The sequence below is a fragment of the Sphingomonas epibiotica genome (genome assembly GCF_039615155.1).
Lineage (GTDB): Bacteria > Pseudomonadota > Alphaproteobacteria > Sphingomonadales > Sphingomonadaceae > Sphingomonas.
In genome coordinates this window covers 1-111,456 of record NZ_JBDGHY010000003.1, presented here as the reverse complement: position 1 = coordinate 111,456, position 111,456 = coordinate 1, and the positions used below count along the sequence as shown (strand labels likewise).

At 66.3% G+C, this 111,456-nt stretch carries 111 protein-coding genes, 3 tRNA genes and 1 pseudogene (1 of these 115 only partly in view); 52 read left to right on the top strand and 63 right to left on the bottom strand.

Annotated elements, in window-relative coordinates:
- Positions 1–703, bottom strand: the 5' portion of a protein-coding gene (gene asd / locus AAIO73_RS06935) for an archaetidylserine decarboxylase (RefSeq protein WP_345877347.1). The gene continues 218 nt to the left of window position 1, outside the view; only the first 703 of its 921 coding nucleotides appear in the window; it begins with the start codon at positions 701–703; its stop codon lies beyond the left edge, outside the window.
- 35 nt (positions 704–738) lie between these two features.
- Between asd and AAIO73_RS06930 the strand changes: the two genes are divergently transcribed.
- Positions 739–2,391, top strand: a complete 1,653-nt coding sequence (locus tag AAIO73_RS06930) for an aminotransferase class III-fold pyridoxal phosphate-dependent enzyme (protein WP_345877015.1) — start codon at positions 739–741, stop codon at positions 2,389–2,391.
- Positions 2,392–3,257: 866 nt separating this feature from the next.
- Here AAIO73_RS06930 and AAIO73_RS06925 read toward each other — a convergent pair.
- Both AAIO73_RS06925 and AAIO73_RS06920 read right to left on the bottom strand, forming a co-directional pair.
- Positions 3,258–3,869, bottom strand: coding sequence for a hypothetical protein (locus tag AAIO73_RS06925; protein ID WP_345877014.1), 612 nt, complete (start codon positions 3,867–3,869; stop codon positions 3,258–3,260).
- A gap of 31 nt (positions 3,870–3,900) precedes the next feature.
- On the bottom strand, positions 3,901–4,587 hold the full coding sequence (locus tag AAIO73_RS06920) for a class I SAM-dependent methyltransferase (RefSeq protein ID WP_345877013.1): 687 nt from the start codon (positions 4,585–4,587) through the stop codon (positions 3,901–3,903).
- A 213-nt stretch (positions 4,588–4,800) separates the two neighbouring features.
- Between AAIO73_RS06920 and AAIO73_RS06915 the strand changes: the two genes are divergently transcribed.
- Together AAIO73_RS06915 and AAIO73_RS06910 are read left to right on the top strand one after the other, a co-directional pair.
- A complete protein-coding gene (locus AAIO73_RS06915; protein WP_345877012.1) occupies positions 4,801–5,739 on the top strand; it encodes a UDP-2,3-diacylglucosamine diphosphatase in 939 nt (312 codons plus the stop codon).
- Complete coding sequence (locus AAIO73_RS06910) at positions 5,736–6,791, top strand: glycosyltransferase family 4 protein (RefSeq protein ID WP_345877011.1); 1,056 nt, start codon at positions 5,736–5,738, stop codon at positions 6,789–6,791. Before AAIO73_RS06915 ends, AAIO73_RS06910 begins: the two co-directional genes overlap by 4 nt.
- 9 nt (positions 6,792–6,800) lie before the next feature.
- Here AAIO73_RS06910 and AAIO73_RS06905 read toward each other — a convergent pair whose 3' ends face one another.
- The 3 genes from AAIO73_RS06905 to AAIO73_RS06895 form a co-directional block, all read right to left on the bottom strand.
- Positions 6,801–7,964 (bottom strand): carbohydrate porin, encoded by a 1,164-nt coding sequence (locus tag AAIO73_RS06905; protein WP_345877010.1) that lies wholly within the window; start codon positions 7,962–7,964, stop codon positions 6,801–6,803.
- A gap of 64 nt (positions 7,965–8,028) precedes the next feature.
- Positions 8,029–10,044 carry a HAMP domain-containing methyl-accepting chemotaxis protein gene (locus AAIO73_RS06900; RefSeq protein WP_345877009.1) on the bottom strand — a complete coding sequence of 672 codons (2,016 nt, stop codon included), beginning with the start codon at positions 10,042–10,044 and terminating at the stop codon, positions 8,029–8,031.
- Positions 10,045–10,877: 833 nt separating this feature from the next.
- The gene (locus tag AAIO73_RS06895; RefSeq protein ID WP_345877008.1) at positions 10,878–12,548 is read right to left on the bottom strand and encodes a methyl-accepting chemotaxis protein; all 1,671 of its coding nucleotides are present in this window, start codon (positions 12,546–12,548) and stop codon (positions 10,878–10,880) included.
- Between the two features lie 405 nt (positions 12,549–12,953).
- On the opposite strand from AAIO73_RS06895, the gene AAIO73_RS06890 reads away from it, so the two are divergent.
- A complete protein-coding gene (locus tag AAIO73_RS06890; RefSeq protein ID WP_345877007.1) occupies positions 12,954–13,883 on the top strand; it encodes a DUF808 domain-containing protein in 930 nt (309 codons plus the stop codon).
- Between the two features lie 184 nt (positions 13,884–14,067).
- On the opposite strand, the gene dacB is transcribed toward AAIO73_RS06890, so the two are convergent.
- A complete protein-coding gene (gene dacB / locus AAIO73_RS06885; RefSeq protein WP_345877006.1) occupies positions 14,068–15,468 on the bottom strand; it encodes a D-alanyl-D-alanine carboxypeptidase/D-alanyl-D-alanine endopeptidase in 1,401 nt (466 codons plus the stop codon).
- A gap of 8 nt (positions 15,469–15,476) precedes the next feature.
- On the bottom strand, positions 15,477–16,781 hold the full coding sequence (gene fucP / locus AAIO73_RS06880; RefSeq protein WP_345877005.1) for an L-fucose:H+ symporter permease: 1,305 nt from the start codon (positions 16,779–16,781) through the stop codon (positions 15,477–15,479).
- A 134-nt stretch (positions 16,782–16,915) separates the two neighbouring features.
- Here fucP and manD point away from each other — a divergent pair, with 134 nt between their 5' ends.
- The gene (gene manD / locus AAIO73_RS06875) at positions 16,916–18,133 is read left to right on the top strand and encodes a D-mannonate dehydratase ManD (protein ID WP_345877345.1); all 1,218 of its coding nucleotides are present in this window, start codon (positions 16,916–16,918) and stop codon (positions 18,131–18,133) included.
- A gap of 47 nt (positions 18,134–18,180) precedes the next feature.
- Here manD and AAIO73_RS06870 read toward each other — a convergent pair whose 3' ends face one another.
- The 4 genes from AAIO73_RS06870 to AAIO73_RS06855 are packed head-to-tail and all read right to left on the bottom strand — an operon-like array spanning position 18,181 to position 21,425.
- Positions 18,181–18,537: an L-rhamnose mutarotase gene (locus AAIO73_RS06870; protein ID WP_345877004.1), complete on the bottom strand. Its 357-nt coding sequence runs from the start codon at positions 18,535–18,537 to the stop codon at positions 18,181–18,183.
- A complete protein-coding gene (locus AAIO73_RS06865) occupies positions 18,522–19,253 on the bottom strand; it encodes an SDR family oxidoreductase (protein ID WP_345877003.1) in 732 nt (243 codons plus the stop codon). Before AAIO73_RS06865 ends, AAIO73_RS06870 begins: the two co-directional genes overlap by 16 nt.
- Entirely contained in the window at positions 19,250–20,260 is a 1,011-nt protein-coding gene (locus tag AAIO73_RS06860; RefSeq protein WP_345877002.1) for an aldo/keto reductase, read from the bottom strand. The genes AAIO73_RS06865 and AAIO73_RS06860 overlap by 4 nt, the downstream gene beginning before the upstream one ends.
- Before the next feature lie 55 nt (positions 20,261–20,315).
- Complete coding sequence (locus AAIO73_RS06855; RefSeq protein WP_345877001.1) at positions 20,316–21,425, bottom strand: S-(hydroxymethyl)glutathione dehydrogenase/class III alcohol dehydrogenase; 1,110 nt, start codon at positions 21,423–21,425, stop codon at positions 20,316–20,318.
- An 82-nt stretch (positions 21,426–21,507) separates the two neighbouring features.
- Between AAIO73_RS06855 and AAIO73_RS06850 the strand changes: the two genes are divergently transcribed.
- Entirely contained in the window at positions 21,508–22,062 is a 555-nt protein-coding gene (locus AAIO73_RS06850) for a septal ring lytic transglycosylase RlpA family protein (RefSeq protein ID WP_345877000.1), read from the top strand.
- A gap of 343 nt (positions 22,063–22,405) precedes the next feature.
- Here AAIO73_RS06850 and rpsD read toward each other — a convergent pair whose 3' ends face one another.
- Positions 22,406–23,017, bottom strand: coding sequence for a 30S ribosomal protein S4 (rpsD, locus tag AAIO73_RS06845; protein WP_242120630.1), 612 nt, complete (start codon positions 23,015–23,017; stop codon positions 22,406–22,408).
- Positions 23,018–23,217: 200 nt separating this feature from the next.
- Between rpsD and AAIO73_RS06840 the strand changes: the two genes are divergently transcribed.
- Positions 23,218–23,523, top strand: a complete 306-nt coding sequence (locus AAIO73_RS06840; RefSeq protein WP_345876999.1) for a chorismate mutase — start codon at positions 23,218–23,220, stop codon at positions 23,521–23,523.
- A 103-nt stretch (positions 23,524–23,626) separates the two neighbouring features.
- Here AAIO73_RS06840 and AAIO73_RS06835 read toward each other — a convergent pair whose 3' ends face one another.
- On the bottom strand, positions 23,627–24,844 hold the full coding sequence (locus tag AAIO73_RS06835) for a UbiH/UbiF/VisC/COQ6 family ubiquinone biosynthesis hydroxylase (RefSeq protein ID WP_345876998.1): 1,218 nt from the start codon (positions 24,842–24,844) through the stop codon (positions 23,627–23,629).
- Positions 24,845–24,972: 128 nt separating this feature from the next.
- On the opposite strand from AAIO73_RS06835, the gene AAIO73_RS06830 reads away from it, so the two are divergent.
- The 3 genes from AAIO73_RS06830 to hrpB all read left to right on the top strand — a co-directional run bounded on the left by AAIO73_RS06830 (position 24,973) and on the right by hrpB (position 31,072).
- Positions 24,973–27,342, top strand: a complete 2,370-nt coding sequence (locus AAIO73_RS06830; RefSeq protein ID WP_345876997.1) for an FtsK/SpoIIIE family DNA translocase — start codon at positions 24,973–24,975, stop codon at positions 27,340–27,342.
- A gap of 362 nt (positions 27,343–27,704) precedes the next feature.
- A complete protein-coding gene (locus tag AAIO73_RS06825) occupies positions 27,705–28,499 on the top strand; it encodes an aldo/keto reductase (protein ID WP_345876996.1) in 795 nt (264 codons plus the stop codon).
- A 149-nt stretch (positions 28,500–28,648) separates the two neighbouring features.
- Positions 28,649–31,072 carry an ATP-dependent helicase HrpB gene (hrpB, locus tag AAIO73_RS06820; RefSeq protein ID WP_345876995.1) on the top strand — a complete coding sequence of 808 codons (2,424 nt, stop codon included), beginning with the start codon at positions 28,649–28,651 and terminating at the stop codon, positions 31,070–31,072.
- A 134-nt stretch (positions 31,073–31,206) separates the two neighbouring features.
- Here hrpB and zapE read toward each other — a convergent pair whose 3' ends face one another.
- The 5 genes from zapE to AAIO73_RS06795 form a co-directional block, all read right to left on the bottom strand.
- Positions 31,207–32,310, bottom strand: coding sequence for a cell division protein ZapE (gene zapE, locus AAIO73_RS06815; RefSeq protein ID WP_345876994.1), 1,104 nt, complete (start codon positions 32,308–32,310; stop codon positions 31,207–31,209).
- A 162-nt stretch (positions 32,311–32,472) separates the two neighbouring features.
- Entirely contained in the window at positions 32,473–33,252 is a 780-nt protein-coding gene (gene sdhB, locus AAIO73_RS06810) for a succinate dehydrogenase iron-sulfur subunit (protein ID WP_345876993.1), read from the bottom strand.
- Between the two features lie 245 nt (positions 33,253–33,497).
- The gene (locus tag AAIO73_RS06805) at positions 33,498–35,717 is read right to left on the bottom strand and encodes a molybdopterin cofactor-binding domain-containing protein (RefSeq protein ID WP_345876992.1); all 2,220 of its coding nucleotides are present in this window, start codon (positions 35,715–35,717) and stop codon (positions 33,498–33,500) included.
- Positions 35,714–36,691, bottom strand: a complete 978-nt coding sequence (locus AAIO73_RS06800; protein WP_345876991.1) for an FAD binding domain-containing protein — start codon at positions 36,689–36,691, stop codon at positions 35,714–35,716. Before AAIO73_RS06800 ends, AAIO73_RS06805 begins: the two co-directional genes overlap by 4 nt.
- Positions 36,688–37,209, bottom strand: coding sequence for a 2Fe-2S iron-sulfur cluster-binding protein (locus tag AAIO73_RS06795; RefSeq protein ID WP_345876990.1), 522 nt, complete (start codon positions 37,207–37,209; stop codon positions 36,688–36,690). Before AAIO73_RS06795 ends, AAIO73_RS06800 begins: the two co-directional genes overlap by 4 nt.
- A gap of 88 nt (positions 37,210–37,297) precedes the next feature.
- Here AAIO73_RS06795 and AAIO73_RS06790 point away from each other — a divergent pair, with 88 nt between their 5' ends.
- Both AAIO73_RS06790 and AAIO73_RS06785 read left to right on the top strand, forming a co-directional pair.
- The gene (locus AAIO73_RS06790; RefSeq protein WP_526023782.1) at positions 37,298–38,308 is read left to right on the top strand and encodes a glycerophosphodiester phosphodiesterase; all 1,011 of its coding nucleotides are present in this window, start codon (positions 37,298–37,300) and stop codon (positions 38,306–38,308) included.
- A 28-nt stretch (positions 38,309–38,336) separates the two neighbouring features.
- A complete protein-coding gene (locus tag AAIO73_RS06785) occupies positions 38,337–38,561 on the top strand; it encodes a hypothetical protein (protein WP_526023781.1) in 225 nt (74 codons plus the stop codon).
- A 164-nt stretch (positions 38,562–38,725) separates the two neighbouring features.
- Here AAIO73_RS06785 and AAIO73_RS06780 read toward each other — a convergent pair whose 3' ends face one another.
- Both AAIO73_RS06780 and AAIO73_RS06775 read right to left on the bottom strand, forming a co-directional pair.
- Positions 38,726–39,496 (bottom strand): alpha/beta hydrolase, encoded by a 771-nt coding sequence (locus AAIO73_RS06780; protein WP_345876988.1) that lies wholly within the window; start codon positions 39,494–39,496, stop codon positions 38,726–38,728.
- Complete coding sequence (locus AAIO73_RS06775) at positions 39,457–40,089, bottom strand: TIGR02117 family protein (protein ID WP_345876987.1); 633 nt, start codon at positions 40,087–40,089, stop codon at positions 39,457–39,459. Before AAIO73_RS06775 ends, AAIO73_RS06780 begins: the two co-directional genes overlap by 40 nt.
- A gap of 48 nt (positions 40,090–40,137) precedes the next feature.
- Between AAIO73_RS06775 and phhA the strand changes: the two genes are divergently transcribed.
- Positions 40,138–41,004, top strand: coding sequence for a phenylalanine 4-monooxygenase (gene phhA / locus AAIO73_RS06770; protein ID WP_345876986.1), 867 nt, complete (start codon positions 40,138–40,140; stop codon positions 41,002–41,004).
- Between the two features lie 25 nt (positions 41,005–41,029).
- Here phhA and AAIO73_RS06765 read toward each other — a convergent pair whose 3' ends face one another.
- From AAIO73_RS06765 to AAIO73_RS06755, 3 genes are all read right to left on the bottom strand, one after another.
- Positions 41,030–41,965 carry a 50S ribosomal protein L11 methyltransferase gene (locus tag AAIO73_RS06765; protein WP_345876985.1) on the bottom strand — a complete coding sequence of 312 codons (936 nt, stop codon included), beginning with the start codon at positions 41,963–41,965 and terminating at the stop codon, positions 41,030–41,032.
- Complete coding sequence (locus AAIO73_RS06760; protein ID WP_345876984.1) at positions 41,962–42,657, bottom strand: SDR family NAD(P)-dependent oxidoreductase; 696 nt, start codon at positions 42,655–42,657, stop codon at positions 41,962–41,964. The genes AAIO73_RS06765 and AAIO73_RS06760 overlap by 4 nt, the downstream gene beginning before the upstream one ends.
- A 76-nt stretch (positions 42,658–42,733) precedes the next feature.
- Positions 42,734–44,083: a methyl-accepting chemotaxis protein gene (locus AAIO73_RS06755; protein WP_345876983.1), complete on the bottom strand. Its 1,350-nt coding sequence runs from the start codon at positions 44,081–44,083 to the stop codon at positions 42,734–42,736.
- Between the two features lie 215 nt (positions 44,084–44,298).
- Between AAIO73_RS06755 and sdhC the strand changes: the two genes are divergently transcribed.
- The 6 genes from sdhC (at position 44,299) to AAIO73_RS06725 (ending at position 49,697) form a co-directional block, all read left to right on the top strand.
- Positions 44,299–44,709 (top strand): succinate dehydrogenase, cytochrome b556 subunit, encoded by a 411-nt coding sequence (gene sdhC / locus AAIO73_RS06750; protein WP_526023773.1) that lies wholly within the window; start codon positions 44,299–44,301, stop codon positions 44,707–44,709.
- The gene (sdhD, locus tag AAIO73_RS06745; protein ID WP_345876981.1) at positions 44,709–45,095 is read left to right on the top strand and encodes a succinate dehydrogenase, hydrophobic membrane anchor protein; all 387 of its coding nucleotides are present in this window, start codon (positions 44,709–44,711) and stop codon (positions 45,093–45,095) included. The genes sdhC and sdhD overlap by 1 nt, the downstream gene beginning before the upstream one ends.
- Positions 45,095–46,912, top strand: a complete 1,818-nt coding sequence (gene sdhA / locus AAIO73_RS06740) for a succinate dehydrogenase flavoprotein subunit (RefSeq protein ID WP_242120590.1) — start codon at positions 45,095–45,097, stop codon at positions 46,910–46,912. Before sdhD ends, sdhA begins: the two co-directional genes overlap by 1 nt.
- A gap of 498 nt (positions 46,913–47,410) precedes the next feature.
- Positions 47,411–47,980, top strand: a complete 570-nt coding sequence (locus AAIO73_RS06735; protein WP_345876980.1) for an ATP-dependent Clp protease proteolytic subunit — start codon at positions 47,411–47,413, stop codon at positions 47,978–47,980.
- Positions 47,981–48,154: 174 nt separating this feature from the next.
- Positions 48,155–49,063, top strand: coding sequence for an XdhC family protein (locus AAIO73_RS06730; RefSeq protein WP_345876979.1), 909 nt, complete (start codon positions 48,155–48,157; stop codon positions 49,061–49,063).
- Positions 49,053–49,697, top strand: a complete 645-nt coding sequence (locus tag AAIO73_RS06725) for a nucleotidyltransferase family protein (protein ID WP_345876978.1) — start codon at positions 49,053–49,055, stop codon at positions 49,695–49,697. Before AAIO73_RS06730 ends, AAIO73_RS06725 begins: the two co-directional genes overlap by 11 nt.
- Positions 49,698–50,150: 453 nt before the next feature.
- Here the strand turns inward: AAIO73_RS06725 and AAIO73_RS06720 are convergent, their stop codons facing one another.
- The 4 genes from AAIO73_RS06720 to AAIO73_RS06705 all read right to left on the bottom strand — a co-directional run bounded on the left by AAIO73_RS06720 (position 50,151) and on the right by AAIO73_RS06705 (position 53,813).
- Positions 50,151–51,530 (bottom strand): UdgX family uracil-DNA binding protein, encoded by a 1,380-nt coding sequence (locus AAIO73_RS06720; protein WP_345876977.1) that lies wholly within the window; start codon positions 51,528–51,530, stop codon positions 50,151–50,153.
- The gene (locus tag AAIO73_RS06715; RefSeq protein WP_345876976.1) at positions 51,530–52,006 is read right to left on the bottom strand and encodes a hemerythrin domain-containing protein; all 477 of its coding nucleotides are present in this window, start codon (positions 52,004–52,006) and stop codon (positions 51,530–51,532) included. The genes AAIO73_RS06720 and AAIO73_RS06715 overlap by 1 nt, the downstream gene beginning before the upstream one ends.
- A 76-nt stretch (positions 52,007–52,082) precedes the next feature.
- Complete coding sequence (locus tag AAIO73_RS06710; protein ID WP_345876975.1) at positions 52,083–53,330, bottom strand: putative DNA modification/repair radical SAM protein; 1,248 nt, start codon at positions 53,328–53,330, stop codon at positions 52,083–52,085.
- Positions 53,331–53,372: 42 nt separating this feature from the next.
- Positions 53,373–53,813 (bottom strand): MarR family winged helix-turn-helix transcriptional regulator, encoded by a 441-nt coding sequence (locus AAIO73_RS06705; RefSeq protein ID WP_345876974.1) that lies wholly within the window; start codon positions 53,811–53,813, stop codon positions 53,373–53,375.
- A gap of 100 nt (positions 53,814–53,913) precedes the next feature.
- Between AAIO73_RS06705 and AAIO73_RS06700 the strand changes: the two genes are divergently transcribed.
- From AAIO73_RS06700 to AAIO73_RS06685, 4 genes are all read left to right on the top strand, one after another.
- The gene (locus AAIO73_RS06700; protein WP_345876973.1) at positions 53,914–54,339 is read left to right on the top strand and encodes an organic hydroperoxide resistance protein; all 426 of its coding nucleotides are present in this window, start codon (positions 53,914–53,916) and stop codon (positions 54,337–54,339) included.
- Between the two features lie 114 nt (positions 54,340–54,453).
- Positions 54,454–55,620 (top strand): mannonate dehydratase, encoded by a 1,167-nt coding sequence (gene uxuA, locus AAIO73_RS06695; protein ID WP_345876972.1) that lies wholly within the window; start codon positions 54,454–54,456, stop codon positions 55,618–55,620.
- Between the two features lie 48 nt (positions 55,621–55,668).
- Positions 55,669–56,421: a FadR/GntR family transcriptional regulator gene (locus AAIO73_RS06690; RefSeq protein ID WP_345876971.1), complete on the top strand. Its 753-nt coding sequence runs from the start codon at positions 55,669–55,671 to the stop codon at positions 56,419–56,421.
- A gap of 5 nt (positions 56,422–56,426) precedes the next feature.
- Positions 56,427–57,437 (top strand): LacI family DNA-binding transcriptional regulator, encoded by a 1,011-nt coding sequence (locus AAIO73_RS06685; RefSeq protein WP_345876970.1) that lies wholly within the window; start codon positions 56,427–56,429, stop codon positions 57,435–57,437.
- On the opposite strand, the gene AAIO73_RS06680 is transcribed toward AAIO73_RS06685, so the two are convergent.
- From AAIO73_RS06680 to crcB, 6 genes are read right to left on the bottom strand one after another with little or no spacing between them, the layout of a single operon-like run.
- Complete coding sequence (locus AAIO73_RS06680) at positions 57,427–58,107, bottom strand: ATP12 family chaperone protein (RefSeq protein ID WP_345876969.1); 681 nt, start codon at positions 58,105–58,107, stop codon at positions 57,427–57,429. The two genes, AAIO73_RS06685 and AAIO73_RS06680, sit on opposite strands and share 11 nt — an antisense overlap.
- Entirely contained in the window at positions 58,104–58,313 is a 210-nt protein-coding gene (locus AAIO73_RS06675; protein WP_345876968.1) for a hypothetical protein, read from the bottom strand. The genes AAIO73_RS06680 and AAIO73_RS06675 overlap by 4 nt, the downstream gene beginning before the upstream one ends.
- Positions 58,310–58,969 carry an HAD-IA family hydrolase gene (locus AAIO73_RS06670; RefSeq protein ID WP_345876967.1) on the bottom strand — a complete coding sequence of 220 codons (660 nt, stop codon included), beginning with the start codon at positions 58,967–58,969 and terminating at the stop codon, positions 58,310–58,312. The genes AAIO73_RS06675 and AAIO73_RS06670 overlap by 4 nt, the downstream gene beginning before the upstream one ends.
- Positions 58,966–59,541 carry an FMN-binding negative transcriptional regulator gene (locus tag AAIO73_RS06665; RefSeq protein WP_345876966.1) on the bottom strand — a complete coding sequence of 192 codons (576 nt, stop codon included), beginning with the start codon at positions 59,539–59,541 and terminating at the stop codon, positions 58,966–58,968. The genes AAIO73_RS06670 and AAIO73_RS06665 overlap by 4 nt, the downstream gene beginning before the upstream one ends.
- Positions 59,541–60,635: an RluA family pseudouridine synthase gene (locus tag AAIO73_RS06660; protein ID WP_345876965.1), complete on the bottom strand. Its 1,095-nt coding sequence runs from the start codon at positions 60,633–60,635 to the stop codon at positions 59,541–59,543. Before AAIO73_RS06660 ends, AAIO73_RS06665 begins: the two co-directional genes overlap by 1 nt.
- Positions 60,632–61,012, bottom strand: coding sequence for a fluoride efflux transporter CrcB (gene crcB, locus AAIO73_RS06655; RefSeq protein WP_345876964.1), 381 nt, complete (start codon positions 61,010–61,012; stop codon positions 60,632–60,634). The genes AAIO73_RS06660 and crcB overlap by 4 nt, the downstream gene beginning before the upstream one ends.
- A gap of 249 nt (positions 61,013–61,261) precedes the next feature.
- Between crcB and AAIO73_RS06650 the strand changes: the two genes are divergently transcribed.
- The 4 genes from AAIO73_RS06650 to AAIO73_RS06635 all read left to right on the top strand — a co-directional run bounded on the left by AAIO73_RS06650 (position 61,262) and on the right by AAIO73_RS06635 (position 63,259).
- Positions 61,262–61,633, top strand: coding sequence for a hypothetical protein (locus AAIO73_RS06650; protein WP_345876963.1), 372 nt, complete (start codon positions 61,262–61,264; stop codon positions 61,631–61,633).
- 111 nt (positions 61,634–61,744) lie between these two features.
- Positions 61,745–62,473, top strand: coding sequence for a 4-hydroxy-tetrahydrodipicolinate reductase (dapB, locus tag AAIO73_RS06645; RefSeq protein WP_345876962.1), 729 nt, complete (start codon positions 61,745–61,747; stop codon positions 62,471–62,473).
- Entirely contained in the window at positions 62,470–63,129 is a 660-nt protein-coding gene (gene nth / locus AAIO73_RS06640) for an endonuclease III (protein WP_345876961.1), read from the top strand. Before dapB ends, nth begins: the two co-directional genes overlap by 4 nt.
- A gap of 53 nt (positions 63,130–63,182) precedes the next feature.
- Positions 63,183–63,259, top strand: a tRNA-Arg gene (locus AAIO73_RS06635).
- 502 nt (positions 63,260–63,761) lie between these two features.
- Here the strand turns inward: AAIO73_RS06635 and AAIO73_RS06630 are convergent.
- From AAIO73_RS06630 to AAIO73_RS06610, 5 genes are all read right to left on the bottom strand, one after another.
- Positions 63,762–66,179, bottom strand: coding sequence for a TonB-dependent receptor domain-containing protein (locus AAIO73_RS06630; protein ID WP_345876960.1), 2,418 nt, complete (start codon positions 66,177–66,179; stop codon positions 63,762–63,764).
- 447 nt (positions 66,180–66,626) lie between these two features.
- Positions 66,627–66,857: a hypothetical protein gene (locus tag AAIO73_RS06625; RefSeq protein WP_345876959.1), complete on the bottom strand. Its 231-nt coding sequence runs from the start codon at positions 66,855–66,857 to the stop codon at positions 66,627–66,629.
- Between the two features lie 121 nt (positions 66,858–66,978).
- A complete protein-coding gene (locus AAIO73_RS06620; RefSeq protein ID WP_345876958.1) occupies positions 66,979–69,036 on the bottom strand; it encodes a phosphocholine-specific phospholipase C in 2,058 nt (685 codons plus the stop codon).
- Positions 69,037–69,223: 187 nt separating this feature from the next.
- A complete protein-coding gene (locus tag AAIO73_RS06615; protein WP_345876957.1) occupies positions 69,224–71,599 on the bottom strand; it encodes a TonB-dependent receptor domain-containing protein in 2,376 nt (791 codons plus the stop codon).
- Between the two features lie 137 nt (positions 71,600–71,736).
- Complete coding sequence (locus AAIO73_RS06610; protein ID WP_345876956.1) at positions 71,737–72,993, bottom strand: DUF5690 family protein; 1,257 nt, start codon at positions 72,991–72,993, stop codon at positions 71,737–71,739.
- Between the two features lie 96 nt (positions 72,994–73,089).
- Between AAIO73_RS06610 and AAIO73_RS06605 the strand changes: the two genes are divergently transcribed.
- Positions 73,090–74,085: a ligase-associated DNA damage response exonuclease gene (locus AAIO73_RS06605; RefSeq protein WP_345876955.1), complete on the top strand. Its 996-nt coding sequence runs from the start codon at positions 73,090–73,092 to the stop codon at positions 74,083–74,085.
- A gap of 24 nt (positions 74,086–74,109) precedes the next feature.
- Here the strand turns inward: AAIO73_RS06605 and AAIO73_RS06600 are convergent, their stop codons facing one another.
- Both AAIO73_RS06600 and AAIO73_RS06595 read right to left on the bottom strand, forming a co-directional pair.
- Complete coding sequence (locus AAIO73_RS06600; protein WP_345876954.1) at positions 74,110–75,435, bottom strand: Gfo/Idh/MocA family protein; 1,326 nt, start codon at positions 75,433–75,435, stop codon at positions 74,110–74,112.
- A gap of 88 nt (positions 75,436–75,523) precedes the next feature.
- The gene (locus AAIO73_RS06595; protein ID WP_345876953.1) at positions 75,524–76,060 is read right to left on the bottom strand and encodes a GAF domain-containing protein; all 537 of its coding nucleotides are present in this window, start codon (positions 76,058–76,060) and stop codon (positions 75,524–75,526) included.
- A gap of 494 nt (positions 76,061–76,554) precedes the next feature.
- On the opposite strand from AAIO73_RS06595, the gene AAIO73_RS06590 reads away from it, so the two are divergent.
- The 3 genes from AAIO73_RS06590 (at position 76,555) to AAIO73_RS06580 (ending at position 80,583) form a co-directional block, all read left to right on the top strand.
- Positions 76,555–77,907 carry a methyl-accepting chemotaxis protein gene (locus AAIO73_RS06590; RefSeq protein WP_345876952.1) on the top strand — a complete coding sequence of 451 codons (1,353 nt, stop codon included), beginning with the start codon at positions 76,555–76,557 and terminating at the stop codon, positions 77,905–77,907.
- 640 nt (positions 77,908–78,547) lie between these two features.
- Positions 78,548–79,687 (top strand): matrixin family metalloprotease, encoded by a 1,140-nt coding sequence (locus tag AAIO73_RS06585; protein WP_345876951.1) that lies wholly within the window; start codon positions 78,548–78,550, stop codon positions 79,685–79,687.
- A 17-nt stretch (positions 79,688–79,704) separates the two neighbouring features.
- Complete coding sequence (locus AAIO73_RS06580; RefSeq protein ID WP_345876950.1) at positions 79,705–80,583, top strand: M10 family metallopeptidase C-terminal domain-containing protein; 879 nt, start codon at positions 79,705–79,707, stop codon at positions 80,581–80,583.
- Positions 80,584–81,267: 684 nt separating this feature from the next.
- Here the strand turns inward: AAIO73_RS06580 and AAIO73_RS06575 are convergent.
- The 4 genes from AAIO73_RS06575 to AAIO73_RS06560 all read right to left on the bottom strand — a co-directional run bounded on the left by AAIO73_RS06575 (position 81,268) and on the right by AAIO73_RS06560 (position 84,629).
- Positions 81,268–82,863, bottom strand: coding sequence for a tannase/feruloyl esterase family alpha/beta hydrolase (locus AAIO73_RS06575; RefSeq protein WP_345876949.1), 1,596 nt, complete (start codon positions 82,861–82,863; stop codon positions 81,268–81,270).
- The gene (locus AAIO73_RS06570) at positions 82,809–83,018 is read right to left on the bottom strand and encodes a hypothetical protein (RefSeq protein WP_345876948.1); all 210 of its coding nucleotides are present in this window, start codon (positions 83,016–83,018) and stop codon (positions 82,809–82,811) included. Before AAIO73_RS06570 ends, AAIO73_RS06575 begins: the two co-directional genes overlap by 55 nt.
- Positions 83,015–83,554: a DUF3237 family protein gene (locus AAIO73_RS06565; protein ID WP_345876947.1), complete on the bottom strand. Its 540-nt coding sequence runs from the start codon at positions 83,552–83,554 to the stop codon at positions 83,015–83,017. Before AAIO73_RS06565 ends, AAIO73_RS06570 begins: the two co-directional genes overlap by 4 nt.
- Positions 83,555–83,630: 76 nt before the next feature.
- Positions 83,631–84,629 carry an alpha/beta hydrolase gene (locus tag AAIO73_RS06560; protein ID WP_345876946.1) on the bottom strand — a complete coding sequence of 333 codons (999 nt, stop codon included), beginning with the start codon at positions 84,627–84,629 and terminating at the stop codon, positions 83,631–83,633.
- Between the two features lie 239 nt (positions 84,630–84,868).
- On the opposite strand from AAIO73_RS06560, the gene AAIO73_RS06555 reads away from it, so the two are divergent.
- The 5 genes from AAIO73_RS06555 to AAIO73_RS06535 are packed head-to-tail and all read left to right on the top strand — an operon-like array spanning position 84,869 to position 87,685.
- A complete protein-coding gene (locus AAIO73_RS06555) occupies positions 84,869–85,285 on the top strand; it encodes a Rieske 2Fe-2S domain-containing protein (protein WP_345876945.1) in 417 nt (138 codons plus the stop codon).
- The gene (locus tag AAIO73_RS06550) at positions 85,285–85,884 is read left to right on the top strand and encodes a hypothetical protein (protein WP_345876944.1); all 600 of its coding nucleotides are present in this window, start codon (positions 85,285–85,287) and stop codon (positions 85,882–85,884) included. The genes AAIO73_RS06555 and AAIO73_RS06550 overlap by 1 nt, the downstream gene beginning before the upstream one ends.
- The gene (locus AAIO73_RS06545) at positions 85,881–87,110 is read left to right on the top strand and encodes an NAD(P)/FAD-dependent oxidoreductase (RefSeq protein WP_345876943.1); all 1,230 of its coding nucleotides are present in this window, start codon (positions 85,881–85,883) and stop codon (positions 87,108–87,110) included. Before AAIO73_RS06550 ends, AAIO73_RS06545 begins: the two co-directional genes overlap by 4 nt.
- A 15-nt stretch (positions 87,111–87,125) precedes the next feature.
- Entirely contained in the window at positions 87,126–87,446 is a 321-nt protein-coding gene (locus AAIO73_RS06540; RefSeq protein WP_345876942.1) for a 2Fe-2S iron-sulfur cluster-binding family protein, read from the top strand.
- Positions 87,443–87,685 (top strand): hypothetical protein, encoded by a 243-nt coding sequence (locus tag AAIO73_RS06535; RefSeq protein WP_345876941.1) that lies wholly within the window; start codon positions 87,443–87,445, stop codon positions 87,683–87,685. The genes AAIO73_RS06540 and AAIO73_RS06535 overlap by 4 nt, the downstream gene beginning before the upstream one ends.
- Positions 87,686–87,746: 61 nt before the next feature.
- Here the strand turns inward: AAIO73_RS06535 and AAIO73_RS06530 are convergent, their stop codons facing one another.
- Together AAIO73_RS06530 and AAIO73_RS06525 are read right to left on the bottom strand one after the other, a co-directional pair.
- Positions 87,747–88,199, bottom strand: coding sequence for a MarR family winged helix-turn-helix transcriptional regulator (locus tag AAIO73_RS06530; protein WP_345876940.1), 453 nt, complete (start codon positions 88,197–88,199; stop codon positions 87,747–87,749).
- Between the two features lie 57 nt (positions 88,200–88,256).
- The gene (locus AAIO73_RS06525; RefSeq protein WP_345877343.1) at positions 88,257–88,505 is read right to left on the bottom strand and encodes a helix-turn-helix domain-containing protein; all 249 of its coding nucleotides are present in this window, start codon (positions 88,503–88,505) and stop codon (positions 88,257–88,259) included.
- Between AAIO73_RS06525 and AAIO73_RS06520 the strand changes: the two are divergent.
- Positions 88,497–88,655: pseudogene (locus AAIO73_RS06520) on the top strand (thiolase family protein); the annotation flags it as partial. The gene AAIO73_RS06525 and the pseudogene AAIO73_RS06520 overlap by 9 nt on opposite strands.
- 300 nt (positions 88,656–88,955) lie before the next feature.
- Here the strand turns inward: AAIO73_RS06520 and AAIO73_RS06515 are convergent.
- From AAIO73_RS06515 to AAIO73_RS06505, 3 genes are all read right to left on the bottom strand, one after another.
- Positions 88,956–89,029: transfer RNA gene (locus AAIO73_RS06515), tRNA-Gly, on the bottom strand.
- 36 nt (positions 89,030–89,065) lie between these two features.
- A complete protein-coding gene (gene queA / locus AAIO73_RS06510) occupies positions 89,066–90,097 on the bottom strand; it encodes a tRNA preQ1(34) S-adenosylmethionine ribosyltransferase-isomerase QueA (protein ID WP_345876939.1) in 1,032 nt (343 codons plus the stop codon).
- A gap of 23 nt (positions 90,098–90,120) precedes the next feature.
- Positions 90,121–90,816: a peptidylprolyl isomerase gene (locus tag AAIO73_RS06505; protein WP_345876938.1), complete on the bottom strand. Its 696-nt coding sequence runs from the start codon at positions 90,814–90,816 to the stop codon at positions 90,121–90,123.
- 245 nt (positions 90,817–91,061) lie between these two features.
- Between AAIO73_RS06505 and petA the strand changes: the two genes are divergently transcribed.
- Genes petA through AAIO73_RS06485 form a run of 4 tightly spaced genes read left to right on the top strand, consistent with a single transcriptional unit; the run spans position 91,062 to position 94,407 of the window.
- Complete coding sequence (gene petA, locus AAIO73_RS06500; protein WP_345876937.1) at positions 91,062–91,646, top strand: ubiquinol-cytochrome c reductase iron-sulfur subunit; 585 nt, start codon at positions 91,062–91,064, stop codon at positions 91,644–91,646.
- A 10-nt stretch (positions 91,647–91,656) separates the two neighbouring features.
- Entirely contained in the window at positions 91,657–92,982 is a 1,326-nt protein-coding gene (locus AAIO73_RS06495) for a cytochrome b (protein WP_345876936.1), read from the top strand.
- Positions 92,983–92,992: 10 nt separating this feature from the next.
- Positions 92,993–93,859, top strand: coding sequence for a cytochrome c1 (locus tag AAIO73_RS06490; RefSeq protein WP_345876935.1), 867 nt, complete (start codon positions 92,993–92,995; stop codon positions 93,857–93,859).
- Positions 93,859–94,407: an adenine phosphoribosyltransferase gene (locus AAIO73_RS06485; protein WP_526023780.1), complete on the top strand. Its 549-nt coding sequence runs from the start codon at positions 93,859–93,861 to the stop codon at positions 94,405–94,407. The genes AAIO73_RS06490 and AAIO73_RS06485 overlap by 1 nt, the downstream gene beginning before the upstream one ends.
- Before the next feature lie 158 nt (positions 94,408–94,565).
- On the opposite strand, the gene hisF is transcribed toward AAIO73_RS06485, so the two are convergent.
- The 5 genes from hisF to hisB are packed head-to-tail and all read right to left on the bottom strand — an operon-like array spanning position 94,566 to position 97,572.
- Positions 94,566–95,336, bottom strand: coding sequence for an imidazole glycerol phosphate synthase subunit HisF (hisF, locus tag AAIO73_RS06480; RefSeq protein ID WP_345876932.1), 771 nt, complete (start codon positions 95,334–95,336; stop codon positions 94,566–94,568).
- Positions 95,333–96,082 carry a 1-(5-phosphoribosyl)-5-[(5-phosphoribosylamino)methylideneamino]imidazole-4-carboxamide isomerase gene (gene hisA, locus AAIO73_RS06475; RefSeq protein ID WP_345876931.1) on the bottom strand — a complete coding sequence of 250 codons (750 nt, stop codon included), beginning with the start codon at positions 96,080–96,082 and terminating at the stop codon, positions 95,333–95,335. Before hisA ends, hisF begins: the two co-directional genes overlap by 4 nt.
- Positions 96,082–96,681: an imidazole glycerol phosphate synthase subunit HisH gene (gene hisH / locus AAIO73_RS06470; RefSeq protein ID WP_345876930.1), complete on the bottom strand. Its 600-nt coding sequence runs from the start codon at positions 96,679–96,681 to the stop codon at positions 96,082–96,084. Before hisH ends, hisA begins: the two co-directional genes overlap by 1 nt.
- Positions 96,678–96,983, bottom strand: a complete 306-nt coding sequence (locus tag AAIO73_RS06465; RefSeq protein WP_345876928.1) for a YciI family protein — start codon at positions 96,981–96,983, stop codon at positions 96,678–96,680. Before AAIO73_RS06465 ends, hisH begins: the two co-directional genes overlap by 4 nt.
- A gap of 1 nt (position 96,984) precedes the next feature.
- Complete coding sequence (gene hisB, locus AAIO73_RS06460) at positions 96,985–97,572, bottom strand: imidazoleglycerol-phosphate dehydratase HisB (RefSeq protein ID WP_345876927.1); 588 nt, start codon at positions 97,570–97,572, stop codon at positions 96,985–96,987.
- Between the two features lie 81 nt (positions 97,573–97,653).
- On the opposite strand from hisB, the gene AAIO73_RS06455 reads away from it, so the two are divergent.
- From AAIO73_RS06455 to gmk, 6 genes are all read left to right on the top strand, one after another.
- Entirely contained in the window at positions 97,654–98,136 is a 483-nt protein-coding gene (locus AAIO73_RS06455) for an SspB family protein (RefSeq protein ID WP_242120453.1), read from the top strand.
- Complete coding sequence (locus AAIO73_RS06450) at positions 98,133–98,549, top strand: GNAT family N-acetyltransferase (protein WP_345876926.1); 417 nt, start codon at positions 98,133–98,135, stop codon at positions 98,547–98,549. The genes AAIO73_RS06455 and AAIO73_RS06450 overlap by 4 nt, the downstream gene beginning before the upstream one ends.
- A 22-nt stretch (positions 98,550–98,571) precedes the next feature.
- Positions 98,572–99,957: a class II fumarate hydratase gene (gene fumC, locus AAIO73_RS06445; RefSeq protein ID WP_345876925.1), complete on the top strand. Its 1,386-nt coding sequence runs from the start codon at positions 98,572–98,574 to the stop codon at positions 99,955–99,957.
- A gap of 220 nt (positions 99,958–100,177) precedes the next feature.
- Positions 100,178–100,396, top strand: a complete 219-nt coding sequence (locus AAIO73_RS06440; protein WP_345876924.1) for a hypothetical protein — start codon at positions 100,178–100,180, stop codon at positions 100,394–100,396.
- The gene (locus AAIO73_RS06435; RefSeq protein ID WP_110152741.1) at positions 100,393–100,599 is read left to right on the top strand and encodes a hypothetical protein; all 207 of its coding nucleotides are present in this window, start codon (positions 100,393–100,395) and stop codon (positions 100,597–100,599) included. The genes AAIO73_RS06440 and AAIO73_RS06435 overlap by 4 nt, the downstream gene beginning before the upstream one ends.
- A gap of 150 nt (positions 100,600–100,749) precedes the next feature.
- Positions 100,750–101,412, top strand: a complete 663-nt coding sequence (gene gmk, locus AAIO73_RS06430) for a guanylate kinase (protein WP_242120445.1) — start codon at positions 100,750–100,752, stop codon at positions 101,410–101,412.
- A gap of 63 nt (positions 101,413–101,475) precedes the next feature.
- Here gmk and AAIO73_RS06425 read toward each other — a convergent pair whose 3' ends face one another.
- The 4 genes from AAIO73_RS06425 to AAIO73_RS06410 form a co-directional block, all read right to left on the bottom strand.
- Positions 101,476–102,690 carry an SDR family oxidoreductase gene (locus tag AAIO73_RS06425; protein WP_345876923.1) on the bottom strand — a complete coding sequence of 405 codons (1,215 nt, stop codon included), beginning with the start codon at positions 102,688–102,690 and terminating at the stop codon, positions 101,476–101,478.
- Positions 102,691–102,755: 65 nt separating this feature from the next.
- The gene (locus AAIO73_RS06420) at positions 102,756–102,959 is read right to left on the bottom strand and encodes a DUF1289 domain-containing protein (RefSeq protein ID WP_345876922.1); all 204 of its coding nucleotides are present in this window, start codon (positions 102,957–102,959) and stop codon (positions 102,756–102,758) included.
- Positions 102,960–102,963: 4 nt separating this feature from the next.
- The gene (locus AAIO73_RS06415) at positions 102,964–104,355 is read right to left on the bottom strand and encodes a DEAD/DEAH box helicase (protein ID WP_345876921.1); all 1,392 of its coding nucleotides are present in this window, start codon (positions 104,353–104,355) and stop codon (positions 102,964–102,966) included.
- 108 nt (positions 104,356–104,463) lie between these two features.
- On the bottom strand, positions 104,464–104,913 hold the full coding sequence (locus AAIO73_RS06410) for a hypothetical protein (RefSeq protein ID WP_345876920.1): 450 nt from the start codon (positions 104,911–104,913) through the stop codon (positions 104,464–104,466).
- Between the two features lie 106 nt (positions 104,914–105,019).
- Here AAIO73_RS06410 and AAIO73_RS06405 point away from each other — a divergent pair, with 106 nt between their 5' ends.
- The 3 genes from AAIO73_RS06405 to AAIO73_RS06395 all read left to right on the top strand — a co-directional run bounded on the left by AAIO73_RS06405 (position 105,020) and on the right by AAIO73_RS06395 (position 107,860).
- Positions 105,020–106,462, top strand: coding sequence for an FAD-binding oxidoreductase (locus AAIO73_RS06405; RefSeq protein ID WP_345876919.1), 1,443 nt, complete (start codon positions 105,020–105,022; stop codon positions 106,460–106,462).
- 79 nt (positions 106,463–106,541) lie between these two features.
- On the top strand, positions 106,542–107,327 hold the full coding sequence (locus AAIO73_RS06400; protein ID WP_242120433.1) for a SapC family protein: 786 nt from the start codon (positions 106,542–106,544) through the stop codon (positions 107,325–107,327).
- Positions 107,327–107,860 (top strand): cytochrome b, encoded by a 534-nt coding sequence (locus AAIO73_RS06395; RefSeq protein ID WP_345876917.1) that lies wholly within the window; start codon positions 107,327–107,329, stop codon positions 107,858–107,860. The genes AAIO73_RS06400 and AAIO73_RS06395 overlap by 1 nt, the downstream gene beginning before the upstream one ends.
- Positions 107,861–108,044: 184 nt before the next feature.
- On the opposite strand, the gene AAIO73_RS06390 is transcribed toward AAIO73_RS06395, so the two are convergent.
- On the bottom strand, positions 108,045–108,908 hold the full coding sequence (locus AAIO73_RS06390; protein ID WP_345876916.1) for an N-formylglutamate amidohydrolase: 864 nt from the start codon (positions 108,906–108,908) through the stop codon (positions 108,045–108,047).
- 101 nt (positions 108,909–109,009) lie between these two features.
- Between AAIO73_RS06390 and cpdR the strand changes: the two genes are divergently transcribed.
- Complete coding sequence (cpdR, locus tag AAIO73_RS06385) at positions 109,010–109,387, top strand: cell cycle two-component system response regulator CpdR (protein WP_056455298.1); 378 nt, start codon at positions 109,010–109,012, stop codon at positions 109,385–109,387.
- Between the two features lie 75 nt (positions 109,388–109,462).
- Positions 109,463–109,537: transfer RNA gene (locus AAIO73_RS06380), tRNA-Val, on the top strand.
- 26 nt (positions 109,538–109,563) lie between these two features.
- Here the strand turns inward: AAIO73_RS06380 and AAIO73_RS06375 are convergent.
- From AAIO73_RS06375 to AAIO73_RS06365, 3 genes are all read right to left on the bottom strand, one after another.
- A complete protein-coding gene (locus AAIO73_RS06375; protein WP_345876914.1) occupies positions 109,564–110,565 on the bottom strand; it encodes a hypothetical protein in 1,002 nt (333 codons plus the stop codon).
- Between the two features lie 23 nt (positions 110,566–110,588).
- Complete coding sequence (locus AAIO73_RS06370) at positions 110,589–110,996, bottom strand: hypothetical protein (protein ID WP_345876913.1); 408 nt, start codon at positions 110,994–110,996, stop codon at positions 110,589–110,591.
- A partial coding sequence (locus AAIO73_RS06365; RefSeq protein WP_345876912.1) for a hypothetical protein occupies positions 110,993–111,456 on the bottom strand: 464 nt, incomplete at its 5' end. The genes AAIO73_RS06370 and AAIO73_RS06365, both read right to left, overlap by 4 nt.

Here is a 111,456-nt window from a genome sequence, read left to right as displayed (position 1 = left end):
AGGTCAGCCGGATCGCCGCGACCAGGATCGCCGCTACCGGCACCAGCAGCACCGGCGTCCCGTCGTCCAGCCGCAGCCGCACCGTCGCGCGTTCGTTGCGGCAATAGAGGCGGTCGACCCGTTTGAGCGCCGGCGGATTGACGTTGAAACAGTCGCCCGGAAAATAGCGCACCCGCTCGACCACCGCATCCTGCGGGCTGTGGAACCGATGATACATGCCCGCGGTCAGCCGCAGCGTCACGAAGCTCCCTCCGATATACGCCTCTCCCTCGCCTCCGGTCAGCTCGGCGATCGAATAGCGCCGCCCCTTCGCCTGCACGATGCTGTCGCTCGCAATCCGCCCGCTGGCGACGATGATCCCGTCCGATGGCGCCGACAGTTGCTGCGCATCCGCCCGGAACGTCCGCGCCCCCGGCCGCAACCGGCGGATGAACGCCGCATGCAGCGACGGCCACGTCGCCTCCGCCGCATCGGACAGGTCGACATCGCAGAAGGTGCGCCACAGCGCGATCGACGCCCGCGCCACCAGCGGCTGCTCCACCTTGCTGAGCCACCCCATCGCCCGTGTCGCGCTCCGCCGCGGCAGCCAGTTGGTCAGCGCATAATTGACCGATTCGATGTCGGTCAGCTTCGCGATCCAGCGCGGCAGGGCAGGGGCGGCGGGCGTGGGCGGAGCGGGGCGGATATCGTCCATGGCCGTCATCAATATTTCCCGATCGCGTCATATTCGCGTCAGTCATGACGCCACTCGCCATCGTCCTCGCCGCCGGCACCGCCGGTCTTTTCGCTACCAAGGGCCGCGCCCGCCTCGCGCTCAGCCGCGCCAAGCACGGCTCGCTCACCGGGCATGTCCGCTGGGGCCAGCGAATCGCGCGGCAAATCGCTTTTTACGATTATGACGACGCCCGCTTCTTCGCCGCCGACGACGCGCCCGCAGAGATCGCGGCCCAGCGCCGCGCCGGCTTCGACCGTCTGTCGGCGCTCTACGAAACGCGCTTCGCGAAGACGGTCGCGGCGACGAAGGAATTGGGCGAAGGGCTGTCCGACCTGCAATTCACCGGCCGCTACCGCGTCCCGTTCCAGTTCAGCCGGCTGGTCCGCGAACGCCTCGCCACCGGTGCCTTCTACGTATCGTCGTCGGGCGTCACCGCCACCGATCTCGACGGCAATGTCTTTTACGACCTTGCCGGCTCCTACGGCGTCAACCTGTTCGGCCATGATTTCTACAAGGCGTGCATCGCCGAAGGGGCCGCGCGCGTCGCCGATCTCGGGCCGGTGCTCGGCACCTATCACCCGGTCATCGCCGCCAATGTCGCCCGGCTGCGCGCGATCAGCGGTCTGGACGAAGTGTCGTTCCACATGTCGGGTACCGAAGCGGTGATGCAGGCGGTGCGTCTCGCCCGCTATCATACCGGTCGCCGCCGCGTGGTGCGCTTCGCCGGCGCCTATCACGGCTGGTGGGGCGATGTGCAGCCGGGCATTGGCAACCCCACCCCGGCCGACAATACGCTGACCCTGTCGGAACTGTCCGACCGCACGCTCCACGTGTTGGCGACGCGCAAGGATATCGCCTGCGTGCTGGTCAATCCGCTCCAGGCGATGCACCCGAACCGGGGCGCGCCGTCCGACGGCACGCTGATCGACAGCAGTCGTAGCGGGCATGTCGACCGCGCCGCCTATCGCGACTGGCTGGTCAAGCTGCGCGACGTGTGCACCAGGGCCGGCATCGCCCTGATCTTCGACGAAGTCTTCATGGGCTTCCGTCTGGCGAAGGGCGGCATGGCCGAGGCATTCGGAGTGCAGCCCGACATGGTGACCTACGGCAAGACGCTGGGCGGCGGCCTGCCGGTCGGCGTCGTCTGCGGTCGAGCCGACCTGATGAAGCGTTTCCGTCCAGAGCAACCCGCCGACATCTGCTTCGCGCGCGGCACCTTCAACGCGCACCCCTATGTGATGGGGGCGATGGACGTGTTCCTCGAACGCCTCGACAGCGTGGAAGTGCAGGCGATGTACGCGGACGTCGACGCCCGCTGGGACGCGCGCCTCGAACAATTCAACGCGGCAATGGCGGCCGCCGACCTGCCGGTCCGTGCCGCGGGCATGCAGACGGTCTGGACGATCCTCTATACCGTGCCGTCGCGCTACAACTGGATGCTGCAATATTATGCCCGTGCCGAGGGGCTCGCGCTAAGCTGGGTGGGCACGGGTCGGCTGATCTTCAGCCTGAACTATGACGACACGGCGTTCGCCGAGGTCGTCGCAAGGTTCGTGAAGGCGGCACAGGCGATGGACGCGGACGGCTGGTGGTGGAGCGCGCCCGGCACGACCAACAAGATGCTGCGGCGGCAGGTGTTGAAGGAAACGCTGTCGCGGCGGCTGGGGCGGGGTTAGGCGCTTCGATCAAACCTGGGCGCCCTCAACCTTCGCCGCCTTTTCCCTCTCCTGGCGGACGAGGGAGGGAGCGACACAGCCGCGGAAGGGTGAGGGTGGCCAACGCTGGTCACGTTCGACTCGAGCGGTTGGTCCACCATACGCGCTGCCGGTCAGCGCCGTCTTCGAGGTCCTTTTACCGCATCGGCTTGATCCGGTTTTGCCAATATGTGCTTCGACGCTTCGCCAAGATAATAACCGCGGCGACGATGAACGTGCCGGGGATTAACCAAAGACAAATAAAGAGAAGCAGTTCATCCCAGCGCCCGCTGTAAAGAAGGCGTCCGCTATGGAATAGCTCGATCCAAAGACATTCCCGACCGTAACAATACAAACCATAACGCTCAGGCCATCCTAGCCGGATCGAAAGCCACTCATATACGCCTACGGTCCCAACCCCGATCGCGACGATCACGGCTAAAAAGCAAAAGAACCGTACGGGTCCCATTTCACGATATAAGGCTATGAAATCGGATAACGAAGCCACTGCTTTCCCCATCGCATTGACGGCTGCGACTATGCTGTCTGCTCGTAACGAGAGCCTACCGGTTTCTACTCGACCGGCCAACACACGGCTTTTCTGCACGGCCCCGCCCTGTCAGGCTGGCCTCCATCCTTTCTCTGCCTCGACGGTCCTTACCCAAAACAACGCGGCCGGCTCGCATCACTGCAAACCGGCCGCTAGTGTGACTTTCGTGACGTCAGGCGGAAAACCGCCAGCCAAAGCCCGGCACAGGCAAAGCCCGTGCCGTCGGACGGCGCTTTTCGCGCCGCCGGCCGGGCGCGCCTTGAGGCTCGACGTAGCGTCGCTACGCCTTGCCCGGCGCTTAGTGTCGCGCCGCTTCCTGCAGATCGGTGTCGATCCGCGCGCCCTTCAGCAACTGCACCGGCGCTTTCCGATACAGAATGAAGTCGTTGAACGGATCGGTCACGATCTTCGTCGCCCATACCAGCCCGGTCATCACGTCGCGCTGCACGAACAGTTGCACCACCCGGAACACCAGCCCGCCGACCGCGAACGCCAGCCACAGCAGCGCCAGATGCCGCAGGAACCCGACGAACCCGACATGCGGTTCGAACACCCCGAAGAAGGTCGGGTCCAGCAGCAGCGGGATCGGCGTCGCCGCCCACAGGCCCATGAAGACGACCTTGCGGAACAGATTATAGCCGACCTTGATCTCTTCCTTATGTTCGTGCGTCGCCTGGTTCACATGGTCGTAGGTCTTGGGTTCGAAGAAGAAATGCCCCGATTGCCGCGCGGTCATCGCCACCAGCCAGCCAAGCAGGCTGGCGACCGCCGGGTCGATCCACACCACGACGTAAGCGATCAGGAACGTCGTCGCGCTGACGAAGTGCAGCGCCTGGTTGATGATGCTGTGATGGTAATAGCGATGATCGTCCCACCGCTGTTCCTTCAGCGCTTCCTTGAATCCGGGCATTGAATAAGCCTTTGATGAAAAGGGTTTTGGTTCAGGCGGTCGCAGCGTGTGCCGGTGTCGGGTGATTGTCCTGCCCGTCGACCGCACGACGGAAGCAGACCAGCGAGAAATGACCGAGCGGGGGCAGCGGGCGGCGCTCGATCAGCTCCGCTTGCGGGTTGCGCGCCGCCCAGTCGCCATAGATCGCCCATGGGAAATCGGTCCGCCAGCCAAGCCGGCTGGTGATCGGCATCAGCGCGCGCTCGATCTTGGCGCGCATCCCTGCTTCCGCGCCCAGCCGGGTCGCGATCACGATCATCCCGCCGGGACGCACTACGCGCAGGAATTCGCTGAGCGCGCGGTCGGGATGCGGCACCGCCGACACGACATATTGCGCGACGACCACGTCGAACGAGGCATCGGCGAAATCCAGCGCCTCGGCATCGCCGATCGCGATCCGCTCGACATGGTTGAGCTTCAGCCGGCGCACACGGTCACGCGCCTTGTCGAGCATCTGGTCGGCAATATCGATGCCGGTGATCCGGCTGTCGTGGCGGTAATGCGGCAGCGAGATGCCGGTGCCGACGCCGACTTCGAGGATGCGTCCGCCGACCGTTTCGGCGGCATCGATCGCGGCCCGCCGCCCGCGCCGGAATACCGGACCAAAGACCAGATCGTAGATCGGCGCCCAGCGATCATAGGCGCTCGCCACGCCGAGGCGGTTCAATTCCTGAGCCAATCCGTGAGTTTCCTTGTCCAGTGCCGCACCGGGCTTGTCTGGCCAGCCACAATGACGCCGGTCGATGACAGGGCGATGTCTTACCCATGTCAGCAAGGTTTCAGTTTGATGAGAGCGGGCGTCACACGCGCGAAATACTATTGTCGCGGTGACGCTATACAGGGTTCGCCATCGCAAGGACGGACGTCCGAACCACTATCGTGGGGAAATACGATGACGACGGCATTTGTATCCCGGACGGAACACCGGTCGGAAAAGGATTGCGGCAAACGGTCGCCGATCAAATCGCTGGCGCGCAAGATTCCCGACTGGATCAACGACCCGCAAAGCTATCAGGCCGAGGGTCCGAAGAAATCCTACCGCACCGTCTTCATCTCCGACGTCCATCTCGGCACGCCGGGGTGCAGTGCCACGCAACTGGTCGACTTCCTTCATTCCTTCGAATGCGAGACGCTGTATCTGGTCGGCGACATCGTCGATGGCTGGCAGATCCGGCGCGGCTGGTACTGGCCGTCGAGCCATAACGACGTCATCCGCTCAATCCTGAAGTTCGCGCGCCGCGGCACCCGCGTCATCTACATCCCCGGCAATCATGACGAGGCGTTTCGCGACTATACCGGTCTCGAATTTGGCGGCGTCGAAATGGTCGAGGAGGATATTCACGAAACCGCCGATGGCCGCCGCCTGCTCGTCCTGCACGGCGACAAGTTCGACGGCGTGGTCCTCTATGCCAAGTGGCTCGCGTTCCTCGGCGACTATGCCTATACCGCGCTGCTGAAGGCCAACCGGGTATGGAACTTCGCGCGGCGCAAGCTCGGCCTGCCCTATTGGTCGCTGTCGGCCTATGCCAAGCATCGCGTCAAGAACGCGGTCAACTTCATCGGTCGGTTCGAGGAAACCGTGGCGCACGCCGCCGCCGAACATGGCGTCGACGGCGTGGTGTGCGGCCATATCCACACCGCCGAGATCCGCCAGATCGGCGACATCATGTATTATAACGATGGCGACTGGGTCGAAAGCTGCACCGCGCTGGTCGAGGATCATGCGGGTGCGCTGTCACTGATCGACTGGCGTGCGCTGACCTGGGAAAAGGAACTGGCGAAGGCGAACGGCAAGGCCGCCGATGCCGGCCGGGCGGTCGCCACCGCGTGAGGATCGCCATCGTCAGCGACGCATGGAGTCCGCAGGTCAACGGCGTCGTCCGCACGTTGCAGACGACGATCGCCCGACTGCAACAACGGGGGCACGTCGTCGAAACCTTCACTCCCGACGGTTTCGCCACACGGCCTTGTCCCGGCTATCCCGAAATCCGGCTGGCCTTTGGCTGCGGTCCCGAACTCGGTCGCCGCCTTGCGGCCTTCCACCCCGATGCGATCCATATCGCCACCGAAGGACCGCTCGGCTGGGCGGCGCGGCGCTGGTGTCGCGGGAATGGCGCGCGCTTCACCACCTCGTTCCACACCAATTTCGCCGACTATCTGGCGATGCGCACGCATTTGCCCGCCGGCTTGTTCTGGCCGTTCCTGCGCCGTTTCCATGCGGCGGCCAGCGGGGTGATGACCGCCACCGCGCGCGTCGCCAAATCGCTCCATGATCACGGCATCGCCCATACCCGGCGCTGGTCGCGCGGCGTCGATCTGTCGCTGTTCAAGCCCGACGGCGCGCGGCTCGACGTCGCGACGCTGCCGCGCCCGATCCTGCTCCATGTCGGGCGCATCGCCATCGAAAAGAATATCGAGGCGTTCCTGTCGCTCGATACGCCGGGCACCAAGCTGCTGGTCGGCGATGGCCCGGCGCGTGCCGAGCTGGAGCGGCGCTATCCCCTCGCGCAGTTCGTCGGGGTGAAACAGGGAGCGGGCCTCGCCGCCGCCTATCGCGCCGCCGACGTGCTGGTCTTTCCCAGCCGTACCGACACCTTCGGCCTTGTGATGATCGAGGCGCTGGCCTGCGGCACTCCGGTCGCCGCCTATCCGGTGCCGGGGCCGCTCGACGTGATCGGGCTGGACGGCCGGGGCGGCGGCAGCGACCGTATCGGCGCGCTCGACACCGATCTGGCGGCGGCGGTGACGCGGGCACTCGCCGCCGACCGCGACGCGTGCGTCCGCATCGGCACCCAATATTGCTGGTCGCACTGCACCGACCAGTTCGTCGGCAATCTGGTCGACGCCGGACTGACGACGCAGGGGGTGGCGGCGACGGCGTAGGGCTGCGCCCTACATCGCCTTCCACTCGACGATCGCCCGCAGCCCCAGCACCAGCGCATCGTCGACGTCGCGCAACCCCCCGGGCCGGCGGACATATTGCACATCGGGTTGCAGCGTCAGGAACGGCGCGATCCGGTCGCTATAGGTCAGCTCGACCATCCCCTCCGACCCCGTCAGCGCCGGTTCGCCCGCCGGATTGGCCCGGCGATAGGGGGTGCTCAGGTCGGCGCTGGCCACGCCGATCGACACCTGGCTGTCGGGTCGTGCGGGCACGATGCCGCGTCCGGTCAGCCCGGCTTGAAACCCGCCCGCGAACGGCGTGGTCCGCCCGTCGGACAGTCCGGCGCGGGCAAAGGCGCGCCAATGCCCCGGCTGGTCGGCTTGCCCCGCCAGATCCTGTTCGATCAACAGGTAGACGCCGTGCGACGCGGCCGTCCCCTCGGCCAGCGTCACCCCCGGCGGGGCGACGCGCGGCTGGCGGCGGCTATAGGCCCAGCCGCCGATGGCGATCGCGGTGCGCCCCTGCAACCCGCCCTCGGCGACGAACAGCGTCGATCGGTCGCGCCCCGTATCGGCGGTGCCGCGTGGCGCGCGGATCGCCACCGCCTGCACATAATGCCGTTCGTCGCTGGCGCGCAGCCGGATGGCGAGGTCGGTGCGCGGAAAGATCGACGGCCCGTTCGGCCCGGTCGCGGCCAGTTCCGACCCGATGCCGAACGCCGGTGCGATCAGGTGCGCCGCGGCGTCGCCCGAATAGAATTCGCTGTTCAGGTCGTATTTGCCGACCAGCACCGACAACCGATCGCCGGCGAAACTCTGTTGGAACCATGCCTGGTACAGCAGCAGGTCGGGCGCCCCGACCTCGATATTATTCACCCCCTGCAACGTGCCCGCCAGATCGTTCGGCCGACCGCCCAGATTGTTGAGCAGGCTGGCGAACGCGCTGCCGCCCTGCCACCCGACCGCACGGTCGAGGTCGAGGGCGGCGAGCAGGTCGATATTGTCGAGATAGCGCAAGCCCCGCCCCTCGCCCGCCGCCACCGCCACGACATCGCCCTTATAGGCGAAATCGATCGACAGCGCGGATGCCGGTTCGGCGTCCTGCGCGCAAACGGCGGCGGGAATGCTGGCAAAAGCTAGGGCGGTGAGGCCGAGGACGGTTGCGCGGAACATGGCGGTTGCTCCTGTCGGTTACGCGTCGCCACCCGCCGCAACGGGTGGCGACCGGCGGAAAGGGTCAGGCGGCGTGGTCGAAGGCGTCGTCGTGCGGATCCGGGCCACCCTGCTGAAGATCGAGCGCGAAGCCACGGGCGCGGGACTGTTGGTCGGCAACCGAGTTTGGCTTGGCCTTTGCCGCCGGCTTGCGTCCCGCCGGCTTGCGGTCCTTGCGCCGCTTCGCCGCCGCGTCGGGGGTTCCGATCCGGAAGAAGGCGATGCTGTGCTGCAGTTCCTCCGCCTGTCCGGCCAGTTCCTCGGACGTCGAGGTGATCTGTTCGGACGCCGAGGCGTTCTGCTGCGTGACCTGATCGAGCTGTTGCAGCGCCTGGTTGATCTGCGACGCGCCGATATCCTGCTCGCGGCATGCGGCGCTGATCTCGGACACCAGTTCGGCGGTCCGGCGGATGTCGGGGACCAGCCTCGTCAGCATCTCGCCGGCCTGTGCCGCTGCCTGCACCGTGTCGCCCGACACCGCGCTGATCTCGGCAGCAGCGGTCTGGCTTCGCTCGGCCAGCTTGCGGACTTCCGACGCGACCACCGCGAAGCCGCGGCCATGTTCGCCAGCGCGGGCGGCTTCGACCGCCGCGTTCAGCGCCAGCAGATCGGTCTGGCGGGCGATTTCCTGCACGATGCCGATCTTCTCGGCGATGATCCGCATCGCACCGACCGCACGCTCGACCGCGACGCCGCTCGCTTCGGCATCTTGCGACGACTGGCGTGCGATCTTCTCGGTCTGCGCGGCATTGTCGGCGTTCTGCTTGATGTTGGCGGCCATTTCTTCCATCGATGCCGATGCTTCCTCGGCGGCGGCGGCCTGTTCGGTCGCGCCTTGGCTGACCTGTTCGGACGAAGCCGACAGTTCCTGGCTGCCGCCTGCGACATTGTCGGCGGCGGCCGAAGCGTCGCCGACCACGGTGCGCAACCGTCCGACCATCGTTACCAGCGCATGACCCAGCTGGTCCTTGTCCGACAGCGGCGTGTGATCGACGGTCAGGTCGCCGCCCGCGATCGTGTCGGCCAGTGCCGCCGACTTGCGCAGCCCGGTGACCATCGACACCATCGCATGGCCCAGCCGGTCCTTGTCCGACAGCGGCTTGTGGTCGACCGACAGGTCGCCCAGCGCGATCGTATCGGCCAGCGCCGCGGACTTGCGCAGCCCATCGACCATCGACACCATCGCAAAGCCCAGCTTGTCCTTGTCCGACAGCGGCTTGTGATCGACCGACAGGTCGCCCAGCGCGATCGTATCGGCCAGTGCGGCGGACTTGCGCAGTGCCACCGTCATGCGGTTGACGGTGTCGACCAGCTCGCGGATTTCGTCATTGCTGGTGACGACGACTTCGTTGTCGAGGTCGCCGATCGCCACTGCGTCCAGCGCGACGCCGACCCGCTGCAGCCCCTGCGCCACGACCTTGCTGACCCACAGCGCACCGGCGATCGCCACGGCAAAGGCCACGACCGCGATCACGATCAGCCACGTGCGCGCGCTCGCGTACAGCGCGTCGCCCTCGGCATCGGCCTGCTTCATCTCCTCGCGCTGCCGTTCGACCATCTCGTCGATCAGCCCACCGGTCTTTTCGGCGGCGACGCGCGCCGCGCCCAGCGAAATCACGCCGGCCTCGATATTCTTGTCGGCCAGCGCCAGCTCGACCGCCTTGTCGGCAGCGGCCTTATACTCGTTCCACGACGCGCGGATCTTCGCATATTGCTCGATATCGGTTTCGTCGGCCATCGGCGGCGCCTTGGCGACCAGTTCGTCGGCACGGGCGCGCTGCTTGCGCAGTTCCTGCACCTGCTCCGCCTCGATCTGCGGATCGTTGGACAGGGCCAGGTTCTTTTCGGCGACGATCGCGGACGTCGATGCATCGTTGAACTGCTGGATACGGTCGAGAGCGGTCGCGGGATCGTCGACCAGCGCCCCCATCGCGCCGCTCAGGGTCGATAATTGCACGACGCTGAAGCCGACGACGACCGCCAGCAACAAGAGGACGACCGCGAAGGTCGACCCCAGTTTCATCCTGATCGTAGCGCGCATGATATATTCCCGGTGCTGAAATGCCGAACCCCCTCGTTGGCGGGGGCGTGGGAACGGCATGCGCAAACGTTTTTAACAATTGATTGGACGGCTGTTAGGTGAAATCGAACCAAGCTTAACAGCAGCGAACGATATCGACTCCGATCCGGCGATATCGATCGCGAAGCGTGCGGTTGGCTGGAGTTGTTGGTTGCGTGAGCGTTGGAAAACAGTGGTTGCCCAGTGCGTTGGTGCACGTTCTACAAAAGGACGACTGCGCGCGGTGATCGCCGGCATTGCCTATTACGGTTAACGGCTTTTTTCGTCGCGGTGCTTGGCAAAGGACATTTCGTGTACCGTTTCCCGCAAATCGGGAACGGTGGGCGACCGGCCAGGTCGCTCGCCGTCCGTATCGGGATCACCGTTCGAATTCCAGCGCGTGGTCCTGTCGACCTTCGGCGAGCGTCGTGGCGATCGCCGCAACCGCATCGCGATTACGGCATCGCGGAATGGATTGAGGCCGTTGCGAAACTCGGCGCGTTCCGCCGCATACCGGTGGCACCCCTGCACAGGCAGGGCCACTGCGAACGTCGCTCAATCCCCTGGAAACGCTCGTACCCTCGCGCAGGCGGGGGGCAGAGCCACGCAAACCACGGCTTGCGGCTGTGGCCCTGCATTCCCGCCTGCTCGGGGATGGGAAGAAGCGGACTTCCGCAAAGGTCGCGTCTGCGCGAGGGTACGCCACAACATTGGTGATCGGGACCTTCGCAAAGGTCCCGATCAACGGGGAGCGATCAACGCTGTCAGATCCTCCTTGACCGACCGCCCCCGCCGATCGGCGCGGCGGTCAGCCCTCAGGCGGCACGGCCGAACGCCGCATCGTCGCCGTCCGGCCCGCCCTGCATTAGGTCGAGCGCGAAGCCGCGGGCACGGGCCTGCTGGTCGGCAACCGAGTTCGGCTTGGCCTTCGGTGCAGGCGCCTGTTTCGCCTTTGGCTTGCGGGCGGCGGGACGCTTGGTCGTTGCGACCGAATTGTCATCGACGCGGAAGAAGGCGATGCTCTGCTGCAGCTCCTCCGCCTGTCCGGCCAGTTCCTCGGAAGTCGAGGTGATCTGTTCCGAAGCCGACGCGTTCTGCTGCGTGACCTGATCGAGCTGCTGCAGCGCCTGGTTGATTTGCGACGCGCCGATATCCTGCTCGCGGCATGCGGCGCTGATCTCCGCCACCAGTTCGGCGGTCCGGCGGATATCGGGCACCAGCTTGGTCAGCATCTCGCCGGCCTGTGCCGCTGCCTGCACCGTATCGCCTGATACCGCGCTGATCTCGGCGGCTGCCGTCTGGCTGCGCTCGGCGAGCTTGCGGACTTCCGAAGCAACCACCGCGAAGCCGCGGCCATGTTCGCCGGCCCGCGCCGCTTCCACCGCCGCGTTCAGCGCCAGCAGATCGGTCTGGCGGGCGATCTCCTGCACGATGCTGATCTTCTCGGCGATCGTCCGCATCGCACCCACGGCGCGTTCGACGGCGACACCGCTGGCTTCGGCGTCCTTCGACGACTGGCGTGCGATCTTCTCGGTCTGTGCCGCATTGTCGGCGTTCTGCTTGATGTTGGCGGCCATTTCTTCCATCGACGCCGATGCTTCCTCGGCAGCCGCGGCCTGTTCGGTCGCGCCCTGGCTGACCTGTTCGGACGAGGCGGAGAGCTGCTGGCTGCCGGCCGCGACATTGTTGGCCGCCCCCGATGTGTCGCCGACGACCATCCGCAGCCGTTCGATCATGTTGTTGGTGGTTCCGATCAGGTCCTTGATCTCGTCGTTGCTGTTCGCGACCAGATCCTGGGTCAGATCGCCACCGGCCACCGTGTCGAGCGCGACCGCCAATTGCTTCAATCCGCGCGATACGATCAGGCTGACCCACACCGCGCCGCCGATCGCGATCAGGATCGCGGCGATCGCCACGCCGAGCAACATCGTCCGTGCGCTTTCGAAGCTTGCGGTCGTCACGATCTTCGCGTCGTTCATCAGCGCGGTATTGGTCGACACGATGTCATCCAGGCCGGCATACAGCTTCTTCACGATCTCGCGCGACCGGCTGATCGATGCGGCCCCGGCCTCCTCACGCTTCCCGGCCAGCGCCAGTGCCCGAACCTCCTGGTTCACCTGTTTGAACTCGTCCCACAAACCGGCGGTCGTCACCCAACGCGGCTTGGCGTCGCTCGGCGCCTTGTTCAATGCATCCCGGATCAGATCAGTCGTCGCATTGATCTTTGTGGTTGAATCCTGCTCCAACTGGCGGATCAGCGTGGGATCGGTGGCGAGTGCCATGTTCTTTTCAAGTCGGATGATTTCGTTCACCTCGACTTGCACTCGCAGCGACCGGGCCTGCCGTGCAGCCGGGCCGTCGATGACTTCAACGATGTCGGCATTCATTTGCGACATGCGGCTGACGCCGATAGTGACGACGGCAAGCAGCATCACAACTACAATCCCGAATGTTACCCCTAGCTTAGCTTTAATGGTCCAACGCATCATTCCCTCCCGACGATGAATCAGACTGAAGCCACAGACAATATTGGTGGCTGTAAATTCATCCCGACAGGGGATAGGGTACTGTCGTTTAACAAATAGCTGTTGTAGAATTAACTATTGTGGAACAGCTGTTAATAGCGATTGGGAAAATTCGGATATCTGGACTTCGGTGGTGGGAGCATGTCATTTCGCCGCGACAGCCCTGCTGTCGATCTCCGCGACAAAAATAAGCATAATCCAGTAGTTTGGTACGTTAGCGTACCTAATCGTCGAAGTCAGTCCGCTGATGGTGATCGCCGAACGTGTTCCGGCAAAGGTTAAGGAACAAAAATTCACCCTCGGTTTCGATGGCGTTGTCGTCCTCTGAACGCTACCGCTCGGCGCGACGAATTAAGGGGACAGGCAATGGCTGGCGGATTGGTGGCACTGCTCGACGACGTCGCGGCGATCGCGAAGCTGGCGGCGGCGTCGCTCGACGATGTGACCGCGGCGGCCAGCCGGGCAGGGGCGAAGGCGGCGGGCGTGGTCATCGACGATGCGGCGGTGACGCCGCGCTATGTCGTTGGCCTGTCGCCCGCGCGCGAACTGCCGATCATCGGCAAGATCGCGCTGGGATCGCTCAAGAACAAGCTGCTGATCCTGCTGCCGGCCGCGCTGCTGCTGAAGGTGTTCGCGCCCTGGGCGATCACCCCGATCCTGATGGCGGGCGGCGCGTTCCTGTGTTTCGAGGCGGCGGAGAAGATTCTCGCCCCCTGGCTCGGCGGCCATGCTGCGGAGGAAGCGGCGACCACCACCGACCCGGCCGAATTGGAACGGACGCAGGTCAGCGGCGCGATCCGCACCGACCTGATCCTGTCGGCGGAAATCATGATCATCGCGCTGAACGAACTGCCCGACATGCCGGTGTGGATGCAGGCGGTGGTGCTGGCGGCGGTCGGCATCGCCATCACCGTCGGCGTGTACGGCGTCGTCGCGCTGATCGTGAAGATGGACGATATCGGCCTTGCGCTGGCCCAGCGTTCCAGCGCCGCCGCGCAGGCGATCGGGCGCGGGCTGGTAAAGGCGATGCCGGTGCTGCTGAAGGCGCTGGCGCTGATCGGCACCGCCGCGATGCTGTGGGTCGGCGGACAGATCATCGTCCATGGCATGGAGGAATTCGGCATCGTCGCCCTGCCGCACCTGATCCACGACACCGCGCATCATGCGGCGGAGGCGCTGCCCGCGATCGGCGGCGTGGTGAACTGGATCGTCAACGCCGCGCTCTCGGCGGTGGTCGGCATTATCATCGGCGCGATCATCGCGGGCGTGCTCCACGTGATCCCGCGCAAACATTGATGGGCGGGAGGGGGAGGGACCGTCCTCCCTTTCCCCAACCGTTCGGTTCGAGCAGCTTCGAGCCTGTCGAGAAGCGCCTGTCGAGAACACGTTGCTTGGGCTCTACCCGTTCGTCCTGAGTAGCCATTGCGCCTGTCGAAATGGCGTATCGAAGGACTGCACACGCGCCTCGATACGGGCAGGACTACAACCCCGCCGCCACCGCCAGCAACGCCGCATCCATCGCCGCCGTCGCCGAGGTCCCCTCCGGTATGTCATTGGCATACAGAGCAAAGGTCAGCGTCTGCCCACTGGCGGCAGTCATCGTCCCCGCCAGTGCCGATGTGCCCGCCAACGACCCGGTCTTGGCGCGCAGCTTGTCCGCCAGCGCCGTCCCCTTGAACCGTCGCGCCAGCGTGCCGTCGACCCCCGCGACCGGCAGCGTCTCCAGCCACGCCGCGCCCCAAGGTTGCATCCGTGCCCAGCCCAGCAGCGCGACCATCGCCCGCGGCGTTACCCGGTTATAGGTCGACATGCCCGACCCGTCGGACAAATCCCATGCGGTGCGCGGCACGTCTGCCAACGCCATGATTGCAGAGACTTTCTTCAGTCCATCGGCGATCGACCCGCTCCCTTGCACCGCGCCAACCCGGCGCAGCAGCAATTCGGCGTGCAGGTTCTGGCTGACCTTGTTGGTGACCGCTATGTCCTCGCGCAGTGCTCCGGGCTGGGTCTGTGTCAACATCGGCGGCGAAACGCCACGCTGCACGACCGCTCCGTCCTCTGCCGCCCTGTAGGGCCGGTGTCGAACCAGTACCCGCCCGGTCACCCGGACACCCTTGCTACGTAACATCTTCGCCAACTTCCACGCGGCATAATGTGCCGGGTCGTCGATCCCCACCCGGATGCGCTCGCTCGCTCCCCTTGCGACCGTCCCCGACACCCTTAGCAGGTCGCTGCCCGGCATCCGGTCATAGGCGATGGCGTTGCCCGGACCGACCGTCACGCGGTTGTCGATCCGGTAATAATCCGAACCGCTTACCACCGCCTTGCCGTCCTCGACCCCGACGGTCAGCGCCAGTTCGTTGTCGTCCAGCGTCAGCGCGGAGATGCCGGTGCCATAGCGGGTGACGATGTTGTTCCATCCCATGCCCGGCGACCAGCGCTGGTCGGGAAAGGCGCTGTCGTCGCCGATCACGTCCCCAACCACTCGCGTACCTGCCGCCACCGCATCGGCCAGCGTGGAAAGACAATCGCTTGCGCAGTCCTCCGCCGACGACAGCCGCGCATCGCCGGCCCCGACCAGCACCACGTCGCGCCCCTCGATCCGGACCCCAGTCCGCGCGCCGTCCGGACCGTCCATGGGCAAGTTTGCGAAGGCAGCGATAGTCGTGAAAATCTTGGTATTCGAAGCAGGTACGAAGCGATTATCGGCATCGATCGCCACGCGCTCGACCCCGCCCGCATCGCGCACGACCAGCCCGAAGCGCGTGCCCGCCGGCGCCTGTGCCAGCGCCGCGCGCACCGCGGCCTCGACCCCGGGATCGGGTGCCGCCGCGCTCAGCCACAGCGCCGCCCCCGCCATCCCCGCCCGCCGGTATCGCATGCGTCCTCCTATGCTGCCCTTCTCCGCATCGCCAGCGCGAACGCCAGCACGACCGCGAACGATAGGCAGGGTATTAGCATCGCGGTCTGGATCGACAGGATATCGTGGCTCAACAACCCCATAGCCGGGGGGAATAGTGCCCCGCCGATGATCGCCATTACGATCAGCGGCGCGCCCAGCGTCGCCTGCGGTCCCAGGTCGCGTACCCCCAGCGAAAAGATCGTCGGGAACATGATCGACATGAAGAAGCCGGTCAGCAGTAGCGCCCCGATCGCGACCATGCCGCCCGCCAGCGCCGCGACCAGCGTCAAGACGATGTTCGCCAACGCAAATCCCGCCAGCAACCGCGTCGCCGCGATCTTCTGCATCAGCAATGTACCTACCAGCCGCCCGGCAAGGAACAGCGTCAGGCTGATCGACAACAGATACGCCGCTTCGCGCTCGGGCGTGGCGGGACTGAGCGCCTTCACGAAATCGACGAAGAAGCTCCATACCCCGACCTGCGCCCCGACATAGAAGAATTGCGCGACCACCGCCCAGCGGAGCGTCCTGACCCCGATCACCGACTTCAGGCCGGCCAGCGTCCCCCCGCGCGTATCGTGCGCGATATCGGGCAACCGGACCAGTGCCACCGCAAGCGCAATCAGTACCACGACACCGGCGAGCACCAGATAGGGCAGCTGCACCATCTGCGCCTCGCTGGCCCGATACGCTTCGAGTGCGGCAGGGGCCATCGCATCCAGCGTCGTACGGTCATGCTCGACCCCGGAAAAGATGAACAGCGCGCCCATGCTGGGCGCGATCGCGCCGCCCAGGCCGTTGAACGCCTGCGCAAGATTGAGCCGTTGCTCCGCACGCGCAGGATCGCCGAACGCGACGATGTACGGATTGGCCGCCGTTTCAAGGAATGCCGCCCCTGCGGCCAGCACGAACAGCGCCCCCAGAAACCCGGCATATTCGCGCAACTCCGCGGCTGGATAGAATAGCAGCGCGCCGGCTGCGTACAGCCCCAGTCCGGCAAGAATACCGGCACGATAGCCGAAGCGCCGCATGATAATCCCGGCAGGCAGCGCCATGAGAAAATAGCCGAGATAAAAGACGAACTGGATGAATCCGGCCTCGGCCCGGTTCAATGCCAGCGCCTTCTGAAACTGGCGGATCAGGATGTCGTTGAAGTTGTTCGCGATCGCCCAAAGGAAGAACAGGCTGACCACCACCGCGAAACCGACGCCGAACCCCGGCGTGATGAACCGGTGCCCGCCATGGTCGGGTGCTGTATCGGGCGGCGGAGCGGTAATGGTCGGGATCGGCATGACTTCCTCTCTGCCCGGCGATTTCCGGGTTCATTCTTGTCGTTGTTAGCGCTAACGGTCCTCTTAGACGCCGGATGATGCGTCCTTGATATCAGGAGAGTCGGACAGTGACAGGCCCCACCCCAACGTCGTGCATACCGCTCATCATCCGCGACGCACGCGTGATCGTGACCTGTCCGGGGCGCAATTTCGTCACGCTGAAGATCGAGACCGACCAGGGCATCTACGGCATCGGCGACGCGACGCTGAACGGGCGCGAATTGTCGGTCGCGTCGTATCTGACCGACCATGTCGTACCCGTGCTGATCGGTCGCGACGCGCACCGGATCGAGGATATCTGGCAATATCTCTACCGCGGCGCCTATTGGCGGCGCGGGCCGGTGACGATGACCGCGATCGCCGCGGTCGATACCGCGCTGTGGGATATCAAGGGCAAGGCGGCGGGGCTGCCGCTCTACCAGTTGCTCGGCGGTCGCTCGCGTGAGGGCGTGCTGGTTTATGGCCATGCCAATGGCGCCGATATCAAACAGACGGTCGAGACGGTCGGCCGCTATCGCGAGGCCGGCTATCGCGCGATCCGGGCGCAATCGGGCGTGCCGGGGGTCAAGGGCGCATACGGCGTCGGATCGGGCGCGGGCAAGATCTACGAACCCGCCGACACCGCGCTGCCGCAGGAGACTCTGTGGTCGACGCCGGCCTATCTGCGCCACGCGCCCAAGCTGTTCGAGGCAATCCGCGTCGCGCATGGCGAGGAGATCGAGCTGCTGCACGACGTCCATCACCGCCTCACCCCGATCGAGGCGGCACGGCTGGGCAAGGCGCTGGAAGAATATCGACTGTTCTGGATGGAGGATGCGACCCCGGCCGAAAATCAGGAGGCATTCCGCCTGATCCGCCAGCATACGACGACCCCGCTGGCTGTCGGCGAGATCTTCAATTCGATCCATGACTGCCGGACGCTGATCCAGGAACAACTGATCGATTTCATTCGCACCACCGTCGTCCATGCCGGCGGTATCACTCATTTGCGGCGGATCGCCGATCTGGCCGGGCTGTATCAGGTCCGCACCGGCAGCCATGGCGCGACCGACCTGTCGCCGGTGTGCATGGGCGCGGCGCTGCATTTCGACACCTGGGTCCCGAATTTCGGCATCCAGGAATATATGGCGCATGCGCCGGAGACCGACGCGGTCTTCCCGCATGATTACCGGTTCGAGGACGGGTATCTGAAGGTCGGCGACACGCCGGGGCACGGTGTCGATATCGACGAGGCGCTGGCGGCGAAGTACCCGTACAACCCCAAGCAGCTGCCCGTCGCGCGGCTGGAGGATGGTACGCTCTGGCACTGGTAGGTGCGCGTTCCGGCCCGGCCTGTTGCGACAGGGCGGGCCAGGGCGCGTCATGCGTGGTCGGTCAGGCGGAAGATGCGCGCCATCGGTGTCCAGCGGCTGCCATCGGGCGCCTGTGGCAGCGCGCGTTGGAACTGGCCCATCCGCGCTTCCCACGCGACGACGTCGGGGTTGGCGAGGTCGGCGGCGGTCTTGGCTACCGGGTCGAACGCCTCGGTCACGGTCATCGTCATCACCAGGCGGTTGCCCGTGCGCCAGATTTCCATCTGCGAGATGCCGGCATCGCGGATCGATGCCAGGACGGCCGCGGGGACATTGCCCGGCCGATGCCAGTGTTCATACTCGGCGATGGCGGCGACTTCGTCGGCAAGGTCGAGGGTCAGGACATGGATCATGCGTTCGACCATCCGCCATCGATCACATGCACCGCGCCGGTGGTGTAGGACGACGCGTCGGAGGCGAGGTACAGTGCCAGTTCGGCGATTTCCTCCGCCCGGCCCAGCCGGCCCATCGGCTGGCGCGCGGTGAACGAGGCACGCGCCGCTTCCGCATCGCCGGTCGCGGCCATGCGCTCCTCCAGCGAGGGCGACTGGACGGTGCCGGGGCAGATCGCGTTGCAACGTATACCCTGCCCGACGAAATCGAGCGCGACCGACTTGGTCAGGCCGATCACCGCCGCCTTCGACGCGGTATAGACGAAGCGGTTGGGGACGGCGATCACATGGCTAGCGACCGACGACATGTTGACGATCGACCCGCCGCCCGCATCGATCATCGCCGGCAGTAGGGCGCGGATCAGCCGATATTGCGCACGGACGTTCAGGTCGAAGCTGAAGTCCCAATCGGCCTCTTCGGTGGTCAGGATCGTGCCGGCATGGACGAAGCCGGCGCAGTTGAACAGAATATCGACCGCGCCGACACTGCCCGCGAATTGCTTGATGGCCTGTCCATCCATCAGGTCGACGACATGCGCCTCGCAGCCTTCCAACGTCGCCAGCGCCTCGCCGTTGATATCAACCGCCAGCACGCGAGCGCCTTCGCGGGCGAACAGTTCGGCGGCAGCGCGGCCGATCCCTTGCGCGGCGGCAGTGACGATAGCGGTTTTACCGGACAGGCGGGTCATGCGGTCTCCGAAGAAGGAACGGGGGCGTCGGCGCGGACCAGACCGGCGTCGATCAGGTCGTGCCACAGGGCAGGGGGCAGGGGCAGGGCGGCAAGTGCCAGCGACTGGGTGACTTCCTCCGCATCGGCCATGCCGGGAATGACGGTGTCGACTGCCGGATGCGCCATGGCGAATTGCAGCGCCGCCGCCGCCATCGGCACGGCGTGGCGCGCGCAAATCGCGGCGATCGCATCGACCCGGCGGACGATAGTGGCTGGTGCGGCATCGTAATTATAGCGCGCGTTGCCGCCGGTACCGGTGGCGAGGATGCCGGAATTGTACGGCCCGCCAAGAATCAGCCGGACGCCCATCGCCTGACAGCGGGGTAGCAGCGAGTCGAGCGCGCCCTGTTCGAGCAGCGTGTAGCGCCCGGCGAGCAGGATCGCGTCGAGTTCGATCTGATCCAGCAGTTCCTCGCACACCGCGATCTCGTTCACGCCGATGCCGATCGCGCCGGTCACGCCCGCTTCGCGCAAAGCGCGCATCGCTGGATAGCCGCCGTCGAGGAAGGTCGCCATCTGCGCCCCGGCATCGGCACCATGGGTCATGGCCCCCAGATCATGCGCCAGCAACAGGTCGATCCGGTCGCGACGCAACCGGCGAAGGCTGGCATCGAACGAGCGGAGCACCCCGTCACGCGAATAGTCGAACGCGCTCTCGACCGGTTCGGGTGAGACGAACCCCTGCCGCTCCCTCCCCAGATCGCGGTCGGGTACGGGTTGCAGCACGCGCCCGACCTTGGTCGAGACAAAGGCGGTCCCATCCGGATCGCGCTCCGCCAGCGCATCGCCCAATCGCCGTTCGGACAGGCCGAAACCGTAATGCGGGGCGGTATCGAACGCGCGGATGCCGCGATCCCATGCCGCGTCGATCGTCGCCCGGGCGGCTTCCTCGCCGACCGGCCGATATAGATTGCCGATCGCCGCCCCGCCGAAGCCGAGCTTGGCGGGACGCTGCCCTCCGGTCATTGCGTGTCCTCTCTCCGCTTATATTCGCGAAGAAATTTCACCTGTCAAAACGAAATCAGTAGACTACGACCGAGCGGATGCTCTCTCCGGCGTGCATCAGGTCGAAGCCCTTGTTGATCTCGTCGAGCGACAGGACATGGGTGATCATCGGGTCGATCTCGATCTTGCCGTTCATGTACCAGTCGACGATCTTCGGCACGTCGGTGCGGCCCTTCGCCCCGCCGAACGCGGTGCCGCGCCAGTTGCGCCCGGTGACCAGCTGGAAGGGGCGGGTGCTGATTTCCTTGCCTGCTTCGGCTACGCCGATGATGATGCTCGTGCCCCAGCCGCGATGGCACGCTTCCAGCGCTTGGCGCATGACGTCGGTGTTGCCGGTGCAGTCGAACGTATAGTCCGCGCCGCCGTCGGTCAGCGCGACCAGATGCTGGACGATATCGCCGCTGACGTCCTTCGGGTTGACGAAATGGGTCATGCCGAAGCGGCGGCCCCATTCCTCGCGCGCCGGGTTGATATCGACGCCGACAATCATGTTCGCGCCGGCCATCTTGGCGCCCTGCAACACGTTCAGCCCGATGCCGCCCAGCCCGAACACGATGATATTGTCGCCCGGCGCGACCTTGGCAGTGTTGACGACCGCACCGACCCCGGTGGTGACGCCGCAGCCGACATAGCAGCTGGTCTGGAACGGCGCATCCTCGCGGATCTTCGCGACCGCGATCTCGGGCAGGACGGTGAAGTTCGAGAAGGTCGAGCAGCCCATGTAATGATAGATGGGCTGACCCTTGTAGCTGAAGCGCGTGGTGCCGTCGGGCATCAGCCCTTTCCCTTGCGTCGCGCGGATCGCGGTGCACAGGTTGGTCTTGCCCGACAGGCACGACTTACACTGGCGACATTCGGGGGTGTAGAGCGGGATGACATGGTCGCCGACCGCGACACTGGTCACGCCCGCGCCGACCTCGCGCACGATGCCTGCGCCTTCGTGGCCGAGCACCGAGGGGAACAGCCCCTCGCTGTCGAGGCCGTCGAGCGTATAGGCGTCGGTATGGCAGATGCCGGTCGCCATGATCTCCACCAGCACTTCGCCGGGCTTCGGTCCTTCGAGGTCGAGCTCGACAATTTCGAGGGGGCGCTTGGCTTCGAATGCGACGGCGGCACGGGTCTTCATGGGGCGTCTCCTTGGGTGGTCACCGACTAGCGGGCGCGGACGGGGGTCGGCAAGGGGGCGGTGCTGCGCTAAGGGGCGGGCGATGATCCCGCGTTCGCTTCTGCCCTGTGCCGCCCTGTTGCTATCGGCCTGTGCCGGCGGTGATTATCGTCCGGTCAGCGATGCGGTGGTCAAGGTCGGTGTGCCTTACAAAGTGCGCGGGGTGACCTATGCGCCGGCCGCCGATCCGACCTACGACATGCTGGGGCTGGCGAGCTGGTACGGCAGCGAATCGGGTGGGCGGACCGCCAATGGCGAGCGGTTCCGCCCCGGCTGGGTCACCGCGGCGCACACCACGCTGCCGTTGCCGAGCTATGTCGAGGTGACCGCGCTCGACACCGGGCGGCGCATTCTGGTGCGGGTCAACGATCGCGGGCCATTCACCGGGCGGGGACGCATCCTCGACCTGTCGCGCGGTGCAGCCGAGGCGCTGGGCGTGCGCGGGACCGGCGTCGTGCCGGTGCGGGTGCGGGTGGTGGCGCCCGACGAACGCGATCGGGCACGGCTGCGCAAGGGCAAGGGCGCCCGCGAACTGCCGCCGGTAAATGAACGGACGCGCGCCGATCTGCGCGCGCAGTTGCGGGCGAGCGGGCTGTAGCGTCGGTTCAAAGTTCACGAAGTTCACACTAACCACGCTGGTGTTGCGTAGTGTTCGCAATACCGAGCGGCGTTGGGGGAAAAGGCTGGCGAGGTCAAAGAGGGGGGGGCTGGAGAGCCCGTAGTGATACTGACGGCCGTTGGTCGTGTAGGACAGGACCTTTTTCCGACACCCGCAGACGCTCGCGCGACGGCGTAGACGCAAAAAGGGCGGCCCGTTGCGGGGCCGCCCTTTTCGTATCCGCCAGCGCCATGGGCGAAGCCCATGCCGTCGGTCGCTGCCTCGGCAGCGCCGGCCGCTCGCGCTGGGGGTTTGCCTCGGTCCAGCTTTGCTGGACCTTGGCTCAGCGCGAGTAGAACTCGACCACGAGGTTCGGTTCCATCTTCACCGGATAGGGCACTTCGTCCAGCGTCGGAACGCGGTTGAAGGTGACCTTGGTGCCGTCGGCGCCGATATACTCGGGGATGTCACGCTCGGCGAGGGTCTGGGCCTCGAGGACCAGCGCCATTTCCTGCGCCTTGGTGCCGAGCGAGATTTCGTCGCCGACATAGCAGCGGCGCGACGCAATGTTGCACTTCACGCCGTTGACGCGGACGTGGCCGTGGCTGACCAGCTGACGCGCAGCCCAGACGGTCGGCGCGAACTTGGCGCGGTACACGATCATGTCGAGGCGCTGTTCGAGCAGGCCGATCAGGTTCTGACCGGTGTCGCCCTTCATGCGCGACGCTTCTTCATAGGTGCGCTTGAACTGCTTCTCGGTGACGTCGCCGTAATAACCCTTCAGCTTCTGCTTGGCGCGCAGCTGGGTGCCGAAGTCCGACATCTTGCCCTTGCGGCGCTGACCGTGCTGGCCGGGGCCATATTCACGCTTGTTGACCGGGCTCTTGGGACGACCCCAGATATTCTCGCCAAGGCGGCGATCGAGCTTGTACTTGGCGCTGGAGCGCTTCGACATCGTAAATCCAATGCAATTGCAGTAACGTTTGACCATCCGAGTGGACGATCGCGGCTCCCGGTATTCGCCGCCGGTCCCGAGGGGCCGGGGCCACCGCTTCACCGGGAATGCGGGGCCGAATTGCGAAGCGGCGCGCCTAGCCGGATGCCCGGACAGAGTCAAGCTGGACAAGCCGCAGCGCAGCCGTCACAGCGCGGGGCATGACGATCCTGCCCGGCCCCGACTGCACCACCATGACCGAAGTCCGCGCCGGCGTCGATCAGGTCGATCGCGAACTGGTGGCACTGCTGGCGCGACGCTTCGCCTATATGGATGCCGCCGCGCGGATCAAGCCGGCGCGCGCGGCGGTGCGTGACGAGGCGCGCAAGGCCGAGGTGATCGCGAATGCGCGGGCGGCGGCGGCACAGATCGGCGTGCCCGATGCGGTGGTCGCGGACCTGTGGGAGCGGCTGGTCGAGGCGTCGATCGCGTATGAGATGGCGCGGTTCGACGCGACGCGGGGATAGCGCGCAAAGGGTCGGCAACCTTGGTCCCGGTCGCCATCGTCACCCTGATGCAAGTATGGGGTGACGGGTAGAGGGCGGCAGGTGTCGTTCCCTGAACCGCCTCCTACGCCGTAACCCCCTGCAACAGCTTGGGCAGCTTGCCCGTCTCGCCGCGCGCCTCGGCCATGAATGCGGCTTTCAGCGGCGGGATCGAATCGACCGCCGACAGGCCGAAGCGCCGCACCGCGCTCGCCGCCTTGCCCGGAATGCCGAACAGCCGCGTGAGACCATCGGTCGCCAGCGCCACCGCAAAGGTATCGAGACCGCGCCACCGCTGATAGCGTTCAAGCAGATAGGGGTCGCCGAGGTCGAGCCCGGTGCGCTTGCCCTCGACCAGCACCTCGGTCAGCGCCGCCACGTCGCGCAGGCCGAGGTTCAGCCCCTGTCCGGCGATCGGGTGGATGCCGTGCGCGGCATCGCCGACCAGCACCAGCCGCTCGGCGGTAATCCGCGCCGCATGGTGGAAGCCGAGCGGATAGCTCGACCGCGCCGACAGGTTCGAGAGGTGCCCCAGGAACCCGCCCATCTTCTTCGACGCTTCGGCGAGGAAGGCACGGTCCGACAGTTTCAGCATCGCCGGCCGATCCTTCGCATCGACGGTCCACACGATCGCCGAACGATGGCCATGGTCGTCATCCTTCAGCGGCAGGATCGCGAATGGACCCGCCGGATAGAAGATTTCATAGGCCACATTCTCGTGGCTTTCCTCATGCCCGAGCGTGGTGATGATCGCGGCGTGATCGTAGCTCCAGCGCGCGACGCGGATGCCCGCCGCCTCGCGCGTCGGCGAATTGCGACCCTCCGCCGCGATCAGCAGCGGCGCGGTCAGCGTGTCGCCGCCCGCCGTCGTCACCGTCACGCCATGCGCCTCGCGCCGGACGTCGATCGCTCGATCCTGGTAGCGCAAGTCAACCAGCGGCGATGCGTCCGCGGCGTCGTAGATCGCCTGCCGCAACCGCTTGTTCTCGTACATTACGCCGACCGGGTCGTCGGCGGCGTCGGGGATGAAGTCGAGCTTGCCGGGTTCCAGCCCGTCGGTCGCGCGGATCGCTGCGATCGGACAGCCCTCGTCGCCCAGCCCCTCGGCGATGCCGATCGCTTCGAACATGCGGTGCGTCGCGCTGGCAATGGCGGAGGCGCGCCCGTCGAAGCCCGGCGCCAGCGTCACTGCCGGATCGGCGGGATCGAGAATGATCGAGCGGAGGCCGTGCACGCCCAGCGATACGCCGAGCGTGCTGCCGACCAGCCCGCCGCCAAGGATGATGACGTCCGCCTGTGCCATGAAACCCGTCCCATCCTTAACCTATGTCCATCGCGACTTAGGGTGTGGTGCGGTTCACCGCAACGCCGCCTTGACGGCGATGCCCGGCGCGGCGCACATCGGGGCGGTATCGAACAAGGGTGGAACGAATGGCGACGAACGCGCAGCCGATGTTGTGGCGCGACGCGATGAAGGCGGGCGTGAGGCGCAGCGGCGCGATGATCGGGGCGACGTTGCTGTTCGTCGCCATGCTGCTGATCGCGATCGCACTGGCCAGCTATTCCTCGGCCGACCCGTCGTTCAGCACCGCGGCGGGCGGACCGATCACCAACAAGCTGGGATCGCCCGGCGCGCATCTGGCCGATCTGTTGCTGACGTTGGTCGGCGTGCCGGTGGCGATGCTGCTGCCGCTGGGCCTGATCATCAGCGTCCGGCTGTGGCGCGACGTGCCCGTCGGGCCGTGGCCGCGTATGGTGCGCGACTGCCTGATCGGCGTGCTGTTGATGGGCACGACGCTGGCGTTCGTGTCGGGTGAGGCGATATTGTCATTGCCCGCCGGCTATGGCGGGGTGATCGGCTGGAGCGTCGCGGCGGCGGTGCAGGGGCTGATTCACCTGATCAGCCAGCCCGATATCGAAATCTGGATCATCCGCGTGGTGGCGCTGGCGACCGGGCTGTTCGGCATCTGGCGCTGGGCCAAGGGGCTGACGATCGAGATTCCCGACGGCACCTTCCGCATGCCGAAATTCGAACGGCGCGCGCGGGCGGTCGATGCCGACACCGGCGAGATCGCCTATGACGACGACGATGCGCCGTTCGATGCCGCACCCAGCCGCTTCGTCGCCGATACCGAGGAAGAGGACGAAGACGAGGCGCCCGCCCGGCCGCAACCGCGCCGCGTTGCCGAACCCGACAATCGCGCGCCGCCGGTCATCGCTGAACGGGCCGCATCACCCGCGCTCGCCAGCGCACCGCGCCCGGCGAGCAGCGAGGGGCGCGACAATTTCGCGCTGCCCGCGATCGACCTGCTGGCACCCCCGCCCGAATCGAGCGGCCCGTCGATCGACAAGGCCGCGCTGGAGCGCAATTCGCGCCTGCTCGAAAGCGTGCTCGACGACTTCAACGTGAAGGGGCAGGTGGTGAAGGTCGCGCCCGGCCCGGTCGTCACCATGTACGAACTCGAACCCGAACCCGGCATCCGCGCCAGCCGCGTCATCCAGCTGGCCGACGATATCGCCCGCAACATGTCGGCGATCTCCGCGCGCGTCGCGACGATTCCGGGGCGCACCGTGATCGGCATCGAACTGCCCAACCAGCGGCGCGAGACGGTTTCCCTGCGCGAACTGATCGCCAGCCAGGCGTTCGCCGACCAGAATGCGCAACTCCCCATCGTGCTCGGCAAGAATATCGCCGGTGATCCGGTCGTCGCCGATCTGGCGCCGATGCCGCATCTGCTGGTCGCGGGTACCACCGGTTCGGGCAAGTCGGTCGGCCTGAACTGCATGATCCTGTCGCTGCTCTACCGGCTGACCCCCGACCAGTGCCGGATGATCATGATCGATCCGAAGATGCTCGAACTCAGCATGTATCGCGGCATCCCGCATCTGCTCGCCGACGTCGTTACCGACCCGCCCAAGGCGGTGCGCGCGCTGAAATGGGCGGTCGAGCAGATGGAGGATCGCTATCGGATGATGGCGTCGATCAACGTCCGCTCCCTCGCCAGCTTCAATGAAAAGGTCCGCGCCGCGATCGCCAAGGGGCAGAAGCTCGGCCGCAAGGTGCAAACCGGCTATGACGCCGAGAACGGCACGCCAATCTATGAGGAAGAGACGCTCGACCTGACGCCGCTGCCGCAGATCGTGGTGATCGTCGACGAACTTGCCGACCTGATGATGACCGCGGGCAAGGAAGTCGAATTCCTGATCCAGCGCCTCGCGCAAAAGGCGCGCGCGGCTGGCATCCACCTGATCATGGCGACGCAGCGTCCCTCGGTCGACGTCATCACCGGCGTCATCAAGGCGAATTTGCCGACGCGCATCAGCTTCCACGTCACCAGCAAGATCGACTCGCGCACCATTCTTGGCGAACAGGGGGCGGAACAGCTGCTGGGCCGCGGCGACATGCTCTACATGCCCGGCGGCAAGGCGCTGGCGCGCGTCCACGGCCCGTTCGTCAGCGACGACGAGGTGCAGGCGGTGTCCGATTTCTGGCGCTCGCAGGGCGCGCCCGACTATATCGACGCGGTGGTCAACGAGCCGGAAGGCGATGCCGGCTTCAGCCTCGACGGGGCGCCGACCGGCGACGACAGCCCCGAGGAACAGACCTTCCGTCAGGCGTGTCAGCTGGTTGCGGAAAGCCAGAAGGCGTCCACCAGCTGGCTCCAGCGCCAGTTGCGCGTCGGTTACAACTCGGCGGCGCGGCTGATCGAGCGGATGGAGAAGGAAGGGCTGGTGTCGCGCCCCGACCATGTCGGGCGGCGCGAGGTGCTGATGGACGCGGACGGGCGACCGACGGGGTAAGGGGGCTGCTTCCATCCCCATCCGTTCGGTTCGAGCAGCTTCGAGCTTGTCGAGAAGCGTCCGTCGAGAACCCGGTCGCTTGGGGGGCCCTTCTCGACTTCGGTTCTCGACAGGCTCGAACCTGCGCTCGAAGCGAACGGGGTAAGTGGAGCAGGAGGGGGGCAATACCCTCCACCACGTTCGTCCTGAGTAGCCATTGAGCTTGTCGAAATGGCGTATCGAAGGACCGTTCGCAGCCAAGTGCTTCGATACGGGCCTTCGACAAGCTCAGTCCCACTCAGCACGAACGGGTGGGGGCGGCACAGGGAACGGATCCTGTCGTCATCCTTTGGCAACCCGCCCCTAAACCACACGGACACGCCATGACCGACCTCCCCCTCAATAATGGCCGCACCATCCCGGCGATCGGCTTCGGCACCTACAAGGTCCCGGCGGAAGACTCCGCCCGCCTGTCGCGCGAGGCGATCGATGCCGGCTATCGCCTGATCGACACCGCCGCCTTCTACGCCAACGAAACGGGCGTCGGCGAAGCGACCGGCGGCAGCGACATCTTCGTCACCACCAAATTGTGGCGCGACGCCATGGGCTATGACGGCGCGCTCAAGGCGTTCGACGCCAGCGCCGCGAAGCTGCCGCGCATCGACCTGTTCCTGATCCACTGGCCGATGCCGTCGGAGGACCGCTATGTCGACACGTGGAAGGCGCTGGTGCGGTTGCGCGAGGACGGGCGGGTCGGATCGATCGGCGTGTCGAACTTCTCGCCCGATCATCTCGACCGGATCGTCGATGCCACCGGCGTGGTGCCGGCGTTGAACCAGATCGAGCTGCATCCCCATTTCCAGCAGCGCGCGGCGCGCGCGGCGCATGAACGGCTGGGGATCGTCACGCAAAGCTGGTCGCCACTCGGGCAGGGGACATTGCTGACCGATCCGACGATCGTCGCGATCGCCGAGGCGGCGGGGGCAACGCCGGCACAGGTGATCCTCGCCTGGCATTTGCAGGCCGGGCTGGGTGTGATCCCCAAGGCGTCGTCCCGCGCCCGGATCGAGGAGAATCTGGCAGCGGAGAAGGTAACGCTGACGGCGGAGCAGATTGCGAAGATCGACGCGATGGACCGCGAAGGCGGTCGCCTCGGCCCAGACCCCGACACGCTCTAAATCCTTCCCGACACGGGGAGGGGGACCATCCGAAGGATGGTGGAGGGGGGTGTCGGCATACGCAATGGCAGCGTGTGCCGCGATCCACCCTCCATCAGCTTCGCTGGTCCCCCTCCCCGCAGGCGGGGAGGATTGCTAGAGCTTTCCACATGCTCCCCATCCACTCCGTCCTGCCCGACCTGCTCCAGACATTGCGCGACCGCACCTCCGCCGTCCTCGTCGCGCCGCCCGGCGCGGGCAAGACCACCGCCGTCGCCCCCGCACTGCTCGCCGAATCATGGGTCACCGGCGAAATCCTGCTCCTCTCCCCCCGCCGCATCGCCGCCCGCGCCGCCGCCGAGCGCATGGCCGCGACCGCCGGGGAGCCGGTAGGTCAGACCTTCGGCTACGCCACCCGCATGGACAGCAAGCGGTCCGCCACGACGCGCGTTACGGTGATGACCGAGGGCATCTTCGTCGCCCGTATCCAGGCCGATCCCGAACTGGCGGGCGTGTCGGCGGTGCTGTTCGACGAAGTGCATGAACGCAGCCTCGACAGCGATTTCGGTCTTGCCCTTGCGCTCGATGCACAGGCGGCATTGCGGCCCGAGCTGCGCATCCTCGCCATGTCGGCGACATTGGACGGCGAACGCTTCGCGGCGCTGATGGACGACGCGCCGGTGATGGAAAGCGAGGGGCGGTCCTACCCGCTCGACCTGCGCCACATCGGCCGCAATGCCGAAGCCCGGATCGAGGATTCGGTCGCCGCCGCGATCCGCCGCGCGCTCACCGAAGCGGAGGGTGGCATCCTCGCCTTCCTGCCCGGCGTCGCCGAGATCGAGCGCACCGCCGAGCGCATCGCCGTGCCCGACGGGGCGGTACTGCACCGGCTGCACGGCACGCTGCTTCCGCAAGAACAGCGCGCCGCCATCGCCCCCGATCCGGAAGGGCGCCGCAAGATCGTGCTGGCGACCAGCATCGCCGAAACTTCACTGACCCTCGACGGCATTCGCATCGTCGTCGATTCGGGGCTGGCGCGGCGTCCGCGCTACGACCGGGCGGCGGGGATGACCCGCCTGACCACCGAACGCGCGTCGCAGGCCGCCGTCACCCAGCGTGCCGGGCGTGCCGCGCGGCAGGGACCGGGCGTCGCCTATCGCCTGTGGGAGGCCGCCGCCACCGCCGGGCTGCCGCGTTTCGACCCGGCCGAGATATTGGAGGCCGACCTGTCGGCACTGGTTCTCGAATGCGGCAAATGGGGGGTGAGCGATCCGACGACGCTGCGCTGGCTCGACCCGCCGCCCACCGCGGCGGTCGAGGAAGCGCGTGCCCGTCTCGCCACGCTGGGCGCGATCGATGGCGATGACCGCCCGACGCCGCACGGCCTCGCCATCGCCGCGCTGCCGCTGTCGCCGCGGCTGGCGCATATGCTGATCCGCGCGGGCGAGGGCGGCTTTGCCGGCGCGGCGGCGGAGGTCGCGGTGCTGCTCGGCGAGCGGGGCTTGGGCGGCAACGACACCGATCTCGACCAGCGCCGCCGCCGTTGGCGCAGCGAACGCGGCCAGCGCGCGGAAGCATCGCGGCGCCTCGCCGACCGCTGGCGCAAATTGGTCGAGGGCCGCGACGATCCCCCCGCCGACGCGCTCGCCCGCAGCGTCGCGCTCGCCTTTCCCGATCGGATCGCGAAGCGCCGCGACGCGGCGGGCGAACGCTGGGCCTCGGTCGGCGGGCGCGGCTTCACGCTGGACGCCGCCGCGCTCGGATCGGCGGAATGGCTGGCGGTCGCCGAGACGCAGGGGCAGGCGGCGGGTGCGCGCATCCTGTCGGCGGTGGCGATCGAACAGGCGACGGTCGAGCAATTGTTCGGCGACCGGATCGAAACGCGGCGCAGCGTCACCTTCGATCCCGCCACCCGGGGGGTGATCGCGCTGCGCGAACGCCGGCTGGGCGCGATCCGGCTGTCATCCGGGCCGGATGCGGCGGCGTCGGGTGAGGAGATCGCCACGGCGCTGGTGCAAGCCGTGCGGCGCGACCTGTCGCTGCTGCCTTGGGAGGGGGCGGAGACGCTACGCCGCCGATCGGCCTATGTCGCCGCGATGCTGGGGCAGGACGATCCGCTCGGCGACGCGGCGCTGATCTCAACGATCGACGATTGGCTCCCCCCGCTATTGACCGGCAAACGGCGGCTCGACGCGGTGACTGGCCTGCACGATGCGCTGGAGCAGCAGGCGGGATGGGACTGGATGCAACAGGTCCGCCGCCTCGCGCCTGCCCGGTTCGAAAGCCCCGCCGGGTCGAGCCATGCGATCGACTATGCCGCAGAAGGCGGCCCGCGCGTCGAGCTGCGTGTGCAGGCGCTGTTCGGGCTGGCCACCCACCCCATGGTCGCCGGGCAACCGCTGACGCTCAGCCTGACCTCGCCGGCGGGCCGGCCGATCCAGACGACGCGCGACCTGCCGGGATTCTGGGCCGGGTCGTGGCGCGACGTGTCGAAGGAAATGCGCGGCCGCTATCCCCGCCATCCCTGGCCCGACGATCCGGCGGCGGCGTCGGCGACGCTCAGGACCAAGAAGGCGGATGCGCGGCGGAATTGAACGAATGCAAACCGTTCGTCCTGAGTAGCTGCTGAGCTTGTCGAAGCAGCGTATCGAAGGACATTGGTCAGGTGCTTCGATACGGGCCTTCGACTTCGCTCAGTCCCTACTCAGCACGAACGGATCAAGTTTGCTCAACCCTGGCCATGCCCCTTGGCCAGATATTCCTCCGACCGCATCTCCTCCAGCCGGCTGATCGTCCGGTCGAACTCGAACCGTCCGTCGCCGCGCGGATACAGGTCGGCGGGCTGCGCGTCGGCCGCCGCCAGCAGCTTGACCCGATATTCGTACAGCGCATCGATCAGCGTCACGAACCGTGCCGCCTCGTTACGGTTCTCCGGGCCGAGGATGGGGATGCCGACCAGGATGACGGTGTGAAAGGTCCGTGCGATCTCCAGATAATCGGGCGCCCCGCGGGCCTCGCCGCACAGCCGCTTGAAACTGAACACCGCGACGCCCTTCAACGCCTTGGGCACGTGCAGCGTACGTCCGCCGATATCGAGGTCGCACGACGGCACATGGTCGCGATCCTCGACCGCGAAATCGGTCAGGCGGAAGAACGCTGCCGACAGTGCCTCGGTCGCCGCCGGGCCATTGGGGACCAGCCACGTATCGACCGCGCCCAGCCGGTCGCGACGATAGTCGGTCGGTCCGTTCAGCGGCAGCACGTCGAGGTTCGATTCGAGCAACGCGATGAACGGGAGGAAGCTGTCCCGCTGCAACCCGTCTTTGTAGAGATCGACCGGCGGGCGGTTCGACGTCGCGACGATGGTCACGCCGTGCGTCATCATCTCGGTGAACAGCCGCGACAGCACCATCGCGTCGGCGGTGTTGTTGATGACCATCTCGTCGAACGCGAGCAGCTTCAGGTCCTTGGCCAGCGCCTCGGCGACCGGCGGCACCGGGTTGCCGGCTTCCTTGGCGCGTTCGGTGGCGAGGCGGGCATGGACCTCGATCATGAAAGCATGGAAATGGACGCGGCGCTTGGCCGGTTCGGCGACGCAGTCGTAGAACAGGTCCATCAGCATCGACTTGCCGCGCCCGACGCCACCCCACAGGTAGACGCCACGCGGGACAGGCGCATCCTTGCCGGTCAGCCGGGCGAACAGGCCGCGCCTGGGCGGTGCGTCAAGTTCGGCGGCAAGGCGCGACAGGCGCTCGGCAGCGGCGCGCTGTTCGGGGTCGGGGCGGAGTTCGCCGGCGGCGACGAGGCTGTCGTAACGGGTGAGGACGGTCATGGCAGGATTACTCCTCCTGAATGACCCCTCCGGTCGTCCTGAGTAGCCATTGCGCTTGTCGAAATGGCGTATCGAAGGATCGTCGCCAGTGGGAATAGTCCTTCGATACGCGTCTTCGACAGGCTCAGCCGCTACGCAGGACGAACGGATGGTACGAACGGATCAGATGATCCGCTCGACTTCCATCTTCTTGATCTCGGCGATCGCCTTGGCCGGGTTCAGCCCCTTCGGGCAGACATTCGCGCAGTTCATGATCGTGTGGCAACGATACAGGCGGAACGGATCCTCCAGTTCGTCGAGACGCTCGCCGGTCATCTCGTCACGGCTGTCGGCCAGCCAGCGATAGGCCTGCAGCAGGATCGCCGGCCCCAGGAACTTGTCGCTGTTCCACCAATAGCTCGGGCACGAGGTCGAGCAGCAGGCGCACAGGATGCACTCGTACAGCCCGTCGAGCTTGTTGCGGTCCTCCGGCGACTGGAGCCGTTCCTTGCCGGCGGGTTCCGGGGTCACGGTCTGCAGCCATGGCTTGATCGACGCGTACTGCGCGTAAAAGTGCGTGAAGTCCGGCACCAGATCCTTGATGACGTCCATGTGCGGCAGCGGCGTGATGCGGATATCGCCCTTGATATCCTCGATCGCAGTCGTGCAGGCGAGGCCGTTACGGCCGTCGATGTTCATCGAGCACGACCCGCAAATCCCCTCGCGGCACGAGCGGCGGAAGGTGAGCGAGGGGTCCTGCTCCGACTTCATCTTGATGAGCGCGTCGAGCACCATCGGCCCGCATTCGTCGAGATCGATCTCGAAATCGTCGTAGCGCGGATTCTGGCCCGAATCCGGGTCGTAGCGATAGACCTTGAATTTCTTGATCCGGCCCGAGGTCGGCGACTTGTGGGTCGCACCCTTCGTGATGCGACTATTCTTGGGCAAACGGAATTCGGCCATGGTGCTCGCTCGGTTCGGCTTGTGGGACGGCAAACCCGCCCGGTCTGCGCGTCAGATACATGACAGGTAGGATTGCCGCAAACGCGAACAAGGGAAAATGCCACGGAAATCCTCCCCGGCACGGGGAGGGGGACCAGCGAAGCTGGTGGAGGGGGAGGGCGGCGCAACGCAAACGTGCCGTATGCGGCCACCCCCTTCACCACCCCTTCGCGGCGGTCCGCCTCCCCGTGCCGGAGAGGAGCTTCTTATACCGCCGGCAACCCTTCCAGCAGCTTGTCCAACGTCGCCGGGTAATTGCGCACCCGCACGCCGGTCGCGTTGTAGATCGCGTTGGTCACCGCCGCGCCGGCGCCGCCGATGCCCAGTTCACCGATCCCCTTGGCGTGCAGCGGGTTGGCATGGGGGTCGCGTTCGTCGAGGAACACGATGTCCATGTGCGGAATGTCGGCATGGACCGGCACATGATATTCGGCGAGGTCGTGGTTGACGATGCGTCCGTCGCGATCGTCATGCACCGCTTCCTCGGTCAGCGCGGTGCCGATGCCGAACACGATGCCGCCGATGCACTGCGACCGCGCGGTCTGCTGGTTGAGGATGCGTCCGGCCTCGAAGGTCGAATGCCAGCGCGTCACGCGGACCTCGCCGGTGACGGCATGGACCTTCACCTCGCAGAAATGCGCGCCATAGCTGGCCTGCGTCGTTTCCTTCTCCTGTTTGCCCGGTTCGATCGATCCGGTGGCGGTGATGCCGTCCCCGACCAGTTCGCCGATCGCCACCCGGCGGTTGCCGGCAATCGCATGACCGTCCTTCAGCGTCAGGTCGTCGGCGTCGACACCCATCGCCTTGGCCAGCTTTTCGCGCAGCGCCTGCGCGGCCAGATAGACCGACGACCCGCTGCTGCCCGCACCCCATGAACCGCCCGATCCGGCGCCCGGCGGCGACTTGGTATCGCCCAGATGCACCGCCACCCGCTCGACCGGCAGGCCGAGCATTTCGCCCGCAATCTGGGCAAGGATGGTATAGGTGCCGGTGCCGATATCGGTCATGTCGGTCTCAACCAGCGCGCGCCCGTCGGGACCGATCGATACCGCCGCCTCGCTCGGTTGCAGCATGTTGGTGCGCGTCGTCGCCGCCATGCCGTGTCCGATCAGCCAGTCGCCCTCGCGCTTGCCCCCCGGTGTCCGGTTGCGCTGGTCCCAGCCGAACGCCTTCGCCCCGGCGTCGAGGCAGCGCGTCAGCGACCGCGTCGAATAGGGAATATCCTTTTGCGGGTCCTTCGCCGGATCGTTGATGCGGCGCAGTTCGATCGGATCGATGCCGATCTTCTCCGCCAGCTCGTCCATCGCGTTTTCTTGCACCAGCAACCCGACAGCCTCGCCCGGCGCGCGCATCGATCCCGACAGCGTCCGGTTCAGCTCGACCAGATCGTGCTTAATGACCCGGTTTTCGCCGCCATACAGGAACTGCGTCGCCTGTCCGGCCGGCTCGAAATAGCCTTCGCCCGGAAGGTTCGAACACAATGTCTCATGCCCGACGCCGGTCAGTTTGCCATCGGCATCGGCGGCGAGCCGAAAGCGCTGCTGCGTGTTCGACCGGCGCACCGTCGCGTCGAATACCTGCTGGCGGGTCATCACCGTCTTGACCGGGCGCCCGACCGCCTTGGCCGCGATCGCGGTCGCGACCGTGTCGGGCGAGATGCCGAGCTTAGACCCGAAGCCGCCACCGATATAGCGCGCGACGATCCGCACCTTCGACTGACGCTCGCCCAGTGACTTGGCGAGCTGCTGCTTGTCCGACGACGGCATCTGCAACGATCCGTACAGCGTCAGCCCGTCGTCGTCCCATACCGCGATCGACGCATGCGGCTCCATCGCCGCCGAATTCTGCGACGGCGTGCGCCATACATCGTCGATGGTGAAGGCGGCGTCGGCCATCGCCGCTTCCAGATCGCCCTGGCTGTGATAGGGCGGCATCGAACCGGGGGGCGGCTTGATCGCATCGTCGACATGATCGTCGAAGGTGAATACGCCCTCGGCAGGTTCGTAGCGGACCGCGACCAGTTGCGCGGCGTCGCGCGCAATCTCATAGCTTTCCGCCACGACGATCGCGACCGGCTCGCCGAAATAGGCGACGTCCTTGACCCCCTGCGTCGGGGCCTCGGTCTCGCCGCCTTGCTGGGCATTGCGGATGAAGGTCTTCAGGTCGACGACGACGTCGACCACGCCGGGCAGCGCCTTGGCGCCCTCGGCATCGATCGCGGTGATCGTGCCGGCGGGAAAGGTCGCGCGGACCAAAAATCCGTAGGCAAGGTTCGGAAAGTCGTACTCGGCCGAATAGGTGGCCTGTCCGGCGACCTTCAGCGGCCCGTCGATCCGCTCGATCCCCTTGCCGATGATGCCCTGTACCCCCGAATCGAGCAGGCTCTGCTCGACGGGCTTGTCCATGCGCAGTGCGTTGGTGGTCATGCGGTCAACTCCCGCAGCGTCGCGATCAGCGTCCGCCGGGTCAGAGGGATCTTGAAATCGTTGCTGCCAAAGCCCTTCGCATCGCGCAGCAACAGGTCGGCGGCCTCCCCGAACAGCGCGTCGGACGGCGCATGGCCGATCAGGGCATTCTCGACCGCATTGTCGCGCCACGGCATCGGGCCGAGCCCGCCAAAGGCAAGCTGCGCCGAGGAAATCTTGCCGTCCTCCTGCCCGACGATGCCCGCGACCGACACCAGCGCGAACGCATAGGAAGCGCGGTCGCGCACCTTGCGATAGGTCTGCCTGCCCGCTGGCGCCGGCGGTAGTTCGACATGGGTGATAAGTTCACCGACGCGCAGCACATTCTCGACGTCCGGCGTGTCGCCCGGCAGGCGGTAGAAGTCGCCGATCGGTATCCGCCGCCGCTCGCCATCGCTGCCCAGCGTCACGATCGTCGCGTCGAGCGCGCGCATCGCCACCGCCATGTCGCTGGGATGCGTCGCGATGCAATGCTCGCTGGTGCCGAGCACGGCAAGGATGCGGTTGAACCCCTCCTGCGCGTCGCATCCCGATCCCGGCACCCGCTTGTTGCAGCGCGCCGCCGTCTCATAGAAATAATAGCAGCGCGTCCGTTGCAGCAGGTTGCCGCCGGTCGACGCCTTGTTGCGCAACTGCCCCGACGCCCCGGCCAGTAGCGCGCGGCTGAGCACTTCATAACGTTCGCGGATGATCGGATCGGCCGCGAGGTCGGAATTGGGCACCAGCGCGCCGATCCGTACCCCGCCGCCTTCGATCTCTTCGATATCGTTCAGCGGCAGGCGGCTAATATCGACGAGTCGTGCGGGCGTCTCGACCTGCAGCTTCATCAGGTCGAGCAGGTTGGTCCCGCCGGCGATGAACTTCGTATCGTGATCGGCACCCTCGCGAACGGCGGCTTCTGGGCTGTCGGCCTTGGCATAGTCGAACAGTTTCATTCCGCTGCCTCCGCCTGAGCCGGTTGCTTGGCATCGGCGACTTCGCGGATCGCATCGACGATGTTGGGATAGGCCGAACAACGGCACAAATTGCCGCTCATCCGTTCGCGAATTTCATCATCGGTGAAATCGGGATCGTCGAGCGTGGCGCTGACATGGCTCGGCCAGCCCTTCTCGACCTCGTCGAGCATGCCGACCGCCGAACAAATCTGCCCCGGCGTGCAATAGCCGCACTGGAACCCGTCATGCTTGACGAACGCCGCTTGCAGCGGATGCAGCTTTTCGGGCGTACCCAGCCCCTCGATCGTCACGATCTCGTCATCCTGATGCATCACGGCGAGCGTGAGGCAGGAATTAATGCGGCGGCCGTTCACCAGCACGGTGCACGCCCCGCATTGGCCATGGTCGCAGCCCTTCTTGCTGCCGGTGAGCGAAAGATGTTCGCGCAGCAGGTCGAGCAGGGTGGTGCGAATGTCCACCTCCGCCTGATGCGGCTGGCCGTTGATGGTGAATTGCATGGGTCGGCGCTCCGTTGGTCAATGCGGCTAACGTTCGCGATCGAAACCGTTTCCTCTTGCGAAGGGATCGCAGATGTTGGGGTTGGTAATGGCGGCGATGTTAGGAGCAGGCGCGATGGCCGAGGAACGACCACTGGATGCGACTCCGATCGTGATCGCGCATCGCGGCGCCAGCGGATCGCGCCCCGAACACACGCTCGCCGCGTACGAACTGGCGATCGAACAAGGTTCCGATTTCATCGAACCCGATCTGGTGCTGACGAAGGACGATGTGTTCGTCGCCCGCCACGAAAACGAGATTTCGGGCACGACCGACGTCGCCGCCCATCCCGAATTCGCCGGCCGCCGCACGACGAAGACGATCGACGGGCAACCGATCACCGGCTGGTTTACCGAGGATTTCACGCTGGCTGAACTGCGCACGCTGCGCGCGAAGGAACGCCTGCCGCAGCTTCGACCCGACAACACCCGCTATGACGGGCAGCAGCCGATTCCGACCCTCGCTGAGATCATCGCCCTTGCCAAGCGTGCCACTGCGCAGACCGGGCGGACGATCGGCATCTATCCCGAAACCAAGCATCCCAGCTATTTCGCGTCGATCGGCCATCCGATGGAGGCGCATCTCGTCCGCGAACTGCGTGCCGCCGGGTGGGACAGCGCACAGGCGCCGGTGTTCATCCAGTCGTTCGAAGTCGACAACCTGAAAGCACTCAAGAAGCTGACCGGCATCCGCCTGATCCAGTTGATGGACGGGGAGGGTGGCCCGGCCGACCACGCGGTCGATAGCTACCGGACGATGGCGACTCCTGCCGGGCTGAAGGCGGTCGCGACCTATGCCTTCGGGATCGGGCCGAACAAATCGATGGTCGGCGTGGGCAAGCCGTTGGTCCATGACGCGCACGTCGCGGGCTTGCGCGTCCACCCCTGGACCTATCGCGCCGAAAACGCCTTCCTGCCCGAAGTCTATCGCGTACCCGGCGGCCCGGAAGCCCATGGCCGGGTGGGGCAGGAGATCGCCGACGCGGTCGCGGCGGGCGTCGATGGTTTCTTCACCGATTTTCCGTTAATCGGGGCACAGATCCGCGACAAACCATATTGAAGGACGACCGATGCGATTGGGGTGGGTGATGCTGGCGCTGGCGCCGCTGACCGGGGGCTGCGTCAGCACGGTGTGGAACGTCGCGACCGCGCCGGTCCGCGCCGGGGCGCAGGTGATCGATTGGACGACGACCAGCCAGTCGGAAGCCGACCGAAATTACGGCCGCAAGATGCGCAAGAAGGAAGCCCGCGAAGGCCGCGAGATGCGCAAGGAAGAAGCAAGGCGGCGGCGCGAGCGCGACGACGACGATTGAGCCGACAAACCGAAACCGTTCGCGCTGAGTAGGGGCTGAGCCCTTCGACTGCCTGCCTGCGGCAGGCGCTCAGGACAGGCTTCGGTGCTTCGCACCGAAGTCGAAGACCCGTATCGAAGCACCTGCCACCGTCCTTCGATACGCCCCTTCGACAAGCTCAGTGGCTACTCAGGACGAACGGTGGCGGTGTCTCTGTTCCCCGCCAGCGCCTCCGCCACCGCGCGCAGCACCACCAGCCGGGTCTGCACGCCATAATGGCTGCTCACCACTTCGACCGCGCGGCAGCCGGGTTCGCCCGGCACATGGCAGCCCATGCCGTTGACCAGCCCGTCGCTGGCGCTCCAGATCGCGGTGGCCGGGACGGGCAGGGGGCGGCGAACCTCCTCGGCCAGCGCCAGCACCGCCGGATCGTCGACCGACTCGCCGCTGATCCATTCGTACAGCCGCCAGACATGGGTCGACCGCGCCGGCCCGGCATAGGGGCTGGCGACGGTCACCACCTGTTCGACCAGGTCGGGCCGGCGATGCGCCGCGAAGCGCGCCATGATTCCGCCGAAGCTGACCCCGACCAGCGCCACCGGCCGCCCGCTGGCCTGCGCGACGGCATCGATCCGCGTGAACAGATCGGTGCCGTCCGGCCCAATGCTGCGCTGCCCGAAATTGCGCCCTAGTTCCCAGCCATGCGCGTCGTGGCCAAGCTCCCTCAGATACCGGCGCAGGAGGGTGTTCGAGCGATCGCTGTTGAACAATCCGGGCAGCACCATCACCGGCTCGCCCTTCGCGCGCGGTGCCCCCGCCAGCGCCCGCCGCCATCCGAACGGCACCCCCGCCAGCGCGATCGCCGCGCGCGGCGTCTCGATCACGAAGCGTCCGATCGGCGGCGGGGCGAGGCTGGTCACAGCCAGGTCGTAACCGTCACCGGAAACGGCGTCCATGCCCCCATCGGCACCCCCGCCGCTCTGAGCGCGGCCCCGGTCCATGCATTGCACGTATGCACGGCGCTGTACCGCCCGCGCGCGACATAGAAGGCGTCGGACGGTCCATAGCCCTGCACCGACTGCCCGGGCGCAAAGCTCGCGCGGATAAAGGTGACCAGCCGCCGATACTGGTCGGCCGACAGCGTTACCGGATAGACGCCAGGCTCGCCCCTCGGTTCGGGTAGATGCCCGACGTGCATCACTACCGCATCGCTGCCGGTCGCGGCGGCAAGGATCGTTGCCGGCTTCACATCCGACCAGGTCGGCGTGCCGAGATAGAAGCCGCGCTCGCCCCAGCCGATCGACAGCCAGCCATGGCCGGCATAGCGCGGATCGGCCAGATCGTCCGCCCGTACCAAATCGTCGAACGACTGGCCGGCCGCGTGTTTGGGCAGGACGATGCCGGTATGGATGCCGTTATCCTCGACATAGATGCGGATGCCTTGTTCGGGCAGCATCTCGCCCGATCCGGCCGGGATCGCCCCGCCGATCAGCCCGGCCGCAAAATACCCGAGCACGACCAGCAGCACGGTGCCGACCAGACCGCACAATCGAAGGGACCATTTCCGTAGCATCGTTCCCCATGCTACTAGTTGCGGATGGCCAGTGATACCCATGTGCTCGACCGCCCGCCCGAGGGCGCCAATGCCGACTGGACGATCCCGCAGGGATGGGACGCCTATAGCGCCGAGGATCACGCCATCTGGGACACGCTGTACGCGCGGCAGATGCAATTGCTGCCCGGTCGCGCGTCGGATGCGTTCCTGCGCGGGCTGGACGCGTTGAAACTGTCCGAATCCGGCATTCCCGATTTTGAGGAATTGTCCGACCGGCTGGAAGCGCTGACCGGCTGGCGCGTCGTGGCGGTACCGGGGCTGGTCCCCGACGACGTGTTCTTCACCCATATGGCCAATCGCCGCTTCGTCGCCGGCAATTTCATCCGCCGCCCCGACCAACTCGATTATCTGCAGGAACCCGACGTCTTCCACGACGTGTTCGGTCATGTGCCGATGCTCGCCGATCCGGTGTTCGCCGATTATCTCGCGGCATACGGCCGCGGCGGCCTGCGCGCGCTTGAACTCGGCTCGCTCAAGCAGCTGGCGCGGCTCTACTGGTACACGGTCGAATTCGGGCTGGTGCAGGAAGCCGATGGCTTGCGCATCTATGGCGCAGGTATCGTGTCGAGCGCGTCGGAAACCCGCTTCTCGCTCGACGATCCCAGCCCCAACCGGATCATGCTCGATCTGGCGCGCGTCATGCGCACCGATTACCGGATCGACGATTTCCAGCAGACTTATTTCGTCATTCCCAGCTTCGACGAACTGTTGCGGCTGACGGTCGAGACTGACTTCGCGCCGGTGTACGACTCGATTCGGGATGAGCGCGATATCGCGGTGGATGAAATCCTGCCCGAGGATGTCGTGCTGACCGAAGGCACACAGGATTATGCGAGGTCCAAACTTTAAATTCTCCCGCTCCGCGGCGAGGATTTCAGAGGTCCAATGCCCAGCCGTCGCGGCCCTTCGGATCGATCGGCCCGGTTGGTACGAATCGCTCCGTCCCCGCCGTCAGTCGCAGCACACTCCAGTCGCCGCGCCGGTCGACTTCCTCAAGCACGCAACAGCACGCCGCATAGGCCGCGACGACATCGCCGCGCTGCGTCTCCAGCAACCCGGCCAGCACGATCGTCGCCCCTGGCGCGGCGATCGCCGCTACCTCGGGCGCCATCGAAATCAACGGCCCCGCAAGGATGTTGGCGATCAACAGGTCATAGGGTGCCGCTGCCGTGATCGCGTCGGACAAAGCCCCGTCCGCCACAACCAACTCGACCCGCGCGACCGCATTCAGCCGGGCATTCTCGGCGGTCACGTCGATCGCCACCGGATCGATATCGGTTGCGATCACCCGCGCCTCGGGCCACAATTCACGTGCCGCGAATGCCAGCAACCCCGTGCCGGTGCCCAGGTCGATCGCATTGGCGAACGTCTCGCCCGCCAGCCGGTCGAGCATCGCCAGACAGCCGCTGGTCGTCTCGTGATGGCCGGTGCCGAACGCGCGGCCGGCATCGATCAGGAACGCCCGCTTGCCCGCCGGCACGTCCCCCGCCTGCGCGGCGGTATGGACATAGAAGCGCCCTACCGACAGCGGCTCCAGCCCAGCCTGGCTCATCGTCACCCAGTCCTCGTCACCCAGCGCCTCGATCTGCGGCGCCTGTCCGGCAGCACTCGGCACCAAAGCCGCGATCGCGGCGATCGCGGCGTCGTCCGGTTCGGCCTCGAAATAGGCATCGAGCCGCCACGTCTCGGTATCGTCTTCGACCGTCTCGGTGGTCATCAGCACGGGCGCCGGATCGATGCCGAAATCTTCGGCGGCATCGATCGCCTCGGCCTCGGCGCGGGTGCAGGGCAGGGTCAGTTTCCAGCTCATCGGACATAGCTCGCGCCGTTGACGTCGAGCACCGCGCCGGTCATCGATTCGGGCGCGTCGGTCGCGCAGAACGCCGCCATCACCGCCACTTCGTCGGGCATCGCCACCCGCCCCAGCGGAATATCGGCCAGCAGCTTGTCGCCGCCGCGACTAGCCACATAATCCTCGGCCATACCGGTCATGGTGAAGCCGGGGCAGATGGCGAAGGCGAGGATGCGCTCCCGGGCATAGGCGCGGGCGATGGTCTTGGTCATCGCGACCATGCCGGCCTTGGCCGCGGCGTAATGCCAGTGCGCGGGCGAATCGCCCCGGTGCGCGGCGCGGCTGGCGATGTTGACGATGCGGCCGGGAATGCCCTGCTCTTGCCAGTGGCGCACCGCCAGCCGGCTGAGCTCGGCCGCGGCGGTCAGGTTGATGCGCAGCGTCCGTTCCCATGCCGCGACCCAGTCGTCGTCTGACTGTTCGATCGGGTTCGCCTCGAACACGCCGGCATTGTTGATGAGAATGTCGATCCGCCCGTCCAGCCGGTCGAGCGCACGGGCCCACAGATCGGCAGGCGCGGCGGGATCGGCGAAGTCGGCGGGCAGGTCGCCGCCGGTCGACTGGACGGCAATGCTATGGGCGTCGCGCAGCCGGTCGGCGATCGCCGCACCGATACCGCGCGATCCGCCGGTCAGGAGAATATGAGCCATGCCCCGCCGTGTAGGCGGCGGCGGAGCAGGGGGCAACGGGGCGACGCACCGCGGACCGCCCGCACTGCTACTGTCCCTATGCGGCGACCTTGCCGATGAAATCGACCGTGCTGGTCTTCAACGACCCCAGTTCACCGTCGAGCGCGGTGAAGCCGTCGCCGACGCGGTCGATTTCCGACGCGACGGTTTCGGTATCCTCGCGGATCGTGGCGATGGTCGACGACATCGAATCGGCGGCGAGCGCGGTTTCGTCGACGGCGGCGGTGATCGCGGTTACGGTCTGTGCCTGCACTTCCATCGCGCCGCGAATGCGGTTGGCGCTTTCCTGCACTTCGCTGACGGTCGCGCGGATCGATGCGTTGGTCTCGACGGTCGAGCGCGTCGCCGCCTGGATCGCCGCGATCTTGGCGGCGATGTCGTCGGTCGCGCGGGCGGTCTGGCTGGCGAGGCTCTTCACCTCCTGCGCCACCACTGCGAAGCCGCGTCCGGCATCGCCCGCGCGGGCCGCTTCGATCGTGGCGTTGAGCGCGAGCAAATTGGTCTGCCCGGCGATGTCGCGGATCAGGCCGAGGATCGATTCGATCGACTTGGCATGGTCCGACAGCGTTTCGGACATGCCGACCGCGGTACCCGCCTGGACGGACGCGCGCGTCGCGATCTCCGCAGCGGCCTCCACTTCGGTCCGCGCATCCTCGATCGCACGGATCAGCCCGGCGGCGGTGGCGGCCGCCTCGCGCATCGCGACTGCCGATTGCTCGGCGGCGGCGGCGACTTCGGACGCCTTGCCCAGCATCCCGCGCGCACTGGCCGAGGTGCGGGTGGCGTGGACGCGCAGCGAATCACTTTCGCGGCTCGCACGTTCGACGGTCGCACCGATATTGTCGCGGAACTCGTGCGCCAGCCGGTCGCGCGAGTCCTGCAGGTCATGTTGCGCATAGGCATTGTAAAGCGACACGAACACTTCGCATTCGAGCGAGCGCAGCCGGAACAGCAGTTCGGCGGCGTCGCGGAAGCCCGTTTCGTCGGCGATCCCGCGGCGCAACACCTCCAGCATCGTGCGTGCGCCCGCGTCGCCCATCGACAGGATCGCGGTCAGCGGCACGTCGTTCGAGAACGCCCGCGCAATCGTCCGTTCACACGACTCGACCCAGGCGAGCCCGGTGAGGTTGGTGAGCCGGTTGCGCAGGTAATTGACGCCCAGTTCGATCATCCGCGCATAGTCGTTCGACATGCTGTTGCGTCCGCCGACCTTTTGCGACTGGTCGAAATGCGCGGCGGCGATCAGGTTCGCTTCGGGTTCGATGACCTGCCACAGCGCGCGGGCGGCCTCGACATCGGCCGACGAGATGTTGAACAGCCGAAGGCGCTCCTGCAAATCGATCGTCCGGCTGACGCTTTCGGCTGCAGGAAGTGTCTTGGTCGGCACGTTGCGAATCCCCTGTTCCCCTGCGCGACGTGGCCCGCTGGACCGATGCGCAGCGCCGTTGGTACCGGGCAGGCGTTAACAGTCCGTTGACCACCCGCATGCGGAATGGCGTTTCGAGGATGCGCACTTGCATCGGCGGGTGGGGTGCGTAGATAGGCGACAATCGCTGGAAGACCGTATCTGCACGCGGTCGCACTGCCTGAGGAACGCCCGACTTGGCCATGGTCCGCCCCAAAGCCCGCCCGACATCGCCGCATCTTCAGATTTGGCGCTGGGGTCCCAATATGCTGGTGTCGATCCTGCACCGCGCCACTGGCGTCGCCATGGGCACCGTCGGCCTCGCGCTGTTGGTGTGGTGGCTGGCCGCGTTGGCCGGGGGCGAGGACAGCTATGCGCGGTTCCTGTCGTGGTTCACCGGGCCGTTCGCGATTATCGGCTATGTCGTCGGCATCGGCCTCAGCTTCGCGCTGTTCCAGCATATCGGCAACGGCGTGCGCCATTTCTTCATGGATATCGGCGCCAATTTCGAACTGAACAGCAACCGCAAGACGGCGGTCGCGACGATCGTCTTCGCCGCCTGCGCCACCGCGGCGCTGTGGGCGTGGCTGCTGGTGGGGAAGCAGTAATGGGTAACGGAACCAGCATCGGTCGCGTCCGCGGCCTCGGATCGGCAAAGGCCGGCGCGCATCATTTCTGGCATCAACGGCTGACGGCGATTTCGAACCTCGTCCTCATGCTGTGGTTCGTCCTCTCGCTCGCGCTGCTGCCATCCTATGATTACGACACCGTCTATGGCTGGGTGTCGTCGGCTTGGGGCGCGGTGCCGCTGCTGCTGCTCGCCACCTCGGTCTTTTATCATGCCAAGATGGGCCTGCAGACCGTGATCGAGGATTATCAGCATGACGAAACGCGCGTCGTCGCGCTGGTCGTGCTAAACCTCGTCTATGGCGCGGGCTGGCTGCTTGCCGCCTTTTCGATCCTCCGTATCGCTTTCACCGGGACGCCCGAATAATGGCCACCGACGCTTACAAGATCATCGACCACACCTATGACGTCGTCGTCGTGGGTGCGGGTGGTTCGGGCCTGCGCGCCACCATGGGCAGCGCCGAGGCGGGGCTGAAGACCGCCTGCATCACCAAGGTGTTTCCGACCCGGTCGCACACCGTGGCGGCGCAGGGCGGTATCGCCGCGTCGCTCGGCAACAACACGCCCGATCACTGGACGTGGCACATGTACGACACGGTCAAGGGGTCGGACTGGCTCGGCGATCAGGACGCGATCGAATATATGGTCCGCGAGGCCCCGGCGGCGGTGATCGAGCTGGAACATGCCGGCGTGCCGTTCAGCCGCAACGAGGACGGGACGATCTATCAGCGGCCGTTCGGCGGTCACATGCAGAATATGGGCGAAGGCCCCCCGGTGCAGCGGACCTGCGCCGCCGCCGACCGTACCGGCCATGCCATGCTCCACGCGCTGTACCAGCAGTCGCTGAAGTATGACGCCGACTTCTTCATCGAATATTTCGCGCTCGACCTGATCATGGAGGACACGCCCGAGGGCAAGGTCTGCCGTGGCGTGATCGCGCTCTGCATGGAAGACGGGTCGATCCACCGCTTCCGCGCCCATTCGGTGGTGCTGGCGACCGGCGGCTATGGCCGCTGCTATTTCTCGGCGACCTCCGCGCATAGCTGCACCGGCGACGGTGGCGGCATGGTGCTGCGCGCCGGCCTGCCGTTGCAGGACATGGAATTCGTCCAGTTCCACCCGACCGGCATCTACGGCGCGGGTGTGCTCATCACCGAGGGTGCACGCGGCGAGGGCGGGTATCTGACCAACAAGGATGGCGAGCGGTTCATGGAACGCTACGCCCCCTCGGCCAAGGACCTCGCCTCGCGCGACGTCGTCAGCCGGTCGATGGCGATGGAGATGCGCGAAGGGCGCGGCGTCGGCAAGGACGGCGACCATATCTTCCTGCACCTCGACCATATCGATCCGAAGGTGCTGGCCGAACGCCTGCCGGGCATTACCGAAACCGGCAAGATCTTCGCCGGCGTCGACCTGACCCGCCAGCCGCTGCCGGTCACCCCGACAGTCCATTACAATATGGGCGGTATCCCCTGTAACTATCACGGCGAAGTCGTCACCATAAAGGACGGCAATCCCGATGCGGTCGTGCCGGGCCTGTTCGCGGTCGGCGAAGCGGCCTGCGTGTCGGTACACGGCGCCAACCGTCTCGGCTCCAACTCGCTGATCGATCTGGTCGTGTTCGGCCGCGCGACCGGTTTGCGTCTGAAGGAAACGCTGAAGCCCAACACCCCGCACAAGCCGCTGCCCAAGGATTCGGCCGACCTCGCGCTCGCGCGCCTCGACAAGTTCCGTAACGCCAGCGGCAGCAAGCCGACCGCGCAGATCCGCCTCGCCATGCAGAAGACGATGCAGAAGCACTGCGCCGTGTTCCGCGACGACGCGCTGCTGAACGAAGGCGTGACGATGATGGACGATATCTATCGTTCGTTCGCCGATGTGAACGTCACCGACAAGTCGCTGATCTGGAACACGGATCTGGTCGAGACGCTCGAACTCGACAATTTGCTGGCGCAGGCAATGGTGACGATCCGTTCGGCGCAGAACCGCAAGGAAAGCCGCGGCGCGCATGTGAACGAGGATTTCCCCGATCGCGACGACGCCAACTGGATGAAGCACACCATCGCGTCGTTCGACGGCTGGGGCGGCAATGGCGGCATGACCGCGATCGATTATCGCCCGGTGCACGACTACACGCTCACCGACGAGGTCGAGTATATCAAGCCGAAGAAGCGGGTTTACTGAACTCGGCTTCGCTGGTTCGAAAAGGGCGATCGGCTTGGCGGCCGGTCGCCCTTTTTTGATTCACGCGAAGGCGCGAAGGGCGCGAAGAAGCGGCAGGTTCGCGCGGAGGCGCGGAGACGCGGAGCGTCCCGCGAAGGGAAGTCCCTGACCTGACCTGACCTGACCGGGCCGTACCCGGGCGAAGGCCGGGGTCCAGTTGGGGGACGTCGGGAAGCTACCGAAGCCTTCCCAACTGGACCCCGGCCTTCGCCGGGGTACGGCTTGGGTTTGGCGCCGTCTGCCCTTCCCAAACGGTCTCGACCAAATCCGGGGCGATGGAATAGCCACACCGCCGCAGCGAGGCTCGCCCAACCTCCCGCTACAACCCTCCGCGTCTCCGCGCGAACCCCTCTTCGCTTCGCTCCCTTCGCGCCTTCGCACGAATCAATTCCCGAAAACCCGGAACCAACCCCCGCCCCCCCGGTTACCGCCGCCGACCACAACAGGGGGACTCCCGCCATGCCCGACACCAATGTCAACGACTACCCGTTGCTCGCCCGCCCGCACGTCCATCTCGCCGGACCGGTCGACCATGCGATGTACGAGAATTTTCGCAACCAGGTGCAGAATGCGCCGGCCGACGGCCCGCTGGTCGTGTCGATCTCGACACTGGGCGGCGATCCCGAAGTCGCTCGCGCCATGGGCGACGATATCCGCCTGTTGCGCGACTATACCGGGCGCGAGGCACTGTTCCTCGGCAAGGTCGCGGTCTATTCCGCCGGCTCGACTTTCATGTCGGCCTTTCCGGTCAACAAACGCTTCCTGACCAAGGGCACGCGCCTGATGCTTCACGAGCGGCAAATGACCAGCACCATCGAATTGTCCGGCCCGCTCAAGATGCTGGTCGCGACGCTGAAGGCCAAGCTGCACGAGATCGAGACCTCGGTCGAGATCGAGGAAGAGGGTTTCCGCGCGATCGTCGCCGGATCGCAGGTCCCCTTCGAGGAACTGGTCGAGAAGGCGCCGGCCAACTGGTATATCGGCGCGGAGGAAGCCAAGGCGCGCGGACTGGTGCTCGACGTGATTTAGGCCCTCCGCCTCCCACCCGAGCCGTACCCCCGCGCAGGCGGGGGTCCAGAGCCAAGCAAAGCAACGATAGCGTTTGGTACTCTGGACTCCCGCTTGCGTGGGGCTACGCCAAAGGAGGCGGGGCAATCCAACCCACTGGCCACGACGCCCAAATTCCCCCATCATCGGAATATCATGGCCGATAACGACACCATCCTGACCGCTGCTCGCGACTGGGCCGGCGCCCCGCTTGCGCTGGCGACCGTCACCTCCACCTGGGGATCCGCACCCCGCCCGCGCGGCAGCCATATGCTGGTCCATGCCGACGGCCGGTTCGAAGGATCGGTGTCGGGAGGATGCGTCGAAAGCGACATTCTCGCCACCGCCGCCGACGTCATTGCCGGCGCCCCCTTCGTCATCAAGCGCTACGGCGTAGCGGACGCCGCCGCATGGGAAGTCGGCCTGCCGTGCGGCGGGGAGATCGAGGTGATGGTCCAGCGGGTCGACCCGCAAGGCTTCGATCCGGCGCTGTTCGACGCGATCGACGCGGCGCGGGCGGAGGGAAGGGCGATCACCCTGTCGACCGATCGCACCACCGGTCGCACCACGGTCGGTGCGGTCGATGGCGCCTTCGCCAATCGCTACGATCCGCCGCGCCGGTTGCTGATCGTCGGCGCGGTGCAGATTGCGCAGGGACTGGCCGGCATGGCACGCGAACTGGGTATCGCCACCACCGTCATCGACCCGCGTGCGCGCTTCCTGACCGAGGAACGCTTCCCCGGCGTCACGCTCGACGATCGCTGGCCCGACGAAGCATTGCAGGCACTGAAACCCGACGCCGCCACCGCCGTCGTGACGCTCAGCCACGATATAAAGATCGACGACCCCGCCCTGATCGAGGCGCTGAAGACCCCCGCCGCCTATATCGGCGCGCTGGGATCGCGGCGCAGCCATGCCGCGCGGCTCGAACGCCTGACTGCCGTCGGCGCGCAGGGGCTGGAGCGGATCGACGGCCCGGTCGGGCTCGACATCGGGGCGATCGGCCCGTCCGAAATCGCGCTGTCGATCGCGGCCGCGATGGTAAGGAGCTTTCATGCACGCTGAAGATGCCGTCCTGATCCTGCTGGCGGCGGGGCGTTCGCGCCGCTTCGGCGATGCCGACAAGCTGGCGCAACCGTTCCTGCACAAACCGGTCGCCTATCATGTCGTGACCGCATTGGAGGCGATCCCGTTTCTCGGCCGGGTCGCGGTGATCGACGGGACGACGCTCGACTTCGCCTCGCGCGGGTTCGATGTGATCGTCAACGAAGCCCCGGCGGACGGCATGTCGCGTTCGGTCCAGCTGGGCTTACGCGCCGCCCGCGCCAAGGGGGCGAAGGGCGTGGTCATCGCGCTGGCCGACATGCCGCGCATCACCGCCGCCCATGTCTATCGTCTGCTCGACACTGCGCGCGACGATGTGGATGCGGTAGTGGCGTCGAGCGACGGCACGAAGCCCTGTCCCCCGGCCGTATTCGGCGCGGGCCGCTTCGATTTCCTCGAATCGCTCGAAGGGGACGCCGGCGCCCGCGACCTCGTCCGCGCCGGTCGCCATGTCGTGACCACGCCTGCCGAACTGATCGACATCGACACCCCCGAAGACCTCGACCGCCTGCGCGCCATCGCCGAAGCGCCGGACGAGCATGACGCGATCACCTTGCCGCGTCCCGAACCCTGGTGGCATCCCAGGGCGGAATGATTTTCCTACAGCGGGTAAGCTGGGTAGTTCGGTAGAAATGGGTTCACGCGAAGGCGCGGAGGCACGAAGAAGAAGATTGTTTTCGCGCAGAGGCGCAAAGGACGCAAAGAGGGCATGCTCGCCGCGCAGCGGCTCTCGTTCTACAAGGCCGAAGACGGGAGAAGGGCTTCGCCAGACAAGCCGCAGCCGCCTGCTCCACGACCCCTTTGCGCTCTTTGCGCCTTTGCGCGATCAGATCCTTTCTTCATCTCCGCGCCTTCGCGCCTTCACGTGAGAACGTTCTTTCTACGGTCAGCCCTCAAACCTAGCACCAGCGAAGGCCGGAATCGCAAGCCGCTCCTGCCCCGCGCCCTGACGGGGAGATGCCAGCCTCCACTGGCATGACGTGCACTTCGAGAAAGGCAACGCACCGCAACGAAAACGCGGCAAGTGTGAACTTAGTGAACTTTGGCCTTACGCCATCGCTGCCGCCGCGCCCTTCAGATCCTCGACGAACCGCGCAAACTCTTCTTCCACCTGCATTTTATCCGGCAGCCGCAGCAGGAAGCTGGGATGCACCGTGATCCACGCCGCCCCGCCATCGGCCAGCGTCAGCACCCGTCCGCGCTCGCGCGAAATCGTCACCGTCTTGCCGGTGAGCGACCGCGCCGCCGTCGCCCCCAACGCCACCGTCATGCGCGGGCGCAGGATGCCGCGCTCCTGTTCGATCCACCAGCGACACGCATCGATCTCCCCCACGCCGGGCTTGACATGGATGCGCCGTTTCCCGCGCGGCTCGAACTTGAAATGCTTGACCGCGTTGGTGACATAGACTCGCGACCGATCGATCCCCGCCTCGGCCATCGCCCGGTCGAACATCTGCCCCGCCGGCCCCACGAACGGCCGCCCGGCCATATCCTCCTGGTCGCCCGGCTGTTCGCCGACCACCATCATGTCGGCATCGACCGGCCCTTCGCCGAACACCGTCTGCGTCGCCGGCTTCCATAGTGGGCAGCGCTGGCATCCCGCCGCCTCGTCGCGCAGCGCCGCCAACGCGACCTCGCTATTGCCGCCAGTGGCCGCCCGTGCCGTCTCGATCATCGCCGCCTCGCGTGCCTGTGCCCCCGCGATCAGCGCCGGGACCAGCGCGGTTTCGGGCATGTTCTTCCAATATTTGCGCGGCATTTCCTTCAGCATCGCGCCCTTTTTCAGCCGGGCGGGATTGAAGATCGATGCGTAGTACGTCTTCCACACTTCCTCGACCGGATCGCCATCAGGCGCGTCGGCCTTGGTCGCTGCCGGACCTTCGTTCAGCGTCTCGCCATCCCAGTGGAGCGATAGTTCGGGCGTCAGGATCGACCAGCGCATCGCCGCGAACCGGTCGACGAAGAAGCGGGCATTGTGGCGGACGATGTGATGTTCGGGTTCGAACCATGCGACGAAGCGGGTCCTGTGCTCCTCTTCGACCTCCCGGAACCGCAGGAACGCCCGCATCTTGTGGATGTCGCGCCGGACCGCCTTGGCCATCTCCTCCAGCCGACGGAGCGCCGGATCGGCCTTGTCGTCGATCAACCGCGGCTCGGCGATCAGCCGGGTGAGCATCGCATAGAGCAGCGCGAAGCGTTCGGGATCGGCATGCATTGCCACCGTCCTCGCCAGATCGATGAACGGGCGCGGCACGCGCGGGGCGGGGGCATTGCTGTCGACGATCGCCTCGTCGCCAAACAGATCGGTGGGCAGGTCGCCGACCTGCCACACCACCTCCGACGGCGCGACGCGTTGCGCGGCGAGTGACCGGGCCGCATCGCGCCACCCGTCGAAATCATCCGCCGCCGACAGCGCTGCGACGCGCATCAGTCGCGATCGTCGCCTGCTTCCGACGACTCGGCAATCTCCAGTTCCTTGGGCTTGCGCTCCTCGAACACTGTCGCGATCCGCGCTTCCTCCTCGTCGCTCAATTCCTTGGCGGCGGCGGGAAACATTTCTTCCTCTTCCTCGTCGATATGATGTTCGTAGCGGTGCCGCATCTCGGCAAAGCGCTGGTTCCATTCGTTGCTCGCCGGATCGAGCTTGGCGATCTCGCCCAGATAGTCGTCGATTTCCTTATGCTCGGACACCGAATGCCGCGCCTCGTCGCGCAGGTCGGGATTGGCGAGCATCGTCGCGTACAACGCCTCCTCCTCGGCGGCGGCATGCGCCGATACCTCGACGCGGAACTCCTCGAACAGTTCGGCGCGTTCGTCGCCGCTCGCCGCGTCGATACGCTGGAGCAGGTCGCGGTGCCGGTCGTGATCGGCCTTCAGGTCGGCATAGATGCGGGCGTCGGCCATGGGGAATTCCTTTGCTGGTTCGGCCAGACCAACGGCGACGATGGATGGAGGTTTCTCTTGCGAGCGGTTTTCACCGTCAGCCGAACAGCTCCATCTGGTCCGCCTTCTTGGGCGCCACCATTGGCCGCAACTCGGCGCGGTCCGACAGCACCACCGGCCGCCAGTCATCGGCGACGATGAACGGCCGCAGCTTGGCGATCGACACCGTCAATCGCGCGACATCGGCCAGCGCCAGCCGCCGCCACCGTCGCGCGGTCAGGATCGCATTGACCGCCTTCACACCCAGCCCCGGCACGCGCAACAGCATCTCGCGCGGCGCGCGGTTCACATCGACCGGAAAGCGATCACGAAACTTCAGCGCCCAAGCGAGCTTCGGATCGATATCGAGCGGCAGCATCCCCGTCGCATCGTCCGCCGCCGCGCGCACCTCGTCGGGGCGATAGTCGTAGAAGCGCATCAGCCAGTCCGACTGGTACAGCCGATGTTCGCGCATCAATGGCGGCCGTTGCAGCGGCAGCACCGCCGACGCTTCCGGGATCGGGCTGAATGCCGAATAATAGACACGGCGCAGCGCGAAGCGGTCGTACAATGTCGCCGCCTTGCCGACGATGTCGCTATCGGTCGCGGCATCGGCGCCGACAATCATCTGCGTCGACTGACCCGCTGGCGCGAATTTCGGTGCCGACTTGTAGCGTTTGCGCGCGTCGCGCCCGTCCTCGATCGCATGGGCGACGTCCTTCATCGCCCCCTCGATCTGCGACCCGGACTTCTCCGGCGCCAACCGCTTCAGCCCGCCGACGGTCGGCAGTTCGACGTTGATCGACACCCTGTCGGCATAAACACCCGCCAAATGGACCAGTTCGGGGTCGGCGTCGGGAATGGTCTTGAGATGGATGTAGCCGCGAAAGTCATGATCATCACGCAGCGACCGCGCGACCTCGACGATCTGTTCCATCGTATAGTTGGACGATCCGATGATCCCCGATGAAAGGAACAGCCCCTCGATATAGTTGCGGCGATAGAAGCTGAGCGTCAGCGCCACGACTTCCTGCGCGGTAAAGCGGGCGCGGCGGACGTTCGACGATTTGCGGTTGATGCAATAATGACAGTCGAAGATGCAGCTGTTCGTCAACAGAATTTTCAGAAGCGAGATACACCGCCCATCGGGTGCATAGGCATGGCAGATGCCCATGCCCTCGGTCGATCCAATCCCCTTGCCGTCGCGCGAATTGCGCTTGGCAGTGCCCGACGACGCGCACGATGCATCATATTTGGCGGCATCGGCCAGGATCGCCAGCTTTTCGCGAGTGTCGAGTTGCGCCATACGTTCAATATATGTTCTGGCAACCGAGCGGCCAAGGGGTAATCAGGTCAATGCCTTGGCCAAAGCCGACCGTAGCGCGGTGACTTCGGCATTCAACGCGGCGAGCCGTTCGGGTGCCATGCCGCTGCGAGCAACGATCATCGGCGCGAGGCAGCCACTCTCCGCCCAGCGCGTTCGGCCCGCTTCGGTCAGGCACACCCGCACCTGCCGTTCATCGGCCGGATTACGCACCCGCGTGACCAGCCCCGCCGCCTCCATCCGCTTGGCCAGCGGTGTGATCGTGCTCGGCTCCAACGCCAGCCGCTCGGCGATCGCCCCGACCGTCCGTCCCTCCTTGGCATCGCTGAGGGTCATCAGGACTAAGAATTGGGGGTAGGTGATGCCCAGTTGGTCGAGCATTGGCTTGTATGTGCGGTTGATCGCGATCGTCGCAGCATAGAGCGAGAAGCAGAACTGGTCGTCGAGGGGCAGGGGATCGGCCATGACACCAGCATAACAGGTTTTGTTGTCGCGATAAATATTTCTGGACAGAGGAGGTTTGTATGCGTAGATAGTTATCGCGATAAATAATGGAGTGATCAGAATGTCCGTCGATGTGAAGTACAGCACCACCGCCACGGCCACCGGCGGTCGCGAAGGCCATGCCCGTAGCGAGGACGGTCGCTTCGACGTCAAACTGTCGACCCCGCGCGAACTGGGCGGTGCCGGCGGTGACGGTAGCAATCCGGAGCAGTTGTTCGCGGCTGGCTATGCCGCCTGCTTCATCGGCGCGCTGAAGGTCGCCGGACAGCAATTGGGGACCAAGGTACCCGCCGACGTCGCGGTGACCGCCACGGTCGGCATCGGCCCGCGCGCGGCGGGCGGGTTCGGTATCACGGCCGATCTGCAAGTCGCGCTGCCGGGAGTCGATCGCGTCGATGCGCAGAAGCTGGTCGATACCGCCCACAGCATCTGCCCCTATTCGAATGCGACGCGCGGCAATGTCGATGTCGGATTAACTCTCGCCTGATCCCGATATTGGACTGTCCAATATTCGATATTGGCAAGGGGGGTTCGAATATCCTATCCCCGTCCGCGAAATCCGATCTCGGGTCGGTGCGGACGGGGAGGGTGGCAGTTGCTGATGACACAGACGATGCGGTGGTTCGGTCCATCGGATCCCGTAAAGCTGGCCGCCATCCGGCAGGCGGGGGCGACCGAAGTCGTCACCGCGCTGCATAATATTCCCAACGGCGCCGTGTGGCCGCGCGAGACGATCGCCGCGCGCAAGGCGATGATCGCCGAGGCGGGGCTTGGCTGGACGGTGGTCGAAAGCCTGCCGGTCCATGACGATCTGAAGACGCGCGGCCCCGGCTGGGACCGCTATATCGACGCCTATCGCCAGAGCCTGACCAATTTGGCGGCGGAAGGCATCAACGTCGTCACCTACAACTTCATGCCGCTGCTCGACTGGACGCGGACCGACCTTGCATGGTCGTTGCCCGACGGCGCGCGCGCGCTGCGCTTCGAATGGGAAGCGGTCGCCGCCTATGACATCCATATCCTTCAGCGCCCCGGTGCCGAGCGCGACTATCGCCCGGCGCTGGTCGAGGCGGCGGCGCGCCGGTTCGCGGCGATGGACGATGCGGCGCGTACGACGCTGGAGGCGACGATCCTCGCCGGCCTGCCGGGCGCGGAGGAGAGCTTCACCTCCGCAAAGTTCCGCGATGCCATCGCCAACTATGCCGGGATCGACGCCGATCGGTTGCGCGACAATCTGATCGCCTTCCTCGATGCGGTCTGCCCGCATGCCGAGGCGCTCGGCATCCGCATGGTCGTGCATCCCGACGATCCGCCCTTTCCGATCTTCGGCCTGCCGCGCGTCGTCAGCACCGAAGCCGATGTCGCCGCGCTGTTCGATGCCGTCCCCAGCCCCGCGAACGGACTGTGCTTCTGCACCGGGTCGTTCGGGGTGCGCGTCGACAACGACCTGCCCGGTATGGTCCGCCGGCTGGGCAGCCGTATCGGCTTTCTCCACCTCCGCTCGGTCGACCGCGAGGGCGGCGACATGGCGTTCCACGAGGCCGAGCATCTGCGCGGCGATGCGAACATGGCGGCGGTGGTCGCGGCGGTTCATGATGTCTCGCGGGGGGAAGGGCGCAGCATCCCCATGCGGCCCGATCACGGGCACCAGATGCTCGACGATCTCGGCCGTCGGACCAACCCGGGCTATTCGCTGCTCGGGCGGATGCGCGGGCTGGCCGAGTTGCGCGGGCTGGAACTGGGCGTCGCCCATGCGACAGCGGGTTGAGCGCTGCCCTATTGTAACCGCCGGGCGGCTATGGGATCGGTCGGGGCGATGAAGCAGCGCACCGAAAAACTCTATCAGCGGGTCTCGACCGCCATCGCCGCCGCGATCGACGAGGGCCGCTATCCGGTCGGCACGCGCCTGCCCGGCGAACGCGACCTTGCCGAAACCTTCGCGGTCAGCCGCCCCACGGTGCGCGAGGCGATGATCGCGCTCGAAATTCGTGGCCTGGTCGAAGCACGACACGGCTCCGGCCTGTACGTCATCGCCACTTCCGCCGACACGTCGTCGCCCGCCGAGCTGGACGTCGGCGCGTTCGAGCTGATCGAGGCGCGCATCCTGTTCGAAGGGGAGGCGGCGGCGGTCGCGGCGACGGTGATCGATGCCGAGGCGCTGGCCGATCTCGACGCGTCGCTGGCCGCGATGGCGGCGGTCGACCCGGCCGATCCGGCTGCGATCGAGGCCGATCGCCGCTTTCACCTGCGCATCGCCGAGGCGACCGGCAATACGGTGATCGCGGCGGTGGTCGAGATGCTGTGGAACCTGCGCGACCGCGCCCCGCTGAGTGCGCACATGTTCGCCGAGGCGCGGCGCGAGGGTGTGCATCCCCGCGTCGAGGAACACCGGCTGATCGTCGACGCGCTGCGGGCGCAGGATCCTGCGCTGGCGCGGCAGACGATGCGCGACCATCTGCGCCGCGTGGTCGACGACCTCCTGGCCGCGACCGAGGTCGAGGTGCTGCGCCGCGCACGGTCGGAGATCGAGACGCAGCGCGGCATGGTCGCCCGGCGCCTGCGCGTCTGATTCCGGTGACCAGGCCGCCCGCCGGCACCACCATCGCCGATGTCGCCGCCCGGGCGGGGGTATCGATCCGCACCGTGTCGCGTGTCCTCAACCGCTCTCCACTGGTCAATGCCGCGACGCGAGAGGCAATCGAGGCGGTGATCGCCGGGTTGAACTTCCGCCCCAGCGCCCGTGCGCGCGGCCTTGCCACCGGACGCTCCTATCTGCTCGGGCTGGTCCATAACGATCGTAACGCGCTGGTGCTCGACCCCCTGCAACGCGGCATGGTCGGCGCGGCGGCGGCCCGCGGCTATGAACTGGTCGTCCATCCGGTCGCGATGGCGGGCGATCCGGCGGCGGACGTCCGCGATTTCGTGCAGCGTTCGCGGGTCGACGGCGTAGTCGTCGTGCCGCCGGTATCGGGGCTCGCCGGAGTCGCCGATGGACTGGCGGGAGTGCCGGCGGTGGCGCTGTCGTCGGTCGCGCTATCGGGTTATGACGCGGTGCTGGTGTCTGACGAACGCGGGGCGGCGCGCGCGGTCGCCGACCATCTGGTCGCACTCGGCCATCGCCGTATCGCGCTGCTGTCCGGCCCCGCCGCCGCCCATTCGGCCCGCGAGCGTCGGGCTGGCTTTGTCGAAGGCCTCGCCGCACATGGCATCGCGCTGTCGGCCGAGGCCGAAGGCGATTACGGCTTCGACGCCGGGGTTGGCGCCGCGCAGATGCTGCTGGCCGCCAATCCCCGCCTGAGTGCGATCTTCGCCGCCAACGACGTGATGGCGGCGGCGGTGCTGAAGGTCGCGGCGGGCATGGCGCTGTCGGTGCCCGGCGACCTGTCGGTCATCGGCTTCGACGGCAGCATCCTCGCGCGGATGCTCACCCCGGCGCTCACCACCGTCCACCGCCCGATCGCCGACATGGCGGCGGCGGTGACCGAACGGCTGATCGACCGGATCGAGGGCGCCGCCGCCGACGCCCCGCTTACCGCCACTTTGTCGCTCAGGATCGGCGGTTCCTGCGGTCCGGTCAGCCGCTGACCAGTTCGAAGAACCGCACCGCCGCGCGATATTCGGCCGCCCGCGCCGCGCGGGTCTCAGCGGCGAGCGCATCTTCGCCCCATTGCTCGGCCTGCCAGTCCTCGTCGACATGCGCCGCCGCCCACGCCGCATCGGCGGTGATCGCCCCCTCGACCACCGCCAGCCCCAGCAGCAGCGACCCGGTCAGCCCGACGATCGGCGACAGCGGCGCCAGCACCCATGGTGACAGCGCCACCACCGCCTCGCGTAACCGCGCCAGCGTGCGCGGCGGCTGTTCGACCGGCATCACTCCGTCGGTGATGGTGAAGGTTACGTCGAACCGTGTACGCGCCCAGTAGAGCACCGAGTCCCATGCCGCCGCCTGCCGCTCGGCCAGCGGGCCTTCGCCGCGATAGCAGAGCAGGTCGCTGCCGCCATAGATCGCCAATCCGCCCGCAAATGCCGCCGGATCGGCCGCCACCCGTTCGATGGCGGCATTGGCGAGGCCGGTCAGCGGCATCGCCCGCGGGTCGACCGTCTCGCCGACGTCGCGCCATTCCTGCGCGATCGCTTCGGCCAATGCGGGATAGGGCACGACCAGCGGCAGCCGCCCGGGCGTGCGCACCGGCCGGGCGTCGAGCGCGATCTCGCCCGCGGGCGAAACCGTGACGTCTTTCCAGAACCGCTTCACCGGCTGCGCCACTTAGCGGTCAGCCCGCGCGGCACCACCGCCATCGCGTACAGCGCCGACAGCACGATTGCCACGCCCAGCACGCGCATGCCCGTGTCGGGGGCGCGCGCCAGCACGATCACACCGAACACCGCTCCCATCGCGGTGACGATGCGGATCGCGACCAGAATCAGCCAGCGATTGCGCGCCAGATGGTCGGGCGTCATGGCATCTCCAGCAGGGCAGGAAGCAGCGCGGCGTCGGCGCACAGCCGGTCGGCACCGGCGGCGGTCAGCTCGTGCGGCGGATGATAGCCCCATTCGACGCCGATCGCCCGCGCCCCCGCCGTCCGTGCCATCGCCATGTCGAAACCGGTGTCGCCGATCATCACGGTCTTGTCCGGCGCGCCGCCCACCTCGGCGATCGCCGCGTGCAGCATTGCCGGATGCGGTTTGGACGGATGCCGATCGGCGGTCTGGAGCGTGACGAAATGATGCGCGATCCGGTGATGGTCGAGCAGCAGCCGCAATCCGCGATCCGACTTGCCGGTCGCCACCCCCAGCCGCCACCCCTGATCGAGCAACGCCACCAGCGCATCGCCGATACCGGGAAACAGCGGCTCCTCGCGCAACCGGCCATCGACGCGCATTGCCCGGAAATGCTGCTTATACCCTTCCGCGACCGCCTCGTGCAGGTCGGGGGTGCTGTACGGCACCAGTTGTGCCACCGCCTGCGGCAGGCTCAGGCCGACGATCCGGCGCACCTGACGCGCATCGGGCGTCGGCAGGCCGGCATCGGCAAAGGCCAGCGCCATTGCGGTACAGACATTCGCCTGCCCATCGGCCAGCGTTCCGTCGCAATCAAACACCGCCAGCCGGGTCATACGGCACGCATCCATGGCGCCAGCGCATGCCCGCCCAGCGCAGCCGCAACGCGCGCGCGAACGTCGGCGGGTTTGTTCTGGCTCAGCTTGGTCGTGCCTCGCCACGCGGTCGGCACCAGTTCGAACCCGGCGATCGCATCGAGCATCGCCTCGGCCTTGCGCGGATCGATCTGGTCGACCGCCCATTGCGGCTCGGCCTCAAAGGTCGCGGCGAGCGCGTCGATCTGGTCGCGCAGGCCCGCCCGGTCGATCGCGTGCACCACGCCCTCGACCTCGACCGACAGATAGTTCCATGTCGGTACCTCGTCCGGGCCGGCGCGGTACCAGCGTGGCGAAATATAGGCATGCGGTCCCTGCGCGACGAACAGCGCGGTCGCGCCGTCCAGATGCGGCGTCACCATGTTAGCACGCGCGACATGGAAACGCAGCGTGCCGTCGTCGGTCGTTACCACCGGCACCTGCGCCGCCCGCGGCCCGTCGGGTGTCGTCACGAACAGCACCCCGAACCCTTCACCGCGCACGAACGCGCGCGCGGCATCGTCGTCCATTCGAAAGGCACGATCAGGATGCATCAGTCGCGGGACCCTCGAGAGCGCCGCTCGCCACGCCGTTCCTTGCGATAGGTCTTGGCATGCGCCTTCGCCTTGGCCTTCAGGTCGGCCTTGGTCACCGGCGGCGGCGTGTCGTCGATCATCGCATTGCCGAGGCTCAGGTCGAAGCCCAGCAGGTCGATGCTCTCGGCGAAATGATCGGGCAGATCGGCGGTGACATCGACCTTGCCGCCATCGGGATGATCGATGCGGATCCGCCGCGCGTGGAGGTGCATCTTGCGGCTGACCCCGCCGGTCAAGAACGCGGCCTGCCCGCCATATTTGCCGTCGCCGACGATCGGATGGCCGATTGCCGACATGTGTACGCGCAACTGGTGCGTGCGCCCGGTAAAGGGTTGCAGCTCGACCCATGCCGCGCGGTTGCCGACGCGTTCGATCACTCGGTAGCGCGAACGGGCCGGCTGGCCTTCCGCCTCGTCGACATGCATCTTCTCGCCGCCGGTGCCCGGCTGCTTGGCCAGGGGCAGATCGACGATCCCATCGGAAATGTCGGGAATGCCGACGACCAGCGCCCAATAGACCTTCTTGGCGGTCCGCCCCGAAAAGGATTTGGCGAAGAACGCCGCCGCCCGCGCGGTCCGCGCGATCAGCAGTGCGCCCGACGTATCCTTGTCGAGTCGGTGGACCAGCTTGGGGCGGCTCTCGCCATCGAACTGTAGCGCGTCGAGCAGCCCGTCGACATGGTCGTGGGTCTTGGTCCCGCCCTGCGTCGCAAGGCCCGGCGGCTTGTTCAGCACGATGGCCTGCTTGTCCTGGTGGATCACCAGCGACCGGGCGAATTCGGTCTGTTCCTCCGACAGCGGCGGGCGCGGGGACTTCGCCTTGGGTTGTGCGACGATCGCCGATTCGGGCGGCGGCACGCGCAGCACCTGTCCGGCGGTGAGGCGCGCGCCCGGCTGCGCCCGCCCACCATCGATACGCAACTGCCCGGTCCGCGCCCAACGCGACACGGTGTTGAAACTGGTGTCGGGCAGATGCCGCTTGAACCAGCGGTCCAGCCGGATGCCGTCGTCATCGGCCCCGACCGTGAACTGCCGGACGTCATTGTCGCTCATGCCGCTGCCCCCCGCGTCAGTTGCAGCCCGACGAACAGCGCCGTGCCCGCGCCGATCACCGACAGCAAAGCATAGCCGAGCGCATCGACCATCGCCCCGCGCTCCAGCATCGTCACCATGTCGAGCGAGAAGGCCGAGAAAGTGGTAAACCCGCCCAGCAGTCCGACGCCGATCGCGAGTCGAACCGCCTCGCTCCCACCGCCGCTACGCGACAGCGCGCCCATTAACAGCCCCATCGCCAGTCCGCCGAGCAGATTGACCCCCAGCGTTCCCCATGGATAGTCCGCACCGAACACAGCTGCGGCGACGCGGCCAAACAGATAGCGCAGGGCTGACCCGAGCGCTCCGCCGGCCATCACGATCAATATGTTTCCCATTATTGCTTTGCGCCTAGCCGATCGCGGCGCGCAATAAAACCGGTCGCAATGATACTAAGGTATCGGTCGGGTCCCCAAACTGCATTAATTTCCGCTGAATTGCCCAATAGTTAACGCGTCGCATGCGCGCCAACCGCTTTAGCCGGTTCCGTACCGGCCGGCCCGACTCTTAGGCTGCATGGCATGCCGCCCTTCGAATGAAGCCTTGCCCCTTGCTGGCACCGGCGACGATCGTTACAATATGCTGCGATGCACAACGAAGCCGTATCCGAGTCCCCGGCCGCTACCGCAGCCGATCGCGCAAGCGAGGAACAGCGCGCGTCGCTAAGCGACATCATCCGCTTCGCTTTGATGCAGCGTATCTGCCTTTCGGTACGCTACAACAATATGGACATGCTGCTCGCGCCGCACATGCTGTGGACCAAGCATGGCGATCTGCATGTCGACGCGGTGACGGTCGAACGCGCCGGCAGCGCGCCGAAAATGTTCAAGATCGGTACGTTCAAGCTGGCGGGCCTCGGCAATGTCGCGCTCACCTCGCGCACCTTCGTGCCGCAGCCCGATTTCGACCCCGCCGATCCCAAATATGCCGAGGCGCCGGTCGCGTCGGTCCAGCGCTGAACCGGGACGATCGCGCGCACGCAATCGCTTGCGCATCCCCTGCCATCGGGCCATGGACCGCGGGAACCGGGCTGCGATCAGGCACCCGTGGACGATAGCGGGCGAGGATCAGTGACCAGCATCGGTATCTTCGGTTGGCAAGGCCGGATGGGGCGGGCGATCACCCTCGAGGTCGAACGGCTGGGCGAAACGCTGGCCGGCGGCATCGATCAGGGTGGCGATCCCGCCGATCTTGCCGCGCGCGCCGATGTGCTGGTCGATTTCTCGGCCCCCGTCGCGTTGGAGGGCAATCTCGCCGCCGCCCGCGCGGCCGCGACGCCGATCGTGATCGGTACCACCGGCCTGTCCGACCGGCATCATGCCATGATCGATGATGCCGCGCGTGAGATCGCGGTGCTTCAGACCGGCAATACCTCGCTCGGCATCGCGCTCCTCTCGCGGCTGGTCCGCGACGCCGCCAGCCGCCTCGGCCCCGACTGGGATATCGAGATCGTCGAAAGCCACCACCGGCTGAAGGTCGACGCACCATCGGGCACCGCGCTGATGCTGGGCGATGCGGCGGCGCAAGGGCTGGGAACGACGCTCGCCGACAGCGGCGTGATCGGTCGCGCCGGGCTGGTCGGGGCGCGTGCAGCAGGTACGATCGGCTTTGCCGCACTGCGCGGCGGCACCATTGTCGGCGATCATCAGGTGGTGTTCGCGGGCGAGGGTGAGCGGATCGAGCTTGGCCACCGCGCCGACGACCGCGCACTGTTCGCCCGTGGGGCGGTACGCGCCGCACTGTGGCTGGCGGACGCGCCGTCCGGCCGCTACACGATGGATGCGGTGCTCGGCGTTTGAAGAAGGCGGATATCTTCGAATTCTTCCGCCGGTTGGCGGAGGACAATCCGCACCCCGAAACCGAACTTGAATCGGTCAACGACTATACGCTGCTGGTAGCGGTGGCGCTGTCGGCACAGGCGACCGACGCCGGCGTGAACAAGGCGACCCGCGCCTTGTTCGCCACGGTTGATACGCCCGAAAAGATGGTCGCGTTGGGGCTGGACGGCCTGAAACAGCATATCCGCACCATCGGCCTGTTCAATACCAAGGCCAAGAACGTGATCGCGCTCAGCGAAGCGCTGATCGCCGACCATGGCGGGCAGGTACCCGAGGACCGCGACGCCTTGGAGAAGCTTCCCGGTGTCGGGCGCAAAACCGCCAACGTCGTCATGAATACCGCCTTCGGTCACGAGACCTTCGCGGTCGACACCCATATTTTCCGCGTCGGCAACCGCACCGGCCTCGCGCGTGGCAAAACGCCGAGCGCGGTCGAATCGGTGCTGGAGCGCGTCGTCCCCCAGCCGTTCCGGTTGCACGCGCATCACTGGCTGATCCTGCACGGCCGCTACATCTGCAAGGCGCGTCGCCCCGAATGCTGGCGCTGCCCGGTCGCCGACCTGTGCGCCTTCCGCCCAAAGACCCCACCCCCGGTGCAAAAGGCGGCGAGCGCCTGAAAACGGCTGGTCATGCCGCGAAAGCTTTGCTAGTCGCGTGCCTCCACGGCCAAGCACCCGTAGCTCAGCTGGATAGAGCGCTGCCCTCCGAAGGCAGAGGCCAGGGGTTCGAATCCCTTCGGGTGCGCCATTTTCGTGTTTTCCGGTGATGGTCATTATCCCGGCGCCGTGACGCCAGACCGGACGGTTTGTCAGCAGATTCGTATTGGTCTTCGCGCCTCCGCGGGTCGCGGTCGGCCATCTGTTGGCGGAACGCGTAGCAAGACTTCTTATCGATGAATGGCGGCACCGGGATCGGTACCTGCTCGCTTTCCGGCAGTGTTTCACCAGTGAGTAAGGCCTGCCGACTGTCGAGGGCATAGCCGATGTAGGCGTTGTTGGTCAGGATGCTATCCAGCGTCCCGCTGCCGAACCGTTCGCCCCCCATGCGGTAGCCACGCTTGGCCCGCTGTCGGGCATAGGCCGTGAAGCCGATCGGACCTTCGGTCGGTCTTTGGAGGTACGTCAGGACGATGCAGCGGGCCATGTCGACCGTTTCGGGATCATGCGCGTCGCACTGATGACGACCCGCTCCGGATGGTCCGCCCGCGGGGCGTCCATCCGGATGCAGGAGGCGCGCAGATCGTGCTGCCTCAGAAGTCGAGCCGCGCAGTCACCGAAACGGCGCGGCCGGTCAGCATATGGGCTTCGACGATGCCCGATGCCGGCAGCGTCGCCTGCTCGACGGCCACGATTGCCTTGGTGTCGAACAGGTTGCTGGCGTTGAGCGACAGCAGCAGTCGATCGATGGGACGCACCTGGACGAAGGCATTGGTGGTCACATAACCCGGCATCTTCAGCTGGTTGACGTTCTGCGCATAGCTGTCGGTGGTGCCGATGAACACCGCGCCGACATTGACGCGACCAACGGTTACCTGCGGGGTCGCCTGGAAAATGAAGTTCGCCTGACGACGCGGCCGGTTGCCGACGATTTCCGGCGTCGCGACATTACCGGAAATGTTGGCATCGGTGTAGGTGGCACCGGCGTTCAGCGAAAACGGTCCGTGCGTGAACCCGCCTTCGAACTCGATCCCCTTGGCGGTGTATTCGCTGATGACGGTCTTGATCGCCTGGATCTCGAAATTGCTGTCGGTCACCTTGGCCCAGAACGCGGTCGCGTTCAACGTCAGCGGACCCTGCCGGTACTTCACGCCGCCCTCGGCTTGCTTCACCGCATCGACCGCGGCGTCGGGCACGTTCAGCGCGCCGCTGACCGTATTGATGATGGGCGTGTACAACAGGCGATCGGCATTTGCACGATTGCCGCGGCTGTAGCGCGCGAACACCGCCAGCGGCTCCGCGATGCGGAAGTTGATCCCGGCCGAATAGGACAGCGCGTCGAACTTGTAGTCGACGAAACCGGGTGCCGTCGTCGGCACCACCGACACCCGCGTTTCGGCCGCCGAGATCACGCCGTCGCCGTTCATGTCGCGCGTGACGTTGCCGACACGCCCGCTGCCCAGATCCGCACTGAAGAGCTGCCCCTGCGCCTTGCCGTAATCGTAGCGGATGCTGGCGCCGATCGAGACCCTTCCGATATGATAGTTGGCCGACGCGAACGGCGCGTTGGTATTGTAGGTCATGTCCGTGAAGCGACGCACCGCACCCCCGAACAGCGCCAGATTGTACGAATAATAGCCGTTCTGGGTGATACGCTGTCCGGCCGGACCGATCAGGTCGATCAGTGCGGCGCTGCCGTCACCGCGCACCTCGGAGATGGCCGTGGTGATGGCGAGATCGGTTTGGATCGACTGGCGCGAGGCATAGAAGCCGACCGTCGTCGTCAATTCGGCGTCGCCGACCGGCCAGACCCGGCTGGCGCGAATGTCGTTGGTGACGTTGTCCAGCTGGGACACAAGGTTGAGCGGCGTCGCGATCGCAAGCAGGCCGTTGCCGTTGAGCGCGGACGGATTGGCGATGACCTGGCCACTTTGCGGGCCGGTCGCATAGGCCGCCTGCGTGCCGGGACCGGCGCCCAATATGCCTATGACTGCCGGAGCAGGCAGATATTTGGTCAGGAGCGGCGCGGCCTGGCTGCCCGAAAGGTCCGCGTAGCGGAACTTCTCGGTCACGGTCCATCCCGCCACGTCCGCCCGCAATTCGACCCCGAACGTCTTCGCCATGGAATGGCGGCCGTCGGTCAACCGGCCGATCGTGGTGTTGTTGTTGCGGTCGACATAGACGTTGGTCGGATTGAAGCGTGTCGAAATGGTGCCGCTGTTCGCATCGAACGAGGGCACTTCCGAATAGGACGGCGCATCGTTCGTCCCGGTGACGCGCATCGGGACGACGTCATATTCGGGCGTCCGATCGTCCAAATACTTGCCGTAAAAGCGGATATAGCCGCCGGAAAATTCCTTGGTCACGTTCAGCTTGATCTGCCCGCCCCTGAAGGCGTCATAGCCGGTCCGGCGCGGTCCTTCGCCCTGGCGGAAGAAGCCGCCGACATGGAAGCGCAGCGTATCGCTGACATGCGCGCCATAATCGAAATCGGCGCGGTACAGGTTGTTATCGAGGCCCGACGACAGCGCGATGGCGCCGCCGTCGACTTCGCCGGTCTTCGAAATGAAGTTGATAATGCCGCCCGGCGAATTGGACGCGAAGGTCGAAGCCGATCCGCCACGGATAACCTCCACCTGCGCGAGGTTCAGGTCGGCACGGACGAAGGAATCGGCACCCCAGCCCAGGATGTCGCCGAACTCCAGGATCGGCAGGCCGTCTTCCTGCAACTGGATGAACTTGGCGCCCGACGTTGCGATCGGCAGGCCGCGGATCGAGATGTTGGCAGCGCCATCGCCGCCGTCCGCCTCGGAGCGTATGCCGGGTACGTCGCGCAGCAGGTCGCCGATCGACGCGGCGCCAATCTTCGAGATATCGGCTTCGCGCAGGACGCTGGTCGACGTCGCGCTGTCCAACCGGTCGCGACCCTTTGCAACGCCCGTCGTGATGACATCGGCGGGACCGGCCTGGGCAGGATTGCGCGCGTCGTTTGGCTCCACGGTTCTAGCCATCGCCGTTCCCGAGGCGGACGCGGCCAATACTGCCATCGTTGAAACAAAAATCGATCGCTTCATCCTGACACCACTTTCAATATTCGATTTAAATCATCGAACTATCAGGTATCGGGAAAGTATTGATGATCTATGTAGAATAGATTAGAGATAAATTTGCAGTTAAGTGACTTTATATTCGAACAACTATCTATTTTTACGTGAGATTTTTCGTCGTTCAGGGTTTCTTCCATGCTGGCGGGGTAGGATAGAATTGTGAGCGTAAGCCAGAGAAGGCGTGAGCAAACTGCCGGTGCCGGTGAAGACCGGTGGGTCGCAGGGTTGTAGGCGTCGAATAGCTTCGAACCGCGCGCGCCGATCGCGGCCGCTAACTTATCGATCGGGGGCAGGGACGTCGCGAGCAGCGTTGCGGCAACGCAAATCCCGGGCATCATGCTCATGGTCGCGTCAGTTCATCTGGCCGCGCAGGAAGGTAATCAGCTTCGAATTGCTTACCGGGCGTTCGAGGATGGGCAGGATGACCAGCCACCCATTGCCGCCATTGCTCAGGACGACGATGCCGTCACCGCTCGCAGGATCGATCGCGGCGAAGGTGACGCAACACAGCTCGACAGGATGAACGAACGACGGGTTAAAGGACCGAGGCGTTTCGGCCGAACGACCAGTTGCAGGGCGCATAGCTACCGTTGGGCCGCTCTCGAAACGACGATTTCCCAGCAGTCCGAGCGCCCACCTTCGTCATGTCGGTTACGCCATCCTCGAAGAATATGGTGACGGTCGCGACGGAGGTCCGCCCGGATCAGCCGCGCGCGATGCCGCTCGCGAACGGATCGCTGCTGCTTGCGCGTCCCGCGCGGTCGTGGCGTCCGGCGAGGCGGCGGCGCCAACCGGGTACCGCGCTGCTCGACAGCGTCACGTCATACCAGCCAAGCGCACCATCGAGCGACCAGCGATGCCGTCCCCCCAGCAGAACCTCTTCCGACGCACCGCCGCCCGGCGTCAGGCGGCGCACCCGCAGCCCCGGTGCGGTGCCGACTCGTAGCGTCAGCCCGGCATCGGACAGGCTCCACGCGATCGCCATCGCCGGATCGTCGCGCCGCCCGACGAAATGGCGGTGGAAACCGTTCGGCCCCAGCACCCACAGGTCATAGCCACCGTCGGCGGCATAAGGCCAATGGCCGTCGATCCGGTCGCCGGCGGCCACGCTGAAACGTCGCGGTGGCTGATCGAGCGCTTGTCGGTCATAGACATGGAACACCGCGCCCGCGCCGTCGGCGGCGAAGTGGAGGTGCAGCCCGGTCGCATCGCCGCGCTCGATCACCTCAGCCCGATAGGGCAACGGGCGCGACCGGCGAATGCCACCTTCCTGCCACGGCGCGGCGGCGGGCGGCGCCCCGGGATCGACCTGCCCCTCGATCGCTGCCGCACGTCTTGCATCGGGCGCCGGGTCGGGCAAGGTCGGGGTTGCAACATCGGCCGCGGCAAAGTCGAAGGTCGAGGTCAGGTCGCCGCAGATCGCCCGCCGCCACGCCGAAATATTCGGTTCGTGGATGCCGAAGCGCGCCTCCAGAAAGCGGATTACCGACGTGTGGTCGAAGGTCTGCGAATTGACCCAGCCGCCCCGGCTCCATGGCGACACGACATAGAGCGGCACGCGCGGGCCGAGGCCATAGGGGCGGCCGCGATAGTCGGGCAGGTCAATCGCCGCATCGCCGCTGCTCGGCACGTCGTGATATTCGCCGGTCAGGTCGATGGTCGATCCGCCGAACGCCGTGCCATCGGCAGCGCGCGACGGCGGGGCGGGGGGCGGCACATGGTCGAAGAACCCGTCATTCTCGTCGAACATCACCAGCAACACGGTCCGCGCCCAGACCTTCGGATCGGCGGTCAGCGCATCGAGCACGCGGGCGGTATAGTCCGCGCCCTGTGCCGGGCTGGAGGGGCCGGGATGTTCGGACCCGGCGGCGGTGGCGATGACGTAGGACACTTGCGGCAGGCGACCGGCGAGCACATCGGCCTTCAGCAACTCCGGCCCACGCGTGGTGAGCGCGCGGTCCTTCAGCACCGCATCGCCGCGCCCGGCATGCGCGTCGCGGAAGGTCGCGAAACCGGCCAGCGGGTTGTCGGTGAAATTATCGGCCATGTCCTGATAGATGCGCCAGTCGACGCCCGCCGCCTGCAGGCGTTCGACCGTCGTCTTCCAGCGATAGGGATCGGCCGCACCGCCATTTTCGACAAAATTGTCATGGGAATTGCCAATCGCCGGCCCGCCATGGGTGCCGTGTGGATCGTTCGTGCCGCTCCACAGGAACAGGCGGTTGGTGTTGGTCCCGGTCTGCACCGCGCAATGATAGGCGTCGCAGATCGTGAACGCCTCGGCGAGCGCGAACTGGAACGGGATGTCGTCGCGGCGGTAATGGCCCATGGCGCGCGGGTGCTTCGCCTCGGGCCAATGCGCCATGCGGCCATCGTCCCATGCGCGCTGGGCATCGGGCCAGCTATGCGGCGTGCCCTCCATGCGCATCAGCTCGAACTGGCGGGCAGTGTCGAGATGGAAGGGGGAGACGATGCGGGGGCCGCCAGTGCCGGCGCGGTCACTCTGTTGCCAGACGGTGCCGGTGGGGGTGGGGATGGGGAAGCGGTCGCCGAACCCGCGCACGCCTCGCAACGTCCCAAAATAATGGTCGAAGCCGCGATTTTCCTGACACAGGATCACGACGTGCTGCACGTCGGCGATGGTGCCGCTGCGTCGGTCGGGTGCGATCGCCGCCGCACGCGCGATCGATGCGGGCAGCGCCGCCGCGCCGGCCAGCGCGGCGCCGGTGGACAGGAGGGTGCGGCGTGACAGGTCGACCATGGGAACTATCCTCACAGTGAACCGCGATGGTCGGTCCACCAAAAAATGCCGTTCGTCCTGAGTAGCCATTGAGCTTGTCGAAATGGCGTATCGAAGGACCGCTTCGGGGCAGATACTTCGATACGGGTCTTCGACAAGCTCAGCCCCTACTCAGTACGAACGGTTTGGTTCGGCCAGGTTGGCTGCCTCAGAAATCGAACGTCAACGCCGCCGTGACGGTGCGCGGCGTGCCGAGGAACGCCGAGCCTCCGTCCGCGCCGGCAAGGTAGCGGCGATCGGCGAGGTTGGTTGCCTGTACCGTCAGCGCCATGCCCTTCAGCAGCGGTGTGACCTCGCCCAGATCGACGCCGGCATAGGCGTCGACGGTGGTGAAGCTGGGCGCGGCGGCGGTGCCGTCGCTGCCGATGAAGCGGTCGCCGACGAACTTGGCGGCGCCGCCGATCTTGAACACGCCGCGCGCATAATCAGCCGCCGCGACCCACATATTGCGGGGCGAGTTGATGACCTGCCGCCCCGGCGTCACGCCGATATCGGCGTCCTGCGCGGCATTGCCGGTGCCGATATAGGTCGCGTGGTTGTAGGTGTAGTTGCCCGACAGGGTCAGCCCCTGCGTGACGCGGTAGGCGAGCGCCGCCTCGATACCCCGGCTCTTGATCCCGCCGACGTTCAGATAGACGCTATCCTGTTCCTCCAGATAATCGATGCCGGTGACCAGGTTGGCGGAGATCGACTGGATGCGGTTGTTGAACTTGATGTCGTATGCGGTCAGCGACGCCTTGACCCGCAGCGTCGAATAGCGCGCGCCGATTTCGATGTTGTTGGCCGTTTCGGGGCGGATGCGGTCGATCACTTCGCGCGGTTCGCCCAGGGGGCCATTGCCGATCGCGGCGAAGTTCTGCGAATAGCCGGCGAACGCCTCCAGCCCGTCGATCGGTGCATGATAGACGATGCCGGTCGAGATCAGCGGGCGGCTGTTCGAGTTCAGCTCGGTCACGGCGCGGTCGTTCAGCAATTCGGCGCGGCGCTGGTCGAGGAAGAACTGCTTGACGCCGAACCGCGCGGTCAGCGGGCCATAGGTCACCGCATCGTCGACATAATACATGATCTCGTCGAGGTCGTAATCGGTGCTGAACTGCTGGTAATAGGGCTTGCCGTCGAAAGCGGGGCCGACCAGCGCGTTGGTGATCTTATGCCAGTCGCGCGTCTGGTTCGCGCGGCCGCGTTCCCACCACAGGCCACCGCGCAGCGTGTTCTCGAACCCACCGAAATCGTGCGTCCACGCCGCGTCGGCAGTCAGGCCGCCCCTGTCGTTCTCGTAATGCGTATGGCGGTACGACATGACCGGCGTCGAATTCGCCGCATAGCAGGCCGGCGCATAGACTGCCGGGATCGCCGCCGTGCCGGTGCACCCGGTCAGGAACGTCGCCTTCGCCCCCGTCGGCGTCACGAAATAATAGCGACCGAGATTGCCGCCGCCGATCTTCGTCGGCTGGCTGCCGGTAAATTCGCTTTCGGGATTGCCGGTGCCGTCGTCGCGGACATCGACCAGATAGGGCGGCGCGAAATCGCCGCGCCCGCGCATGCGGTGGTAATAAGCGGTGCCCGACAGCTTCACTTCGCCGAGATCGGTTTCGCCGCGCAGATAGGTGAAGAAGTTGCGGCGCAGCGCCCGCGAAGTCGATCGATAGCCCTGATCGATATAGGGAATGCCGGTCCAGTCGTCGGTATAGGCATCGTGGTTCGGATCGTTGGCGAACATTTCGGGGCTGACCGACCCGAATTCGGCTTCGTCGGCATCGTCATAGCTGACCCAGCCGGTCAGCTTCACCCGGTCGATATTGCTGACGATCTTCGCATCGACATGGTCGCGGCGGGTTTCGCCGGAGCCACCGATCCAGTCCTTCACGCGGCTGGTCGAGGCGCTGACGAAGGCGCGGGTGTCTCCGGCGAACTGGCCGGTATCGACGCGACCATAAATCTTGCGCGCGCCGAAGTCGCCGCTGGCCAGCGTGAAGCGATAGCGGGTGTCGCGCGCCGGATCGGTCGTGACGTAATCGAGCGTGGCGCCCAGCGCCTCGTTCGAGCGCGACGAGATGTCGGCCGTGCCCTGCGATACGATCACCGTCTTCAGGTTCAGCACGTCGAGATAGCGGTTGGCGCGCGATCCGCCGCCATAGCCGGAGCCACCATTGGGCAGGCCGTCGATCGTCGATCCGATCTGCTGGCCGCCACCGCCGCCCGAGCTGAAGCCGCGGATGCTGATCGAGGTCGCCCAGTCCGACGAACCGAACGCATCGCCTTCCGCGACGAACACACCGGGCAGTTCCTTGATGACGTCGTTGACGCTGGTCAGCGCCGATTGCCGGTCGAGCATCGGCTCGGTCACCTGCGTGTTGGCGAAGGTCGTGGCGCGGCCGGTCACGACAATCTCGCCGCTGCGTGCCTCGTCCTGCGTGCCGCCCGACACCTCGGTCGTGGTCGCATCGGCCGGGGCCGTCTGCGCATAAGCGTGCGTCGTCCCCGCCGCGATCGCGAGGATCGCCGCACCCGTGATGAACTTCATGATGTCTCCCCCGCGGTCCCGCCGCTGATGTCCCGGCCGGTCGTCCGGCTCCCGACCCGCCTTTGGCGGATCTTGATGACGGGTGTGTGACGGATGATGAAGGTGGCCGAGGAAATGTGGATATCAAAGCGATATCATCATGATTCAGCCGTAAACCGTCGCCGGAACCACAGTGCCGACAACAACGCACCCCCGCCTAGCACCAGCGCCGTCGCAAGCGTCGCTCCGGTAAAGAACCCCAGCCACGGCGCGCGATCGTCGGCCAGCTCGCGTAGGAGCAACAGGCCGACACTGCCGGCATAGCCGAACGAATCGCCTAGATAGATCAGGAAGCCGGCATTGCCCGGCGACTTGCCCAGCGCCATCATCCGGTCGAACAGCACCGCGCTGAACGGGGCATAGGCGCTGTAGATGCCGATCCCGATCCACACCGTCCATGCGACCGGCCCGATCATGCCCAGCCGGAACAGCAGCGTCGCCCCGCCCAGCGCCAGCGCGCCGAACAGGATCGCGCCATGGATCGCCAGCAACGCACGCAGGTTGCTGCGGATCTTAGCCAGCAACGCCATGCCGATCAGCACGACGATCGTCACCGGTACCTCGGTGATCGAAAAGATCGCCGCAGGCGCGCCGTTGCCGAGGTCGCCCCAGATCTCGGCGGCGAAATTGTCGCGGAAATCGCGCAAGCCCGTCAGCAGCGTATAGCCGAGGATCAATAGCGTCAGCGGCAGCGCATGCGCCCGGACATAGGCACGTCGCGCCGTGCCATCCATCGCCACCCGCACGCCTCTTGCCGCGCGATCGGCGGCATCGGGCGGTGGGGTCCGCGCCAGCACGATCAGCGCCACGACCAGCACCGGCGCGAACAACAATCCGGTCACTGCCGGCATCCAGAAGGGCGACAGGCCGTGCTGCACCAACAGCGCGCCCGCGGTCTTGGTCGCGCCCGACGACAGAATGAAGCTGGCGGTCAGCATCGCCGCCAGCATTTCCGACACGCGCCGTCCCTCCAGATAGCTGAAGACGAGCCCCCAGATCATCCCCAGCGGCAATCCGTTCAGGAACAGGCACACCGGCCCGAACCGCGGCGGCAGCAGCGCGAAGCCTAGCAGCGCCGTCCATGCCGCACCAACCAGCGCGAGGATCAGCCGCGCGCGTGCGCCGGTCGCATGTTCGGCGACGACCTTCACCCCCAGCATCTTCGACAGCGCATAGCCGATCGCCTGCGCGATAATCAGCGTCGCCTTGTAATCCAGCCCCGGCCACCACGCGCTCTGATCGGTGAAGCCGACCGCCATGATCGGCTTGCGAAAGGCGTACATCGCGAAATAGACGCAGAAGGCGGCCATGCCCGCCGCAAACAGGCTGAAACGGGGTGGAGCGGGCGTCGGCAAGGGCTGGCAATCGTTACGAACGGCTTGTGCGCTATCACGCTGATATGTCGGTTCGATGACCTTGGCAGGTCAGACCATGCGCCCCATCTGTCCGCCATGGCCCTTGCTCGCTGGATCACGCCGCACCCGACCGGCATCCATATTCCGGCGATCGACATGTGGATCGACCCGTCCGAACCGGTCGAACGCGCACTGGTGACGCACGGTCATGCCGATCACGCGCGCGGCGGGCACCAGACGGTGTGGGCGACGCCCGAGACGCTGGCGATCATGGACACGCGCTACGGCCCGCAGAACGGCGTGGCGGTCGCCTATGGCGAAACCCTCCGCATGGGCGAGGTCGACATTTCCTTCGTCCCCGCCGGCCATGTGCTGGGATCGGCGCAGATCGTACTCGACCATCAGGGCGAACGCGTCGTCGTGTCGGGCGATTACAAGCGCCGTGCCGATCCGACCTGCGTTCCGTTCCAGCCGGTGCCGTGCGACGTGTTCGTGACCGAGGCGACGTTCGGCCTGCCCGTCTTCCGCCATCCCGAGACCCGCGACGAGATCGACAAGTTGCTCGCGGCGCTACGCACCGAACCCGAACGCTGCGTGCTGGTAGGGGCCTATGCGCTGGGCAAGGCGCAGCGGGTGATCGCCGAGGCGCGGGCGATGGGGTTCGACGATCCGATCTACCTCCACGGCGCGATGCAGCGTTTGTGCGACCTCTATGTCGATCTGGGCGTCGACCTGGGCGAGTTACGACCCGTGGCGGGCGCGACCAAGGCGGAGTTGCAGGGCCGGATCATCGTCGCGCCGCCCTCGGCGCTGGGCGATCGCTGGTCGCGGCGGCTGCCCGACCCGATCACCGCGATGGCCAGCGGCTGGATGCGCGTCCGCCAGCGTGCCCGCCAGCGCGGCGTCGAACTGCCGCTGATCCTGTCCGACCATGCCGACTGGGACGAACTGACCCAAACCCTGACCGAAATCGCACCCAAGGAAGTGTGGGTCACGCACGGCCGCGAGGATGCGCTGGTCCATTGGTGCATGACCCGCCAGATCAAGGCGCGCGCGCTCGATCTGGTCGGCTTCGAGGACGAGGACGACTGACGCGAAGCCGACGTCCCCGCTGCGTCAGGCCGGCAAACGATAGGGCGCGCGATAGCGGGGCGTGATGAGCGCATTGGCATCGGCGTCGCCGGTGAACTGTCCTGCCGCCGCGTCCCAATGCACCTTCCGCCCGGTTTTCCAGCCGATATTGCCCATCTGGCAAACGATCGCGGTATTGGCGGCGGACTCGATCGGGCAGGCCGGGGTGCGCGTGCGATCCTTGACGCAGGCGACGAAGTCGGCGGTGTGGCGCTCGATGCCGTTGTCGCTCGACTTGGTCACCGGTACCTCGCGCGTCAGCGGCTTGCCGTCGCTGATCTCCGGAAACACCTGCCACTGACCGCGATCGACGACCAGCGTTCCCGTTTCGCCGACGAACGCCACGCCATGGTCGCGCCCGCCATAGGGGCCGTGGCTGATACCGACGGCATGTTCCCATTCGACCGAATAGTCGCCGAAATCGAAGATCGCGGTCTGGGTATCGGGTGTCTCCATCGCGGAATCGGGATAGCCATAGGCACCGCCCAGCGAACTGACCGACTTCGGCACCGATGCCTTCATCCCCAGCAGCGCGATGTCCATCAGGTGCACGCCCCAGTCGGTCATCAACCCGCCGGCATAGTCCCAATACCAGCGCCAGCTGAAATGGAAGCGGTTGGGATTGAACGCGCGCGCCGGCGCCGGTCCCAGCCAGCGATCATAATCGACGCCCGCCGGTACCGCCTGATCGGGTTGCGGCGCGACCCGCTTCATCCATCCCATATAGGCCCATGCCTTGACCTTCCGCACCCGGCCGATGCCGCCGCCCTGGACCAGCGCGATCGCGTCGGCCCAATGCTGGTTGCTGCGCTGCCACTGGCCGACCTGTACCACGCGGTTGTGCCGTTGCTTGGCGGCGACCATCGCCCGGCATTCGGCGATCGAATTGCCCAGCGGCTTTTCGCAATAGGCATCTTTGCCCGCCGACATCGCATCGGTCAGTTGTAGCGCGTGCCAATGATCGGGGGTGGCGATGATGACCGCGTCGACCGACCGGTCGTCGAGCATCCGGCGATAATCGTCGTACAGCCGCGGCGCACGCCCCGACGCCTTCTTCAGCTCCGCCCCGCGCTCGGCCAGTACCCGGGCATCGACGTCGCACAGCGCGACCGGCACCACGTCCGATCCCTTCAGCATCGCGCTCAGATTGGACCAGCCCATGCCCTTGCAGCCGATCAGGCCGACCTGAAGCTTGTCGTTGGCCGAGGTCCGGCGCCGCTGGGCAAATGCCTCGTTCATTGGCAGGACGCCGGCGGTGGAAGCGGCGAGGCCGCCGGCCAACAGGGTACGGCGGTCGAAGCGCGCGGTCATTGCCATCTCTCCCAACATGTTATCGTCGGGATCGTACCGGGAAACGACCGCGTCGCAACCCGGTAAGGCTTTGTCGGGTCATTCGATTCTACGAGCGAAGCAGCCGTTCGATCTCGCGCGCGCGGATCAGCAACATGGTCGGGTCGAACGCCTCGTGGCGCGGCGTCCGGTCGGCGATGCACAGCGCGCCCAATGCGAAGCCGTTGCGATCGAGCACCGGAACCCCGGCATAGAAGCGCACGAAGGGCTGGCCGGTCACCGTGCGGAAGGTGGCGAACCGCGGGTCGCGCGTGGCGTCGGGCACGATCAGCGGTTCGTCGGGGCGCTGGACCGCGACGGCGCAGAAGGAGTCTTCCAGCGGTGTTTCATAGACATCGGTCCCGATCGCGCCGAGCAGGATTTGCCGCCGACCGGTGACGATCGACAGGCCGGCCATCGCCGTCTTGTACTCCGCCGCGGTGAAGCCGACGATCGTCGCCAGTTCGGGGTCGCGCATCCGCCCCAATACGCCGCTGCGATCAATGGCCAGATCGCGCACGGCGCGGTCGCCGTCGCGATACAGCTTGTTGATGCCGGCATGCGGCCAATCCCGGAAGCTACCGAGCGCCGAAGGATGATATCCCATTCGCTTTCTGCCTCTGCCTCTGCCTGAATACTAGATACAGGGTATGTCGACCGGACAGGGACCGGTGCCGTCTACCGATGCTTAAAATGTGTGAACACTGGTTAACAAACAGTAAATCGGCCGGGCATCGCATCGATTGTAGAAGCAGAAAGCAAAGTAAAATCGACATTTACAAGTAGAGGAATCGATAACGACATTAATGGGCGGTTCATTTTGCGACATGTCGACTGATGCAGGATAACGACCGGCGGATGGCACATGGCACCGGGTTTTCGATGCGGCAGTCGGTCCCGATCCACGGCTGGCGACGGAGGGATAGATCGTTCGCAGGCGTACCCTCGTACCAAAAGGTGATGATTGGAAAACGAGCGAAATCAGATCTTTGCCCGATCGATCGGCGGGATCGGTGGTTTCGTGGCGCGTTGTATTAATGCTTCGTTCGCGAATGGCGCACACAGGGTGGCCGCCGTTACGTCGTTCAGGAGAAGTATCCCGTGGTTCGCTGGTTCAAGGCCGACGCGCCCATCCGGGTCAAGTTCGTGGCGCTTGCGATCCTGAACGGATCGCTGGCGTCGCTTCCGCTCGCGGTGGCGTTGTTGTCGCCGTCCGCCGGCGGTCCGGCGATGCCCTATGTCGCGGCGGCGGTGGCGAGCGTGGTGTCGATCGTGCTGGTCTCGCTGGTCGCGCGCAAACTGATTTGCGACCCCTATGTCACGACGGTCGTGCGCATGGAGGCGCTGGCGGCGGGCGAGTTCGATGCGCCGATCCCCTTTTCCGACTATCGTGACTGTGTCGGCCGGATGGCGCGGGCGATGGCGACGTTCCGCAACAATGGCCTCCGGCTGGATGCAACGTCGAGCATGCAGCAACAAGTGGTCGCGTCGCTTGGCGCGGGATTGACCCGCCTCGCCGACAACGACCTCAGCCACCGTATCGACACCGCGTTTCCCGACGAGACCGAGCAGCTGCGGCACGACTATAACCGGGCGATGGGTGCTGTCGCCGACGCGTTGCAGGCAGTCGCGTCGGCCAGCGACAGCATCAACGAAGGCGCGCTCGACATCAGCCGCGCGTCCGACGCGCTGTCGCAACGCACCGAACAGCAGGCGGCCAGTCTCGAGGAAACGGCGGCGGCGATGGATCAGATCACCGGCACCGTTCGCCAGACCGCCAGCGGCGCGGCGCAGGCCAAGCTGGTCGTCGATCAGGCGCGCGAGGAGGCGAACCAGTCCGGGGCGGTGGTCGACCGCGCCGTCCATGCGATGGGGTCGATCGAACGCGCCTCGAACGAGATCAGCGACATCATCAGCGTGATTGACGGCATCGCCTTCCAGACCAACCTGCTGGCGTTGAATGCCGGCGTGGAGGCGGCACGGGCCGGTGATGCGGGCAAGGGGTTCGCGGTCGTCGCCAGCGAAGTCCGCGCGCTGGCGCAGCGCTCCGCCGATGCGGCGCGTGATGTAAAGCTCCGGATCACCGCGTCGAGCGAGCAGGTCGACACCGGCGTCGCGCTGGTCAACGAGACCGGCAACGCACTGCGTCGGATCGTCGATCGCATCGGCGAGGTCAGCGCGCTAGTCCACCGCATCGCCGAATCGTCCGAACACCAGTCGATCGGGCTGCAACAGGTCAATACCGCCGTCTGCGAAATGGACGCCGTGACCCAGCGCAACGCGGCGATGGTCGAACAGGCGACCGCCGCTGCGCGGACGCTCGCCGATCATGCCGATCAGCTTGCCGGACAGGTCGGCCGCTTCATCCTGCCGCGTGGCGCCGGTCGTGCCGAACCCGGCCGGACCGGCAGCGTCGTAGTCCATGGCGACTTCCGTAGCGACCGCGCCGCCTGATCCGAATTGCCGGGGTTATGAGCAGCACGGCTGGTTCAAACATCAACAGCGAAAGCATAATCCTGCGGTCGTGACGACAAAAGGCGGAGTAACGATCGCCCCCGTCCATTCAGGTGTCGACGGCCAGCCGATAGGCCGCCGGTGCAGCCGGCCGAGCATACGGCATGGCGCGTCGAATGGCGGGGCGGGGTCGCCAACTATCTGCGCGAGAACGCCTGCCGCCGGTGTGACAGGATGGGATCCGTGCCAAAGCCGCTGGCTTTGCCGCACACCGTTCACCGTGCCATGAAAACGCTACGTCGCGTCACAAGCGGAAAAAACCAACAATATGCCGGTAATAAAACACGAGATAAGTCGGCGTATAGAGGTGCTGCGTCCGCTTAATCGTTGTTATCGATAGAAAACGCTACGGCATGGAGTCGGTGGCAACACCGTACGGTTCCGTTCTTTGCATTGCCGGAAATTTCGCCTTAACCATTCCCCATCGGCCACGAACCTTGCGGCCGGGACGAACAAAGCCTTGCTTTCGAGCATTCATCTTGGGAGTGCCCTGACCCCGCATCGCCAATTCGTCGCCCGATCTTGCGAAGACGCGATGCCGGCCCGTCATGCCCTCCCGCAGTCGATGGGGATTTGACGCATGCATCATCGTGAATATCTTGCCGACGGCGCCTCGACGTTGACGTCGGCACTGCTAGTGCTCGAACCCGATATCGCCGACGATACCTCGACCAACGCGACGCTGACCGTGGGGGCGCCTGCGACCGTATCGACGCTCGGCACGATCGGTGACCAGGATTTCTTCAAGGTGCAATTGGTCGCCGGAAAGACCTACGAAATCGGCATGTTCACCAAGGCCGGTGGCCCGACCGGCGTACCGCTCGCCGATAGCTATCTCGAACTCTATGATGCGTCGGGCAAGATCATCACCGCTGCCGATGGCGGGGCCAGCACGACGATCAACACTGTGAATAGCGGGTTCGACGCGATCCTGACCTATACTCCGACCACTAGCGGGACCTATTTCGTCAACGCCCGCGCCTATGACAACACGCCCGCCGACGGCACCAAGGGCGACCTGATCGGTGACTATTCGGTGTCGGTCAACGACGTGACCGGACAGCCGCGCTACGTCCCCTATTACAGCACCGACAACCCGCTCTACGCGATCGACTGGGGCACGCAGGTAGACGGCACCGTCCGCAACCCCGATGGCAAGGAAACCGGCCATATCACCGGCAATCCGCAGGAGACCGCGGATGCCAAGGGTACCGGCATCACCGGCAAGAACGTCGTCACCATCTATTTTGCCAAGGCCGGTGACCTGTACGTTACCGAAGACCCGACCTCGCCCAGCCTGCCGCCCGCGACGGTCGCGGTCGGCGCCAAGGATTTCGAGCTCAAGGCGATCTGGACCGCGCTGAAGGAGTTCGAGAAGGTCGCCGACGTCGTCTATGTCGAAACGCAGGATCGTGCCGCGGCAGATTTCGAATATTTCACCTATCAGGGTACGCCGGGACCCGGCGTATCGCTGCTGGGATCAATGAGCCCGCCGCAGGAGAAGGACGAGGGTACGGCGCTGTTCAACTCCGGCGACAATCGCTGGAACGCCAAGAATCTGGCGCAGGGCGGCTTCTCCTTCGTCACACTGATCCACGAATTCGGCCATGGCCATGGTCTTGCCCATCCGCACGACAATGGCGGCCATTCGGGCGTGATGCGCGGCGTCGAGTCCGAAGGGGCGGGGTCGCCGACTATACGACCGGCGATTTCGCGCTGAACCAGGGCGTCTTCACAATGATGTCGTACGAAGATGGCTGGCAGGATTCGCCCTATGGCAACGCGCCGACCGATGCGGGCTATGGCTATCTCGGCGGGTTGATGGCGTTCGACATCGCCGCGATCCAGGACAAATACGGCGTCAACGAAGATACCGCGACCGGCAACGACACCTATACGCTCAAGGACGTCAACGCGGCGGGCACCTATTATTCGTCGATATGGGATGCCGGGGGCACCGACCAGATCGTCTATGACGGTGCGCGCGACGCGCTGATCGATTTGCGCGCGGCGACGCTGCGCTACGAAACCGGCGGCGGCGGGCGCGTATCCTATGCCGAGGGCATCTATGGCGGCTACACCATCGCCAATGGCGTCGTCATCGAAAATGCGCGAGGCGGATCGGGCAACGACAAGCTGTACGGCAACGCCGTCGCCAACACCCTGATCGGCAATGCCGGCAAGGATCTGTTGCAGGGCGGCGCGGGCAACGACCGGCTGGAGGGCGGCGCCGGTGACGACTGGCTCGACGGTGGAGCCGGCGCGGACACGCTGATCGGCGGAAAGGGCAGCTCCGACGTCTTCTTCTTCGGCAGCGACATCGGCGCGTCGCGCGACTCGATCCTCGACTTCGGCAGCGGCGATCTGCTGGTCACCACCCGCAAGATCGCCGATAGCGACAATGACAATGTCATCCTCTTCGGTCGCAACAAGGTCCTCGACCTTGGCAACGGTGCATCCGTCGCGATGAAGAACGAAGCCGGCAAGACGATCACCACGCTCTACTATAACGGATCGTATAGCGAGGACGGCGTCGACTATTATCTCTACAGCCTGTCGAAGACGGCCGGCACCGCGGGCTTCGCCACCAAGCTCGCCGATTACGACCTCGCCTGACCTGTGCTCCGGCCCGCCACGCGCGGGCCGGAGTTACGCTGTCGCTAGAGCGGTTTCCGACCGATCTGCGCCATCACGATTGCGTCAGGAAGGTTGCCGGCGAGGAGCGGCGCGAAGCAGGGGCTGGTCTGCCCCTGCAAGCGTCGCAACGACGTCCGGCGGCCTTCCTGACGAAACCCCTTCGGGGCGGGCCGATTTTCGTCTGTGGCGGCGTCCCTCGTCAGTCACGGGGGCCATGCCCCGCTCCTTCCTCGCTCCTAACCACAAACAAAAAATCGGCTCCGTCGTGACGGTGCAGATCGGTCGGAGACCGCTCTAGAACATAATGACATGAGGCCAATCCGTTCGTCCTGAGTTGCCATTGAGCCTGTCGAAATGGCGTATCGAAGGACCCGTGCCACAGGTGCTTCGATACGGGTCTTCGACTTCGCTCAGCCCCTACTCAGCATGAACGGTTCTACTTATTGTCATCAGACTCTGGTGTGATTCATCGCAATCGAACCAGATGTCCTCCCGGCGCAGGCTGGGATTTCCTGGTGATGGCACGAGACAGGAGCCGCACAAGGCCCCAGCCTCCGCTGGGGCGACGGTTCCGGTCAACTGGATCAGCCGCTGAACGGTGATACCGACTCGACAGACTCAATGCCGGTTCGGGACGGACGGGTTGAGCTCGGTCATTACGTTCTACGCCCGGCACTCGAACGCTGCCGCCCGCTCGGTATCGCCCGCCCCGGCGATCGGCCGGGCGACCAGTGGATAGGGGCAGAGCGGGCGGGTGCGGCCGGGCCATGGCGTCGTCGCTCCCGCCGCCGCCTCGATCCGGTCGGGAGCGCTGCCCGCTTCGACCCAGCGGACCAGCGCGGCGAAGCCGTCGAACTGGTCGGTCGCCGGCCCGCCCGCGCAATGCGCCATGCCCGGCACCGGGAAGACCCGGACGAATGACGCCGCCCGGCCGTTGCTGCGCCGGTCGACATGATTCCACCAGTCGATCGTGTCGTTAATCGAGAAGACTGGGTCCGACACGCCGTGCGGCACGATCATCCGCCCGCCGCGCGCGCGGAACCGCGTCAGGTCGCTCGACCGTGCCGCGATATCCATCCATGCCGACCGGGGGAAACCGGGCGCGGTCGCATCGATCGCCGCCGGATCGCGATCGAAGTCATAGCCGAGCTGATAGTCCATCCCCGCCTGCGGCGTCGGCCCCAAGGCACGCGGCGGCGTCGAGAAGATCGTCGCCAGCGCCGGTGCGCCCATCGCCGCGTTGATCGCCGGAATGGCTGGGGTGGTCAGACCCAGTTTCCAGATCCGCCAGCCATTGTCGCTGAGCCCCGCATCCCATGGGAAGCTGGCATAAAGGGCGTTGCCCCGGCTGTCGCGCGGTCCGCCGAACCCCTTGACCAGCGCATCGATCTGACCGGGGGCGAGGCAGCTTTGCTGCTTCTGCCCGCTGCATTGTCGCGCGCGCAGTTCGCGCACCACCTCGGCCGTTCCGCACTGCGCGAAATTGCCGACCAGCCCGTCGCTCAGCCCGTCCTTCGCATCGCACGCCGCCAGCACCGCGCTGCGCGCCAGCGACAGGTCGGCATCCGAAAACGCCTGCGCCAGCCGCGCGATCGGCACGCTCGTCTCGCCCGGTGCGCGGACCAGCGCGGCATAGGTCTGTGTGTCCCACGCCTCGGCGATCGCCGCCTTTGGCAGCGCGAAACCGGGCGCGGCGGCAAGGATGCCGTCGAACGCCTCGGGATAGCGCTGGGCAAAGGCCATGCCTTCCTGTCCACCCTTCGAACAGCCGGCGAAATAGCTGTGCGCCGGCTCGCCATGATAATAGCGGCGCAGGATCGCGCGCGCCGTGTCATAACTGGCCTTCAGCGACGCATGGCCATAGTCCGCCCGCGCTTGCGCATCGAACCCGAACGACACCGCGCCGCCGCGCGCCGGATCGGCATTGGTCGCGTTCGAATGGCCCGAATCCTGGCTGATGACGGCATAGCCCTGCGCCAGTGCGACCGCGCCGCCGGTGGCGGGGCCGACCGCATTGCCGATATCGCCATTGGTCCCGCCGCCGCCCTGGAACACGAACCGCCGGTTCCACGCATCGGGCAACCGCATCCGGAACCGGATCGCATAACGCTGTCCGTCCTGCCCGGTGCGTTCGTGCAGCACCCCGGTCACCTCGCAATGGGCTGGCAAAGGCGGGGTCTTCGCGCCCGGTCCGGCGTCGATCGTCAGCCGGCGGCGCGTTCCTCGGCGGCCAGGATGCGCAGCGTCGGGTCGCTCCATCCGCCCGCGTTCACCAGCGCGGCACAGCCCTGCGCCTTGGCCAGCGTCGTCGTTGCAGCGGGCGTCGTCGGCGTGGCGCAACCGGCCAGCGCCGATCCGGCCAGTATCGCGCCCAGCGTCATCGCCCGTCGCATCGCCCTCGCTTCCATCGTCATGCCACCTGATAGACGGTGATGCGCACCGCCGCGCCGTCCGCCGGATCGGCCGCCCCGACCGTGCCGAGGAAGATCGCCTCGTTAAGCCATTGATGCTTGCCTAGCGGCACCTCGAACTCGGGCGTCGTGCGGATATACGATCCGCGTATCAACCCACGATTGCGGATATGGATCAGCGTCCCGTCGCGCTCGCGCATCAGATAGCTCGCCTCCAGCACCGTCGTGCCGTCGGCCCGGACCAGTTGCCAGTCCATCCCCTCGGGCAGGATCGTGCCGGAAAGGCGGGGGCCGCTGAACCGGCCGCCGGTGATCGGGATGCGGATGCGTTTGCCCAGTGGAGTCGCGCCGACCTCCTCGGTCTTGCCCAGCGTCACGATCGCTTCATAGGCAAAGGTCAGGCCGATGCTGGTCAGCCGTTCGGGCGCCGCCTGTGCCGAGCCCGGGAGTGCCGCTGCCCCGGCCAGCGCCGTCGACACGCCGAGCAGGCCGCGCCGGGTCCACCCGTCGGCTTCCGAAACCCGCATCGTGTCAGCCATGCTGCATCCCTCCAACCGGTCATCGCCGGATTGCTATGATGCATGGCTAAATGACTGATGATTGCAAGCCGGCAAATCACTCCGCCGGTGGTGTTGCCTTGACGAAGGTGCGTTGCAGCCACCGGTCGAACATCTCGACCCAATGGCCGGCGGGCATCGTGGGCGTGCCGACACCGAAGCCGTGGCCGCCTTCGGTCGGGAAATGCGCCTCGACCGGGCGTCCCGCCCTGCGCAGCGCCGCCATCATCAGCAGGCTGTTGTCGGGCACCACCGCGCCATCGTCCATCGCATGCAGCAAAAAGGTCGGCGGCGTCGCCCCGGTGACATGCTGCGCCGGGGACCGCCGTGCGACCGCCGCCGCATCGGGGTTCGGGCCGAGCAGCTTCTCCGCCGACTGCGCATGGGTGAAGGGCGGGGCGGCGGCGATCACCGGATAGATCAGCGCGGCCGCGTCGGGCCGCGCGTCGATCCGGTCGGTCGCATCGCGTGGGGGATAGACGGTCTGCGCGAAATCGGTCTCCAGCGTCGCCGCCAGGTGCCCGCCCGCCGAGAAACCGACCACCGCGATCTGATGCGGGTCCAGCCCGTCGCGGGTCGCGGCGGCGCGGACCATGCGCAGGGCGCGCTGCGCATCCTGCAACGGCACATCGGCCCGGTTCGCCCACCCTTCGCCCGGCAGGCGATAGGTCAGGACATAGACGGTATAGCCGAGCGCGGTCAGCCGCCCGGCGATGTCAACGCCCTCATTGCCGATCGACAGGAAGGTATAGGCACCGCCCGGAATCACCAGCACCGACGCCCCGTTCGCCCGTTCCGGCTTGAACACACGCAGCCCCGGCCGATCGATATTGCGCAGGAACGTCGCGGGATCGTTCGCCGGCACCGCGCCCGCCTTGAACCCGCCGCCCGGCGGCGTACCGGTCCATAACGGCACGAACGGCGCCGACGTCCATGCCGCGGGCGGGGCGGGACGTTCAGCCACGGTCGGCGGCGACGTCTGCGCCGATGTGCTCGGCGACAGCAGCGCCAGCGCGACCAGCGACGCGGCGCGACGGGAAAGCGAACGGACGGTCATCGGGCGATTCCTGTGATGGGGTCATGCAACGGCGCCGAAGGCCCGGCGAAGCGCGGCGATCTTGGCGGCGGTGAAGCGCTTCGCCAAGCCAGTTTCGACGCATGAAATCCTCCCGGACGAAAAGGGTGGTCGACCCCCCGACCTGCCTATGGCGTCCGGCTCGTCATGAATCTACGCAGTTCGGCAGGAGAGTGTGATGACGACAGCAACGCAACCCAGCTGGCCGCTCGACGCCTGGTATGACGTGGCAAGCGCGGGCGAGGTCGGCGACCAGCCGCTCGCTCGCCAGGTCACCGGACAGCGCATGGTGTTCTTTCCGCCCCGCAAGCGGCGGCGTCATCGCGCTGGAGGATTTCTGCCCGCATCGCGGCGCGCCGCTTTCGCTCGGTTTCGTGCGCGGCGACACGCTGGTGTGCGGCTATCACGGCCTTGCCGTCGATTGCCGCAGCCGACCCGACAACATGCCGGGGCAGCAGGTCGGCAGGTTTCCCCCGGCCCACGCCTTCCCCGTCATCGAACGCTATGGCTTCATCCGGGTCTGGCCCGGCGATCTCGAACAGGCGCCGGCGGACAGGCTGCACCCGCTGCCCTGGGCCGAAAGCCCGACTGGGCCTATGGCGTCGGACTGTTCCATATCGCCTGCGATTACCGGCTGATGATCGACAACCTGATGGACCTGACCCACGAAACCTATGTCCATGCCAGCAGCATCGGCCAGAAGGAGATCGACGAAGCCCCGGTGAAGGCTGACGCGACGGACGACGAGGTCGTCACCAGCCGCCACATGAAAAACATCCCCGCGCCGCGCTACTGGCGGATGGCACTGCGCGGCGCGGGCCGGCCGGAGGATGCGCTGGTCGTTCGCTGGCAAGTCTGCCGCTTCGCTTTGCCCAATCATGTGATGATCGAGGTCGGCGTCGCGCCGGCCGGGCAGGGCGGCTATCATGGCGATCGTTCGCAAAAGGCGGTGAGCATCGTTGTCGATACTATCACGCCCGAGACCGAGGCCTCGCACCGGTATTTCTGGGGCATGGCCCGGCACTTCGCGGTCGACGATGCCGCGCTGACCGACGTCATTCGCGAAGGGCAGCGCAGGATCTTTTTGGAGGATCTGGAGATGATAGAGAGGCAACAGGACAATCTGTCGCGTCATCTCGACCGCAAATTGCTGAAGCTCAATATCGATGCTGGCGGGGTCCGCTCGCGCCTGATGATCGATCGCGCCATCGCCCGCGAAACGGCGGCGACCGCGTGAGCCAGCCGCGCTACGACGTGCTGATCGTCGGTGGCGGTCATGGCGGGGCACAGGCGGCGATCGCGCTGCGCCAGCGCAACTTCGCCGGGACCGTCGCCATCGTTGGCGACGAACCCGATCCGCCGTACGAACGGCCGCCGCTGTCGAAGGACTATCTCGCCCGCGACAAGCCGTTCGAACGCATCCTGATTCGCCCGCTTGCCTTCTGGACCGAACGACAGGTCGATCTACTGCTTGGGCGGCGTGTCGTTCGCGTCGACGCCGATGCGCACTTGGTGGAGACGGCCGACGGCGCGACCATCGGCTATGGCGTGCTGATTTGGGCGGCCGGCGGTGCACCGCGCCGGCTGACGTGTAGCGGTCACGACCTGCCCGGCGTGCATGCCGTGCGCACCCGCGCCGATGCCGACGCGATCATGGCCGAACTGGGCGCGGTCCGGCGCATATGCATCATCGGCGGCGGCTATATCGGGTTGGAGGCAGCGGCGGTTCTAATCAAGGCTGGCAAGCAGGTGACGCTGCTGGAGGCGCAGGACCGGCTGCTCGCTCGCGTCGCCGGTGCGCCGCTCTCCGCTTTCTACGCATCCGAACATCGCGCCGCCGGGGTCGATCTGCGCTTGAACGTCGTCGTGGATTGCATCGAACCGGTCGATGGCGGCCTGTCGGTGCGCACGGCCGATGGCGCCGCCGTCGACTGCGACATGGTGATCGTCGGCATCGGCATCATGCCCGCCGTCGAGCCGTTGCTCGCGGCCGGTGCCGCCGGAGGCAACGGCGTCGATGTCGACGGACAGTGCCGCACGTCGCTGCCTGACATCCATGCGATCGGCGATTGCGCCGCGCACCAAAACACCTTTGCCGACGGTGCGCGACTGCGCGTCGAAAGCGTGCAGAATGCCAATGATCAGGCGGTGACCGTCGCCACGCTTCTGACCGAAGGCACCGCGCCGCCCTATGCGGCCCTCCCGTGGTTCTGGTCGAACCAGTATGACCTGCGCCTGCAGACGGTCGGCCTGTCGATCGGCCATGACGATCTGGTCGTGCGCGGCGACACCGCGGCGCGGTCCTTTTCGATCGTCTATCTTCGCGCCGGCCGGGTGATCGCGCTCGACTGCGTCAACGCGACCCGGGACTATGTCCAGGGCCGCAAGCTCATCGAACGCGGCGCGACGCCGCCCCGCGCCGCGCTCGCCGATGCAAGCGTCGCGCTCAAGGATTTGCCATGAGGCTCAAAGGCCCCCATGCCGACCCTCACGATCACCACGCATAGCGGCGACACCCGCACCATCGCCGCCGATTCTGGTGCCAGCGTCATGCGCGCGATCCGCAACGCCGGCATCGACGAGATGTCGGCACTGTGCAGCGGTTGTTGTTCGTGCGTGACCTGCCACGTGCTTGTCGATGAATCGCAACTGGATGGCCGGTCGCCGATGAGCGCCGGCGAGGACGATCTGCTCGACATATCCGAACATCGCACCGCACGCTCGCGGCTGTCGTGTCAACTGCCGTCGCTGGACGGCCTGCGCGTCACCATCGCCCCGGAGGATAGAGCGAAGCCATGACCGCCGATGCCGCAGCCGCGACGTCCGATCCCTGGAACCTCCTCGCCTGTCTCGCGGTGATGACCGCGGGAATGCTCGGTGCGGCGACCTCGGGCGGGATCGCGCAGCTATCTCTGTGGCGTGTTATCGTCGGCCTCGGCCTCGGCATCGGCTGCAGGCTCGCGGCGACCAACGCTGCGGTTGCGCCCGCGTCCTTACCGGTACCCCGACGATCCGCGAGATCGACCTCAATCCGGTGATCGTCCATCCGGTCGGGCAGGGGGGCGTCGCCCTCCACGCGCCGATCCGGGCCGATTGCCGTTAATCGACCGCCACCGCCCGCTGCTCGATCCGCTCCAGCAGGTCGAGCAGCACCGCCTTCTCCGCCTTCGTGAAGCCGGCGAGCAGCCGTTCCTCATGCGCCTCGATCCGGCGGATACAGTCGTCGAACATCGCCGATCCGGCGGGCGACATCGCCAGGGTGAAGGCGCGGCGGTCGGCCGGATCGGTCTCGCGCACGATCAGGCCGCTTTCGATCAGTTCGTTGATGAGCGGCACCATATTGGCGCGCTTGATGCCGAGCAGCCGCCCGACCGTCCCCTGGTTGATCCCCGGATTGTCCGCCACCACCGACAGGATGCCCATCGGGATCTGGCGGATACCGGTCCCCTCCAGCGTGACCGCGAAATCGGCCGCGAAAACGGCCGAAGCACGGCGCAGTCGATAGCCGACCAGCTGGCCGAGAGTCCGGGTATGGGGCACGGCTTCGCTCATGTGCGTGCGAAGCCATGTTCCATCGGCCGCGTCAAACCGGAATCGCCTGCGGTCGCGCTATTGCGGTTCGCTCCCCGCCAGGCGGAAACGGCGCGGTGAAACGCCGAAATGGCGCGTGAAGAAGCGTGTAAAATAAGCCGGATCGGCAAAGCCGGCATGATAGCCGACCTCTGCCACCGATAAATGGGTGTAGAGCAGCGCACGTTCGGCATCGAGCATCGCCCGTTCGTCGAGCATCGCGGCGGGCGACATGCCGGCAACGCGGGTGCAGGCGACGCGGAAACGGCTTTCGCTGGTGCCAACCAGGCGGGCGAGGACAATTCCAACGTCGCGCGCATGGCGGTGCTGTTCGCCGGCCTGCGCGACACGGTGCCGGGCGGCACGATCAACCGGCTGTGCGGATCGGGCCTGAATGCGGTCGGCAGCGCCGGTCGAGCGATCCGCAGCGGCGACGCCATCGCGCTCGGCCATCCGCTCGGCATGTCGGGCGCGCGATCGCCAAGACGGCGGTAGAGGAACTTTACCGCACCGGCGGCCGCTATGCCATGGCGTTCATGCGAATCGGCGTCGGACAGGGTATCGCGCTGATGCTCGAACGGGGCGGATGACCCGACCGGTTACCGCGCTATTCGGACGCTATCGATCGAGCGAGCGTCAGGGCGTCGCGAACGGAGGTGCGGCGATCGGGTCGCTGGTCAAGCACGATCCCGAAGCCATGAACCGAAACGGCGAAACATTTTGAACTGCGGTTAGGCATGGAGCGGGTGAAGGGAATCGAACCCTCGTCGTAAGCTTGGGAAGCTTCTGCTCTACCATTGAGCTACACCCGCTCGGGCCCTCCGCAATTACCCTGCGGCGCCGTGCTGTCAAGTCGGCAGGAGCAGTGAGGCATCGCCATAGGAATAGAAGCGATATTCCTGGGCGATGGCGTGGCCATAGGCCGCCTGCATCCGTTCGCGCCCCATCAAGGCCGATACCAGCATGAACAAGGTCGATTTTGGGAGGTGGAAATTGGTCATCAGGCCGTCAATGCCACGGAAACGGTAACCGGGCGTGATGAAGATCGCGGTGTCGCCTTCGAACGGCTGGACCTGTCCCGCTTCGTCGCAAGCGCTTTCGATCAGGCGCAGGCTAGTGGTGCCGACCGCGATCACCCGGCCGCCGGCGGCGCGGACGGCGTTGAGCCGGGCGGCGGTCGCGGCGTCGATGCGGCCCCATTCGGCGTGCATCCGGTGGTCGTCGGTATCCTCCGCCTTGACCGGCAGGAAGGTGCCCGCGCCTACATGCAGCGTCAGCGTCGCATGGCCGATCTCAGCGGCTTCCAGCGCTGCCATCAATTCCGGCGTGAAGTGCAGCGCGGCGGTGGGGGCGGCGACGGCCCCGGCTTCGCGCGCGAACAGCGTCTGGTAATCCTCGGCATCGCGCGCATCGGCACCGCCGCGCTTCGCGGCGATATAGGGCGGCAGCGGCATGCGCCCGGCGCGCTCCAGCAGCAGTTCGACCGGTTCGTCACCGGCGAAGTCGAGCGCGAAGCTGCCATCCTCGCCGCGGTCGCCGGCGATCGCGGTCACGCCCGCACCGAAATCGATCGTGTCGCCGTCGCGCAGCCGCCGGCCGTTGCGCACGAACGCGCGCCAGCGTCGCGGCCCCTCGCGTTTATGCAGCGTCGCGCCGATCGTCGCATCGCCGCGCCGCCCCTCCAGTTGCGCCGGAATGACGCGGGTGTCGTTGAACACCAGCAGGTCGCCCGGCCGGAGGCAATCGGGCAGGTCGCGCACGCCGCGATCGAGCGTGGCGTCGCCATCCAGCACCAGCATCCGCGCCGCATCGCGCGGGGCGGCGGGGCGTAGCGCAATCCGGTCGGTTGGCAGCTCGAAATCGAACAGGTCGACGTGCATCGGACGCGAACTACGGCCGGGTGTTAGCGGGCAGGCTTAGACTGGACCCGCTTCGGCGCGGCGGCAGCGGGTTTGGCGCGCGGCGCGGTGGCAGGCAGCGGTGCGACCGTTTCGGGCAGCGCGACCGGTGCTTCGGCCTGATAGGGCGGGGGATTGTCGCTGGCGACATAGGCGTGGACGATGCGCGAAGGGTTGGCCGGCGGCTCGCCCTTCTCGATCGCGTCGACATATTGCATGCCGTCGATCACCCGCCCGAACACAGTGTATTTCTTGTCGAGCGCGAGGCGCGGGGCGAGCATGATGTAGAACTGGCTGTTCGCGCTGTTCTCGTCATTGGCGCGCGCTGCGGCCACCGCACCGCGGACGTGCGGCAGATAGTTGAATTCCTTCTCTACGTTGGGGAGCTTCGACCCGCCGGTGCCGTCGCCGTCGGGATCGCCGCCCTGCGCCATGAAGCCGTCGATCACGCGGTGGAAGGTCAGGCCGTCATAGAATTTCTCGCGCGTCAGCGTCTTGATCCGCGCCACCATCTTGGGCGCGACATCGGGACGCAGCCAGATCGTCACCCGCCCGCCGGTCGACAGGTCGAGGATCCACAGGTTGCGCGTGTCGGTCGTCGATGGGGGCGGGGCGCGTCCCGGCACGTCCATGACCTGCGCCACGGCAGGCAGCGCGAACAGCGAGGCGAGGAAGGCGAACAAAAGGGCGATACGACGCATGGAGTTCCCGAAACACGCGAGGGACAGGGGTCAGGCAGCGGCGCATAGACCATGTCGTCGCTTGCGCCAATCTGAACATCGATACGCCGCCATGGTGCGGTTTCGGCAAAAGGGATTGGCAAACGGTCGAACGCCCGGCTATCACCCCATGCGACTGGACGGAGAACCGATCGGTCCGGCGTCGCTTCCACGAAGGCGACCGGAGAGGGGCAGGGCGCGAATGCGCTCGACACAAGGGCTGTTGAATGGCGACTGACGACGATCAGCACGTACCCGCAGGCGGCGCGACCGCGCTGGACGGCGGGCCGGACAACCCCCGCAGGCGCGACTATCTGTCGATCGGCGCGGTGGCATTTGCCGGAGTCGGCGCGGGCGTGATCGCGCTGCCGCTCATCAACCAGATGTCGCCCGCCGCCGATACGCTGGCGCTGTCGACGACCGAGATCGACCTGTCGGCGATCGAGCCGGGACAGGCGATCAAGGCGACGTTCCGCAAACAGCCGCTGTTCGTGCGCAACCTGACGCCCAAGGAAATCGCCGAGGCGGACGCGGTGCCCTTGATCGACCTGCGCGATCCGCAGACGCTCGAAGAGCGCACCAAGACCGGCAAGAACAACTGGCTCATCACGCTGGGCGTCTGCACCCATCTCGGCTGCGTGCCGCTGGGTGCCGGCGAAGGCGAGAACAAGGGGCCGTTCGGCGGCTATTTCTGCCCGTGCCATGGGTCGGCGTACGACACCGCCGGGCGCATCCGCTCGGGTCCGGCGCCGCAGAACCTGCACGTTCCCGAATATGCATTCACGTCCGACACCGTCGTGACGGTCGGCTGAGGAGAGAGTCATGAGCTTCCCCTGGGCCAAGCATTACGAACCGAAACAGCCGCTGATGCGCTGGCTGGACGAGAAGCTGCCGCTTCCCCGTCTGGTCTACAACGCGGTCGGCGCGGGCTATCCGGTACCGCGTAACCTCAACTATTTCTGGAACTTCGGCGTGCTGGCCGGCGCGGCGCTGGCGGTGCAGATCATCACCGGCATCGTGCTGGCGATGCATTATGCGGCGAACGGCGCGGTCGCGTTCGATTCGGTCGAGCGCATCATGCGCGACGTGCCGTCGGGCTGGTTCCTGCGCTATGCCCACGCCAATGGCGCGTCGATGTTCTTCATCGTCGTCTACACCCACATCGCCCGCGGCATCTATTACGGGTCGTACAAGGCGCCGCGCGAGATGGTGTGGCTCCTGGGTGTCGTCATTTTCCTGCTGATGATGGCGACCGCGTTCATGGGCTATGTGCTTCCCTGGGGGCAGATGAGCTTCTGGGGTGCGCAGGTCATTACCGGCTTCTTCTCGGCAATCCCGGGGGTGGGCGAGACGATCCGCGTATGGCTGCTCGGCGGCTATGCGCCGGACAATGCCGCACTCAACCGCTTCTTCTCGCTCCACTATCTGCTGCCGTTCGTGATCGCGGGCGTCATCGTCCTGCATATCTGGGCGCTGCATATTCCGGGTTCGAACAACCCGACCGGCGTCGAGGTGAAGGGGCCGCAGGATACCGTGCCCTTCCACCCCTATTACACCGCCAAGGACGGCTTCGGGCTCGGCGTGTTCCTGATCGTGTTCGCGTCGCTGATCTTCTTCGCACCGAACCTGCTCGGCCACCCGGACAATTACATCCCGGCCAACCCGCTCTCGACGCCGGCGCATATCGTGCCCGAATGGTATTTCCTGCCCTTCTACGCGATCCTGAAGGCGTTCACCGTCGACTTCATCCTGCCCGCGAAGCTGTGGGGCGTGCTGGCGATGTTCGGCTCGATCCTGCTGCTGTTCTTCCTGCCATGGCTCGACAAGTCGCCGGTCAAGTCGGCCAATTTCCGTCCGACCTATCGCCTGTTCCTGATCGTGCTGCTGGTCGACGTGCTGGTGCTCGGCTATCTGGGCGGGGCGGAGGCGACGCCGATCACCGTGCTGCTCAGCCAGATCGCGGCGGGATATTATTTCGCCCATTTCCTGGTCGTGCTGCCGATCGTGTCGGCGATGGAGCGTCCGCGCCCGCTGCCCAATTCGATCACCGAAGCGGTGCTGAAGGGCGAAGGCGGCACCTCGCCCGCGCAGACCGCCGCCCATGGGTCCGTCCTTCCGGGGCATAACAGCCCGGCCGCGGCCGAGTAAGGGAATCACGATGCTCTCCTTCGCTTCCCGTTTTCTCGCCCGCAACCTCAACCTCGTCGTCGGCGCGGGCTTTCTCTTCGCGCTGCTGCTCGGTATCTTCTCGACCGTCGGTGGCATGCTGCACGACGAGCCGGTCCATTCCGCCGAGCACGAATTTCACCTAAAGCCGCGTGAGGCGGGGCTGCAATCGGCGGGGCTGTTCGGCACCTTCGACAATCAGCAGCTCCAGCGCGGTTTCCAAGTGTATAAGGAAGTCTGCTCGGCCTGCCATTCGCTGCGGTTGGTGTCGTTCCGCGATCTCGCTGCGCTCGGCTATGACGAGGGGCAGATCAAGACGATCGCCACCGACTGGCAGATCGAACAACCGAGCGTGAACCCGGAGACGGGTGAGGCGGCGACGCGCAAGAACCTGCCGTCCGACCGCTTCCCGCTGGTCTTCGCCAACGACGTCGCCGCCCGCGCCGCCAACAACAATGCGGTGCCGCCCGACCTGTCGCTGATGACCAAGGCGCGCGACGACGGCCCCGACTATGTCTATTCGCTGCTGACCGGCTACAGCGCGCAGCCCGCCGAATTGCTGCGCAAGTTCCCCGAGGCGAAGACGCCCGAGGGACTGCACTTCAACCGCTATTTCGCGACGCTGAACCTCGCCATGGCGCCGCCACTGACCGGGGACGACCAGGTCCAGTATCAGGACGGCACCCGCGCGACCGTCGACCAGATGGCGAAGGACGTCGCGGCGTTCCTGACCTGGACCGCCGAGCCGAACCTGCAGAAGCGTCACACCTGGGGCGTGGCGGCGGTAATCTTCCTGCTGATCTTCACCGGCCTCGCCTTCGGTGCCTATCGCAATATCTGGCGGGGCATGAAGCATTGATCGTTGCGGATGCCGCCGGGTCGGCGGAGATCGCCCGGCGCATCCGCACCATCCCGGATTTTCCCAAACCCGGCATCCAGTTTCGCGACATCACCACGCTGATCCTCGATCCCGAGGGCTTGCGGCTGGCGGTCGACGCAATGGTCGCCGCAGTCCGCGGTCCGATCGATCTGGTCGCGGGGATCGAGGCGCGGGGCTTCGTCTTCGCGCCCGCCGTTGCGCTGGCGCTGGGCGCGGGCGTGTTGCTGGTGCGCAAGGACGGCAAGCTGCCCGGCGCGACCATCGCCGAGGATTATGCGCTCGAATATGGCACCGACCGGATCGCGATCCATGCCGATGCCTGTGCACCCGGTGCGCGGGTACTGCTGGTCGACGACCTGATCGCGACCGGCGGCACGGCGCGGGCGGCGGTGCGGCTGTTGCGCAAGGCGGGCGCGGTGGTCGAGCAGGCGGTATTCGCGATCGACCTGCCGGACTTGGGCGGCGCGGAGTCGCTGCGATGCGAGGGGATCGGGGTGTCGGCGCTGGTGGCGTATCCGGGCGAGTAGAAGCAAGACGATTTCAAGCAGACTCGTTCGTCCTGAGTAGCCATTGAGCCTGTCGAAATGGCGTATCGAAGGACCTTTGGTGGCGGGTGCTTCGATACGGTCTTCGACAATCTCAGCCGCTACTCAGCACGAACGGGTAGGCTTTGGGTCATCATGCCCTACCCCCGCGCAGGCGACCGGACCGGCACCCCCGCTGCCGCCAGCGCGGCGTGCGCCTCGGCCACCGAAGCCTCGCCGAAATGGAAGATCGACGCTGCCAGCACCGCACTCGCATGACCCTGCGTAATGCCGGCGACCAGATGGTCGAGCGTCCCGACCCCGCCCGAAGCGACCACCGGCACCGATACCGCATCGGCGATGGTGCGGATCAGGTCGAGGTCATAGCCGTCGCGCGTCCCGTCGCGGTCCATCGACGTGACCAGCAACTCGCCGGCCCCCAGTTCGGCGAGGCGGAGCGCATGTTCGACCGCATCGATCCCCGTCGCGCGCCGGCCGCCATGGGTGAAGACTTCCCAGCGCCCGTCGCTGCGCCGCGCGTCGACCGAGGCGGTGACGCACTGGCTGCCGAAGCGGTCGGCGATATCGGCGACCAGTTCGGGCCGGGCGACGGCGGCGGAATTGACCGCGACCTTGTCCGCCCCGGCCAGCAGCAGCGCGCGCGCATCCTCGGGCGAACGCACCCCGCCGCCGACGGTCAGCGGCATGAAACATACCTCTGCCGTCCGCCGCACCACGTCGATGATCGTGTCGCGTCCCTCATGGCTGGCACCGATATCGAGGAAGGTCAGTTCGTCCGCACCCGCCGCATCATAGGCGCGCGCCTGTTCGACCGGATCGCCCGCGTCGCGCAGTTCGACGAAGTTCACGCCCTTCACTACCCGCCCGGCATGGACGTCGAGACAGGGGATGACGCGCGCCCGCACGGTCATGCGGCGGCGACCCGGATCGCTTCCGCGAGGTCGAGGCGACCGTCGTACAGCGCGCGGCCGGTAATGACGCCCTCGATCCCCGCCTTGCCCTTCAGCGCATGGATATCCTCAATCCCGGCCACGCCGCCGCTGGCGATGACCGGGATCGATACGGCGGCGGCCAGCGCGGCGGTCGCCTCGACATTGCAGCCCTTGAGCATCCCGTCGCGGCCGACATCGGTGAACAGCAACGCGGCGACGCCGGCATCCTCGAACCGGCGGGCAAGATCGGTGACCGAGACGGTCGACACATCGGCCCAGCCGCGCGTCGCGACCATGCCGTCCCACGCATCGACCGCGACGACGACCTGCCCCGGACAGGCGGCGGCGGCCTCGCGTACGAAATTGGGGTCTTCCAGCGCGGCGGTGCCGATCACCACCCGCGCCACGCCCAGATCGATCCAGCGATCGACATTGGCGCGGTTGCGGATGCCGCCACCCAGCTGCACCCGGCCCGGAAACGCCCGCAGGATCGCGGCGACCGCATCGCCATTGATCGATTCACCGGCAAAGGCGCCGTCGAGATCGACGACGTGCAGATGGTCCGCCCCCGCATCGGCGAACAGCCGCGCCTGATGCGCCGGATCGTCGCCATAAACGGTAGCGCGGTCCATATCGCCCTCGGCCAGCCGGACGATCTGCCCGCCCTTCAGGTCGATGGCGGGGAAAACGGTCAAGCCACCGACGCGCTGCGTCGCGGCGGACATCAAGGACGCCATTCGAGAAACCTCTCCAGCAGCGCGATGCCATAGCGCTGGCTCTTTTCGGGGTGGAACTGCACACCCAGCAGGTTGTCGCGACCGATTGCCGCCGTCACCGGGCCGCCATGATCGGTGGTAGCCAGCACCTGATCGCCGTCGAACGCATAGCTGTGCAGGAAATAGGCTTCGCCCGGCATCAGCAGCGGGTGATCGCGGACGGGCACGACATCGTTCCAGCCCATATGCGGCACGGTGACGCCGGGCGACGCGGGCAGGCGGCGGACACTGCCCTCGATCCAGCCGAGACCGGCATGGACGCCGAACTCCTCGCCGGTCGTGGCGAGCAACTGCATCCCGACACAGACGCCGAGGAACGGCACTCCGCCGTCCAGCGCTCGTTCGCGCATCGCCTCGACCATGCCGGGGATCGCGCTCAGGCCGTTCATGCACGCCGCGAACGCACCGACGCCGGGCAGGACGATCCGATCGGCGCGCCGCACCGCTTCCGGATCGGCGGTGATCGACAGGTCGGTCGCGCCCGCCGCCTTCAGCGCATTGGCGACCGAATGGAGATTGCCCGCGCCGTAATCGATCAGTGCAATCAAAACAGCGCGCCGATCTGGTCCGTGGCCAGCGTCATGGTGAAGGCGACGATCTCGACCGTCGCGACGCCGTTGACGACGAACGGGTCGGTCTCCGCCACCGCGCGCACCGCGTCCTCTTCGCCGCGAAACAGCAGCACGCCCCCGGTCGGCGGATTGCGGCGCCCGGCGAGCAGCATGACGCCCTCGTCCATCGCCTTCTTGATCCACGCGACATGTGCCTCGCGGTGGACGTCGACTTCGTCGAGCGGCTTCACATAGGTGAGCATCGCAAGGCTCATCGGCTGCATCGGACGGGCTACCATGTCACAACACTCCCTTGGTCGACGGGATGGCATCGCTCTTGCGCGGATCGATCTCGGTCGCAGTGCGCAGCGCGCGCGCCAGCCCCTTGAAGATGCTTTCGGCGATATGATGGTTGTTGGTGCCGTACAGCGTCTCGATATGCAGCGTGATGCCGGCGGCCTGTGCGAAGCTGTGGCAGAAATGGCCGAACATTTCGGTATCCATCGTGCCGAGTTGGGCTTGGGTGAACTGGACTTTCCACACCAGCCACGGCCGCCCCGAAATGTCCAAGGCGACACGGGTCAGCGTCTCGTCCATCGGCGACAGCGCGTCGCCATAGCGGCGGATGCCGCGCTTGTCGCCCAACGCCTTGGCGAACGCCTCGCCGATCGCGATGCCGGTATCCTCGACGGTGTGATGCGCGTCGATATGCAGGTCGCCGACCGTGCGCACGGTCAGGTCGATCAGCGAATGGCGGCTCAACTGTTCGAGCATATGGTCGAAAAAGCCGACACCGGTCGACACGTCATAGGTGCCGGTGCCGTCGAGATTGACCGTGACGTCGATCGACGTCTCGCTGGTCCTGCGGGCGATGGTGGCGGTGCGCATGCGCGGTTCCATAGCGCCTGTGGGCCGCCATGCAACGCAACGAATCTTGACGGGCGGGCAAACGCCGCTAACCCAAGGCCCATGACCCAGTCCGTCGCCGATAGCCTGATCCCGTATGACGAGATCGTCCAGGAAGCTTTGCGCGCCGTCGTCGGGCGCGTGCTCGGGCAGGTATCCGCCAGCGGCGGCCTGCCCGGCGAGCATCACTTCTATATCACCTTCAAGACTCAGGCCCCCGGCGTCGACATCCCCAAGCGCCTGATCGAACGGTTCCCGGACGAGATGACGATCGTCATCCAGCATCGTTTCTGGGACCTGACCGTGGACGAGGCGCGCTTCTCGGTGGGGCTTAGCTTCGGCGGTATTCCCTCGACGCTGGTCATTCCCTTCGCCGCGATTACCGGCTTCCACGATCCGGCGGTTAATTTCGAACTGCGGTTCCAGGCGAATGACGAGCCGGGCGACGAACCCGAACCGCATGATCCGCCCGAAAACGACGCGCCGATCGCGACCAGCGAGGACGGGTCGAACGTCGTCGCGGTGGATTTCAAGCGCAAGAAGTGACGATCGAGGTTGTCGCGACGCCGGGTGAAGCCGAGCGCGAGGCGATCCTGCGCATCCTGTCCGCGCATAACGACGCGGCGGTCGGCCCGACCGCGCGGCGGCAGGTCGCGATCGTCGTCCGCGACGATGCAGGTACGATCTGCGGCGGGCTGTGGGGCAAGATCGGCTATCGCTGGCTGTTCGTAGAGTTCCTGGCGGTATCGCCCGAGCATAAAGGGCAGGGGACCGGCCGCGACCTGATGCAACGTGCCGAGGATCTGGCGCGCGAGGCGGACTGTATCGGCATCTGGCTCGACACGTTCAGCTTTCAGGCGCGCGGTTTCTACGAAAAGCTGGGCTTCGCGCATTTCGGCACGATCGGCGATTTCCCGCCGGGCCATTCCCGCTTCTTCCTGTCGAAACGGATCGACTGACGCGGCCACGGGTTCTCGTCGCATGACAGATACCCGTACCGAAACCGATTCGATCGGCGCGATCGAGGTTCCCGCCCACGCCTATTGGGGCGCGCAGACCGAACGATCGATCGAGAATTTCCCCTTTCCCCCGTCCGAACGGATGCCGATCGGCATCGTCCATGCGTTGGCCATTGTGAAGCAGGCGGCGGCGCGGGTGAACCGCGCGCACGGCCTCGACGCTCGAATCGCCGATGCGATCGAAGCGGCGGCGGGCGAAGTGATCGCCGGCAAGCTCGACGACCAGTTCCCGCTGGTCATCTGGCAGACCGGCAGCGGCACCCAGTCGAACATGAACGCAAATGAAGTTATCGCCGGGCGCGCCAACGAGGCGCTGACCGGCACCCGCGGTGGCAAATCGCCCGTCCACCCCAACGATCACGTCAACAAGGGCCAGTCGTCGAATGACAGCTTTCCGACCGCGCTGCATGTCGCAGCGGTCGTCGCGCTCAACCGCGACCTGATCCCCGCGCTCGACCGGCTGGCCGGGTCGCTGGAAGCGAAGGCAACGGACTGGTCCGATATCGTCAAGATCGGGCGCACCCATTTGCAGGATGCGACGCCGCTGACGCTGGGGCAGGAGTTTTCGGGCTATGTCGCGCAGTTGCGCGATGCGAAGCGTCGGTTGCAGACGGCCGAAGGCGACCTGTTGCGGCTGGCGCAGGGCGGCACGGCGGTCGGCACCGGGCTGAACGCCGCACCCGGGTTCGCCGAGGAAGTCGCGGCGGAAATCGCCGTGATCACCGGCCATGCCTTCGTCACCGCGCCGAACAAGTTCGAGGCGCTGGCATCGAACGATCCGCTGGTGCAGTTGTCGGGTACGCTCAACACGCTGGCAGTCGCGCTGACCAAGATCGCCAACGACATCCGCCTGCTGGGATCGGGGCCGCGCTCCGGGCTGGGCGAGATCGACCTGCCTGCGAACGAACCGGGCAGTTCGATCATGCCGGGGAAGGTCAATCCGACCCAGTGCGAGATGCTGACGATGGTGTCGGCGCAGGTAATGGGCAATCACCTGTCGGTGACGGTCGGCGGCATGCAGGGACATTTGGAACTCAACGTCTTCAAGCCGCTGATGGGCGCGGCGGTGCTGCGTTCGATCGACCTGCTGGCGATCGGCATGGTCAGCTTCGCCGAGCGCTGCGTCGACGGGATCGAACCCAACCGCGCGCGGATCGGGGAACTGGTCGAACGCTCGCTGATGCTCGTCACCGCATTGGCGCCGGAGATCGGTTACGACAATGCCGCGAAGATCGCCAAGCATGCGCACCAGGAGGGGCTGACGCTGCGCGAGGCGGGACTGGCGCTGGGGCTAATCGATGAGGCGACGTTCGACCGGCTGGTCCGGCCGGAAACGATGGTCGGATAGGCGCGATCGCTGTCCTACAGGGACGGCTTGTGCGATGCCGCTGGCGGGCTTTCGCTTCCTGCTTTTTGACATGACGGTTCGGTGTTGGGCGTAGTGCACGCAAGCTGCACGAGTGTGAACTTTGTGAACTTTGGCATTGGCCCGCGGTCGGCAGATGCGGGCCGTAGGGAACATTCGAGCCCTTCCTGCGCTGTATTTGTATAATGTTAGCGAGGAAGCCATGGGCGCAACGACGATAGGGGCACTGGTCGGTGCCGCCATCGACAAGATGAGTGGCGATGACGATTCGAGCATCGATGGCGCGATCAAGGGCGCGGTCGTCGCCAATGTTCTGAAAGTCGTCGTGCCCATGGCGATAACCTACGCCGTCGGCTGGGCCGTCTTGCGAGGTGCCGGCGAATTGAAGGCGCAATTGTTCGAAACGGAGGACGCAGCATGATCGGACGGATTATTGGCGCACTGGTTGGGCGCGAAATGGATCGTCGTGATGGTCGCGGTGGGGCCAAGGGCGCTGCGATGGGCTGGCTCGCCGGCAGCGCGATGCGTCGCATGGGGCCACTCGGCATGATCCTTGGCGGCGGCTATGTCGCCAAGAAGGCCTATGACCGCCGCAAGCTCGACAAGATGCGACGCGGCTATTGAGAGGTTCGCGGTTCCCGCCGATGGCGAGAGCCGCACCCGCCCGGCCAGCCGGGACGGCATCGGATACCGGGCAGCCGGATCATCGCAAGGGGCGACGGATTGCCGTCGCCCCTTGACGCCGTGCATCGCCCCGCGCGATGAGGCCCCGCCATGAGCCATCTGCCAGACCCCGACCTTCACGGTTTCAAACGCCGGGGAGTGTTGTTCGTCCTGTCCTCTCCCTCCGGTGCCGGCAAGTCGACGATCGCACGCAAGCTGCTGGCGGCCGAAAACGACCTGTCGATGTCGGTTTCCGCCACCACCCGCGCGGCGCGCGACGGGGAAGTCGACGGCAAGGACTACCACTTCGTCGACCTCGAGGAATTCCGGCGCATGGTGTCGGATCACGAATTCCTCGAATGGGCGCATGTCTTCGGCAACCGCTACGGCACGCCACGCGCACCGGTCGAAGCGATGTTGAGCGCGGGCAAGGACGTGCTGTTCGACATCGATTGGCAGGGCGCGCAACAGCTGTTCCAGATCGCCGGCGGCGACGTTGTCCGCGTCTTCATCCTGCCGCCGTCGATGGCTGAACTGCGGCAACGACTGGTATCGCGCAACACCGACAGCGTCGAGGTGATCGACGCCCGCATGGCCCGCGCCGCGGCCGAGGTCAGCCACTGGGACAGTTACGACTATGTCCTCGTCAACGACGATGTCGAGGATTGCTTCCGCAAGGTGCAGACGATTCTCGCCGCCGAACGCCTGCGCCGGTCGCGCCAGACCGGGTTGATCGGCTTCATCCGCAAATTGCTCCGGGCACCGGGCGAATAACGTTGTGACCCCCGCCACTCCGGCGCAAGGCCGGGGTGGCGATGGGTGAAGCGTTTAGCGTCCTTACGGCTGCGCGACCTTGATCTCCGCCGCATTGGGTGCGACTGGTGCACCCGCCGGCCGCTCCGAAAAGACCGGCTCGCTGCCCGGAATCGTCCCCTCATCGGCAATTCCGGCGGCGTAGGAAGCGCTGGCATCGGTGCCATCGGCCTGATGGGCGCGGGGCGGGGGCAGCAGCTTCGGTTCGTCGGTCCGCCGACGCGGCGTAGATCCGCGCAGCGACAGCAACATGCCTGCCGCCACGCCGACACTGCCGAGGATCGCCATCGTCGTCCACGGCCGCATCTGCGCCTCGAGCGCTAGGCTCTGCTTGCGGACATGGATATCCTGGTTCGACCGTTCGCGTCCGCCCCTGCGCGGTTCGAACAGATTGTCCTTGGCACCGGGCGTTGCGGGGGTGTCGATGGTCTGCGCCTCTTCCTTGAAGAACAGTTCCATAAACCGGTCGGCGCTGCGGGGCAGCAGGTTGCTCATCTTGGTCATCGCCATGCCGGTGCCGCCGACGGTCAGGTCGCGCTTCGGATGGGCGGCGGCGAAGCAGATCGCCTTGGCGACCAGTTCGGGGTCATAGACGACCGGCGGCACCCGTGCGGGCTTGTCCATGCGGTTGCGGGCATGTTCGGGATAGGGGGTGTTGATCGCCGCGGGCTTGATGAGCGTTACCGACAGCGGCCGTCCCTCGGCCTCCATCTCCATGCGGAACGCCTCGGTGAAGCCCTGTACCGCATGCTTCATCGCGCTGTAGGCGCCTTGCACCGGCACCGTCCGGTCGGACAGGATCGATCCGAGATTGACGATCGCCCCGCCACCACGTGCGGTCAGTTCGCGCGCTGCATAGAGCGAGGCGGCGACGGTCGCGAAATAGCCGACGTCGAACACCCGGCGCTGTTCGTCGATGCCGGTATCCTCCAGCCGGGCATAGAGCGCGACGGCGGCATCGTTGACCCAGGTATCGAACCCGCCGAATGCAGATCGTGCCTTGGCCCCGATCCGTTCGGGCGCATCGGCGGCGGTGATGTCGATCGCGAGAAAGTCGGCCTTGCCCCCGCGCAGCCGGATCGTCTCGACTGCTTCGCGCAGCGCATCCTCGTTGCGCGCGACGAGCAGAACCTTGGCCCCTTCGCGGGCGGCACGGCGGGCGGTGGCAAGGCCGATGCCCGACGAGGCACCGGTGATGACGATCGTCTGTTCGGACAGCGGCTTGAGCGTGACGGCCATGAGGGGAACCTCCGAATGTCTGGATGGCGCGCTCAACGCACGGCAACCCTCCGGGGTCCGGCCATCTATTGTTCGAGGTCGACCATACGCTGCGGCAGCACTGCCATCACCGCGCGGCGCGCATCGCTGTCGATCGCGGTCCAGCGCGCGATCTCATCGCGCGTCCGCCCGCATCCGAGACACCAGCCGGTGTCGGTATCGATCGAACAGACCAGTACGCAGGGGCTTTCGATCGCTTGCGGCGCGACCGATTCGAACACGTCGTCCACCCGATCAGACCGGGATGCGGACATTCAGGAAGGCGGGGAAGGGGCCGTTCCAGCCGCCATCCTCGACCGCGTCCTGCTGGACATAGCGGGCCGGGCGTTCGTCGCGGCGTTCGGGCGCCCGTTCCTCGCGGTCGCGGCGCGGGCGGCGTTCCTCACGCTCGGCACGCGGTGCACGCTCGCGCGGTGCTTCCGGTTCGGCGGCAGCAGCAGGACGGGTGCGGCGGCCACGGCGCGGCGCTTCCTCGACCGGTTCGGCCTCGACCGGCGCTTCCACCGGTTCGCCGCCCATCTCAAGCACCGGAATCTTCTGCCCGGTCAGCTTCTCGATATTGGCGATATTCTCGGCATCGTCGGGCGTGACCAGCGTATAGGCGACGCCGGTCGCACCACCGCGACCGGTCCGGCCGATGCGGTGGACATAATCGTCGGGATGCCACGGCGCGTCATAGTTGAAGACGTGGCTGACGCCCTTCACATCCAGCCCGCGCGCCGCGACGTCGGATGCGACCAGGATCGACACGTCGCCCTGCTTGAACCGCTCCAGCTCGGCGATGCGCGCCGACTGGTCCATGTCGCCATGAATCTCCGCCGAGCGGAAGCGGGCACGCTGCAGGCTCTTGTTCAGCTCGCGCACCGTCGTCTTGCGGTTGCAGAAAATGATCGCGGTGCGGACGTCTTCGTGCGCCAGCAGCGTGCGCAGCACTTCGCGCTTCTTGGCGGCGGCGACCGGCACGACGTGCTGACTGATGTTCAGGTTGGTCGAGGCCGGGCGCGACACCTCGATCGTCTTGGGATTGTCGAGGAACTTGTCGGCCAGCTTCTTGATTGGCGGCGGCATCGTCGCCGAGAACAACAGCGTCTGGCGCTGCTTGGGCAGCTTGGTGCAGATTTCCTCGATATCGGGAATGAACCCCATGTCGAGCATGCGGTCGGCTTCGTCGATGACCAGCATCGAACAACCGGTCAGCAGGATCTTGCCGCGGGTGAACAGGTCCATCAGCCGGCCCGGCGTCGCGATCAGCACGTCGACGCCCTTTTCGAGCGCCGCCAGCTGGTCGCCCATCGACACGCCGCCGATCAGCAGCGCCATCGACAGCTTGTGGTTGGCGCCGTACTTCTCGAAATTCTCGGCGACCTGCGCAGCGAGTTCGCGCGTCGGTTCGAGGATCAGCGAGCGGGGCATCCGCGCCCGGCTGCGTCCCTGTGCCAGAATGTCGATCATTGGCAGCACGAACGACGCGGTCTTGCCGGTACCGGTCTGGGCGATCGCGACCAGATCGCGCATCATCAGCACCGACGGGATCGCCGCCGCCTGAATCGGGGTCGGTTCGGTATAGCCCGAATCGTTGACGGAACGCAGCAGTTCGTCGGACAGGCCGAGATCGGCGAAGGTCATTGCGGTTCCATGGCTGGGGAACGCAACAGGCCCGCGCTCCGGTAAATCGGACCGCGCGTCGCGGAAAATGCCGGAAAAGTCAAGTTTTGCGTGGCGGTCGCCTGCAATTCAGCGCGCTGGCACCAGCGCGCGGAACTGTGCGATCCGGCACTGGCCGCCGGTGCGCGACCGGATGACGTCACGCGACGCACACATCCGCCCGTCGCTGCTCGGCTTTATATACATGCCCGAATAGAAATCGAGCGAGGGGCAGTCGTCGGCCAGCCGCGCGCGCACCCGCCCGCCGCCATTGAGCAACAGGTCGACGCTATCGGTACGGCTGATCGTCACCGCCGCGACATTCTGAACGGGCAGGCAGCGGTCGGTGCGCTTTTCCACCCACTGGATCGGCGGCAGGGCGCGCGGGGCGCTGAACGCGACGGGGGCGAAGGGGGCGCGGGGGACGCGAATGATCATCCGCTGGATGCGTACCTCGGTCCGCACCGTCGCCTCCGCCGCTGGCGTGTCGGCAACGCGACGCTGCGCAGCGCCGGGCAAGGCCAGCAGAAGCAACATCATGGTCGCTGCGGGAAGCGGCAGGGCGGTCACGCGAACAACATCTCTGATCGGAATTTAACCACAGATGAACTGGTCGCAAGGGGGTAGCGATGCTAACCGACCGACCATGATGCCGTCGCCCGTCGCCGCGATGGTCGCCGATGCGCGTGAGGCGTTGGGCGACCGGATCGTCACCACCGATGCCGATCGGATCGCGCCGTGGCTGACCGATTGGCGCGGCCGCTATCACGGGCAAAGCGCCGCGCTGTTCGAACCTTCCGCTACGGAACAGGTCGCCCGGCTGGTCGCGCTGGCGGCAGGACATGGCGTGCCGATCGTGCCGCAGGGGGGCAACACGTCGATGGTCGGCGGCGCGACGCCCCCCGCCGATGGGTCGGCGGCGCTGTTGTCGCTCCGGCGGATGGACCGGATGCGGCGTATCGATCCGGGACAGGCGGTCGTCGAGGCCGGCGTCATCCTCCAGACCCTGCACGAGTCCGCCGCCGACACGGGACAGCGATTCCCGCTGACGCTGGGCGCGCGCGGGAGCGCCACGATCGGCGGGCTGGTGTCGACCAATGCCGGCGGTACGCAGGTGTTGCGCTGGGGCAATATGCGGCGGCTGGTGCTGGGCGTGGAGGCGGTGCTGCCCGATGGTTCGATCCATGACGGGCTGGCGGCGCTGCCCAAGGACAATCGCGGCTATGATCTGACCCAGTTGCTGGTCGGGGCGGAGGGGACGCTGGGCGTCGTCACCGCCGCGACGCTGAAGCTGGCCCCAGCCATTGCCGAACGCGCCGTCGCCTGGGCCGGGATCGCTGATCCCCAGGCGGGGCTGGACCTGTTGCGACGCATGCAGGCGGCGACCGACCGGATCGAAAGTTTCGAGATCATCCCTGCCGACACGCTGGCGCTGGCCGTTGCGCATGTGTCGGGGGCACGCGCGCCACTGGCCGGCGAGCATCGGTGGCAATTACTGATCGAGGCAGTCGCAGCGCCGGGCGAGTCGCCGCCCGCGCCCCTGCTCGAAACATTGCTCACCGAGGGTTTCGCCGCCGGTCTGGTCGAGGATGCCGTGATCGCCAACAGCGAGGCGCAGGCCGAAGCTTTCTGGCGCCTGCGCGACTCGCTGTCGGCGGCGGAGAAATCGACCGGCCCGGCGGTCCAGCACGATATCTCGGTGCCCGTCGACACCATGCCCCGCTTCATGATCGAGGCGGCGGCCGCGGCGGAGGCACGCTTCCCCGGCACCCATGCCACCGCCTTTGGCCATTTGGGCGACGGCAATGTCCATTTCCATGTTCGCGCGCCGGCCGGGGCGGATCCAACGCGCTGGTATGCCGAGGATGCACTGGTCGTCACCCGCTTCGTCCATGACGCCGTAACTGCGGCGGGTGGGTCGATTTCGGCCGAACATGGCATCGGCCAGATGAAGCTGGGCGAGCTCGAACGGCTGGGCCCGCCCGCGCGCCTCGCCGCGCTGCGCGGGATCAAGGCCGGGCTCGACCCGCTCGGGCTGTTCAATCCGGGCAAGCTCGTATCGCTTGCGCCCCGCGCGGCCAACCCATAGACGGTGGCACGAGGTACGCCCGGGGGGGCGGCCGTCCGGCCAAATCGTCGGGCAGAATTGAGTATCTGGAGACCCTGAAATGGCCAGCGCGCCGCAGAATCAATCGCTTCCGCTGTTCTATAATAATCTCGAACCGCTTTCGAGCCAGACGCACGGCAATTGGAAGGTCCGTTCGTCGGATCGTGCGCCGTTCCTGACCGGGCAGCATGCGATTCCCGTCACCGTCGAGGAATTCCCGCTGGTCCAGCGCCGGATGCCGATCGTGTTCTCGGTCGGCGACGATCCCGTGCCGCTCGCGCTGATGGGCCTGAACGAAGGGGTCAACACCTTCCTCGACGACGAAGGCCGGCTGCTCGACCAGGAAACCTATATCCCGGCCTATATCCGTCGCTATCCCTATCTCCTCGCCCGGCTGCGTCCCGATTCGGACGAGCTGTCGCTGTGCTTCGATCCGACGTCGGACGTGATCGGCCCGTTCGAGGATGGCGAGCCGCTGTTCGACGGCGATCAGCCGAGTGAAGTCACCAAGCAGATCCTCGCCTTCAACGAGCAGTTCGAGCAGGCCGGCCAGAAGACCGGCATGTTCATGAAGGAGATCAAGGATATGGGCCTGCTGATGGACGGCGAAGTGTCGATCCAGCAGGAAGGCAGCGACCAGCCGTTCGTCTATCGCGGATTCCAGATGGTGTCGGAAGAGAAGCTGAACGAGCTGCGCGGCGACCAGCTGCGCAAGATGCAGCAGTCGGGCATGCTGCCGCTGATCTTCGCTCACCTCTTCTCGCTGTCGCTGATGCGGGACGTGTTCGCGCGTCAGATGCGCCAGGGCAAGGTGCAGGCACAGCCGGTCGCGGTGCCGACCTTCTGATGGCCGCGTCCCGGCCGTTCCATGCCCAGCGTTATGCGCGCGGTGCGATCTTCTTTCATTGGACGATCGCGCTGCTCGTGCTGGTCAATCTTTGGATCGGCCTGGTCGGCGGGTCGATGGGCGTCCACAAGGCGGTCGGCATCACCGTGCTGGTGCTGACCGTCGGGCGCATCGTCTGGCGCATCGCCAACCCGCCGCCGCCGCTGCCCGCCCATGTCGCGGGATGGGAGCGGTTGGCGGCGAAGTGGACCCATCGTCTATTCTACGTCCTGCTCGTCGTCCTTCCGCTCAGCGGATGGGCAATGGTGTCGGGTGCCAAGCGCTACCCGCTCGACTGGTTCGGGCTGTTCCCGATCCCCTATTTGCCAATCCCGCCCGCGGTCGCCGGGGCAGGGCATGAGGCGCACGAGCTGCTCGGACTGTTGATGGCGGGACTGGTCGCGCTGCACATCGGCGCGGCGTTGCGGCACCAGTTCCTGCTGCGCGACGGCATCGTTTCACGCATGCTGCCGGGCGGTCGCCGGACGCGCTGAGGCGCGTTGCGATAAAGTCACGGTCAAATAGAAAAAGGCTCTTGAAGCCGCCCGCGCTGCTTCCTAAATACTGGTTACACGGTTCGATGTCCCCCCTTTCGTTGGACCGTGCGGCGCGTTTCACGCGCCTCCTCCCTGAACCTTGGCCACTCCGTGTTTTGCACGGGGTGGCTTTTTTCTTAGACTATTCCGCTGCGATGCGGCGCGTGCCATCCAGTGCGAAATCGACCATGAGATCGAGCACCGCCCGCACCAGCGCGACCATGTCGTCCAACCCTTGGCCGGGCCGGTCGAGCGCCGCGTCGAGATAGAGGCTGCGGTCGATCTCCATCTGCAACGCGTGAATGTTCGCGCGCGGCCGGGCATGTTCCGACAGGATGTGTCCACCGGCATAGGGGTGGTTGATCGCCAGCGGCAAACCATGGTTGCGCACTACCGCCGCGACCATATCGGTCAGCCGGCCGGCCGCGGTCCGTCCGTAGCGATCGCCCAGCACGATCCGCGCGGGATCGAGTCCCACCAGCGGCGGCATCGAATGCAGGTCGAGCAGGACGGCGACGCCGAACCGTGCCTGTGCCGCCGCCAAAGCCGCCGCCACCGCCGCATGATAGGGCGCATGATCGCGGTCGATCCGCTCGGCGACTTCCGCCCCGGTCAGCTTGCGCCGCCACATATTCTCGGCCCCGCCGCCCCGGCGCGGGATCAGGCCGATGCCGCTGCGGACCTTGTCCGATGCCGACAGGCCGGCGATGCGCAGCTCGGCACCGGCATCGACCTGGGGATCGCGGTCGCGCAACGGCGAGCGATTGAGGTCGATCCAGCCGCGCGGGCGCATCGCGACCAGCATCGTCTCCTGTCCGAGTGCGCCCAGCGCGACCGCATCGATATGGCGATCCTCCAGCGCCGTCAGCCGTGCGACCGGCACCGTCAGCAACGCCTGCATCGCCGGTGGATAGTCGCGTCCGGCATGGGGCACCGACACCACCACCGGCGACACCGGATCGGCCGGGCCGATGCGGCGGAAGGACGGGGAAGGGGCGGGGATCATGTCCCGTAGAGGATCACGGCCCGCCGCACTTGTCGAGCATATCGCTGGAAAATCTTAACCCGGCCGGGCATAATGTAGCGGCTCGGGTCGAAGGGGTTGGGATGTACAGGATTTTGCTGGCCGAAGACGACCAGGTGATGCGCGAGTATCTTACCCGCGCGCTGGAACGTGCCGGCTATGGCGTCAGCGCGGTCGATCGCGGCACGGCGGCAATCCCGCTGCTGCGGACCGAATCGTTCGACCTGTTGCTGACCGATATCGTCATGCCCGAAATGGACGGTATCGAACTGGCGCAGCGCGCCGGCGAGATGGTACCCGACCTGCGCGTCATGTTCATCACCGGCTTTGCCGCGGTCACGCTGAAGGCCGGGCGGCAGGTGCCGCACGCCCGCATTTTGTCCAAGCCGTTCCACCTGCGCGAGCTGGTGGCGGAGGTCGATCGGCTGTTCGCGGAAGAAAGAGTGCCGACCAGCAATTAAGCGCTTGTCAGGCGGCAATCGCGCCGCTAACAGCGCCACTCCGGTTTCGCTCTCTCCGGCAACAGAGAGAGCGCCGGGCGCGTAGCTCAGTGGTAGAGCACTGTGTTGACATCGCAGGGGTCGCAAGTTCAATCCTTGCCGCGCCCACCATTTAGAAAGCCCGCTAGGTCAATGACTTAGCGGGCTTTTTCCATGCCTACGACCTTGCCGTCGCCGCTGCCGGTCGCGGTAAAGCTGCGGTAAAATGCGCCCGGTGCCAGCTTTTCGACCTCGTCGATAATCGCTTCGATCTCGCGGCGGGCGGCCGAAAGATAGTCCGGATCGAACGGCGCATAGATATCGCTGACGCTGTCGAATCGGTCGTGGCCCAACATCATTTCGATTTCGCTCCAGTCGGCCTTCGCCATCCGGTCGCGCAGCAGCTTCGCCATGGAACGCCGGATCAGCTTCGTCCCGGCCTCGCCGTCGCCGGGCAGGGACAGCCGTTCGGCCATCGTGTCCCATGCCGAGCGGATGCTGTTGATTGGGATCAGGAACCCGGTCGTCGCGTCGAGCCACGGTGCGAACTGGCGCGCGACCGGGATGATCGGCCGGTATTTCTTTGTCTGCCGGCGGTTCGCCGGGTTGAGCGCGAGAATGCGCCGGTCGCTGTTCCACTGCCGGCGGTCCGGCGTGGTCGAGATATCAAGGATCGCGTCAGGCCGGGCGAGGGTCGCCACGGCGGCGCGCAGGAAGTTTAGCAGATGGCCGCGATAGACCCTGTGCCGGGCGAGCCACTTGGCGGTCGTGTCGGGCTTTTCGTCAAGCGCGAGCGCGTAGCGGAACATGCTGGCGATCTGGGCGACGCTCGACCGATGCTGCGGCGTGCGGTTCAGTTCGCGGACGGGGGTCGCCCGAAATTTGGCGGCGGCCGGCGTGTCGCCGCGTCGGTGCGCTTCGTTGATCGCGGCGGCCAGTTGCAGGACGCTGTTCTCAATCGTCGCCAGCGAGCGTTCGCGGGTCTTTCCGGTCGGCGAGACGATCGGCTGCGCCAGTGCCCATCTGCGGAAGCGCTCGACCCATGGCCCGTCGATCTGCGAGCAGCGGACCGCGACCTGATCGGTCGCGACCAAGTAGGCGACGACGTGGTTGAGGCGGGCGCGGATGGCCTCGATCGACGGCTTGTCGGCGGCCAACACCAGATAGTCGGCGATAGCGGATGTCAGGGCCGCGCTGCCGCTGCCTTGTCGGACTTGGCCGCAGGTCGGACAGATTGCTTCGCCCTGGGTGTGTTCGAGGTAGTGGCGATCGAGCGCAAGCCGCCCGGCCTCGTCGCTGCTTGTGCCCGCGCTAACGCTTCGCTCGCGCTTTCGCTCGACATCGTACCAGCAGATTTCGAGGTTGGCTCGATCAGGCCGGCGGATAAGCTTGTATTCGCCCCGCTGGTAGATCGGTTTCGGGCGCTTCGTTGCCGGCATTGGTCTCTCTGGCATTCTTCAACGGCGAGTCGGAACGTCGCATAGGCTCCTGTCGAGACGAACAGGTCAAGGTCGGCGGCCGAAAGCTGCATGCCCTTGCCCGATTCAATCTTGCGGGACAGGCGGCGGTCGAGGTCGGGAAGGGTCGTCATGCGGCGGCTCGATTGCTGGATTGGCGCAGGCGAAAGGCGGCGTTGGCGTGGGCCACGTCGAGGATGTTGCTGATGTGGTCAGGCGGGCGGGCGTGCCATGCGAGCGCTGCGACGGCTTCAGCGAAGTGCGCGGCCTCGGCATCCTCGCCATGGCGATCGGCCAACGCGCGGGCGCGATCGGCGGCAGCGTTCAAGTCCGTCCGCAGTTCGTGCGGATAGGTGCCTTCGGTGCCGCCGCTGACGATCCAAGCCGTCTCGGCATCATAGGGTGGCTGGCCGGCGGCGATGCTGTCCCATTGCGCGACTAGCGCCGTGGCGACGCGCAGACGGGCGGCGGCCTCGGCTTCGGTCAAGCGGCCTTTCTCGACGTGCTGCGGGTCGACTGTTCGACGCTGTTCGAGGATGCGGCGAGCAGCTACCGCAAGCGCGGGCCAGTCCGAAGCCAAGGCCGGCATGGGTG

Excerpts from the sequence above, each read along its gene's own strand:
- AAIO73_RS06930 (WP_345877015.1), top strand. The coding sequence starts at position 739 with ATGACGCCACTCGCCATCGTCCTCGCCGCCGGCACCGCCGGTCTTTTC.
- AAIO73_RS06925 (WP_345877014.1), bottom strand. The coding sequence starts at position 3,869 with ATGCCCGGATTCAAGGAAGCGCTGAAGGAACAGCGGTGGGACGATCAT.
- AAIO73_RS06915 (WP_345877012.1), top strand. The coding sequence starts at position 4,801 with ATGACGACGGCATTTGTATCCCGGACGGAACACCGGTCGGAAAAGGAT.
- AAIO73_RS06905 (WP_345877010.1), bottom strand. The coding sequence starts at position 7,964 with ATGTTCCGCGCAACCGTCCTCGGCCTCACCGCCCTAGCTTTTGCCAGC.
- AAIO73_RS06900 (WP_345877009.1), bottom strand. The coding sequence starts at position 10,044 with ATGCGCGCTACGATCAGGATGAAACTGGGGTCGACCTTCGCGGTCGTC.
- AAIO73_RS06895 (WP_345877008.1), bottom strand. The coding sequence starts at position 12,548 with ATGCGTTGGACCATTAAAGCTAAGCTAGGGGTAACATTCGGGATTGTA.
- AAIO73_RS06890 (WP_345877007.1), top strand. The coding sequence starts at position 12,954 with ATGGCTGGCGGATTGGTGGCACTGCTCGACGACGTCGCGGCGATCGCG.
- dacB (WP_345877006.1), bottom strand. The coding sequence starts at position 15,468 with ATGCGATACCGGCGGGCGGGGATGGCGGGGGCGGCGCTGTGGCTGAGC.
- fucP (WP_345877005.1), bottom strand. The coding sequence starts at position 16,781 with ATGCCGATCCCGACCATTACCGCTCCGCCGCCCGATACAGCACCCGAC.
- AAIO73_RS06870 (WP_345877004.1), bottom strand. The coding sequence starts at position 18,537 with ATGGTCGAACGCATGATCCATGTCCTGACCCTCGACCTTGCCGACGAA.
- AAIO73_RS06865 (WP_345877003.1), bottom strand. The coding sequence starts at position 19,253 with ATGACCCGCCTGTCCGGTAAAACCGCTATCGTCACTGCCGCCGCGCAA.
- AAIO73_RS06860 (WP_345877002.1), bottom strand. The coding sequence starts at position 20,260 with ATGACCGGAGGGCAGCGTCCCGCCAAGCTCGGCTTCGGCGGGGCGGCG.
- AAIO73_RS06855 (WP_345877001.1), bottom strand. The coding sequence starts at position 21,425 with ATGAAGACCCGTGCCGCCGTCGCATTCGAAGCCAAGCGCCCCCTCGAA.
- AAIO73_RS06850 (WP_345877000.1), top strand. The coding sequence starts at position 21,508 with ATGATCCCGCGTTCGCTTCTGCCCTGTGCCGCCCTGTTGCTATCGGCC.
- rpsD (WP_242120630.1), bottom strand. The coding sequence starts at position 23,017 with ATGTCGAAGCGCTCCAGCGCCAAGTACAAGCTCGATCGCCGCCTTGGC.
- AAIO73_RS06840 (WP_345876999.1), top strand. The coding sequence starts at position 23,218 with ATGACGATCCTGCCCGGCCCCGACTGCACCACCATGACCGAAGTCCGC.
- AAIO73_RS06835 (WP_345876998.1), bottom strand. The coding sequence starts at position 24,844 with ATGGCACAGGCGGACGTCATCATCCTTGGCGGCGGGCTGGTCGGCAGC.
- AAIO73_RS06830 (WP_345876997.1), top strand. The coding sequence starts at position 24,973 with ATGGCGACGAACGCGCAGCCGATGTTGTGGCGCGACGCGATGAAGGCG.
- AAIO73_RS06825 (WP_345876996.1), top strand. The coding sequence starts at position 27,705 with ATGACCGACCTCCCCCTCAATAATGGCCGCACCATCCCGGCGATCGGC.
- hrpB (WP_345876995.1), top strand. The coding sequence starts at position 28,649 with ATGCTCCCCATCCACTCCGTCCTGCCCGACCTGCTCCAGACATTGCGC.
- zapE (WP_345876994.1), bottom strand. The coding sequence starts at position 32,310 with ATGACCGTCCTCACCCGTTACGACAGCCTCGTCGCCGCCGGCGAACTC.
- sdhB (WP_345876993.1), bottom strand. The coding sequence starts at position 33,252 with ATGGCCGAATTCCGTTTGCCCAAGAATAGTCGCATCACGAAGGGTGCG.
- AAIO73_RS06805 (WP_345876992.1), bottom strand. The coding sequence starts at position 35,717 with ATGACCACCAACGCACTGCGCATGGACAAGCCCGTCGAGCAGAGCCTG.
- AAIO73_RS06800 (WP_345876991.1), bottom strand. The coding sequence starts at position 36,691 with ATGAAACTGTTCGACTATGCCAAGGCCGACAGCCCAGAAGCCGCCGTT.
- AAIO73_RS06795 (WP_345876990.1), bottom strand. The coding sequence starts at position 37,209 with ATGCAATTCACCATCAACGGCCAGCCGCATCAGGCGGAGGTGGACATT.
- AAIO73_RS06790 (WP_526023782.1), top strand. The coding sequence starts at position 37,298 with ATGGCGGCGATGTTAGGAGCAGGCGCGATGGCCGAGGAACGACCACTG.
- AAIO73_RS06785 (WP_526023781.1), top strand. The coding sequence starts at position 38,337 with ATGCTGGCGCTGGCGCCGCTGACCGGGGGCTGCGTCAGCACGGTGTGG.
- AAIO73_RS06780 (WP_345876988.1), bottom strand. The coding sequence starts at position 39,496 with ATGGACGCCGTTTCCGGTGACGGTTACGACCTGGCTGTGACCAGCCTC.
- phhA (WP_345876986.1), top strand. The coding sequence starts at position 40,138 with ATGGCCAGTGATACCCATGTGCTCGACCGCCCGCCCGAGGGCGCCAAT.
- AAIO73_RS06765 (WP_345876985.1), bottom strand. The coding sequence starts at position 41,965 with ATGAGCTGGAAACTGACCCTGCCCTGCACCCGCGCCGAGGCCGAGGCG.
- AAIO73_RS06760 (WP_345876984.1), bottom strand. The coding sequence starts at position 42,657 with ATGGCTCATATTCTCCTGACCGGCGGATCGCGCGGTATCGGTGCGGCG.
- sdhD (WP_345876981.1), top strand. The coding sequence starts at position 44,709 with ATGGGTAACGGAACCAGCATCGGTCGCGTCCGCGGCCTCGGATCGGCA.
- sdhA (WP_242120590.1), top strand. The coding sequence starts at position 45,095 with ATGGCCACCGACGCTTACAAGATCATCGACCACACCTATGACGTCGTC.
- AAIO73_RS06735 (WP_345876980.1), top strand. The coding sequence starts at position 47,411 with ATGCCCGACACCAATGTCAACGACTACCCGTTGCTCGCCCGCCCGCAC.
- AAIO73_RS06730 (WP_345876979.1), top strand. The coding sequence starts at position 48,155 with ATGGCCGATAACGACACCATCCTGACCGCTGCTCGCGACTGGGCCGGC.
- AAIO73_RS06725 (WP_345876978.1), top strand. The coding sequence starts at position 49,053 with ATGCACGCTGAAGATGCCGTCCTGATCCTGCTGGCGGCGGGGCGTTCG.
- AAIO73_RS06720 (WP_345876977.1), bottom strand. The coding sequence starts at position 51,530 with ATGCGCGTCGCAGCGCTGTCGGCGGCGGATGATTTCGACGGGTGGCGC.
- AAIO73_RS06715 (WP_345876976.1), bottom strand. The coding sequence starts at position 52,006 with ATGGCCGACGCCCGCATCTATGCCGACCTGAAGGCCGATCACGACCGG.
- AAIO73_RS06710 (WP_345876975.1), bottom strand. The coding sequence starts at position 53,330 with ATGGCGCAACTCGACACTCGCGAAAAGCTGGCGATCCTGGCCGATGCC.
- AAIO73_RS06705 (WP_345876974.1), bottom strand. The coding sequence starts at position 53,813 with ATGGCCGATCCCCTGCCCCTCGACGACCAGTTCTGCTTCTCGCTCTAT.
- AAIO73_RS06700 (WP_345876973.1), top strand. The coding sequence starts at position 53,914 with ATGTCCGTCGATGTGAAGTACAGCACCACCGCCACGGCCACCGGCGGT.
- uxuA (WP_345876972.1), top strand. The coding sequence starts at position 54,454 with ATGACACAGACGATGCGGTGGTTCGGTCCATCGGATCCCGTAAAGCTG.
- AAIO73_RS06690 (WP_345876971.1), top strand. The coding sequence starts at position 55,669 with ATGAAGCAGCGCACCGAAAAACTCTATCAGCGGGTCTCGACCGCCATC.
- AAIO73_RS06675 (WP_345876968.1), bottom strand. The coding sequence starts at position 58,313 with ATGACGCCCGACCATCTGGCGCGCAATCGCTGGCTGATTCTGGTCGCG.
- AAIO73_RS06670 (WP_345876967.1), bottom strand. The coding sequence starts at position 58,969 with ATGACCCGGCTGGCGGTGTTTGATTGCGACGGAACGCTGGCCGATGGG.
- AAIO73_RS06665 (WP_345876966.1), bottom strand. The coding sequence starts at position 59,541 with ATGCATCCTGATCGTGCCTTTCGAATGGACGACGATGCCGCGCGCGCG.
- AAIO73_RS06660 (WP_345876965.1), bottom strand. The coding sequence starts at position 60,635 with ATGAGCGACAATGACGTCCGGCAGTTCACGGTCGGGGCCGATGACGAC.
- crcB (WP_345876964.1), bottom strand. The coding sequence starts at position 61,012 with ATGGGAAACATATTGATCGTGATGGCCGGCGGAGCGCTCGGGTCAGCC.
- AAIO73_RS06650 (WP_345876963.1), top strand. The coding sequence starts at position 61,262 with ATGCACAACGAAGCCGTATCCGAGTCCCCGGCCGCTACCGCAGCCGAT.
- AAIO73_RS06630 (WP_345876960.1), bottom strand. The coding sequence starts at position 66,179 with ATGGCTAGAACCGTGGAGCCAAACGACGCGCGCAATCCTGCCCAGGCC.
- AAIO73_RS06625 (WP_345876959.1), bottom strand. The coding sequence starts at position 66,857 with ATGCGCCCTGCAACTGGTCGTTCGGCCGAAACGCCTCGGTCCTTTAAC.
- AAIO73_RS06620 (WP_345876958.1), bottom strand. The coding sequence starts at position 69,036 with ATGGTCGACCTGTCACGCCGCACCCTCCTGTCCACCGGCGCCGCGCTG.
- AAIO73_RS06615 (WP_345876957.1), bottom strand. The coding sequence starts at position 71,599 with ATGAAGTTCATCACGGGTGCGGCGATCCTCGCGATCGCGGCGGGGACG.
- AAIO73_RS06605 (WP_345876955.1), top strand. The coding sequence starts at position 73,090 with ATGGCCCTTGCTCGCTGGATCACGCCGCACCCGACCGGCATCCATATT.
- AAIO73_RS06600 (WP_345876954.1), bottom strand. The coding sequence starts at position 75,435 with ATGACCGCGCGCTTCGACCGCCGTACCCTGTTGGCCGGCGGCCTCGCC.
- AAIO73_RS06595 (WP_345876953.1), bottom strand. The coding sequence starts at position 76,060 with ATGGGATATCATCCTTCGGCGCTCGGTAGCTTCCGGGATTGGCCGCAT.
- AAIO73_RS06585 (WP_345876951.1), top strand. The coding sequence starts at position 78,548 with ATGCATCATCGTGAATATCTTGCCGACGGCGCCTCGACGTTGACGTCG.
- AAIO73_RS06580 (WP_345876950.1), top strand. The coding sequence starts at position 79,705 with ATGATGTCGTACGAAGATGGCTGGCAGGATTCGCCCTATGGCAACGCG.
- AAIO73_RS06575 (WP_345876949.1), bottom strand. The coding sequence starts at position 82,863 with ATGGAGCGACCCGACGCTGCGCATCCTGGCCGCCGAGGAACGCGCCGC.
- AAIO73_RS06570 (WP_345876948.1), bottom strand. The coding sequence starts at position 83,018 with ATGACGATGGAAGCGAGGGCGATGCGACGGGCGATGACGCTGGGCGCG.
- AAIO73_RS06565 (WP_345876947.1), bottom strand. The coding sequence starts at position 83,554 with ATGGCTGACACGATGCGGGTTTCGGAAGCCGACGGGTGGACCCGGCGC.
- AAIO73_RS06560 (WP_345876946.1), bottom strand. The coding sequence starts at position 84,629 with ATGACCGTCCGTTCGCTTTCCCGTCGCGCCGCGTCGCTGGTCGCGCTG.
- AAIO73_RS06555 (WP_345876945.1), top strand. The coding sequence starts at position 84,869 with ATGACGTGGCAAGCGCGGGCGAGGTCGGCGACCAGCCGCTCGCTCGCC.
- AAIO73_RS06550 (WP_345876944.1), top strand. The coding sequence starts at position 85,285 with ATGATCGACAACCTGATGGACCTGACCCACGAAACCTATGTCCATGCC.
- AAIO73_RS06540 (WP_345876942.1), top strand. The coding sequence starts at position 87,126 with ATGCCGACCCTCACGATCACCACGCATAGCGGCGACACCCGCACCATC.
- AAIO73_RS06535 (WP_345876941.1), top strand. The coding sequence starts at position 87,443 with ATGACCGCCGATGCCGCAGCCGCGACGTCCGATCCCTGGAACCTCCTC.
- AAIO73_RS06530 (WP_345876940.1), bottom strand. The coding sequence starts at position 88,199 with ATGAGCGAAGCCGTGCCCCATACCCGGACTCTCGGCCAGCTGGTCGGC.
- queA (WP_345876939.1), bottom strand. The coding sequence starts at position 90,097 with ATGCACGTCGACCTGTTCGATTTCGAGCTGCCAACCGACCGGATTGCG.
- AAIO73_RS06505 (WP_345876938.1), bottom strand. The coding sequence starts at position 90,816 with ATGCGTCGTATCGCCCTTTTGTTCGCCTTCCTCGCCTCGCTGTTCGCG.
- petA (WP_345876937.1), top strand. The coding sequence starts at position 91,062 with ATGGCGACTGACGACGATCAGCACGTACCCGCAGGCGGCGCGACCGCG.
- AAIO73_RS06495 (WP_345876936.1), top strand. The coding sequence starts at position 91,657 with ATGAGCTTCCCCTGGGCCAAGCATTACGAACCGAAACAGCCGCTGATG.
- AAIO73_RS06490 (WP_345876935.1), top strand. The coding sequence starts at position 92,993 with ATGCTCTCCTTCGCTTCCCGTTTTCTCGCCCGCAACCTCAACCTCGTC.
- hisF (WP_345876932.1), bottom strand. The coding sequence starts at position 95,336 with ATGACCGTGCGGGCGCGCGTCATCCCCTGTCTCGACGTCCATGCCGGG.
- hisA (WP_345876931.1), bottom strand. The coding sequence starts at position 96,082 with ATGTCCGCCGCGACGCAGCGCGTCGGTGGCTTGACCGTTTTCCCCGCC.
- AAIO73_RS06465 (WP_345876928.1), bottom strand. The coding sequence starts at position 96,983 with ATGGTAGCCCGTCCGATGCAGCCGATGAGCCTTGCGATGCTCACCTAT.
- hisB (WP_345876927.1), bottom strand. The coding sequence starts at position 97,572 with ATGCGCACCGCCACCATCGCCCGCAGGACCAGCGAGACGTCGATCGAC.
- AAIO73_RS06455 (WP_242120453.1), top strand. The coding sequence starts at position 97,654 with ATGACCCAGTCCGTCGCCGATAGCCTGATCCCGTATGACGAGATCGTC.
- fumC (WP_345876925.1), top strand. The coding sequence starts at position 98,572 with ATGACAGATACCCGTACCGAAACCGATTCGATCGGCGCGATCGAGGTT.
- AAIO73_RS06440 (WP_345876924.1), top strand. The coding sequence starts at position 100,178 with ATGGGCGCAACGACGATAGGGGCACTGGTCGGTGCCGCCATCGACAAG.
- AAIO73_RS06435 (WP_110152741.1), top strand. The coding sequence starts at position 100,393 with ATGATCGGACGGATTATTGGCGCACTGGTTGGGCGCGAAATGGATCGT.
- gmk (WP_242120445.1), top strand. The coding sequence starts at position 100,750 with ATGAGCCATCTGCCAGACCCCGACCTTCACGGTTTCAAACGCCGGGGA.
- AAIO73_RS06425 (WP_345876923.1), bottom strand. The coding sequence starts at position 102,690 with ATGGCCGTCACGCTCAAGCCGCTGTCCGAACAGACGATCGTCATCACC.
- AAIO73_RS06415 (WP_345876921.1), bottom strand. The coding sequence starts at position 104,355 with ATGACCTTCGCCGATCTCGGCCTGTCCGACGAACTGCTGCGTTCCGTC.
- AAIO73_RS06410 (WP_345876920.1), bottom strand. The coding sequence starts at position 104,913 with ATGATGTTGCTTCTGCTGGCCTTGCCCGGCGCTGCGCAGCGTCGCGTT.
- AAIO73_RS06405 (WP_345876919.1), top strand. The coding sequence starts at position 105,020 with ATGATGCCGTCGCCCGTCGCCGCGATGGTCGCCGATGCGCGTGAGGCG.
- AAIO73_RS06400 (WP_242120433.1), top strand. The coding sequence starts at position 106,542 with ATGGCCAGCGCGCCGCAGAATCAATCGCTTCCGCTGTTCTATAATAAT.
- AAIO73_RS06395 (WP_345876917.1), top strand. The coding sequence starts at position 107,327 with ATGGCCGCGTCCCGGCCGTTCCATGCCCAGCGTTATGCGCGCGGTGCG.
- AAIO73_RS06390 (WP_345876916.1), bottom strand. The coding sequence starts at position 108,908 with ATGATCCCCGCCCCTTCCCCGTCCTTCCGCCGCATCGGCCCGGCCGAT.
- cpdR (WP_056455298.1), top strand. The coding sequence starts at position 109,010 with ATGTACAGGATTTTGCTGGCCGAAGACGACCAGGTGATGCGCGAGTAT.
- AAIO73_RS06370 (WP_345876913.1), bottom strand. The coding sequence starts at position 110,996 with ATGACGACCCTTCCCGACCTCGACCGCCGCCTGTCCCGCAAGATTGAA.